This window comes from Delftia sp. WSY_12, assembly GCF_043104645.1.
In the GTDB taxonomy this organism is placed as follows: domain Bacteria; phylum Pseudomonadota; class Gammaproteobacteria; order Burkholderiales; family Burkholderiaceae_C; genus Comamonas; species Comamonas tsuruhatensis.
In genome coordinates, this window is the sequence record NZ_JBICKW010000057.1 from 1 (window position 1) to 112375 (window position 112375).

General features: G+C 65.7%; 100 protein-coding genes and 5 tRNA genes (1 of these 105 cut by a window edge). 52 read left to right on the forward strand and 53 right to left on the reverse strand.

What is annotated here, in order from left to right; translation table 11 throughout:
- Window positions 1-675 precede the first annotated feature (675 nt).
- Window positions 676-2823: a LamG-like jellyroll fold domain-containing protein gene (locus tag ACF8LI_RS24720; RefSeq protein ID WP_392429784.1), complete on the reverse strand. Its 2148-nt coding sequence runs from the start codon at window positions 2821-2823 to the stop codon at window positions 676-678.
- Window positions 2824-3570: 747 nt separating this feature from the next.
- Between ACF8LI_RS24720 and ACF8LI_RS24725 the strand changes: the two genes are divergently transcribed.
- The 3 genes from ACF8LI_RS24725 (at window position 3571) to pdxA (ending at window position 6894) form a co-directional block, all read left to right on the forward strand.
- Window positions 3571-4896, forward strand: a complete 1326-nt coding sequence (locus ACF8LI_RS24725; protein WP_016445594.1) for an MFS transporter — start codon at window positions 3571-3573, stop codon at window positions 4894-4896.
- Between the two features lie 73 nt (window positions 4897-4969).
- Entirely contained in the window at window positions 4970-5731 is a 762-nt protein-coding gene (locus ACF8LI_RS24730) for a Nif3-like dinuclear metal center hexameric protein (protein ID WP_392413506.1), read from the forward strand.
- 101 nt (window positions 5732-5832) lie between these two features.
- The gene (pdxA, locus tag ACF8LI_RS24735) at window positions 5833-6894 is read left to right on the forward strand and encodes a 4-hydroxythreonine-4-phosphate dehydrogenase PdxA (protein ID WP_312840279.1); all 1062 of its coding nucleotides are present in this window, start codon (window positions 5833-5835) and stop codon (window positions 6892-6894) included.
- Window positions 6895-6986: 92 nt separating this feature from the next.
- Here the strand turns inward: pdxA and mscL are convergent, their stop codons facing one another.
- Window positions 6987-7415, reverse strand: coding sequence for a large conductance mechanosensitive channel protein MscL (mscL, locus tag ACF8LI_RS24740; RefSeq protein ID WP_012207302.1), 429 nt, complete (start codon window positions 7413-7415; stop codon window positions 6987-6989).
- 149 nt (window positions 7416-7564) lie between these two features.
- Between mscL and petA the strand changes: the two genes are divergently transcribed.
- The 6 genes from petA (at window position 7565) to ACF8LI_RS24770 (ending at window position 11896) form a co-directional block, all read left to right on the forward strand.
- Complete coding sequence (gene petA / locus ACF8LI_RS24745; RefSeq protein ID WP_016445597.1) at window positions 7565-8161, forward strand: ubiquinol-cytochrome c reductase iron-sulfur subunit; 597 nt, start codon at window positions 7565-7567, stop codon at window positions 8159-8161.
- A 14-nt stretch (window positions 8162-8175) separates the two neighbouring features.
- On the forward strand, window positions 8176-9591 hold the full coding sequence (locus tag ACF8LI_RS24750; RefSeq protein ID WP_016451018.1) for a cytochrome bc complex cytochrome b subunit: 1416 nt from the start codon (window positions 8176-8178) through the stop codon (window positions 9589-9591).
- Between the two features lie 17 nt (window positions 9592-9608).
- The gene (locus ACF8LI_RS24755) at window positions 9609-10364 is read left to right on the forward strand and encodes a cytochrome c1 (RefSeq protein WP_016445599.1); all 756 of its coding nucleotides are present in this window, start codon (window positions 9609-9611) and stop codon (window positions 10362-10364) included.
- Between the two features lie 104 nt (window positions 10365-10468).
- Entirely contained in the window at window positions 10469-11080 is a 612-nt protein-coding gene (locus tag ACF8LI_RS24760) for a glutathione S-transferase N-terminal domain-containing protein (protein WP_012207298.1), read from the forward strand.
- A 110-nt stretch (window positions 11081-11190) separates the two neighbouring features.
- The gene (locus ACF8LI_RS24765; RefSeq protein ID WP_017405520.1) at window positions 11191-11721 is read left to right on the forward strand and encodes a ClpXP protease specificity-enhancing factor; all 531 of its coding nucleotides are present in this window, start codon (window positions 11191-11193) and stop codon (window positions 11719-11721) included.
- 99 nt (window positions 11722-11820) lie between these two features.
- Window positions 11821-11896, forward strand: a tRNA-Thr gene (locus tag ACF8LI_RS24770).
- Between the two features lie 69 nt (window positions 11897-11965).
- On the opposite strand, the gene ACF8LI_RS24775 is transcribed toward ACF8LI_RS24770, so the two are convergent.
- Complete coding sequence (locus ACF8LI_RS24775) at window positions 11966-12271, reverse strand: hypothetical protein (protein ID WP_016445601.1); 306 nt, start codon at window positions 12269-12271, stop codon at window positions 11966-11968.
- A 310-nt stretch (window positions 12272-12581) separates the two neighbouring features.
- Here ACF8LI_RS24775 and secA point away from each other — a divergent pair, with 310 nt between their 5' ends.
- From secA to ACF8LI_RS24795, 4 genes are all read left to right on the forward strand, one after another.
- Window positions 12582-15329, forward strand: a complete 2748-nt coding sequence (secA, locus tag ACF8LI_RS24780; RefSeq protein ID WP_392413503.1) for a preprotein translocase subunit SecA — start codon at window positions 12582-12584, stop codon at window positions 15327-15329.
- A 150-nt stretch (window positions 15330-15479) separates the two neighbouring features.
- Window positions 15480-16712 carry a bifunctional glutamate N-acetyltransferase/amino-acid acetyltransferase ArgJ gene (gene argJ, locus ACF8LI_RS24785; RefSeq protein WP_392413501.1) on the forward strand — a complete coding sequence of 411 codons (1233 nt, stop codon included), beginning with the start codon at window positions 15480-15482 and terminating at the stop codon, window positions 16710-16712.
- Between the two features lie 165 nt (window positions 16713-16877).
- Window positions 16878-17834, forward strand: coding sequence for an ATP-binding protein (locus ACF8LI_RS24790; protein ID WP_312840606.1), 957 nt, complete (start codon window positions 16878-16880; stop codon window positions 17832-17834).
- A gap of 50 nt (window positions 17835-17884) precedes the next feature.
- Complete coding sequence (locus tag ACF8LI_RS24795) at window positions 17885-18391, forward strand: (deoxy)nucleoside triphosphate pyrophosphohydrolase (RefSeq protein ID WP_016445605.1); 507 nt, start codon at window positions 17885-17887, stop codon at window positions 18389-18391.
- A gap of 10 nt (window positions 18392-18401) precedes the next feature.
- Here ACF8LI_RS24795 and ACF8LI_RS24800 read toward each other — a convergent pair whose 3' ends face one another.
- From ACF8LI_RS24800 to ACF8LI_RS24835, 8 genes are all read right to left on the reverse strand, one after another.
- Window positions 18402-18656 (reverse strand): DNA gyrase inhibitor YacG, encoded by a 255-nt coding sequence (locus ACF8LI_RS24800; protein ID WP_016451023.1) that lies wholly within the window; start codon window positions 18654-18656, stop codon window positions 18402-18404.
- Window positions 18656-19411: a cell division protein ZapD gene (gene zapD, locus ACF8LI_RS24805; protein ID WP_026062416.1), complete on the reverse strand. Its 756-nt coding sequence runs from the start codon at window positions 19409-19411 to the stop codon at window positions 18656-18658. The genes ACF8LI_RS24800 and zapD overlap by 1 nt, the downstream gene beginning before the upstream one ends.
- Before the next feature lie 89 nt (window positions 19412-19500).
- Window positions 19501-20139: a dephospho-CoA kinase gene (coaE, locus tag ACF8LI_RS24810; protein ID WP_016445608.1), complete on the reverse strand. Its 639-nt coding sequence runs from the start codon at window positions 20137-20139 to the stop codon at window positions 19501-19503.
- Between the two features lie 14 nt (window positions 20140-20153).
- Window positions 20154-21047 (reverse strand): A24 family peptidase, encoded by an 894-nt coding sequence (locus ACF8LI_RS24815; protein WP_016445609.1) that lies wholly within the window; start codon window positions 21045-21047, stop codon window positions 20154-20156.
- Window positions 21047-22264: a type II secretion system F family protein gene (locus tag ACF8LI_RS24820; RefSeq protein ID WP_016445610.1), complete on the reverse strand. Its 1218-nt coding sequence runs from the start codon at window positions 22262-22264 to the stop codon at window positions 21047-21049. Before ACF8LI_RS24820 ends, ACF8LI_RS24815 begins: the two co-directional genes overlap by 1 nt.
- A 38-nt stretch (window positions 22265-22302) precedes the next feature.
- Window positions 22303-24045 (reverse strand): type IV-A pilus assembly ATPase PilB, encoded by a 1743-nt coding sequence (gene pilB / locus ACF8LI_RS24825; RefSeq protein WP_392413498.1) that lies wholly within the window; start codon window positions 24043-24045, stop codon window positions 22303-22305.
- Between the two features lie 128 nt (window positions 24046-24173).
- Window positions 24174-24250, reverse strand: a tRNA-Pro gene (locus ACF8LI_RS24830).
- A gap of 31 nt (window positions 24251-24281) precedes the next feature.
- Complete coding sequence (locus ACF8LI_RS24835; RefSeq protein WP_043789750.1) at window positions 24282-25211, reverse strand: polyprenyl synthetase family protein; 930 nt, start codon at window positions 25209-25211, stop codon at window positions 24282-24284.
- A 230-nt stretch (window positions 25212-25441) separates the two neighbouring features.
- On the opposite strand from ACF8LI_RS24835, the gene rplU reads away from it, so the two are divergent.
- From rplU to proB, 4 genes are all read left to right on the forward strand, one after another.
- Window positions 25442-25753, forward strand: coding sequence for a 50S ribosomal protein L21 (gene rplU, locus ACF8LI_RS24840; protein ID WP_012207284.1), 312 nt, complete (start codon window positions 25442-25444; stop codon window positions 25751-25753).
- 15 nt (window positions 25754-25768) lie between these two features.
- A complete protein-coding gene (gene rpmA, locus ACF8LI_RS24845) occupies window positions 25769-26026 on the forward strand; it encodes a 50S ribosomal protein L27 (RefSeq protein WP_012207283.1) in 258 nt (85 codons plus the stop codon).
- Window positions 26027-26175: 149 nt separating this feature from the next.
- A complete protein-coding gene (cgtA, locus tag ACF8LI_RS24850; protein WP_016451026.1) occupies window positions 26176-27291 on the forward strand; it encodes an Obg family GTPase CgtA in 1116 nt (371 codons plus the stop codon).
- Between the two features lie 83 nt (window positions 27292-27374).
- On the forward strand, window positions 27375-28523 hold the full coding sequence (proB, locus tag ACF8LI_RS24855) for a glutamate 5-kinase (RefSeq protein ID WP_016445651.1): 1149 nt from the start codon (window positions 27375-27377) through the stop codon (window positions 28521-28523).
- 71 nt (window positions 28524-28594) lie between these two features.
- On the opposite strand, the gene ACF8LI_RS24860 is transcribed toward proB, so the two are convergent.
- Window positions 28595-29281, reverse strand: coding sequence for an RNA pyrophosphohydrolase (locus ACF8LI_RS24860; protein ID WP_016445652.1), 687 nt, complete (start codon window positions 29279-29281; stop codon window positions 28595-28597).
- Between the two features lie 93 nt (window positions 29282-29374).
- Between ACF8LI_RS24860 and ACF8LI_RS24865 the strand changes: the two genes are divergently transcribed.
- Both ACF8LI_RS24865 and ACF8LI_RS24870 read left to right on the forward strand, forming a co-directional pair.
- Window positions 29375-31120 carry a proline--tRNA ligase gene (locus tag ACF8LI_RS24865; protein ID WP_392413496.1) on the forward strand — a complete coding sequence of 582 codons (1746 nt, stop codon included), beginning with the start codon at window positions 29375-29377 and terminating at the stop codon, window positions 31118-31120.
- On the forward strand, window positions 31117-31770 hold the full coding sequence (locus tag ACF8LI_RS24870; RefSeq protein ID WP_016445654.1) for a lytic transglycosylase domain-containing protein: 654 nt from the start codon (window positions 31117-31119) through the stop codon (window positions 31768-31770). Before ACF8LI_RS24865 ends, ACF8LI_RS24870 begins: the two co-directional genes overlap by 4 nt.
- Before the next feature lie 48 nt (window positions 31771-31818).
- On the opposite strand, the gene ACF8LI_RS24875 is transcribed toward ACF8LI_RS24870, so the two are convergent.
- The 5 genes from ACF8LI_RS24875 to hemA form a co-directional block, all read right to left on the reverse strand.
- Window positions 31819-33192, reverse strand: coding sequence for a hemolysin family protein (locus tag ACF8LI_RS24875; RefSeq protein ID WP_016445655.1), 1374 nt, complete (start codon window positions 33190-33192; stop codon window positions 31819-31821).
- Window positions 33193-33403: 211 nt separating this feature from the next.
- Entirely contained in the window at window positions 33404-33727 is a 324-nt protein-coding gene (grxD, locus tag ACF8LI_RS24880; RefSeq protein WP_012207276.1) for a Grx4 family monothiol glutaredoxin, read from the reverse strand.
- A 116-nt stretch (window positions 33728-33843) separates the two neighbouring features.
- Window positions 33844-34701, reverse strand: a complete 858-nt coding sequence (prmC, locus tag ACF8LI_RS24885) for a peptide chain release factor N(5)-glutamine methyltransferase (protein ID WP_392413495.1) — start codon at window positions 34699-34701, stop codon at window positions 33844-33846.
- Window positions 34702-34711: 10 nt separating this feature from the next.
- Window positions 34712-35794: a peptide chain release factor 1 gene (gene prfA / locus ACF8LI_RS24890; protein ID WP_392413493.1), complete on the reverse strand. Its 1083-nt coding sequence runs from the start codon at window positions 35792-35794 to the stop codon at window positions 34712-34714.
- Between the two features lie 126 nt (window positions 35795-35920).
- Window positions 35921-37246 carry a glutamyl-tRNA reductase gene (gene hemA / locus ACF8LI_RS24895; RefSeq protein ID WP_017405531.1) on the reverse strand — a complete coding sequence of 442 codons (1326 nt, stop codon included), beginning with the start codon at window positions 37244-37246 and terminating at the stop codon, window positions 35921-35923.
- Between the two features lie 72 nt (window positions 37247-37318).
- Here hemA and ACF8LI_RS24900 point away from each other — a divergent pair, with 72 nt between their 5' ends.
- Complete coding sequence (locus ACF8LI_RS24900; protein ID WP_016445659.1) at window positions 37319-37594, forward strand: hypothetical protein; 276 nt, start codon at window positions 37319-37321, stop codon at window positions 37592-37594.
- 55 nt (window positions 37595-37649) lie between these two features.
- Here the strand turns inward: ACF8LI_RS24900 and ACF8LI_RS24905 are convergent, their stop codons facing one another.
- Window positions 37650-38573, reverse strand: coding sequence for a LysR substrate-binding domain-containing protein (locus tag ACF8LI_RS24905; RefSeq protein ID WP_133072239.1), 924 nt, complete (start codon window positions 38571-38573; stop codon window positions 37650-37652).
- Between the two features lie 140 nt (window positions 38574-38713).
- Between ACF8LI_RS24905 and ACF8LI_RS24910 the strand changes: the two genes are divergently transcribed.
- Window positions 38714-39706, forward strand: a complete 993-nt coding sequence (locus ACF8LI_RS24910; protein ID WP_392413492.1) for a tripartite tricarboxylate transporter substrate binding protein BugE — start codon at window positions 38714-38716, stop codon at window positions 39704-39706.
- On the forward strand, window positions 39706-40611 hold the full coding sequence (locus ACF8LI_RS24915; RefSeq protein ID WP_133072238.1) for an N-formylglutamate amidohydrolase: 906 nt from the start codon (window positions 39706-39708) through the stop codon (window positions 40609-40611). Before ACF8LI_RS24910 ends, ACF8LI_RS24915 begins: the two co-directional genes overlap by 1 nt.
- Here the strand turns inward: ACF8LI_RS24915 and ACF8LI_RS24920 are convergent.
- From ACF8LI_RS24920 to ugpB, 6 genes are all read right to left on the reverse strand, one after another.
- The gene (locus ACF8LI_RS24920; protein ID WP_392413490.1) at window positions 40608-43034 is read right to left on the reverse strand and encodes a DUF3772 domain-containing protein; all 2427 of its coding nucleotides are present in this window, start codon (window positions 43032-43034) and stop codon (window positions 40608-40610) included. The two genes, ACF8LI_RS24915 and ACF8LI_RS24920, sit on opposite strands and share 4 nt — an antisense overlap.
- Before the next feature lie 150 nt (window positions 43035-43184).
- The gene (ugpQ, locus tag ACF8LI_RS24925) at window positions 43185-43949 is read right to left on the reverse strand and encodes a glycerophosphodiester phosphodiesterase (protein ID WP_016445664.1); all 765 of its coding nucleotides are present in this window, start codon (window positions 43947-43949) and stop codon (window positions 43185-43187) included.
- Between the two features lie 90 nt (window positions 43950-44039).
- Window positions 44040-45050: a sn-glycerol-3-phosphate ABC transporter ATP-binding protein UgpC gene (ugpC, locus tag ACF8LI_RS24930; RefSeq protein WP_034364052.1), complete on the reverse strand. Its 1011-nt coding sequence runs from the start codon at window positions 45048-45050 to the stop codon at window positions 44040-44042.
- Between the two features lie 86 nt (window positions 45051-45136).
- On the reverse strand, window positions 45137-45985 hold the full coding sequence (gene ugpE / locus ACF8LI_RS24935) for a sn-glycerol-3-phosphate ABC transporter permease UgpE (RefSeq protein ID WP_016445666.1): 849 nt from the start codon (window positions 45983-45985) through the stop codon (window positions 45137-45139).
- A gap of 2 nt (window positions 45986-45987) precedes the next feature.
- Complete coding sequence (ugpA, locus tag ACF8LI_RS24940; protein ID WP_016445667.1) at window positions 45988-46869, reverse strand: sn-glycerol-3-phosphate ABC transporter permease UgpA; 882 nt, start codon at window positions 46867-46869, stop codon at window positions 45988-45990.
- Between the two features lie 123 nt (window positions 46870-46992).
- The gene (gene ugpB / locus ACF8LI_RS24945; RefSeq protein WP_012207263.1) at window positions 46993-48297 is read right to left on the reverse strand and encodes a sn-glycerol-3-phosphate ABC transporter substrate-binding protein UgpB; all 1305 of its coding nucleotides are present in this window, start codon (window positions 48295-48297) and stop codon (window positions 46993-46995) included.
- 421 nt (window positions 48298-48718) lie between these two features.
- On the opposite strand from ugpB, the gene ACF8LI_RS24950 reads away from it, so the two are divergent.
- The 21 genes from ACF8LI_RS24950 (at window position 48719) to ACF8LI_RS25050 (ending at window position 72373) form a co-directional block, all read left to right on the forward strand.
- Window positions 48719-52633, forward strand: a complete 3915-nt coding sequence (locus ACF8LI_RS24950) for a DUF3683 domain-containing protein (protein WP_016445668.1) — start codon at window positions 48719-48721, stop codon at window positions 52631-52633.
- Entirely contained in the window at window positions 52633-53088 is a 456-nt protein-coding gene (locus tag ACF8LI_RS24955) for an HIT family protein (RefSeq protein WP_392413487.1), read from the forward strand. Before ACF8LI_RS24950 ends, ACF8LI_RS24955 begins: the two co-directional genes overlap by 1 nt.
- Before the next feature lie 10 nt (window positions 53089-53098).
- Window positions 53099-53521: a gamma-butyrobetaine hydroxylase-like domain-containing protein gene (locus ACF8LI_RS24960; protein ID WP_016445670.1), complete on the forward strand. Its 423-nt coding sequence runs from the start codon at window positions 53099-53101 to the stop codon at window positions 53519-53521.
- 239 nt (window positions 53522-53760) lie between these two features.
- Window positions 53761-54492: a bifunctional demethylmenaquinone methyltransferase/2-methoxy-6-polyprenyl-1,4-benzoquinol methylase UbiE gene (gene ubiE, locus ACF8LI_RS24965; protein WP_012207259.1), complete on the forward strand. Its 732-nt coding sequence runs from the start codon at window positions 53761-53763 to the stop codon at window positions 54490-54492.
- Window positions 54493-54545: 53 nt separating this feature from the next.
- Window positions 54546-55568 (forward strand): Tim44 domain-containing protein, encoded by a 1023-nt coding sequence (locus tag ACF8LI_RS24970; RefSeq protein ID WP_016445672.1) that lies wholly within the window; start codon window positions 54546-54548, stop codon window positions 55566-55568.
- Between the two features lie 30 nt (window positions 55569-55598).
- On the forward strand, window positions 55599-56237 hold the full coding sequence (locus tag ACF8LI_RS24975) for an SCP2 domain-containing protein (RefSeq protein ID WP_026062830.1): 639 nt from the start codon (window positions 55599-55601) through the stop codon (window positions 56235-56237).
- Complete coding sequence (gene ubiB / locus ACF8LI_RS24980; protein ID WP_016445674.1) at window positions 56234-57799, forward strand: ubiquinone biosynthesis regulatory protein kinase UbiB; 1566 nt, start codon at window positions 56234-56236, stop codon at window positions 57797-57799. The genes ACF8LI_RS24975 and ubiB overlap by 4 nt, the downstream gene beginning before the upstream one ends.
- Before the next feature lie 58 nt (window positions 57800-57857).
- On the forward strand, window positions 57858-59306 hold the full coding sequence (locus ACF8LI_RS24985; RefSeq protein WP_312840596.1) for a sodium:solute symporter family protein: 1449 nt from the start codon (window positions 57858-57860) through the stop codon (window positions 59304-59306).
- 176 nt (window positions 59307-59482) lie between these two features.
- A complete protein-coding gene (locus tag ACF8LI_RS24990; protein WP_392413485.1) occupies window positions 59483-61501 on the forward strand; it encodes a hypothetical protein in 2019 nt (672 codons plus the stop codon).
- A 219-nt stretch (window positions 61502-61720) separates the two neighbouring features.
- Entirely contained in the window at window positions 61721-62038 is a 318-nt protein-coding gene (locus ACF8LI_RS24995) for an FmdB family zinc ribbon protein (protein ID WP_016445677.1), read from the forward strand.
- Window positions 62039-62054: 16 nt separating this feature from the next.
- Complete coding sequence (locus ACF8LI_RS25000; RefSeq protein ID WP_016445678.1) at window positions 62055-62678, forward strand: DUF502 domain-containing protein; 624 nt, start codon at window positions 62055-62057, stop codon at window positions 62676-62678.
- Window positions 62679-62719: 41 nt separating this feature from the next.
- Window positions 62720-64522, forward strand: a complete 1803-nt coding sequence (gene aspS / locus ACF8LI_RS25005; RefSeq protein WP_016445679.1) for an aspartate--tRNA ligase — start codon at window positions 62720-62722, stop codon at window positions 64520-64522.
- 78 nt (window positions 64523-64600) lie between these two features.
- Entirely contained in the window at window positions 64601-65416 is an 816-nt protein-coding gene (locus ACF8LI_RS25010; protein WP_392413483.1) for a curli production assembly/transport component CsgG, read from the forward strand.
- A gap of 8 nt (window positions 65417-65424) precedes the next feature.
- Entirely contained in the window at window positions 65425-65901 is a 477-nt protein-coding gene (nudB, locus tag ACF8LI_RS25015; protein ID WP_392413513.1) for a dihydroneopterin triphosphate diphosphatase, read from the forward strand.
- Between the two features lie 27 nt (window positions 65902-65928).
- Complete coding sequence (locus tag ACF8LI_RS25020) at window positions 65929-66699, forward strand: endonuclease/exonuclease/phosphatase family protein (RefSeq protein WP_016445682.1); 771 nt, start codon at window positions 65929-65931, stop codon at window positions 66697-66699.
- 129 nt (window positions 66700-66828) lie between these two features.
- Window positions 66829-67551, forward strand: a complete 723-nt coding sequence (gene folE / locus ACF8LI_RS25025) for a GTP cyclohydrolase I (protein ID WP_016445683.1) — start codon at window positions 66829-66831, stop codon at window positions 67549-67551.
- 105 nt (window positions 67552-67656) lie between these two features.
- On the forward strand, window positions 67657-68538 hold the full coding sequence (locus tag ACF8LI_RS25030) for an EamA family transporter (protein WP_016451038.1): 882 nt from the start codon (window positions 67657-67659) through the stop codon (window positions 68536-68538).
- Window positions 68539-68552: 14 nt separating this feature from the next.
- Window positions 68553-69407 carry a DUF429 domain-containing protein gene (locus ACF8LI_RS25035; RefSeq protein WP_203400989.1) on the forward strand — a complete coding sequence of 285 codons (855 nt, stop codon included), beginning with the start codon at window positions 68553-68555 and terminating at the stop codon, window positions 69405-69407.
- A 42-nt stretch (window positions 69408-69449) separates the two neighbouring features.
- The gene (locus ACF8LI_RS25040; protein ID WP_016445686.1) at window positions 69450-70094 is read left to right on the forward strand and encodes a LysE family translocator; all 645 of its coding nucleotides are present in this window, start codon (window positions 69450-69452) and stop codon (window positions 70092-70094) included.
- A gap of 97 nt (window positions 70095-70191) precedes the next feature.
- Entirely contained in the window at window positions 70192-71217 is a 1026-nt protein-coding gene (locus ACF8LI_RS25045; RefSeq protein WP_244387864.1) for an AraC family transcriptional regulator, read from the forward strand.
- Between the two features lie 142 nt (window positions 71218-71359).
- A complete protein-coding gene (locus ACF8LI_RS25050; protein WP_016445688.1) occupies window positions 71360-72373 on the forward strand; it encodes a tripartite tricarboxylate transporter substrate binding protein in 1014 nt (337 codons plus the stop codon).
- Here ACF8LI_RS25050 and ACF8LI_RS25055 read toward each other — a convergent pair.
- The 6 genes from ACF8LI_RS25055 to ACF8LI_RS25080 all read right to left on the reverse strand — a co-directional run bounded on the left by ACF8LI_RS25055 (window position 72360) and on the right by ACF8LI_RS25080 (window position 79328).
- Entirely contained in the window at window positions 72360-73811 is a 1452-nt protein-coding gene (locus tag ACF8LI_RS25055) for an amidase (protein WP_392413481.1), read from the reverse strand. The genes ACF8LI_RS25050 and ACF8LI_RS25055 overlap by 14 nt on opposite strands.
- A 100-nt stretch (window positions 73812-73911) precedes the next feature.
- Entirely contained in the window at window positions 73912-75405 is a 1494-nt protein-coding gene (locus ACF8LI_RS25060; protein ID WP_016451042.1) for an ABC transporter substrate-binding protein, read from the reverse strand.
- Window positions 75406-75541: 136 nt separating this feature from the next.
- The gene (locus ACF8LI_RS25065) at window positions 75542-76384 is read right to left on the reverse strand and encodes an ATP-binding cassette domain-containing protein (protein WP_016445691.1); all 843 of its coding nucleotides are present in this window, start codon (window positions 76382-76384) and stop codon (window positions 75542-75544) included.
- On the reverse strand, window positions 76381-77436 hold the full coding sequence (locus ACF8LI_RS25070) for an ABC transporter ATP-binding protein (protein WP_074921104.1): 1056 nt from the start codon (window positions 77434-77436) through the stop codon (window positions 76381-76383). The genes ACF8LI_RS25065 and ACF8LI_RS25070 overlap by 4 nt, the downstream gene beginning before the upstream one ends.
- 15 nt (window positions 77437-77451) lie before the next feature.
- Window positions 77452-78369, reverse strand: a complete 918-nt coding sequence (locus ACF8LI_RS25075; RefSeq protein ID WP_016445693.1) for an ABC transporter permease — start codon at window positions 78367-78369, stop codon at window positions 77452-77454.
- Complete coding sequence (locus ACF8LI_RS25080; RefSeq protein WP_016445694.1) at window positions 78366-79328, reverse strand: ABC transporter permease; 963 nt, start codon at window positions 79326-79328, stop codon at window positions 78366-78368. Before ACF8LI_RS25080 ends, ACF8LI_RS25075 begins: the two co-directional genes overlap by 4 nt.
- Before the next feature lie 290 nt (window positions 79329-79618).
- Here ACF8LI_RS25080 and ACF8LI_RS25085 point away from each other — a divergent pair, with 290 nt between their 5' ends.
- Window positions 79619-79882 (forward strand): YfhL family 4Fe-4S dicluster ferredoxin, encoded by a 264-nt coding sequence (locus ACF8LI_RS25085; protein WP_016445695.1) that lies wholly within the window; start codon window positions 79619-79621, stop codon window positions 79880-79882.
- 4 nt (window positions 79883-79886) lie between these two features.
- On the opposite strand, the gene pth is transcribed toward ACF8LI_RS25085, so the two are convergent.
- The 7 genes from pth to ACF8LI_RS25120 all read right to left on the reverse strand — a co-directional run bounded on the left by pth (window position 79887) and on the right by ACF8LI_RS25120 (window position 85839).
- The gene (gene pth / locus ACF8LI_RS25090) at window positions 79887-80510 is read right to left on the reverse strand and encodes an aminoacyl-tRNA hydrolase (RefSeq protein ID WP_016445696.1); all 624 of its coding nucleotides are present in this window, start codon (window positions 80508-80510) and stop codon (window positions 79887-79889) included.
- 124 nt (window positions 80511-80634) lie between these two features.
- Entirely contained in the window at window positions 80635-81264 is a 630-nt protein-coding gene (locus tag ACF8LI_RS25095) for a 50S ribosomal protein L25/general stress protein Ctc (RefSeq protein WP_016445697.1), read from the reverse strand.
- A gap of 172 nt (window positions 81265-81436) precedes the next feature.
- Window positions 81437-82396: a ribose-phosphate pyrophosphokinase gene (locus tag ACF8LI_RS25100; RefSeq protein WP_026063011.1), complete on the reverse strand. Its 960-nt coding sequence runs from the start codon at window positions 82394-82396 to the stop codon at window positions 81437-81439.
- A 44-nt stretch (window positions 82397-82440) separates the two neighbouring features.
- A tRNA-Gln gene (locus ACF8LI_RS25105) sits at window positions 82441-82517 on the reverse strand.
- Window positions 82518-82546: 29 nt separating this feature from the next.
- Window positions 82547-83410 (reverse strand): 4-(cytidine 5'-diphospho)-2-C-methyl-D-erythritol kinase, encoded by an 864-nt coding sequence (ispE, locus tag ACF8LI_RS25110; protein WP_017405119.1) that lies wholly within the window; start codon window positions 83408-83410, stop codon window positions 82547-82549.
- A gap of 72 nt (window positions 83411-83482) precedes the next feature.
- The gene (locus tag ACF8LI_RS25115) at window positions 83483-83995 is read right to left on the reverse strand and encodes an outer membrane lipoprotein LolB (protein WP_046240494.1); all 513 of its coding nucleotides are present in this window, start codon (window positions 83993-83995) and stop codon (window positions 83483-83485) included.
- Between the two features lie 56 nt (window positions 83996-84051).
- Window positions 84052-85839, reverse strand: coding sequence for a tetratricopeptide repeat protein (locus ACF8LI_RS25120; RefSeq protein ID WP_392413480.1), 1788 nt, complete (start codon window positions 85837-85839; stop codon window positions 84052-84054).
- Between the two features lie 62 nt (window positions 85840-85901).
- On the opposite strand from ACF8LI_RS25120, the gene mutM reads away from it, so the two are divergent.
- From mutM to mutY, 3 genes are all read left to right on the forward strand, one after another.
- Window positions 85902-86729, forward strand: coding sequence for a bifunctional DNA-formamidopyrimidine glycosylase/DNA-(apurinic or apyrimidinic site) lyase (gene mutM, locus ACF8LI_RS25125; protein ID WP_016445702.1), 828 nt, complete (start codon window positions 85902-85904; stop codon window positions 86727-86729).
- A gap of 338 nt (window positions 86730-87067) precedes the next feature.
- The gene (locus tag ACF8LI_RS25130; protein ID WP_017405122.1) at window positions 87068-89065 is read left to right on the forward strand and encodes a dynamin family protein; all 1998 of its coding nucleotides are present in this window, start codon (window positions 87068-87070) and stop codon (window positions 89063-89065) included.
- 4 nt (window positions 89066-89069) lie between these two features.
- Complete coding sequence (gene mutY / locus ACF8LI_RS25135; RefSeq protein ID WP_017405123.1) at window positions 89070-90140, forward strand: A/G-specific adenine glycosylase; 1071 nt, start codon at window positions 89070-89072, stop codon at window positions 90138-90140.
- A 22-nt stretch (window positions 90141-90162) separates the two neighbouring features.
- Here mutY and ACF8LI_RS25140 read toward each other — a convergent pair whose 3' ends face one another.
- From ACF8LI_RS25140 to ACF8LI_RS25170, 7 genes are all read right to left on the reverse strand, one after another.
- Window positions 90163-90423 carry a hypothetical protein gene (locus ACF8LI_RS25140; RefSeq protein ID WP_016445705.1) on the reverse strand — a complete coding sequence of 87 codons (261 nt, stop codon included), beginning with the start codon at window positions 90421-90423 and terminating at the stop codon, window positions 90163-90165.
- On the reverse strand, window positions 90420-91853 hold the full coding sequence (gene creD, locus ACF8LI_RS25145) for a cell envelope integrity protein CreD (RefSeq protein WP_016445706.1): 1434 nt from the start codon (window positions 91851-91853) through the stop codon (window positions 90420-90422). Before creD ends, ACF8LI_RS25140 begins: the two co-directional genes overlap by 4 nt.
- A gap of 124 nt (window positions 91854-91977) precedes the next feature.
- Complete coding sequence (gene creC, locus ACF8LI_RS25150) at window positions 91978-93438, reverse strand: two-component system sensor histidine kinase CreC (RefSeq protein WP_046240496.1); 1461 nt, start codon at window positions 93436-93438, stop codon at window positions 91978-91980.
- Window positions 93439-93454: 16 nt separating this feature from the next.
- Window positions 93455-94177 carry a two-component system response regulator CreB gene (gene creB / locus ACF8LI_RS25155; protein ID WP_016445708.1) on the reverse strand — a complete coding sequence of 241 codons (723 nt, stop codon included), beginning with the start codon at window positions 94175-94177 and terminating at the stop codon, window positions 93455-93457.
- Window positions 94178-94207: 30 nt separating this feature from the next.
- Entirely contained in the window at window positions 94208-95110 is a 903-nt protein-coding gene (rapZ, locus tag ACF8LI_RS25160; protein WP_016445709.1) for an RNase adapter RapZ, read from the reverse strand.
- A gap of 4 nt (window positions 95111-95114) precedes the next feature.
- The gene (recN, locus tag ACF8LI_RS25165; RefSeq protein ID WP_392413477.1) at window positions 95115-96890 is read right to left on the reverse strand and encodes a DNA repair protein RecN; all 1776 of its coding nucleotides are present in this window, start codon (window positions 96888-96890) and stop codon (window positions 95115-95117) included.
- A gap of 2 nt (window positions 96891-96892) precedes the next feature.
- On the reverse strand, window positions 96893-97789 hold the full coding sequence (locus ACF8LI_RS25170; RefSeq protein ID WP_016451050.1) for an NAD kinase: 897 nt from the start codon (window positions 97787-97789) through the stop codon (window positions 96893-96895).
- A 30-nt stretch (window positions 97790-97819) separates the two neighbouring features.
- Between ACF8LI_RS25170 and hrcA the strand changes: the two genes are divergently transcribed.
- The 3 genes from hrcA (at window position 97820) to ACF8LI_RS25185 (ending at window position 99225) form a co-directional block, all read left to right on the forward strand.
- Window positions 97820-98824: a heat-inducible transcriptional repressor HrcA gene (gene hrcA / locus ACF8LI_RS25175; protein ID WP_016445711.1), complete on the forward strand. Its 1005-nt coding sequence runs from the start codon at window positions 97820-97822 to the stop codon at window positions 98822-98824.
- A gap of 67 nt (window positions 98825-98891) precedes the next feature.
- A tRNA-Ile gene (locus ACF8LI_RS25180) sits at window positions 98892-98970 on the forward strand.
- A gap of 178 nt (window positions 98971-99148) precedes the next feature.
- Window positions 99149-99225, forward strand: a tRNA-Arg gene (locus tag ACF8LI_RS25185).
- A gap of 89 nt (window positions 99226-99314) precedes the next feature.
- Here the strand turns inward: ACF8LI_RS25185 and ACF8LI_RS25190 are convergent.
- The 5 genes from ACF8LI_RS25190 to ACF8LI_RS25210 form a co-directional block, all read right to left on the reverse strand.
- Complete coding sequence (locus tag ACF8LI_RS25190) at window positions 99315-101693, reverse strand: CHASE2 domain-containing protein (protein ID WP_392413475.1); 2379 nt, start codon at window positions 101691-101693, stop codon at window positions 99315-99317.
- Window positions 101694-101720: 27 nt separating this feature from the next.
- Entirely contained in the window at window positions 101721-103511 is a 1791-nt protein-coding gene (locus tag ACF8LI_RS25195; protein WP_392413473.1) for a FecR domain-containing protein, read from the reverse strand.
- Window positions 103508-104221 carry a response regulator transcription factor gene (locus tag ACF8LI_RS25200; protein ID WP_016445714.1) on the reverse strand — a complete coding sequence of 238 codons (714 nt, stop codon included), beginning with the start codon at window positions 104219-104221 and terminating at the stop codon, window positions 103508-103510. The genes ACF8LI_RS25195 and ACF8LI_RS25200 overlap by 4 nt, the downstream gene beginning before the upstream one ends.
- A 95-nt stretch (window positions 104222-104316) precedes the next feature.
- Window positions 104317-105609, reverse strand: coding sequence for a tryptophan--tRNA ligase (locus ACF8LI_RS25205; RefSeq protein ID WP_017404606.1), 1293 nt, complete (start codon window positions 105607-105609; stop codon window positions 104317-104319).
- Between the two features lie 75 nt (window positions 105610-105684).
- Window positions 105685-106362 (reverse strand): site-2 protease family protein, encoded by a 678-nt coding sequence (locus ACF8LI_RS25210; RefSeq protein WP_016445716.1) that lies wholly within the window; start codon window positions 106360-106362, stop codon window positions 105685-105687.
- 176 nt (window positions 106363-106538) lie between these two features.
- Between ACF8LI_RS25210 and ACF8LI_RS25215 the strand changes: the two genes are divergently transcribed.
- Window positions 106539-107864, forward strand: coding sequence for a methyl-accepting chemotaxis protein (locus tag ACF8LI_RS25215; RefSeq protein WP_047217067.1), 1326 nt, complete (start codon window positions 106539-106541; stop codon window positions 107862-107864).
- A 77-nt stretch (window positions 107865-107941) separates the two neighbouring features.
- Here the strand turns inward: ACF8LI_RS25215 and ACF8LI_RS25220 are convergent, their stop codons facing one another.
- Together ACF8LI_RS25220 and ACF8LI_RS25225 are read right to left on the reverse strand one after the other, a co-directional pair.
- Entirely contained in the window at window positions 107942-108586 is a 645-nt protein-coding gene (locus ACF8LI_RS25220; protein ID WP_016445718.1) for an L-threonylcarbamoyladenylate synthase, read from the reverse strand.
- Between the two features lie 25 nt (window positions 108587-108611).
- The gene (locus ACF8LI_RS25225) at window positions 108612-109475 is read right to left on the reverse strand and encodes a 3',5'-nucleoside bisphosphate phosphatase (protein ID WP_016445719.1); all 864 of its coding nucleotides are present in this window, start codon (window positions 109473-109475) and stop codon (window positions 108612-108614) included.
- Window positions 109476-109686: 211 nt separating this feature from the next.
- Between ACF8LI_RS25225 and ACF8LI_RS25230 the strand changes: the two genes are divergently transcribed.
- Window positions 109687-111459: a methyl-accepting chemotaxis protein gene (locus ACF8LI_RS25230; RefSeq protein WP_046984442.1), complete on the forward strand. Its 1773-nt coding sequence runs from the start codon at window positions 109687-109689 to the stop codon at window positions 111457-111459.
- 57 nt (window positions 111460-111516) lie between these two features.
- Here ACF8LI_RS25230 and ACF8LI_RS25235 read toward each other — a convergent pair whose 3' ends face one another.
- Window positions 111517-112179, reverse strand: coding sequence for a DUF799 domain-containing protein (locus ACF8LI_RS25235; protein WP_017407772.1), 663 nt, complete (start codon window positions 112177-112179; stop codon window positions 111517-111519).
- 1 nt (window position 112180) lies between these two features.
- On the reverse strand, window positions 112181-112375 hold the 3' portion of the coding sequence (locus ACF8LI_RS25240; protein WP_016445722.1) for a DUF4810 domain-containing protein. It continues 180 nt past the right edge of the window; the window shows 195 of its 375 coding nt (coding positions 181-375); its start codon lies beyond the right edge, outside the window; it ends in the stop codon at window positions 112181-112183.

Genomic DNA, 112375 nt, shown 5'->3' on the forward strand with positions numbered 1-112375 from the left:
TGCTGTGCCGCCGGGTGACGATGACATGCTGCGCGCCCGCTTTGCCCGTCCCCAAAGCCGCGCTCCCCACACAGCTACAGTACAAACCCTAGAATCCCCCGACGACTGCGCCACGCCGCGTTCGCTGTTGCGCCGGCTCACAAGCCGGCCCCAAGAGAGAGCCAAGTCCTCCGATCCCGAAGTCTTGCAGAACGATCTGCCGCCGCACGCCCATCCGTTGCCGTGGCATCCACCGCGCCGTCCTGCTGTTCGATCCCTGGAAAAAACCATGACTACACCAGCCCCAGCGCCTTCACCCGCCCGGGCGATCCCGGCTACCTGCACAACGACCACCTGAGCACGCCCTAGGTTGCCAGCGATGCAACGGGTCGTTCATCCTGGTAGGCCTTGAACGAGAGCTTTGGGCACACGCTTGAGCGCAGCGGCAACCGCACTCGGATGAACCTGTGGTTTACGGACAGTATTTCAATTAAGAGACGGGGACTCATTACGATGCAGGATGCGCAGGATAAATTGAAGGCTTGCAGCATGACTATAACCATCATCGCCCGCACGGTTTGCTTGGCCACCTGACCCTAAGCGAATTCGTCAAAAAGAGGTTGGATCAAAAAATGGAAAGTCGCTCAACTCCAGTTTTGAAGTGACCTAATATGTGGAAAATGCCAGCGATAAATCTCATCGCGGAAAATCCGACGCCCGAGTGGGAGGGGTGAATCCACCGATGTAGCGAGCCACTCCCTTAGTGATGCGCAATTCATCCACATTGGCGTTGAGGTACGAATCACCATACCCAAGACTTTGGCCAAACTGTGTAGTGAGGGCTGAGTTGTTCAAATTACGTGAAAGTGTCACTCGGTTCATCTCTACTCCATTGCGGTAGCCGTAGAGCTGATTGCCTAGGCGTGACACTGCAAAGTGAGCCCATTGATTCTGTGCCACATCATGCAGCCCCATGCTAAACCAGGCGTTGCCTGCCGTTGGGCTGGCATATTGAAAACCAATTTCTGCATCGTTGTTGATGATGCTGTAGTCATGATCGACTCCGCTGGTTCTTTTGGAAAGCACCGTCCCGTACAGCGACGTTCCACTCCAGGTTCGCAAATACAGCCAAAACTCAATGGTGAAGTCTGAACTGGAGAGATTCATGTCTTCCGAATATGGAATATGCAACATCGATCCGCTGCCATTAAAGCGCACGCTCGCATTGCCTACTTTTTTCACATCCCCCATCGTGAGCACCGTACCGCTTCTGGATACATTTTTCCCCGTCTCTTCGAAAAAGGTGGTTCCAGAATTCTCGCCGTCAAAATGCATCAGCAGTACGACTGCACCAACCCCCATTTCGACGTCAAATGACTCCAATACATTGCTGTCGGGATCAAAAGCCTGAACCGCGAACTTGTAGTACCCATTGGCAGCGGTACTCACACCGCTGATGAGGCCTTGCGCATTCAGCGTCAGCCCTTCCGGCAGTGTTCCTGCAGCAAGCATCCAGACAACAGATGAGGATGAAGACGAAACGACTTGGCCGGAAAGCTGGCTGAAATAGCTCTCTCCCCGTGCCGCAGAAACCAGAAGGCGCTTATCCGTTGACACGGATACTGTCGTCTCGCCACGCACGACGAGGTTTGCGAGTACAGAGGAAAAGTCCTCGGCCTGAGCAGTCAAGCGGGTCGCACCTGCAGCCAGACCGGTCACATCAAAACTCGCACATTGCTGTCCAGCCTGCACGACAACCGATGCAGAGACATTCAGTATTGAAGGATTTACCACTGTCAGCTGAACGGGCACATCGCGAGCTTCCGGATCCGGCAGACACACAGTCATGGAAGTGCGAATGCCTTGATTCAGCACAGCACTCGAAGGCGTCAAACTTAGCAAAGGCATATCTCGCACTTCAATCTGAGCCTCCGCAATGCCCAGACTGGCATGACTGACGGTGATCTTTGCGATGCCAAGATTGTTGGCTTGAACTTTGAAATCAGCGCTACGTTGCCCCTCTGGAATGAAGATGCTTGTGCTTATTGAGGCAACTGAAGGATTGCTGCTACCTGCGTCCAGAGTCATGCCGCCAGAAGGCGCCGCTGCATCGATTGATATCTGAAGAGAGCTTTCAGTACCAGGATTGAGTTTGAGACTGGTGGGCTTAATGGTAAGAGCCTCTTGACCAACATGAATCAAGCCCTGTTGTACGAGATAGGGAATGCCCAGCAAACCCCAAGTTATTGAATTTCGGATATGGCCAGATGGCACAACGATCGCATTCAGAAGATTTCCGTAAGCCGAGTTGCCGTTTCCCACGGGAGAAGACTCCAGATCCATTATCACTGCAGGCGCGTTGTGATGATGAATGATCGTATTGGATATTTGTGGAGACGAAGCCTCGATGGCGATACCCTTACCATATTCAAAATGTACATAGGCCAACCGTGTCAGCGAATTGTTGGTGCCAGCAGTAAAGCGCCATGTCCCCCAATCCCCAGCAGCCGGAGTGCTTTCGGCAGAGGTGATCACGATCGGCTGGGTTGAAGTGCCAACAGCGTTGAAGGCACCTTTTTGAAGAGTAAAGCTGGCATTCCGTGCCATGCGAATCGTCACGCCGGGCTCGACGCTCATGGTTGCGTCATTGCCCAGCACGACGGCACCTTGGAATGTATAAGGCGACTGTGCGGCGCGCAGTGTGATATTGCTTTCAATGCGGCCAGTGATTTCTGTGAGGCTTTGGGCTATAGATTGACTGCTGCTCGCCAGCATTGCGAGCATCAAAAGAAATCTAGCGCCAGCTTGACGGGCTATGCGCTTCACTTTGAACAATTCACTCACCGCACGACCTCTGTGTGTTGAACCAACCGGAACGCGAGTATGGATGAAGTACAGTCCGCATACCCATTCTTGGTATTTGTTGGTTGTCGTTTTTTTGCAATATGCGGGCCATGGCTTTTGCGTTCCGCCGGAATCGGCTGGGCTGGACTTCTTGAAGAGTGAAATTGACGGCCGTGACCCTTCATCGGGAATACCTGCGTCGGCGAGCGGCGGTGATCAGCGAACCAGATGCTCACGCAGCAGCCTGTTCATGTCCGCAAAAATAGGATTGGTCTGACCGTCATGCCTTTTCGCGGGCAGAGTCTGGAGGGCGTGTGAAGGAAGCCGATCCAGGGCCGATTCAAAGGCTCCTTGCCTGCGACTCGCAACAGACGCCGCAAGGGCTATGAACGATCAATTCCATCTGGCTGGCGCGATGCAAGCGCTGCACTGTTGAAGGGCGTTTTCTCGCCTGCCAGCACGCCTGCCCTTCCATGATCCGTATGCCAGAGCGGGTAGACGGTCCGCCGTGATGTTGCGCTCAACGGCGCCAAAGCCGCGCTCCCCACGCAGCTACAGTACAAACCCTAGAATCCCCCGACGACTGCGCCATGCCGCGTTCGCTGTTGCGCCGGCCCACAAGCCGGCCCCAAGAGAGAGCCAAGTCCTCCGATCCCGAAGTCTTGCAGAACGATCTGCCGCTGCACGCTCATCCGTTGCCGTGGCATCCACCGCGCCGTCCTGCTGTTCGATCCCTGGAAAAAAACCATGACTACGCTTGACCAAGCGCAGCCGGGCATGGCCCCCGCTGTTGCGACCGCTCGTCCTCTCAACCGACAGGACTACAAGACCCTGGGCCTGTCGGCCCTGGGCGGCACCCTGGAGTTCTACGACTTCGTCGTTTTCGTTTTCTTCGCCAATGTCATCGGCAAGCTGTTCTTCCCGGCCGAGATGCCGGACTGGCTGCGCCAGCTGCAGACGCTGGGCATTTTTGCGGCGGGCTACCTGGCCCGGCCCATCGGCGGCATTCTGATTGCGCACTTTGGCGACATCCTGGGCCGCAAGAAGATGTTCACGCTGTCCATCTTCCTGATGGCCGTGCCCACGCTGGTGATCGGCCTGCTGCCCACCTATGCCTCCATCGGCATTGCCGCGCCGATTTTGCTGCTGGCCATGCGCGTGCTGCAGGGCGCGGCCATTGGTGGCGAGATGCCGGGCGCCTGGGTCTTCGTGGCCGAGCATGCGCCGGCGCGCCACTACGGCTTTGCCATCGGCTCGCTGACTTCGGGCATCACGGGCGGCATTTTCCTGGGCTCCATCATCGGTGTCTGGCTCAACAGCACCTACAGCGCCGAGGAGATCCACGACTGGGCCTGGCGCATGCCCTTCATCCTGGGCGGCGTGTTCGGCCTGGTGTCGGTCTACCTGCGCAAGTTCCTGCACGAGACACCCATCTTCCAGGAGCTGATGGCGCGCAAGCAGGCCGACCGCGAACTGCCGCTCAAGACCATCGTGCGCGACCACCGCCAGGCCTGCGTGCTGGTGGCGCTGATGACCTGGGTGCTGTCCACGGCCATCGTGGTGGTGGTGCTGTTCACTCCGGCCTATCTGCAAAAGGTCTTCCACATCGACGCGGCCCTGGCCATGAAGGCCAATGCCGTGGCCACGGTGACGCTGACGCTGGGCTGCGTGTTCTGGGGCTGGCTGTCCGACCGGATGGGCACGCGTGTGGCCATGGTCACGGGCTGGCTGGGCATGACGGTGACGGCCTATGCGTTCTATCTGAACCTGCCGGGCACGGCGTCCTCGCTGGTGTGGAGCTATGCGCTGGTGGGCTTTTTCGTGGGCAGCATTGCGCTGCTGCCGGTGGTGGGCGTGCGCGCTTTCCCGGCCGAGGTGCGTTTCACGGGCCTGTCCTTTGCATACAACATGGCCTATGCGGTGTTCGGCGGCATGACGCCCATGCTGGTGTCCGTGTGGCAGCAGGTTGATGTGATGGCGCCTGCGCACTATGTGGCGGCCATGGGCATCCTGGGCGCGGCCATCGGCTTCTGGCCCCTGGCCTGCCGTGGTTGGCAACCCAGGCGCGGCTGAGCTTGGCAGTGGAATGAGGGCAGCATGGCTGCCCTTTTTCCTGGGCGCCGCATGGATCGCTGACAATCCTTTCATGAGCACCACGCGACAAGAACTCCTGGCCCACTTCGACGGTTTGCTGCAGCCCGAGCGCTTCAAGGACTATGGTCCCAACGGCCTGCAGGTGCAGGGGCGCGGCGAGATCCGCCGCATCGTCAGCGGGGTGACGGCCAGCCGCGCGCTGATCGAGGCGGCCATCGAGGCGCAGGCCGATGCCATCTTCGTGCACCACGGCCTGTTCTGGCGCGGCATGGATGGCCGCATCACGGGCTGGCTCAAGGAGCGCATCCGCCTGCTGCTGGCCCACGACATCAATCTCTTTGCCTACCATCTGCCGCTGGATGCCCATCCGCAATGGGGCAACAACGCGCAGTTGGGCGTGCAGCTAGGGCTTGAGGGCCAGGCCACGTTTGGCGAGCAGAACCTGGGCTGGATGGCGGCAGCGGATTTTGCCGATGCGGCTGCGTTGGGCAGGCATGTGGGGCAGGCGCTGGGGCGCACGCCTGTCTGCGTGGGGGGAGAGCGCCTGCGCCCCAATCACCCCATTCGCCGCATTGCCTGGTGCACGGGCGGCGCGCAAGGTTTCTTCGAGGCCGCGATTGCCGCTGGGGCCGATGCCTTCATCACGGGCGAGATTTCCGAGCCGCAGGCGCATCTGGCCCGGGAAACGGGCGTGGCCTTCCTGGCGGCAGGCCACCATGCCACGGAGCGCTACGGCGCGCCGGCCCTGGTGGGCCAGGTGGCATTGGAGCTGGGGCTGGAGCACCGTTTCATCGAGATCGACAATCCGGCCTGATGCTGGCCTGTTAGTGGCCCACTATTGGCCCGCCCAGGGGGCGAGGCCTTTTGCTGCAAGCGCGGCGCGAATGCCCGGCTTGCCTGATCCGGATACTGAAAATGCCTGATTCCACACAGTCCACGGCCTTGATGGCCATCACCCAGGGCGACTCTGCCGGGGTGGGGCCCGAGACCATTGCCAAGGCGTTCATGGACGCGCCCGAGCAGATGCGCGGCTGCTTCGTCGTCGGCGAGTTGCAGACGCTGCGCCGGGCAGCCGCCGTGGCGGCGCGTGCGCGCGATGGCGACAACGCCATTCCCATGCCCGTGGCCGTCATCGAGTCGGCTGGGCAACTGTGGCAGGTGCCGCCCCATTGCATCCCTTTGCTGGAGCTGCCCGGGCTGCCCGGTCCTGCGCCCTGGGGGCAGGTGAGCGCCAGCGCGGGTGACGTGGCCGCGCGCTGCGTGGTCTGGGCTGCGCGGGCTGCCTTGCGCGGCGAGATTGCGGCTCTGGTGACGGCGCCGCTGCACAAGGAGGCGCTGCATGCCGCAGGCGTGGACTTCCCCGGCCACACGGAATTGCTGCAATTCGAGGCGGCCCGGCACGCGGGCGTGGAGCTGTCGCACATGCCGGTGCGCATGATGCTGGCCAACGATGAGCTGTGCACGGTGCTGGTCAGCATCCATACCTCGCTGCGCAAGGCGATCGATGCGGTAACGAAGGACAACCTGCTGCAGACCTTGCGCATCACGCATGAGGCCCTGTCGCGCAGCCTGGGCCGCCCGCCGCGGATCGGCGTGGCAGGGCTGAACCCGCATGCGGGCGAGGGCGGCCTGTTCGGCAGCGAGGAGGTGGAGATCATTGCCCCGGCCATCGCCCAGGCGCGCGCCGAGGGCCTGGACGCCCATGGACCTTTTGCGCCCGATACGGTGTTCATGCGCGCCCGCAATGCTCCTGGCCATCCCGGCGAGTTCGACGCGGTGCTGGCCATGTACCACGACCAGGGACTGATTCCCGTGAAGTACCTGGGCGTGGAAAAAGGCGTGAATGTCACATTGGGGCTGCCGCTGGTACGCACCAGTCCGGACCACGGCACGGCTTTCGATATTGCGGGGCAGGGTGTTGCAGAGGCCGGAAGCCTGATTGAGGCCGTGCGAATGGCGCGCAAATTGGCGGCTTGAATGGCTAGCCCAAGCATCGGGAATTCGCAGTAATGGAAAACGCCCGTGGCAACCATGCCACGGGCGTTTTGATTTGCGTCAAAACACGGATTTCAGCGCTTGAGGCTGTCGCGAATCTCGCGCAGCAGCACGATGTCTTCGGGGGTGACGGGCGCGGGAGCGGGGGCTGCCGGTGCCTCGCGGCGCAGGCGGTTGATCTGCTTGACCATCATGAAAATGATGAAGGCCAGGATGATGAAGTTCACTGCCACCGTGATGAAGTTTCCATAGGCAAATACGGGGACGCCGGCCTTCTTGAGCGCATCGAGCGTCATCGCCGTTCCGGGGGGTACGCTGCCCAGCACGACGAACAGATTGGAGAAGTCCAGCTTGCCGAAAACCAGGCCCACGACCGGCATGATCAGGTCGTTTACCACGGAATCAACGATTTTGCCAAACGCTCCACCAATGATGACGCCCACGGCGAGATCTACCACGTTTCCCTTAACTGCGAACTCACGAAATTCCTGCATCATGCCCATGGCTGGCTCCATCTGGAAAGAGTTTGAGATAGCGCAGTATTGCGCGGCTTTGGAGCCTGTCAACGGCACAAGCAGCATGGAATAACCATACTCGCCCCGCTACAATTTATTGTTGACCCCAACTCAAGCGACGTAGTTCGAGGAACCCCATGAGTGACACTCCAATCGACTCCAGCAAGCGGACGTGGATCATCACGTCGGCGTGCGCTGGTGCGGTGGGCGGCGTGGCGACAGCCGTCCCGTTCGTGAGCACCTTCCAGCCATCCGAGAAGGCCAAAGCCGCCGGGGCTGCAGTGGAGGTCGATATCTCCGCCCTCAAGGACGGCGAGAAGCTCACGGTCGAGTGGCGCGGCAAGCCCGTCTGGATCATCAAGCGCACGCCTGACCAGATCAAGGAGCTGCCCGAACTGGACAGCCAGTTGGCCGATCCCCAATCCAAGCGCCACCCTGAAGAGTTCACGCCGCCCTATGCGATGAACGAGGCCCGCTCGATCAAGCCCGAAGTGCTGGTCGTCGTCGGCATCTGCACGCATCTGGGCTGCTCGCCTTCCGACAAGTTCCAGCCGGGCGCCCAGCCCTCGCTGCCCAGCGACTGGAAGGGCGGCTTCCTGTGCCCCTGCCATGGCTCGACCTTTGACATGGCTGGCCGTGTCTTCAAGAACAAGCCGGCCCCCGACAACCTGCAGGTGCCACCGCACATGTACCTGTCGGAGACCAAGCTCCTCATCGGTGAAGACAAGGCTTGAGGGAGACAAGAACAATGGCCCACGAATTCAAGGACATCGATCCGAATGCGCCCGCCGGCGCCAAGCTCACGAACTGGTTCGAGAACCGTTTTCCCACGGCTTTCGACGCCTATCGCGTGCACATGTCGGAGTACTACGCTCCGAAGAATTTCAACTTCTGGTACATCTTCGGCTCGCTGGCGCTGCTGGTGCTGGTGATCCAGATCGTCACCGGCATCTTCCTGGTGATGCACTACAAGCCGGACGCCGAAAAGGCGTTCGCCTCGGTGGAGTACATCATGCGCGATGTGCCCTGGGGCTGGCTGATCCGCTACATGCACTCCACGGGTGCGTCGGCCTTCTTCGTCGTCGTCTATCTGCACATGTTCCGCGGTCTTCTGTACGGTTCGTACCGCAAGCCGCGCGAACTGGTCTGGATCTTCGGCTGCGCCATCTTCCTGGTGCTGATGGCCGAGGCCTTCATGGGCTACCTGCTGCCCTGGGGTCAGATGTCGTACTGGGGCGCCCAGGTGATCGTGAACCTGTTCTCGGCGATTCCCTTCATCGGCCCTGACCTGGCGCTGCTGATCCGTGGCGACTACGTGGTGGGCGATGCCACGCTCAACCGCTTCTTCAGCTTCCATGTGATCGCCGTGCCCCTGGTGCTGCTGGGCCTGGTCGTGGCCCACTTGCTGGCGCTGCACGATGTGGGCTCCAACAACCCGGATGGCATCGAGATCAAGGGCCCCAACGCGCCCAAGGACGCCAAGGGCCATCCGCTGGACGGCATTCCCTTCCATCCCTACTACACGGTGCACGACATCTTCGGCGTGACGGTGTTCCTGTTCCTGTTCTCGGCCGTGGTGTTCTTCGCGCCCGAGTTCGGCGGCTACTTCCTGGAGTACAACAACTTCATCCCGGCCGATCCGCTGAAGACGCCTTCGCACATTGCGCCGGTCTGGTACTTCACGCCGTTCTACTCGATGCTGCGTGCCATCACCAGCGAGATGATGTACGTGCTCATCGCCTGCGTGGTGCTGGGTGCGGGCTTTGGCGTGCTCAAGTCGCGCCTGCCGGCCGCCGTCAAGGGCGTGGTCGCCATCGTGGCCCTGGGCGTCATCGCCATGATGCTGTCCATCGATGCCAAGTTCTGGGGTGTGGTGGTGATGGGCGGTGCCGTGATCATCCTGTTCGCGCTGCCCTGGCTCGATTGCAGCCCGGTCAAGTCCATCCGCTACCGCCCGAGCTGGCACAAGTATCTCTACGGCATCTTCGTGATCAACTTCGTGATCCTGGCCTATCTCGGCGTGCAGCCGCCTTCGCCCATCGGCGAGCGCGTGTCCCAGGTCGGAACGCTGTTCTACTTCGGCTTCTTCCTGCTGATGCCCTGGTGGAGCCGTCTGGGCAAGACAAAACCCGTTCCCGATCGTGTGACGTTCAAGCCGCACTGAAGCTGGAGAGAACAACAATGAAGAAACTGATTCTCACGTTGATCGCGGCCCTGGGCATCGTGACCGGTGCACAGGCTGCCGAAGGCGGTATCGCCTGGGACAAGGCCCCGGGCAAGACGAATGACACGGCATCGCTGCAAAACGGCGCCAAGCTGTTCGTCAACTACTGCCTGAGCTGCCACTCGGCCGCATTCATGCGCTTCAACCGGCTGCAGGACATCGGGCTGACCGAGCAGGAAATCAAGGACAACCTGCTTTTCACCACCGACAAGGTCGGCGAGACCATGAAGGCGGCCATCAACCCCAAGGAAGCCAAGGAGTGGTTCGGCGCCAATCCTCCGGACCTGACGGTGATCGCACGTTCGCGTGCCGGCCACAACGGCACGGGCGCCGACTACCTCTACACCTTCCTGCGCACCTTCTACCGCGACGACACCAAGGCCACGGGCTGGAACAATCTGGCCTTCCCCAGCGTGGGCATGCCCCATGCGCTGTGGCAACTGCAGGGCGAGCGCCGCGCCATCTTCGAAGAAGCCGAGGAGCACGGTGTGAAGACCCAGGTTTTCAAGGGGTGGGAGCAGGTCTCTCCTGGCAGCATGAGCGCAGTGCAGTACGATCAGGCAGTTGGCGATCTGGTGAACTACCTGCAATGGATGGGTGAGCCGGCACAGAACAGCCGCACCCGCATTGGCGTGGGTGTGCTGCTTTTCCTGGCGGTCTTCATCTTCATCGCATGGCGCCTCAACGCCGCGTTCTGGAAAGACGTCAAATAAAACCGTGACTGCAGAAGGCCGTGCAAGCAATTGCTGCGGCTGAACTGTGTGCAGAGTGGGCGCCGCGAGCGACCCACTCTTTTTGATTTTTAGGAGCCTCCACCATGATGGTGCTTTATTCGGGAACGACCTGCCCCTTTTCACACCGTTGCCGCTTCGTCCTGTTCGAAAAAGGCATGGACTTCGAGATCCGCGATGTGGACCTGTTCAGCAAGCCTGAAGACATCAGCGTGATGAATCCGTACGGCCAGGTGCCCATCCTGGTCGAGCGCGACCTGATCCTGTACGAATCGAACATCATCAACGAGTACATCGACGAGCGCTTCCCGCACCCCCAGCTGATGCCCGGCGACCCGGTGGACCGCGCCCGCGTGCGCCTGTTCCTGCTGAATTTCGAAAAGGAACTGTTCGTCCACGTGAGCACGCTCGAGGAGCGCAACGTCAAGGGTAACGAAAAGGCCATCGAGAAGGCCCGCGCCCACATCCGCGACCGCCTGACGCAGCTGGCTCCCGTGTTCCTCAAGAACAAGTACATGCTGGGCGAGAACTTCTCCATGCTGGACGTGGCCATCGCCCCGCTGCTGTGGCGCCTGGACTACTACGGCATCGAGGTGTCCAAGAACGCCGCCCCGCTGCTCAAGTACGCCGAGCGCATCTTCTCGCGCCCTGCCTACATCGAAGCGCTGACGCCTTCCGAGAAGGTGATGCGCAAGTAATTCGCATCGGTTGACGACTGATTGCGCGGGCAGGGAAGGCGGTCAACCGGTCGCCATCCTGCCCGTTTTCGTGTTCCGACCACTCAGACCACTCATTTCCTGGGATCGTCATGACTGCCCCCGAAGCAACTTCCACCCGCCCCTACCTGATCCGGGCACTGTACGAGTGGTGCACCGACAACGGCTTCACGCCCCACATCGCCGTGCGTGTGGACCGTAATGTGCAGGTGCCGCGCGAGTTCGTGCGCGACGGCGAGATCGTGCTCAACGTCAGCTACGACGCCACCAGCGGCCTGCAGATGGGCAATGATTTCATCAGCTTCACGGCCCGCTTTGGCGGCAAGCCCCGCGAAATCATGGTGCCCGTGGAGCAGGTGATGGCCATCTACGCACGCGAGACCGGGCAAGGCATGGCTTTCCCGGCGCCGGAGCCTGAGGCCGAAGCCGACAACGATGTTTCGCCCGGGCAGGCGTCCGATGAGCCTGTGCCACAGGACGCCGCCGCTGAGGTGCCGGCCGAGCCTGCATCCGACGAGCGCGTGGTGCAGCTGGTGAGCATCCACAGCGAAGGTGATGACGAGGAGCCCCCGCGCACGCCGCCGCCTTCGGGCACGCGGCCTTCGCTGAAGCTGGTCAAGTAGGTTTTTCGCATCGGCGCGCATGCCGTTGCTCCCGCAAGCGTGCTTGGCCCCATCGGGAAAGTCCGAGGCAGCATTTTTCTGCGCTAGAATGCGTGCTTCGCCGGTTTAGCTCAGTTGGTAGAGCACCCGCCTTGTAAGCGGTAGGTCGTCAGTTCGAATCCGACAACCGGCACCAGAAGGTCTCCTCAGGAGGCCTTTTTTCATTTCCGTGCCCCGATTTCAGCAGCCGCTCTTCAGTGGCCGGTCAGGCCTGGACCTTGAGGCGGATCTCGGCCACATCCCAGCCCTTGGTGCGCAAGTGGGCGGCCATGGCCGGCAGCAGCTGGCGTATCTTGGCCGCTGCCGCGTTGTTGCGCACCAGCAGGCACCAGGTGCTGCCCTCGATGGGGCCTGCCTGCAGGCTGTCGCGCAGCAGCGGTGGCACCAGGGGCAGGATGGCCGTCAGGCGATTGCTGGAGTCGCGTGTGAGCTGGGCGAGCCGGGCCAGTGTCGGCGAGTTCTCGACAGCGTGCAGGGCGGTGACGGCGTGATTGCGGCGTGTGAAGGTCATGGGCTTGAAGGCTGGTCAGGCAGCGTAGGCATGCGCCAGCCGGGACCCTCGTTATAGCAGCATCTGCAGGGCGGCGCGGGTCCGGGAATTCGGGTTCAGGGCTCTGCGGCCGCATGCGTCGGCCTGCCTGGAAGAGGGTTGGACAGAGACAGTTAGAATCAATTGTTCGGTTCTCGCTTCAGCCCGGCCGCATGTGTTCTCCAGCAGGGTACTTGCAGGCAGGTGGAGCGGCCCCATCTGAAATCCAACAATCTAGGGATTCCAGGCACACCGCAGTCCGCTTCAGCGGGTGGCGGTGTGTCTTTTTCGCATGGCCACCAACTTCCTCACCAAACTATTCGGCAGCCGAAACGATCGGCTTCTCAAGCAATACCGCAAGACGGTCGTTCGCATCAATGCGATGGAGCCCGACTACGAGAAGCTCAGCGACGAGGATCTGCGCGCAAAGACGCAGGAATTCAAGGAGCGTGTGGCCAAGGGAGAGTCGCTGGACGACCTGCTGCCCGAAGCCTTCGCCGTGGTGCGCGAAGGGTCCAAGCGTGTCATGAAGATGCGCCACTTCGACGTCCAGTTGCTGGGCGGCATGGCACTGCACTACGGCAAGATCGCGGAAATGCGCACCGGCGAAGGCAAGACGCTGACCGCCACGCTGCCGGTCTACCTGAACGCACTGTCGGGCAATGGCGTTCACGTGGTGACGGTGAACGACTATCTGGCCAACCGCGATGCCACCTGGATGGCCAAGCTGTACAACTTCCTCGGCCTGTCGGTGGGCATCAACCTGCCCAACATGCCGCGCGAGGAAAAGCAGGCCGCCTACAACAGCGACATCACCTACGGCACGAACAACGAATACGGCTTCGACTACCTGCGCGACAACATGGTCTACGAGTCGGGCGACCGCGTGCAGCGCGTGCTCAACTACGCCATCGTCGACGAGGTGGACTCCATCCTGATCGATGAGGCCCGCACGCCGCTGATCATCAGCGGTCAGGCCGAGGACCACACGGCCATGTACGTGGCCATGAACAAGATCGTGCCCAACCTGGTGCGCCAGGAAGGCGAGGCCGATCCCCGCACGGGCGAAGGCGTGACCAAGCCCGGCGACTTCACGGTGGACGAAAAGAGCCACCAGGTATTCCTGACCGACCAGGGCTACGAAGCCGCCGAGCGCCTGCTGGGTCATGCCGGCATGATTGCCGAGGGCGCCTCGCTCTACGACCCGGCCAACATTACCCTGGTCCACCATCTGTATGCGGCGCTGCGCGCCAACAATCTCTACCACCGTGACCAGCACTACGTGGTGCAGAACGGCGAGATCGTCATCGTCGACGAGTTCACGGGCCGCCTGATGGCGGGCCGGCGCTGGAGCGATGGCCTGCACCAGGCTGTCGAGGCCAAGGAAGGCGTGACCATCCAGGCCGAGAACCAGACCATGGCCTCGATCACCTTCCAGAACTACTTCCGTCTCTACGGCAAGCTGGCGGGCATGACGGGTACGGCCGATACCGAAGCCTACGAATTCCAGGAAATCTACGGCCTCGAAACCGTGGTGATTCCGCCCAACCGTCCCAGCAAGCGCGACGACCAGCTCGACCGCGTCTACAAGACCACGCGCGAGAAGTACGAGGCGGCGATCCGCGACATCCGCGAATGCCATGAGCGCGGCCAGCCCGTGCTGGTGGGTACGACCTCGATCGAGAACTCGGAAATCATCGACGCGCTGCTCAACAAGGAAAACCTGCCCCACCAGGTGCTCAACGCCAAGCAGCACGAGCGCGAGGCTGACATCGTGGCCCAGGCTGGCCGTCCCGGCATGATCACCATCGCCACCAACATGGCCGGTCGTGGTACCGACATCGTGCTGGGCGGCAACATCGAAAAGCAGGTTGCGGCTGTCGAGGCCGATGAATCCCTGTCCGAAGCCGAACGCCAGCAGCGCATCGAACAGATGCGCGCCGACTGGAAGATCGAGCATGACAAGGTTTCGGCCCTGGGTGGCCTGCGCATCATCGCCACGGAGCGCCACGAATCTCGCCGTATCGACAACCAGCTGCGTGGCCGTTCGGGCCGCCAGGGCGACCCCGGCTCCTCGCGCTTTTACCTGAGCCTGGACGATGCGCTGATGCGCATCTTCGCGGGCGACCGTGTGCGCGCCATCATGGACCGCCTGAAGATGCCCGATGGCGAAGCCATCGAAGCCGGCATCGTGACCCGCTCCATCGAAGGCGCTCAGCGCAAGGTCGAGGCCCGCAACTTCGACATCCGCAAGCAGCTGCTCGAATACGACGACGTGTCCAACGACCAGCGCAAGGTGATCTACCAGCAGCGCAACGAGATCCTCGACGCCTCGGACCTGCACGAGATGATCACGGTGATGCGCGATGACGTGGTGTCCGACCTGGTGCGCCAGTACGTGCCCGCCGAGTCCATGGAAGAGCAATGGGACCTGGCCGGCCTGGAAAAGGCGCTGGAAAGCGAATGGCGCATCCAGCTGCCGCTGCAATCGCAAGTGCAGTCCGCGCATGCCATCACCGACGAGGAGATCCTCGAGAAGGTGCTGCAGGCTGCCCGTGAAGTGTTCGAGGCCAAGGTCGAGCTGATCGGACGCGAGAACTTCACTCAATTCCAGCGCGCCGTGCTGCTGCAAAGCTTTGATACCAACTGGCGTGACCACCTGTCCGCGCTGGACTATCTGCGCCAGGGCATCCACCTGCGTGGCTATGCCCAGAAGCAGCCCAAGCAGGAATACAAGCGCGAGGCTTTCGAGCTGTTCCGCCAGCTCATTGATCAGGTCAAGACCGAAGTCACGCGCGTGCTGATGACCGTGCAGGTGCAGTCGCGCGAACAGGTGGAGCAGGCCACCGAGGCCATGGAGCAGCGCAGCGCCCACAGCCTGGAGCACATGACCTATGGCGCTCCCTCGGATGGCGACATCGGTGGCTCCGTCGAAGACGAGCCGCTGGAGTTGCCCGAAGGCGCTCGCGTGGGCCGCAATGATCCCTGCCCCTGCGGCAGCGGCAAGAAGTACAAGCAGTGCCACGGCAAGCTGTCGTGATGCGGCCGGCGTCGTAAGACGCCGCAAGACACGGAAAACGGCACGGATGCACTCCGTGCCGTTTTCTTTTTTAAGGTCGATGAAATACGTGCCGCCCCGGTTTGTTCCGATAATGGAGCGCGTTTTTCTTTCACTGTAGGAAGCCCCTCAATGCCTGTGAATCTCTCCGCTCCCGTGCACGCCGACCTGTTGGCGATCAACGGCGTTCGCATCGGCGTCACCGAAGCCGGTGTGCGCAAGGCCAACCGCAAGGACCTGTCCGTGTTCCTGCTCGACGAGGGCGCTTCGGTGGCGGGTGTGTTCACGCAGAACCGTTTCTGCGCAGCGCCCGTGCAGGTCAGCCGCGAGCACTTGGCCCAGACGTCCGGCGCCATCCGTGCCATGGTCATCAACACAGGCAATGCCAATGCCGGCACCGGCGCTGACGGACTGGCGCGCGCGCGCCGCACCTGTGCGGATCTGGCTGCGCTGCTGCAGCTCAAGCCCGAGCAGATCCTGCCGTTCTCCACTGGCGTGATCATGGAAGAGCTGCCCGTGGATCGCATCGCCGCCGGCCTGCCAGCTGCCATCGCAGCAGCCAAGGCCGACAACTGGGGCACGGCCGCCGAAGGCATCATGACCACCGACACCCTGCCCAAGGCCTTCAGCCGCGCCGTGGATATTGGCGGCAAGCGTGTGAGCATCACCGGCATCAGCAAGGGTGCAGGCATGATTCGCCCCAACATGGCGACCATGCTGGGCTTTCTGGCCACCGACGCCGCCATCGCACCCGAACTGCTGCAGCCTCTGGTCAAGGAACTGGCCGACGGATCTTTCAACCGCGTGACCATCGACGGCGACACGTCGACCAACGACTCCTTCGTGCTGGTCGCCACGCACAAGGCCGGCAATGCGCAGATCACTTCGCTGACCAGCGCCGAAGGCCAGACCCTGAAGGCCGCATTGCTGGATGTGTCGCGTTTGCTGGCCCAGGCCATCGTACGCGATGGCGAAGGTGCCACCAAGTTCATCACCGTCAAGGTGGAGGGTGGCAAGACCGAGGCCGAGTGCCGCCTCGTGGCCTATTCCATCGCGCATTCACCCCTGGTCAAGACGGCCTTCTTTGCCAGCGATCCGAACCTGGGCCGCATCCTTGCGGCGGTGGGCTATGCTAGCATCGACGATCTGGACCAGACCAAGATCGACCTGTACCTGAACGATGTGCATGTCGCAGTCAATGGCGGCCGCAACCCTGCCTATCAGGAGGAAGACGGCCAGCGCGTGATGAAGCAGCAGGAGATCATCGTGCGCGTGCTACTGGGCCGAGGGCAGGCCGAGCAGACCGTGTGGACCTGCGATCTGAGCCACGACTACGTGAGCATCAACGCCGACTACCGCTCCTGACTCTCCACCCACCGTGCCGCCGGCAGCCGCAGGCCTTGTGCCTGGCTGCTGCCAGCTTTCAATGGCGGCCGGCGCGCAAAAGCTCTGGCGTTGGCATGAGATCCATCTCGATTCCCGGGCATATCCAGCGTCGGTGGCCGTGAGATCCGTATTCGAGAGACATCCATGACATTGCCCACAGAAGCCGTCGCCGCCCCCTTGCTGCAACTCGTGCAGCGCGCCGAGCAGCTGATGCAGCGCATCGAGGCCATCCTGCCCCAGCCGCTGCAATCCCCCGCCGACTGGAGTGCCTCCATCGCCTGGCGCTACCGCAAGCGCGCCAACGGCTGCGGTTTGCTGGAGCCCGTGCGCCATGTCGGCGCCATGCAGCTGTCCGACCTGCAGAACATCGATGTGCAAAAGGACAAGATCGCGCGCAACACCGAGCAGTTCGTGACCGGCCGCACGGCCAACAACGTGCTGCTCACCGGCGCGCGCGGCACGGGAAAATCCTCGCTGATCCGTGCCTGCCTGCATGCCTTTGCGTCGCAGGGCTTGCGCCTGATCGAGGTGGACAAGGCCGATCTGACCGACCTGCCCGACATCGTCGATGTGGTGGCCGGCCGGCCCGAGAAGTTCATCATCTATTGCGACGATCTGAGCTTTGAGGAAGGCGAGCCTGGCTACAAGGCCATGAAGTCCATTCTGGATGGATCGGTCAGCGCCGCCAGCCCGAACGTGCTGGTCTATGCGACCAGCAATCGCCGCCATCTGCTGCCGGAGTACCAGTCCGAGAATCTGACCCACCAGCGCGGCGAGGATGGGGAGCTGCATCCCGGAGAGGTGATCGAGGAAAAAATCTCGCTGTCCGAGCGTTTCGGCCTGTGGGTGAGCTTCTACCCGTTCAGCCAGGATGAGTACCTGCGCGTGGTGGCACAGTGGCTGGAGGCCCTGGGCCTGGACCAGGCCACGATCGAGGCGGCACGCCCGGAGGCCCTGGTCTGGGCGCTGGAGCGCGGTTCACGCAGCGGTCGCGTGGCCCACCAGTTTGCGCGCGACTATGCGGGCCGTGCCGAGCGCCCGAGTCAGCGCCAGACCGGCATCGCCGATGTCCAGGGGTTGGCTGAAGAGGCTGAACTCTGAGCACCTGCTGCCTGGCCCTGGGCTGGGCAGACTTTTTTGCGAAAGATCAAGTGACTGAAAAAGAAATCTCCCCCAAGGCCCGCGCTGAGGCGGCCGAGTCGCAGGCGCCAGTGCGGCGCAAGCACACCGAAGTCGCCGTTGGCGTGCTGCTTCGCGAGTCCGATGGCGCGTTGCTGATCACCAGCCGTCCGCCGGGCAAGCCGTATGCAGGCTACTGGGAGTTTCCGGGCGGCAAGATCGAAGCCGGCGAGACCGTGGAGCAGGCCTTGCGCCGCGAGATGCAAGAGGAACTGGGCGTAGAGATCGCGGCCGCTGAAGTCTGGAAGGTGACCGAGCATGACTATCCACATGCCCTGGTGCGCCTGCACTGGTGCAAGGTCACGCGCTGGAGCGGGGAGTTCGAGATGCGTGAAGGCCAGCAGATGGCCTGGCAGCAACTTCCGCTGCAGGTGCATCCGGTGCTGCCAGGTGCCTATCCGGTGCTGCAGTGGCTGAGCGAGGAACGCGGGCTGCCTTTCGATGCCGGGTTCTACGAGGCAGGCCAGCCGAAAGCCTGATCGGGCCTGATCAAGGCTCGGTGCGAGGATCGCCGAAGGGCGCATCCTCGGGCGGCATCGGTGCAGGCACGCGGAATTCCTCATTGGCCCATGCGCCCAGGTCGATCTGGCGGCAGCGTTCGCTGCAGAAGGGGCGGAAACGGTTGGCTGGTGCGAACAGGCTGGGGCCTGCACAGGTCGGGCAGCGCACCGTGGGGCCGGCAGAAGAGAGGCTGGCGGGCTGGGGGGCGGGGGCGCTCGAGGGCATGTCGGCCGTCTTGTCCATCAGCTGCAAAGCGTGACCTCGAACGAGGCATCTTCGCCGCAGGGTTGAGGCTTGGCGCCGTTCTCGGGGCGGAGCAGGCGCACCGAAACCAGCAGGCGGTTGCCGCTGATCTCCGGAACCAGATTCAACGACGGGTCTATGCGCAGGCGCAGCAGCTGAAAGCTGCGGCCGGGCGGCATGGCCTGCTGGAACACGCCTTTTTCGGCAGCCACCCATTGCGGCACGCCGGTTTCGCGCAGCAGCTTGAGCAGCAATTGCAGCGACTGACCCAGCGGGGTCAGGGTGCTGGCCCAGTCCTCCAGATCGCGCAGGCGTATCTGGGGATCATGGAACTGCCAGGCGTGATAGGCCGGAAGGTCGAAGCCGCAGGTGCCGCCGGGGATGCCGATGCGGCTGCGCACGGCCATCAGCCACTCGTTTTCAGTCAGGGTCTGGCCGGCCTTGCCGTTCTGGGCATTGAGCTGGGCAAAGCACTGCTCCACATGGCGTGAGACCTGGTCAAGCATGTGCTCGGCAATGTCGGGATTGCCGCGCAGGCTGTCGAGCAGGCTTTTGTGGCGCTCAAGGTCCTTGAGCACGTCCGTCTTCAGGTCGGTACGTGCCGCCACGTCCATGATCTCGAAGATGGTGACCAGCGCAAAATGGTGATCGATGGAATGAGCGCGCGACAGCAACTCGCTCAGGCGGCGATATAGCTGTTCCAACCGGAGGTAGGTCCTCAGGCGCTCATTGAAAGGATATTCGTACAGGATCACGCTTGCTGGGCTCCTCGGGGTGCACAGGAATCAGCTGTCTACGTCGTGCACATGCTGAATTACACGCACAGGCCAAGCCATGGCGTGCATCATAGCCCGAACCATGCAGAGATTCGATCGGTGCATGCGCGCAAAGCCTCTATCGTCATGGCCTCGTCGTTGTAGAGCACCCAGTCGGCGGCTGCCAGCCGTGCCGCACGTGTGGCCTGGGCCGAGATGATGGCCTGCACCGCCTCGCGTGGCAATCCGTTGCGCGCGATCACGCGAGCGATCTGCGTTTCGGTGCGGCAGTCAACGACCAGCACCGCATCAAGCATGGCAGGCCAGCGGCCGGACTCCACGAGCAAGGGAATGTCATGCACGATGAGTCGGCACCCAGCCACTGTGGCCTGTTCCACTTGCCGGGACGTCTGCTGCGCCACGAGGGGATGGACGATGGCCTCCAGCTGCTGTCGTGCCGAGGGCTGCTGAAAGACCAGTTCGCGCATGCGCGTGCGGTCCAGGGCGCCGCTGGCGTCAATCAGTTCGGGCCCGAAGACGCGCGCTATCTCGGGCAGAGCAGCACCTTCGGGGGCTGTGAGGCTGCGAGAGATCTGGTCGGCATCGATCACGGCCGCTCCGCGCAAGCCCAGTTGCGCTGCGACGGTGCTCTTGCCGCTGCCAATGCCGCCCGTCAGGCCCAGCCGAAACGGGCGTGCAAGCAAGGGCGGGGCGATGCTGGGGGCCATGCCGCAGTGTTGAATCAAAGGCCCAAGGCCGCCAATAGGGATTGCAGCATCTGCTGCGGTCCGAACACCATGGCTGCAAAGCCGGCGCCCGCCAGAAAGGGGCCGAAGGGAACATAGCCGCCTTCACGCAGGCGGCTGTTGATCTTCAACGCGATGCCCACGATGGCGCCAATCACCGACGAGATCAGGATGATGGGCACGAGTGCCTGCCAGCCGAACCAGGCGCCCAGCGCGGCAAACAGCTTGAAGTCGCCGTAGCCCATGCCTTCCTTGCCGGTGGCCAGCTTGAAGGCCCAGTAAACCAGCCACAGCGAGAGATAGCCCGCTGCAGCGCCCCATACCGCGTCGGCCAGAGGCACGGCGGTCCAGTGCAGCGCCGACGACAGCAGTCCGGCCCACAGCAAGGGCAGGGTGATGTCGTCGGGAAGCAGTGTGGTGTCCCAGTCGATCAATGCCAGGCTCAGCAAGGCCGCACTGAAAAGGCACCAGGCAGCGCCTGTGGGCGTGATGCCCCATTGCGCCGCACAGTAGGCAAACAGCGCGGCGCAGGCCAATTCCACCAGCGGATAGCGGATGCTGATCGACGCCTTGCATTCGGAGCACCGGCCCCGCAGCGCCAGATAACTGAGCACGGGAATATTCTCGTACCAGTGGATGGCATGACCGCAATGCGGGCAGCGCGAGCGGGGGCGGCTCAGGCTCAGGGGCGCCTCGGCAGGCGGCGGCGCTGTGGCGGGCGATGGCGTGGCGGAGGATGAAGATTGCTCTTGCGCCCATTGGGCGCATTCCGCATTCCATTGCTGCTCCATCATGCGGGGCAGCCTATGCACCACCACGTTGAGAAAGCTGCCAACCAACAGGCCCAGCAGGCCGCCCAATGCAGCCTGCATCCAGAGTTCCAAAACCATCAGACCACCTGGCCCAGCTTGAAGATGGGCAGATACATCGAAACCACGATGCCGCCGATGAGGGTGCCCAGGAAAACAATGATGATGGGCTCCATCAGGCTGGACAGGCCAGCCACCATGTCATCGACCTCTTCCTCATAGAAATCGGCCGCCTTGCCCAGCATGTGGTCGATGGAGCCGGATTCCTCGCCGATGGCGCACATCTGCAGCACCATGGAGGGAAAGACATTGGCATTGGTCATGGCCACGGTGAGACTGGTGCCGGTGGAGACTTCCTGCTGGATCTTTTCCGTGGCATTGGCATACACGGCATTGCCGGATGCGCCGCCGACAGAATCCAGTGCCTCGACCAATGGGACACCCGCGGCAAACATGGTCGACAGCGTGCGCGTCCAGCGTGCGACGCAGGATTTCTCGATCAGCACGCCAAAGACCGGCACCTTCAGCAGCGTACGGTCCATGAATTGCTGCATGCGCTCGTTGCGCTTCCAGGCCTGCATGAAGAAGTAGAGACCGCCGCCAATCACGCCGAAGATCAACCACCACCATTGGACAAAGACATCGCTGATGCCCATCACGAACAGCGTCGGTGCCGGCAGGTCGGCGCCGAACGAGGTGAACACTTCCTTGAAGGCCGGGATCACGAAGATCATGATGATGGTCACGACGATGAAGGCCACGACGATGACCGAGATCGGGTACATCAGCGCCGATTTGATCTTGGACTTGATGGCCTCGGTCTTCTCCATGTACGTGGCCAGGCGGTCCAGCAGGGCTTCCAGGATACCGGCCGCTTCGCCCGCCTCCACCAGATTGCAGTAGAGGCTATCGAAGTACATGGGGTGCTTGCGATAGGCCGCGTTCAGCGAGGTGCCGGTCTCCACGTCGGCGCGAATATCGGCCAGAAGGCGCGTCACGCTGGGGTTGGTGTTGCCCCGTCCGACGATGTCGAAGGCCTGAAGCAGCGGGACGCCCGCCTTCATCATCGTTGCCATCTGGCGGGTGAACAGCGCAATGTCCTTGGGCTTGATCCTCTTGCCGCCGCGTGTGCGGCGCTTCTTGATCTTGCTGGGCAGCACGCCCTGGCGGCGCAGCATGGCCTGGACCTGGTTGATGCCCCCGGCCCGGGTCTCGCCTCGGATGATCTTGCCGTTGCGATCCTTGCCTTCCCATTCGAAGACAAATTCCTTGATTCCCTTGGACGCGGCTGTGGCCATCGTGCTCCCTCGTTTGTTGTCTGCGCTGTCCGCGCTATTTACTCATTGGTGACTGCCAGCACTTCTTCGAGCGAGGTCAGTCCCTGTCTGGCCTTGTGCAAACCCGATCCACGCAGCGACCGCACGCCTTCGCGCTTGGCCTGTGCGGCGATCTCCAGCGCACTGCCGTCCTGCAGGATGATGCGCTGGATTTCCTCGCTGATAGGCATCACCTGATAGATGCCTACGCGGCCCTTGTAGCCGTTGTTGCATGCCGGACAGCCGACGGGCCTGTAGGTGACCCAGCTGCCGTCAATGTCCGCATCGTCGTAGCCTGCATCGATCAGGGCCTCCCGCGGAATGTCAGCCGGCTCCTTGCATTGAGGGCACAGGCGCCTGGCCAGGCGCTGGGCGGTGATCAGGATCACGCTTGATGCGATGTTGAAGGGCGCAATGCCCATGTTGCGCATGCGCGTCAACGTGGTCGGTGCGTCATTGGTGTGCAGGGTGGACAGCACCAAGTGGCCGGTTTGCGCTGCCTTGATCGAGATGTCGGCCGTTTCCAGATCGCGGATTTCACCGACCATGATGATGTCGGGATCCTGGCGCAGAAAAGCCTTGAGCGCAGTGGCAAAGGTGAGGCCGGCCTTTTCGTTCACATTGACCTGGTTGACGCCGGGCAGGTTGATTTCCGAAGGATCTTCCGCCGTGGCGATGTTCACGCCGGCCTTGTTCAGCAGGTTCAGGCAGGTGTACAGCGACACTGTCTTGCCCGAGCCGGTGGGGCCTGTGACCAGAATCATTCCGTAGGGGCGGCTGATGGCTTCAAGCAGGCGTGCCTTCTCCTCGGGTTCATAGCCCAGGGCGTCGATGCCCATCCTGGCCGAGCTCGGGTCCAGGATACGGATCACGATCTTCTCGCCGAAAAGCGTGGGCAGCGTGCTGACGCGAAAGTCGATGACGCGGTCCGGGCCGACCTTGAGCTTCATGCGCCCGTCCTGCGGGACACGCTTTTCCGAGATGTCCATGCGCGAGATCACCTTGATGCGCGAGGCCAGCTTCTCCTTGATGGCAATGGGCGGCGATGCAATTTCACGCAGCTCGCCGTCAATGCGAAAGCGCACGCGGTACTGGTGCTCGTAGGGTTCGAAATGCAAGTCCGACGCGCGCATGTTGAAGGCGTCGAGCAGCATTTTGTGCAGGAACTTGACAATGGGCGCATCTTCGACGTCTGCTGCGGCCGAGTTGTCCTTTTCCTCTGCCACCTCATCAGGCTTGAGGTCGCCGAACTCGAAGTCGCCGCTGCCGCCATAGCTGTCCATGGCCTCGCTGGCGCTTTTGTTCTGCTGCGCGATCAGTCGCTCCAGCTTGTCGGCCTCGACGATGATCCAGTCCACGCCCAACTGGGTGGTGAACTTGATCTGCTCGGCGGCTTCCTGCTGCGTCGGGTCGGCGGTGGCCACCGTGAGGCGGTTGCCGCGCTTGCTCAGAGGCAGGACGCGATAGGTGCTGATGATCTTGGCGTCCAGCAGATCCTGCGGCAGGCGCATGGCGTCGACCGCATCAAGATCGAGCAGCGGCGCGCTGAACATGGTGGAAACCGTCTCCGCCACTTCCAGGGCAGAGAGGGTGCTGGCGACGCTCAGTTCTGCAATGAACGAGGTGCGATTGGTGGCGGCCTTGCCGGCAGCCGCTTCCGCTGCCTGTTGCGATACCTTGCCTGCTGAAATCAAGGCCCGCCCGATGCCGGGAAGCGATGCGACAGCGGATGCATTCTTGAGCGAGGAGTCAGCAACAGCCATGTAGCAAGACGTGTGAGAGGAAAGGACATTTATCCTATCATCACTGAGCACTTGGAATGCCAGACACACTGTTACACGCCTGGGTCTTGAACCTGGCGCAATGGTGTGATGGAGATGGAGTGACCAGATGGTCGGGGTGAGAGGATTCGAACCTCCGGCCTCTACGTCCCGAACGTAGCGCTCTACCAGGCTAAGCTACACCCCGTTGCTTTTGTAGAAAAAGCAAGCAGCCTGAATCAGGTGCGTCGCTCCAAAAGCTGAGACGCCAATTGTAGCAAACTTGCCGTATGCAAATTGCTTGGGAGCACATTTATTGCGTCGATGGCGCGGCGTGCCTCGGCATGTGCGGCCTCGCGTGCCACGTCCAGCGCACCTGTGCTGCGCACGATATCCACTACGGCGGTCAGTTGCTCGGTGGAGCCCTGTTCGATGGCGGCGCGCACGATGGCGGCCTGCTCAGGTGTGCCGCGTTGCATGGCGGCAATCAGGGGGAGGGTGCATTTGCCTTCGCGCAGGTCATCGCCCAGGTTCTTGCCCATTTCCTGGGCATCGCCTGCATAGTCGAGTACGTCGTCAATGATCTGGAAGGCCGTGCCCAGCGCCTGGCCATAGCTGGCGCAGGCCTGCTCGATTTCGCGGGGCGCGTCGGCCAGCACGGCGCCCAGCTGGGCGCTGGCTTCGAACAACTGGGCGGTCTTGGAGCGGATGACGTGCAGATAGCCTGCTTCGTCCAGCGAGGCATCGTGAGTGTTGATCAGCTGCTGGACCTCGCCCTCGGCGATCACGTTGGTGGCATCCGAGAGAATCTTGAGCACGCGCATGCTGCCGACTTCCACCATCATCTGGAAGGAGCGCGAGTGCAGGAAGTCGCCGACCAGCACGCTGGCCGGATTGCCGAAGGTCTCGTTGGCCGTCGGGCGGCCGCGACGCAGCGTGGATTCATCCACGACGTCGTCGTGCAGCAGGGTGGCTGTATGAATCAGTTCGACCACGGCAGCCAGGACATGCCTGTCCTTGCCTTCGTATCCCAATGCATTGCAGACCATGAGCAGCAGGGCGGGCCGCAGGCGCTTGCCGCCTGCAGCGATGATGTACTGGGAGATCTGGGCAATCAGCGGGACGGTGGTCGTCAGGCGCTGGGCAATCACATGATCCACCTCGCGCATGTCGTCAGTGATCAGGGCAAGCGGATTGGGGGTGGAGAGAGCTGTGGTCAAGGTACTGCGGGCGCCAAGTGGATCGTCAATTATAGGAAGAGCGACCCTGCCTGCGACCCGCTCTGGCGGTTGTTTGGGCGAAGGAGGGGAGCGCTTCATGCAAGGAATGTGAGTGCGTGCTAGAATCTCCGGCTTCCGTGGAAATTCGTTCGCGGAACTCTCAAATTCAAGAGGTTTAAATGTACGCAGTCATAAAAACCGGCGGCAAGCAGTATCGCGTTGCAGCTGGCGAAAAGATCAAGGTAGAACAGATTGCTGCGGACGTAGGCCAAGAAGTTGTGATCGATCAGGTTCTGGCAGTCGGCAACGGCGCTGAAATCAAGGTCGGCACACCTCTTGTGTCCGGTGCGTCTGTCAAGGCAACCGTGGTTGCTCACGGCAAGCACGACAAAGTGCACATCTTCAAGATGCGCCGTCGTAAGCATTATCAGAAGCGCCAAGGCCATCGCCAGCAGTTCACCGAGCTGCAGATCGTGGCGATCGCTGCTTAATCCAGGAGCTGAGTCATGGCACAGAAAAAAGGCGGCGGCTCTACGCGAAACGGGCGCGATTCCAAGCCCAAAATGCTCGGCGTGAAGGCTTTTGGTGGTGAGTTGATCACCGCCGGCTCGATCATCGTGCGCCAACGTGGCACCAAGTTCCACCCCGGCGACAACGTCGGCGTGGGCAAGGACCACACCCTGTACGCTCTGGTGGACGGCCACGTGTCGTTTGCTGTCAAGGGTGCACTGTCCAAGCACACGGTCAACGTGACGGCTGCCTAAGCTCTGTCACTTCGACGCTCGAAGCCCCGACCTGTCGGGGCTTTGTCGTTTCAGGAGGGCGGTGCATCGTGCGCTCGTCCCCTTTTCCGTCTCTGAGGTGTGGCCTGGGGCTGTCTGGTGCACACTGCTTTTTGTAAACTGGATGCCTCATGAAGTTCGTCGACGAAGCTTATATCGACATTGCTGCCGGTGATGGCGGCAATGGCTGCGTGTCATTCCGGCACGAAAAATACAAGGAATTCGGTGGTCCCGATGGAGGAGATGGCGGCCGTGGAGGCCATGTCTACGCGGTGGCCGACGTCAATCTCAACACCCTGGTGGACTACCGCTTCTCGCGTCGCCACGATGCCACGCGCGGCGAGCACGGCAAGGGCTCGGACATGTTCGGTGCCGCAGGCAACGACATCACGCTGCGCATGCCGGTTGGCACCATCATCAGCGATGCCGAAACCGGGGAGGTGCTCTACGAGCTGTTGACGCCCGGCGAGGTGGTGACCATTGCCAAGGGCGGGGATGGCGGCTACGGCAACCTGCGCTTCAAGAGCGCCATCAACCGCGCGCCACGGCAAAAGACGCCTGGCTGGCCCGGTGAGCGCAAGAACCTCAAGCTGGAGCTCAAGGTTCTGGCCGACGTGGGTCTGCTGGGCATGCCCAATGCGGGCAAATCCACTTTCATCGCCGCAGTCTCCAATGCGCGTCCCAAGATTGCCGACTATCCGTTCACCACGCTGCATCCCAATCTGGGCGTGGTTCGTGTTGCCGCCGAGCAAAGCTTTGTGGTGGCCGATATCCCCGGGCTGATCGAAGGCGCGTCGGAAGGTGCCGGCCTGGGCCACCAGTTCCTGCGTCACCTGCAGCGCACCCGATTGCTGCTGCATGTGGTGGACCTGGCGCCGTTCGATGACAGCGTGGATCCCGTGGCCCAGGCCAAGGCCATCGTGGGCGAGTTGCAGAAGTACGATGCCGAGCTGTACAACAAGCCGCGCTGGCTGGTGCTCAACAAGCTGGACATGGTGCCGGCCGAGGAGCGCGCCGCACGCGTCAAGGACTTCGTCAAGCGCTTCAAGTGGAAGGGTCCGGTGTTCGAGATTTCCGCCCTGACGCGCGAAGGCTGCGAAGTGCTGATCCGCACCATCTACAAGCATGTGCATGAACAGCAGCAGATCGAGGCCGGTCCCAAGGAAATCGATCCACGCTTCGTCGAAGTCGAGGGTGATGGCGTGGATCTTACCGACCCGCGTTTTGCTCCCCGCGATTCCGAGTAAGAGCGGCCTGTCCCACCCATTGCCTTGATCACAACAGCGGCGGGGTCTGCCTCGGCCTGCGCTGCAAGAATCACTATCCATCCATGTCTTCCAACTTGTTGCGTGATGCCCATCGCATCGTGGTCAAGGTCGGCTCCAGCCTGGTGACCAATGAAGGTCGCGGTCTTGATGAGGCCGCGATCCAGGAATGGAGCCGCCAGCTGGCGGCCCTGGTGCGCGGGGATGAAAGCCATGGAGGCCGGCGGCGCGAGGTAATCATGGTCTCCAGCGGCGCGGTGGCCGAAGGCATGAAGCGTCTGGGCTGGATTGCACGGCCCAAGGAGATTCATGAACTGCAGGCCGCTGCGGCCGTGGGGCAGATGGGCCTGATACAGATGTACGAGTCCAAGTTGCGCGAACAGGGCATGGGCAGTGCGCAGGTGCTGCTCACGCATGCCGACCTCGCGGACCGCGAGCGCTATCTCAACGCGCGCAACACTTTGCTGACGCTGCTGGAGCTGGGCATCGTGCCGGTGATCAACGAGAACGACACCGTGGTCAACGACGAGATCAAGTTCGGTGACAACGATACCTTGGGCGCTTTGGTTGCCAATCTGATCGAGGCCGATGCCCTGGTCATCCTGACCGATCAGCGAGGCCTTTACAGCGCCGACCCGCGCAGCAATCCCGATGCGCGTTTCATCGATGTGGCCAATGCCGGCGACCCGGCGCTGGAGGAGATGGCCGGAGGCGCGGGCTCGTCCATTGGCAAGGGCGGGATGATCACCAAGATCCTCGCGGCCAAGCGCGCGGCGGGCTCGGGTGCTTCAACCGTCATCGCCTGGGGGCGTGAGCAGGACGTGCTGGTGCGTCTGGCGGCAGGCGAGTCCATCGGCACGCTGCTCCTGGCGCAGACGCACAAGAACCAGGCGCGCAAACAGTGGATTGCAGACCATCTGCAACTGCGCGGCTCCGTGTCCGTGGATGCCGGCGCCGTGGCCAAGCTGCGCGACGAAGGCAAGAGCCTGCTGCCCATCGGCATGGTGAATGTGGATGGCGAGTTCGCCCGTGGCGATGTGATCGCGGTGCGCGATGCCCTGGGTATTGAGGTGGCGCGTGGGCTGGCCAACTATGCAAGTGCCGAGGCGCGGCTGCTGTGTCGCAAAAGCTCGGTGGAGATCGAGCGCCTGCTGGGCTATTCCGCAGGCCCGGAGATGGTGCACCGCGACAACATGGTGATTGCGGGGCACTGAGGCGCCAGACCCTCAAGGCCAAGAAAAAGCGCACCCTCGGGTGCGCTTTTGCGTATGGCTCTGGCCCGGTTTCAGGCCTTGCCTGGATCGGGTTGCAGGGCTTGCTGCCCCGACTGTGGATCAGGATCGAAACAGGCGCCAGGCGGCAACTCCATGCCGGGATTGACGCGAAAGCTGCCTGAGCGTGCTGGATGCAAACCCGGCGCAGTGTATGTCTCAGGACCCTGTTCATGGGCTTCCCTGGGGCGCATGCCGCTGCGCAGATAACGGTTGCGTTGCTGTTCGCCGCGCGGCAGGAACCGGGCCAGCTCGGTCAGGGCCATCTCATAGACGCCGCGCTTGAACTCCACCACCACGTCCAATGGCACCCAGTAGTCATTCCAGCGCCAGGCGTCGAATTCGGGGTGGTCGGTGGCACGCAGGTTCAAATCCCAGTCGTGACCCATGAGCTGCAGCAAATACCAGATCTGCTTCTGGCCTTTGTAGTGTCCGCGCGCATCGCGGCGGATGTACCGGTCTGGCACCTCGTAGCGCAACCAGTCCCGGGTGCGGGCGACCACGCGAACGTGGTTGGGCATCAACCCCACTTCCTCATGCAGTTCCCGGAACATGGCCTGTTCGGGTGTCTCCCCCCGGTCAATGCCGCCCTGTGGAAACTGCCAGCTGTGGGTGCGGATGCGTTTGCCCCAGAACACCTGGTTCTTTTGGTTGAGCAGGATGATGCCGACGTTCGGGCGAAATCCGTCCCGGTCAAGCATAATCGAACCCCAATTTTCTGAATTGTGTCCATTATGCACGGTGCCTTGCCAGCGGCAAGCACGCTGCCCCGATTCCCGCGAAGCCCCTGATCCATGAAAGCCTCCCAATTTTTCATCTCCACCCTCAAGGAAGCTCCGGCCGACGCCGAAGTGGTCAGCCACAAGCTCATGATGCGGGCCGGCCTGATCAAGAAGCTGGGTGCAGGCATCTACAACTACATGCCCATGGGGCTGCGCGTGATCCGCAAGGTCGAGGCCATCGTGCGCGAGGAAATGAACCGTGCCGGTGCCGTGGAAGTGACCATGCCCGTGGTCCAGCCTGCCGAGATGTGGGAGGAGACCGGCCGCTTCGAGAAGATGGGCCCCGAGCTGCTGCGCATCAAGGACCGCCATGGCCGCGACTTCGTGATCCAGCCCACCAGCGAAGAGGTGGTGACGGACATCGCGCGCCAGGAGCTCAAGAGCTACAAGCAGCTGCCCAAGAATTTCTACCAGATCCAGACCAAGTTCCGCGATGAGCGCCGCCCGCGCTTTGGCCTGATGCGTGGCCGCGAGTTCATCATGAAGGACGCCTATTCCTTCGACAAGGACCGTGATGCGGCCCAGGTCAGCTACCAGACCATGCGCGCGGCCTACAAGCGCATCTTCGACCGCTTCGGCCTGCAGTACCGTGCCGTGCGTGCAGACAGCGGTGCCATCGGCGGCGATCTGAGCGAGGAATTCCAGGTCATCGCTTCCACGGGCGAGGACGCCATCGTCTACTGCCCAAGCAGCGACTATGCCGCCAATATCGAAAAGGCCGAGGCCCTGGCGCCTGCGGGCCCCCGTCCCGCTGCGGCCCAGGCGATGACCAAGGTGGCGACGCCCGGCAACAGCACCTGTGAATCTGTCGCAGCCCAGCTGGGCCTGCCGCTGTCGCAGACGGTGAAGTCCCTGGTGCTGGCCACCGACAAGCTCGACGACAAGGGCGAGGTGGCAGGCAGCCAGATCTGGCTGCTGCTGCTGCGCGGTGATCATGAAATGAACGAGATCAAGGTGGCCAAGGTGCCGGGCCTGGACGTGGGCTTCCGCTTTGCCACTGTGGCCGAAATCGAGGAGCACTTCGGCTGCCAGCCCGGCTATCTGGGGCCCATCGGCCTGAAGAAGCCCGTGAAGCTGGTCGTTGACCGCGAGGTGGCCGTGATGGCCGACTGGGTCTGCGGCGCGAACGAGGCCGACTTCCACATCACCGGCGTGAACTTCGGCCGCGACCTGCCCGAGCCTGATGTGGTGGCCGACCTGCGCAACGTGGTGGCTGGCGACAAGTCTCCTGATGGCGCAGGCGAGCTGGCCATTGAGCGCGGAATTGAAGTCGGCCATGTGTTCTACCTGGGTACCAAGTACTCCCAGGCCATGAACGCCACCTTCCTGGCCGAGAACGGCAAGCCCTCGCTGTTTGAAATGGGCTGCTACGGCATTGGCGTGACGCGCCTGCCCGCTGCAGCCATCGAGCAGAACCATGACGAGCGCGGCATCATCTGGCCCGACGCGATTGCGCCCTTCACCGTGGTGGTCTGCCCCATCGGCATGGAACGCAGCGAACCCGTGAAGGAAGCTGCCGAGAAGCTGCATGCCGAGCTGCTGGCACTGGGTGTGGACGTGATCCTGGACGATCGCGGCGAACGTCCGGGCGCCATGTTTGCCGACTGGGAGCTGATTGGCGTGCCGCACCGCGTGGTGCTGTCCGACCGGGGCCTCAAGGAAGGACAGCTCGAGTACCAGCATCGCCGCGACACGGAAGCGACCAAACTGGCCGCCGCCGATGTGCTGGGCCATCTCAAGCAAAGGCTGGGCCTGTGAGCCAGGCGCCCGTGGTGACGCGACGCGATTGCCTGCGCCTGGCGGCTTCGCTGGGCTCGGCACCGCTGCTCGGCGGGCTGGCCGCGCCCGCCTGGGCCGGTGGCCAGCTGGAGGAGCCGCTGGCCGATTCGGTGCGCACTGCGCTGAGTTCCGCCGTCACGGGATCGGCGCCGCCCGAGCTGCGCTTTGCCTCCACCGAGGCCCGGCTGGACTACCTTCGCTGGCTCACGGCCAGCAGCGAGCGCCTGCGTTCGCGCAAGCCGGAGCTGGCGACGAGGCTGGAGTTCCTGCAAACCGTCTGGTACGAGTCCAAGCGTGCCGGCCTGGAAGTCTCTCTGGTGATGGGGCTGGTGCAGGTGGAGAGCGCGTTCCGCAAGTTCGCCATCTCCAGCGTGGGTGCACGCGGCTACATGCAGATCATGCCGTTCTGGATGCGGCTGATCGGCGATGGAGACATCGGCAAGCTGTTTCACATGCAGACCAATCTGCGCTTTGGCTGCGTGATCCTGCGCCACTATCTGGACCGCGAAAAAGGCGATGCCTACATGGCGCTGGGCCGCTACAACGGCAGCCGGGGACAGCCCCAGTACCCGAATGCGGTGTTCGCTGCGCAGCGGCGCTGGGAGATAGAGCCCTCGCGCTCGGCTTGAGGGCCGCGCAGCGCCGCCGAGCGGCTTCGCGGTGTTCTGCGTCGCCCGTCAGGACGACGTCTCCGACGACATGCTGGACACCTTGGCCACGGCCGCTGCCGTGTCGCCGGCGTTGGGCGGCGCGGCCGGGCTGCTGGCGGACATGCGCGTGACCAGCACCTGGTCGATGCGGTAGCTGTCCACGTCCATGACCTCGAAACGGTAGCCGCCCCATTGCACGGTGTCGGTGCGCCTGGGAATGCGGCGCAGCATCACCATGAGGAAGCCGCCCAGGGTCTCGTAGTCCTCGGCGTGGGGCAGCTCGTCGAGTTCCAGGGCCTGCATCACATCCTCGACCGGCGTGACGCCGTCGATCAGCCAGGAGTTCTCGTCGCGGCGCAGGATCTGCTCCTCGTCGCCCGGGCTGACCAGGCCGCCCATCACCGTGCTCATCACGTCATTGAGCGTGACCACGCCGACCACCAGGCTGTATTCGTTGACGATGACGGCAAAGTCCTCATGCACCTGGCGAAACTGCTCCAGCACCTCGGCCAGCGTCAGGCGGTCCGGCACGACCAGCACCTTGTGGACCAGGGAGTCGTCCATGAGCGACAGGGGCTGGTTGTTCAGCGCGCGCTGGAACAGGTCCTTGGCATCGACATAGCCGACGATGTGGTCGATGTCGCCATCGCAGACGGGGTAGGTGGAAAAAGGTTCTTCGGCAATGCGGACCCGGATCAGTTCGTCGGGGTCGTCACGGTGGAAGTAGGCGATGCGGTCGCGCTGCGTCATGGCCGAGCCGATGGTGCGCGAGTCCAGCTCGAACAGGTTGGCGATCACCTGCTGCTCCTTCGCGGCCAGCACGCCGGCGCGCGCGCCAGCTTCGGTCATGGCCAGGATGTCTTCGTGCGTGATGCGGTCGTCGCGCACCGTGGGCAGGCCTAAGAGCTTGGCAACGGCGTCCGCCAGGTGGTTGAAGCACCAGACCAGGGGCTTGAGCACGGCCATGCACCAGAGCATGGGGCGCAGCACGCGGATGGCCAGGGCTTCGGGCTCGGCCATGCTCAGGCGCTTGGGCAGCAGGTCGGCAAAGAGGATGAACAGCGAGGTGACGGTGGCGAACGAGAGCAGAAAGCCCACGGTCTGTGCCCGGCTCTCGGGCAGCCAGAGCATGAGCAATTCGGCCAGATAGGGCGTCAATGCCCCTTCGCCCACCACGCCGCCCAGGATGGCGACGGCATTCAGCCCAATCTGCGTGACCGTGAAGTACTCGCCCGGCTGGGCCTGCATCTTCATGACCTGTTCGGCGCGTGGCTCCCCGTCCTCCGCCATCTGCCGAAGCCGCAGGCGCCGCGAGGCGGCCAGCGAGATCTCGGCCACGGAGAAGAAGGCACTGGTCAGTATCAGTGCGACGATCAACAGCAGACTTTGGGACAGACTCATAGGCAAGGCGGAGAAGCGGGCGCAGGCGCGGTTTTCCGGATGTGAAAGATGTGTCCATTCGACCACACATCACATGCCCCTGGCCTTGTGGCAAGCCCGGGCAGGGCGCTGGCAGTCCGCCACGGGCGAAAAAAAGCCACCCGAAGGTGGCTTGATTTTGCGCAGCAGCGGGCGCAGGCGGGTGCTGCGCGCGAGTCGCAAGCCTGCGAACTCAGGCCTTGGGTGCCAGCAGCTGCTGCAACTCGCCGGATTCGTACATCTCCATCATGATGTCCGAGCCGCCGATGAACTCGCCCTGCACGTAGAGCTGGGGGATCGTGGGCCAGTTGCTGTAGTCCTTGATGCCCTGGCGGATTTCCTGGTCCTCCAGCACGTTGACGGTGGAGATGTCCTTGGTCTCCACGCCGCAGGCCTTGAGAATCTGGATGGCGCGGCCCGAGAAACCGCACATGGGAAAGCTGGCGCTGCCCTTCATGAACAGCAGGATGTTGTTGCTTTTGACCAGTTGGTCGATGCGTTGCTGGGTGTCGCTCATCTGTGTGGTGCTCCGGGGTCGTGGTGGGCGCCGCAGGCGCGGCGGCATGGATGGGATTATTTCACTCTCGGCGCGGACTTTGAAAGCATGCGGGAATGCTGCGCCCGGACCCGAGCTCAGGCTTGCGCTGTCCATTGCCCGCCCGTGCAGCGGGCGATGCCGCCCAGGTCGTGGCGGTGTTGCACGCTCTCAAAGCCGGCGCTGCGCAGCAGGGTGGCCACGGCATCGGCCTGGTCCCAGCCATGCTCGAGCAGCAGCCAGCCGCCGCTGGCCAGCAGCGCAGGCGCCTGCGCGACGATGGCGCGGATGTCGGACAGGCCATCGGCACCGCTGGCCAGTGCCGACAGCGGCTCATGCGCCAAGGCCAACAGGTGCGGATCGTCATCACTGATGTAGGGCGGGTTGCTGACGATGAGGTCGAACGGTGCTTGCCCTGCCAGCGGCTGGAGCCAGCTGCCATGCGCGAACTGCACGCCCAGTTGCAGGCGCGTGGCATTGGCGCTGGCCACGGCCAGTGCGTCGGCGCTGGCATCCACGGCCCAGACCGTGGCGCCGGGGCGCTGGCTTTGCAGGGCCAGGGCTATGGCGCCGCTGCCGGTGCCCAGGTCCACCACGCGGCAAGCGGGGGCTGCCTGGGTCTGGATGGGCATGAGCTCCAGCGCCCAGTCCACCAGGGTCTCGGTATCGGGGCGCGGGTCGAGCACACGCGCGTCCACGGCCAGATCGAGCCCGTAGAACTCCTTGTGGCCGAGCAGGTAGGCAACGGGTTCCGCGCCAAGGCGGCGTGCGCACAGCGCGGCATAGGCCTCGGCCTGGGGGGCGGTCAGCATGTCCTCGTCATGGGTCAGCAGCCAGGCGCGGCCGCCAGACTGGCGCCCGAGCACGTGCAGCAGCAGCATTTGCGCATCGATGCGCGCAAGCCCCAGGGCCTGGGCCTGCTGCAGCGCTTCTTTGACGATGGGTGGATTGGCCATGGCCCGGGCCTCAGTTGTTGACCTGCAGCTCGGCCAGCAGTTCGGCCTCGCGTGCGGCCTGCAGCGCGTCGAGCACATCGCCCAGGTCGCCTTCCATCACGGCCAGCAGTTTGTAGATGGTGAGGTTGATGCGGTGGTCGGTGAGCCGGCCCTGCGGGAAGTTGTAAGTGCGGATGCGGTCGCTGCGGTCGCCGCTGCCGATCAGGCCCTTGCGCAGTGCGGCCTCCTTGGCTTCGCGCTCGCTGCGTTCCTTTTCCTGCAGGCGCGCCTGCAGCACCTGCAGGGCCTTGGCCTTGTTGCTGTGCTGGCTGCGGCCGTCCTGGCACTCGGCGACGATGCCCGTGGGCAGGTGGACCACACGCACGGCCGAGTCGGTCTTGTTGATGTGCTGGCCGCCGGCGCCGCTGGCGCGGAAGGTGTCGATGCGCAGGTCGGCCGGGTTGAGCGTGATGGCCTGGGTTTCGTCCGGCTCTGGCATGACGGCCACGGTGCAGGCGCTGGTGTGGATGCGGCCCTGGGTCTCGGTGGCAGGCACGCGCTGCACGCGGTGGCCGCCGGATTCGAAGCGCAGGCGGCCATAGACGTCGGTGCCTTCCACGCGCAGCACCACTTCCTTGTAGCCGCCCAGCTCGCTTTCGTTGGCGCTCATGATCTCGACCTTCCAGCCCACGGCGTCGCAGTGGCGCGTGTACATGCGGGCCAGGTCGCCTGCGAACAGGGCAGATTCATCGCCACCCGTGCCCGCGCGGATTTCCAGGTAGGCGTTGCGCGCGTCGTCGGGGTCCTTGGGCAGGAGCAGGCGCTGCAGTTCATCTTCCAGCTGCACCAGCTCGATCTCTGCGCCGGAGATTTCCTCGCGCGCCATTTCCTCCATGTCGGGATCGTCCAGCATGTCCCTGGCAGAGGCCAGATCGGCCTCGCGCTGGCGGTAGCGTGCATAGCGGCCGGCAATGGCCGTCACATCGGCATGCTCGCGCGAGATGGCGCGGTACTGCTTCATGTCGCCCATGATGTCTTCGCGCGAGAGCAGGAAGTCGAGTTCTTCAAGGCGCTGGGCGTAGCGCTCCAGTTGTTGGCGCAGAAAGTCTTGCATGGTGTGAGGCGATGGTGCGAAGGGCTGCGCGGGGCAGCGCTGCGGCGGGGGAACGAGGTGGCCGGAAGTGGGCCGAGGCGCCAGAGACCCGCGGGTGCGCGGCTCTCTGAAGGGAGGCGAGCGCCGCTAGAGCGCCTTGTCGGGAGTCGTGCCGCGCGGACCGCCTGGCGCGGAGCGCAGGAACAGGCGCGAGACCGTGTCCATGGTCTGGGTGCGCTGGTCGGCGTCACCCTTGTGCAGCTCGGCCAGGGTGCCGTGCAGCATTTTCTGCGTGAGGCCGCGCGACAGGGCCTCCAGCACGGTGTCTATGTCCTCGCCCTTGGCCAGCAGCTTCTTGGCCCGTGCAATCTCCAGCGCACGCCATTCGTCGGTCTGGGTGTTGAGCTGCCGGATCAGCGGCACCACGCCGGCCTGCGGGCGGCGCTGGTCCAGCCAGTGCATGAAGCTTTGCACGCCGTGGTCGATGATGACTTCGGCCTGCTCGACCGCCGCCTGGCGCTGGGCCTGGCCCGTGCGCACCACCGTGGCCAGATCGTCCACGGTGTAGAGGTAGACGTCGCGCAGGTCCTTGACCTCGGATTCGATATCGCGCGGCACGGCCAGATCGACCATGAACATGGGGCGGTGCTTGCGCTTCTTGAGCGCGCTTTCCACGGCGCCCAGGCCGATGATGGGCAGGCTGGAGGCCGTGCAACTGATCACGGCATCGTATTCATGCAGATGCTCGGGCAAGTCGGCCAGCCGCATGGTGCCGGCGCCAAACTGGGCGGCCAGCTTTTCGCCGCGCTCCAGCGTGCGGTTGGCGATCATGATCTGCTTGGGGTGGCGGGCCGCGAAATGGGTGGAGACCAGCTCGATCATCTCGCCCGCGCCCACGAACAGCACGCGGATCTGGGAGAGGTCTTCGAACAGCTGGCCGGCCAGCCGCACGGCGGCAGCGGCCATGCTGATGCTGTGGGCACCGATTTCGGTGGAGCTGCGCACTTCCTTGGCCACCGCGAAGCTGCGCTGGAACAGCTGGTTCAGCGTGCTGCCCAGGGCGCCTGCGTTCTCTGCGGCGCGCACGGCATTCTTCATCTGGCCCAGGATCTGGGCCTCGCCCAGCACCATGGAATCGAGCCCGCTGGCCACGCGGAAGGCATGGCGCGCCACATGGCCGTCTTCCAGCAGATAGGAGTGCGAGCGCAGCAGTTCGGACGAGATGCCGCCGCTGTTGGCCAGCCAGTGCAGCGTGTGGTCCATGGCCGGCATTTCGGCCGCGCAGTAGATCTCGGTACGGTTGCAGGTGGAGAGAATGGCGGTCTCGACGGCGCTGTGCTGGCGGCCGGGGCCGGTCAGCGATTCGCGCAGGCCCTGCAGCGTGGGCACGATCTGGTCGAGCGCGAACGCGAAACGTCCCCGCATATCGAGCGGAGCCGTGTGGTGGTTGATGCCGAGTGCCCAGACTGCCATAACCCGGGATTATAAAATTTCGCGCAGTTTCAGGCATCCCTGATCACAACACCCTGGAATCGGAGCCCGCAGATGGGATGGATTGCGAGTACGAATCATTGGCTGAACTTCCTGGCGCCTGCACTTTTCCTGTCGCCGGCCCTGATGTTGTGCGCGCTTTTGATCTATGGAAAATCGCAGCAATCCATGGCCTGGTGGTCACAGGTTGCTATCAATTTCATTGTTGGTGCACTGGTGCTGCTGGCGGGGCTGTGGTGGTTCGGGCGCGATGCAAAGATGGCCACCTATGCTGCGCTGGTCGTGGTGATGGCGCTTTGCCAGTGGGTGTTTTCACGCGGCTGGCGCTGATGGCTGACAGCAAAGATTGATGCAGATCAACGGAAGAGGGCGTTTCTCCTGGCGATCAAGGGACTGAGACTGCGGCTGGAGGCACGGCGCCCGGCGCGGCCTGCTCCAGCAGCCATTCGCGGAACTGCGCAAAGGCTTCGGAAGGTGCCCGCGTGGCGGGACGGCACAGAAAGTAGCCGCGTTCGATGTGGACGGGCGCAGGCAAGGCAAGGGCCACGCGGCCGGCGGCCAGGTCTTCCTCGACCAGGCAGCGCTGCACCAGGGCCACGCCCATGCCGGCGGCCACGGCCTGTACCAGCAGGGCCACCAGCTCGAAATCGGCTGCCGGTGCGGGGCAGGGTCCGGGCAGGTTCAGATGGGACATCCAGCGGGCCCAGTTGCCCGGATAGTTGGTGTGGAACAGCAGCGGGCGTGCTAGCACGTCCCGGGGGCTGCGGATGGGCCGCGGGCCCTGCAGTTCTCTCGGATGGCAGATGGGCACCAGATCGCGGCCCACCACATAGTCGGCCACCACATGGGCGGGCCAGGGCTCGCTGCCCACGCGCAGCCAGCCGTCTATCTCGGCGGCCGACAGCGGATCGTCGCGCCGATAGGGCGCGAACGACAGGGCGATGCCCGGATGCAGGGCGTTGAAGTGCGGCAGGCGCGGAATCAGCCAATGGCTGAACAGCGTGGGCACCACCGACAGCCGCAGTTGCGGGCCGAAGTGGCGCCTGCGTGCGGCCGCGGATGCCGATTCGATGGCGTGTACGGCGGGCTCCACGGCCTGCAGATATTCGCGGCCGGCTTCGGTCAGCACGCTGCGCCGGCCCTGGCGCTCGAACAGCGCAAAGCCCAAGTGCTCTTCCAGCCGGGCGATGGCGCGGCTGATGCCGCCCTGGGTGACATACAGCTCCCGGGCCGCCAGCGAATAGCTGCCCAGGCGCGCCGCCGCCGCGAAGGCGTGCAGCTCGGAAAGCGAGGGGGAGTGCATGCGCATGACGGGCGCAATTATGACGGTTGGTCATGGTTGCTTGCCGTCTTGTCTCTTTTCGCGGATGCGGCGGCTGTCCAGAATCAGCGCCTGTCCCGCAGAGCCCGTGCTTTGCCGCCACCCCCAACCAAGATAGGAAACATCCCATGGCAATGCGCCGCACCCTGTTGTCCAGCCTGGCCGCCTGCGCCGCCACCGCTCTTCTGGCTCCCGCCGCTTGGGCCCAGGGCCCGGCGGCCGACTATCCCAGCCGTCCGATCCGCCTGGTCGTGCCGTTCGGAGCCGGTGGCTCCACCGACATGGTGGCGCGCCTGCTGGCCGAGAAGATGAGCGTGATCCTCGGCAAGTCCGTGGTGGTGGACAACCGCGGCGGGGCCGGCGGCTCCATCGGCGCTTCCGAAATCGCGCGTGCCGCGCCGGACGGCTACACCATCGGCATGGCCACGGTGAGCACGCACGGCTCCAACCCGGCGATCTTCCGCAAGCTGCCCTATGACCCGATCAAGGACTTCGCGCCCATCACCAATGTGATGTCGGTGCCCAGCGTATTCGTGGTCAACGCCAGCGTGCCCGCCAAGACCATGAAGGAGTTCATCGCCCTGGCCAAGGCCAATCCGGGCAAGTACAGCTTTGCCTCGCCGGGCACGGGTTCGCTGGGCCACGCCAATATCGAGAACTTCATGAACCTGGCGGGCATCGACCTGCTGCACATCCCCTACAAGGGCGCGGGCCAGGCCATCACCGATGCGCTGGGCGGCCAGGTCAATGCCATGACGGACAACCTGCCCTCCACGCTGCCCCACATCAAGGACGGCAAGCTGCGACCTCTGGCGGTGCTGGCCTTCAAGCGCACCGATGTGCTGCCCGACGTGCCCACGTACACCGAGCTGGGCTTTGCGCAGATGGGCGATGGCGGCTGGTTCGGCCTGGTTGCGCCGGCCGGCACGCCGCGCCCCATCATCGACAAGCTCAATGCCGCCGCGCACAAGGCCATGGCCATGCCTGACTACCTGGAAAAGCAAAAATCCATCTCGGGCGAATCCATGGGCAACACGCCCGAGGAATTCGCCAAGCAGATCAAGGCCGCCATCGAGCGCTACACGGCCGTGGCCAAGCGCGCCAACATCAAGCTCGACTGATGGACCGCATGGCACAGTCGGATTTCCTGCGCCCCCGGCCGGACACCCCGGTCGTGGTGCATCCCGCAATGGGCGAGGCGCTGCCCATCGTCTGCGACTCGCCGCACAGCGGCACCTCCTATCCCGAGGATTTCGGCCATGCCGTGCCCATGTCCCTGCTGCGCCGTGGCGAGGACACGCATGTGGCCGCGCTCTGGGACCGGTGGCCCGCGCATGGCGCGACGCTGATCGAGGCCACCTTTCCGCGCACCTACATCGACCCCAACCGCAGCGAGGCCGACCTGGACCCGGCCCAGATCGACGGCCAGTGGCCCGTGCCCCTGGCGCCCAGCGTCAAGACGCGCCAGGGCCTGGGCCTGATCTGGCAGCGCATCAGCCGCGACGGCGTGGCAACGCCGCTGTATGACCGTCCGCGCACGGTGGCCGAGGTGGAGCACCGCATCGCGCGCTACTGGCGCCCCTACCATGCGGCGCTGGCGCAGGCCATCGATGGCAGCGTGCAGCGCTTTGGCGGCGTCTGGCACCTGAACCTGCACTCCATGCCCAACGATGTCTACAAGCGCCTGGGCCGTACCGACGCGCCGCCGCTGGCCGACTTCGTGCTGGGCGACCGCGACGGCACGACCTGCGCGCCCGAGTTCATCCAGTTGGTGGGCGAGACGTTGGCGGGCTTTGGCTATAGCGTGGCCTACAACGAGCCCTACAAGGGCGTGGAGCTGATCGGGCGCATAGGCCAGCCGCACCTGGGCCGGCACAGCCTGCAGATCGAGATCCGCCGCCCGGTCTACATGGACGAGGACACGCGCGAGCCCAATGCGGGATTCGAGCCTCTGCGCGGCCATCTGCGTGAGCTGATGGCCGTGGTCGCAGCGCATGTGCGATCGGAAATGGCAAGGCGCGGCTAGGCCGGGCTGGCCGGATCACCGGGCATGGTCGGCGTGCCCGGCGTGCCCGGCGGACCTGTCACCACGGGTGCCGCCACCGAGGTGGTGGCCGGTGGCGACAGGTACAGGCCTGCGCCCTTGAGCGAGGCCAGGATGCTGAACAGCACATCGCTGCGCACGCCACCCGCATTGCGCGGATTGCCCACGTAGCCGATGGCCAGGAAGGTCAGCGTGCCGTTGGCAATGCCTTCTAGCTGCACCAAAGGCTCGGGCGTGTCCAGGATGCCTTCATGCGCGCGAAAGGCTTCCAGGATCAGGGTGCGCATGCGCTCGGCATCGGTGTCCAGCGGTGCGGGAAGGCGCAGCAGCACCCGCCCGGGCGCGCCGGCCAGCGTCATGTTGCGCACGGTCTTGGTGATGAATTCCGAGTTGGGCACGATGACGGTGGAGCGGTCGCCCAGCTGGATCTCGGTCGCGCGCACGTTGACGCGGCGCACGTCGCCCTCGGTATCGCCCAGCACCACCCAGTCGCCCACCTTGACGGGCCGCTCGGCCAGCAGGATCAGGCCCGAGATGAAGTTCTGCACGATGGCCTGCAGGCCGAAACCAATGCCCACCGACAGCGCGCTGGCCACCCAGGCGATGCGCTCCACGCTGATGCCCAGCCCCGCCAGCGCCACGGCCACCACGAAGATGCCGCCCACATAGCCCAGCAGCGTGGTGATGGAGCTGCGCATGCCAGGCTCCAGCGAGGTGTTGGGGAAGTAGCGGTCCGTCAGCCAGCGCTTGATCACGCGGATCACGATCAGGCCCGTGACGATCACGGCGAATGCGGTGAACAGGGCCTGCGGCGCCATGGTGAAGTCGCCCACCTTGAGGCTGTGATTGACCGTGCTGCCACGGCGGAACACCTCGTCGGGCCCCGTGCCCAGCGGGGCCAGCAGGGCGATCACCATGTAGAACAGCAGGGCCACGCGCAACAGTCCCGAGACCAGGACCGAGGCCTGGTCCAGCAGCCGGCCCTCGATGCCCAGGCCCTGGTTCAGCCGGGTGCCGAAGCTGCCCTTGGACGACAGAAGGGCCTCGCACAGATCGTCGCCCAGCTGGAACAGCAGGTAGGTGGTGGCAAAGACCACGCCGGTCCACACCATCTGGCGTGCCAGCGTGCCGGCCAGCGCCACATAGCCGGTCACGGCCAGCGCAATGGTGGCGATGCTGGCCACCGCCGCGCAGGCCACGAGCAGTCCCACCCACAAGGGCCGGGGCGGCGCGGGCTCCGCCTGGGCGCCGTCTTCCTGCGCCACTGGCGCCGGCGCGCGCAGATGCCGCAGGGCCAGCATGACCACGGCCGAAATCAGCAGGGCCGACAGGGCGTGCACCGTGACCTCGGCGGCCAGGCTGGCGCCGATGATGGCGTTGACCTCGGTCACCAGGCCGTTGATCGCGGCACCTGCCGCAATCCACCAGGGATAGGGGCTGAGCCGCTCGGCCAGCTCGTCCGACACGCCGGGCAGGCGCCATGAGCTGCGCTTGCGCGACAGCAGGGTCTGGCCCAGCGACACCACGAAGGCGCCGAACAGCGTGACCTGCACGCTGGCCTTGGCCAGCGCGTCCAGCGATTCGCTGAAGCCATCGCCGGCCTTGAGCACGCTCCAGGCCAGCTGCGCCGCCAGGCCGATCAGCAGCGTGTTGATCACCACCGTGGCTGCCGCGCGCAGCGAGCGGCGCAGGCGGCCGCTGGGCAGGCGTGCGGGCGCGGCGCGCACCAGCAGGCGCTCGGCCAGCCAGGGGCCGAGCAGGGCGATCAGCAAGGCAGCGGCCAGGCTGGCGATAAAGCCGCCCCGGCGATCGGAGGCCAAGGTGGAGCTCACCGATTGGCGCAGCTCGCGCCCCAGCCCCTGCAGGCGCGCGGCGTCCAGGGGCGCGGCGGTGCTCAGATTGCGCCAGAAGGGGCGGCCCAGCGGTGAATCGGTGCGGGCCGTCAGCGCGGCCTGGAATTGTTCGCGGCGCTGGCGTATCAGCTCGTTGCCGCGCTGGTCGGCATCGACCGACACCAGCCGCGCGAGTTTGAGTTCGGAATCCACGGCACTGCGTTGCTTGGCCAGGCTGGCGCGCTGCTCGGCCACATCGGGCGCATCGGCGGGGGCGCCTTTTTCGGGCGCCGGTCCCAGGCCGGCCAGGCGCGAATCGATATCGGCCAGTTCCTCGGTGCGGCGGGCCGCCACCTGGTCGGCTGCCGTGCCAATGGCTGCAGCCTCGTCCAGCAGCTTGCGGCCGTCATCGTCCTCGGCCAGCTTGCGGGGAATGGCGTCCAGCTGCTTGCGCAGATCGTCTACGCTGGGAAGGGCGGGCCGGCCGTCTTCTGCGGTCGCGCCCGCGGCTGTGGCGCCGTCCTGGGCCTGGGCCGGGCCGGGTGCAGACAGGAGCAGCATCGCCAGAGCCATCAGCCAGATGGCCAGGCATGGGCGAAGGGCCTGTGCCCACGTGGGGCGCTGCGGAAGAGGGCTGCAGGGCGGTGTCATGGACGCACATTGTGCGGCGGGCCGCTGCAGCGGTTGTTTCCAAAGGTCCGGCCCCGCCAGCCGGCAGCCGTCTCAGCGCGATGCGGGACTGAACATATCGACACGGTCGGTGATGACGCCGTCCGTGCCCAGGTCGATCAGGCGCTGTGCGGCCCATTCGTCGTTGACCGTGTAGCTGCTGCAGCGCAGGCCCGCGCCATGCACCTTGGCGACCAGGGCTGCATCCCACAGCGCGTGGTTGAGCACCATGGCTGCGCAGCCCAATTCCAGCGCGGTGCGTAGGTCGGCGTCGCCCGTGGCGTCTGCCAGCCTGTCCACCAGCAGGCCGCGCGGAATGTGGGGCGCCGTGTCGCGTGCGCCCTTGAGGGCATCGGTCTTGAACGAGGTGAACAGCGGCGGGACCCGGTCCTGGGGCCAGATGCGGTTCATCAGCTCGCCCGTGGCGCGGCCCGTGGCCTCTTCCTGGCCCGGCGTGGGCTTGATCTCCACGTTCAGGAAAAAGTGGTTGGCCAGGCACCAGCGCGCCAGGGCTTCCAGCGTGGGCAGGGCCTCGCCCGCATATGCGCGCGAGTGCCAGCTGCCGGCGTCGAGCTGGGCGATCTCGCCCATGGACAGGTCGCCACCCGTGCCGTGGCCGTTGGTGGTGCGCTCCAGCGTGGCGTCGTGCATCAGGAACAGCACGCCGTCGGCAGACAGCTTGGCATCGCACTCGAACATGCGATAGCCGTGCGCGGCGCCCAGGCGGAAAGCGGCCATGGTGTTTTCGGGCGCCAGCTTGCCGGCGCCACGGTGGGCCACCCACAGGGGGTAGGGCCAGGATTTCAGGTTCTCGGTCATGGCGAGTCCGTCAAAAGAAGGGAGCTTGGATGGAAAAAGAGAGCCTCTGGGGCTCTCTTGGAAAAGGTCGGAGAGCCGGCCTTCAGGGGATCAGATCCGCTTGCCGCTTTCTGCGTCGAACCAGTGCAGGCGACGCTCTTCGGAAGGACGCACGCGCATGGTCTCGCCGGACTTGGGGAAGGGCGCGCCTTCGTCGATGCGTACCGTCATCGTCTCGCCATTGAGCGAACCATAGACCAGGCGCTCGGCGCCCAGCATTTCCACGGTGTCCACCTTGATTTCCCAGCCGCCTTCGTTGACGACGACCAGGTGCTCGGGGCGGATGCCCAGGATGCGGCCGGTCGTGCCGCCGGGCGCGTTCTTGAGCAGGTTCATCGGGGGCGAGCCGATGAAGCTGGCCACGAAGGTGGAGGCGGGCGTGTGGTAGACCTCTTCGGGCGTGCCGAACTGCTCCATCACGCCGCCGTTCATGACGATCATGCGCTGGGCCAGGGTCATGGCCTCGACCTGGTCGTGGGTCACGAACAGGCTGGTGATGCCCAGCTCGGCGTGCAGCTTCTGGATCTCGATGCGGGTCTGGCCGCGCAGCTTGGCGTCCAGGTTGGACAGCGGCTCGTCGAACAGGAAGACCTTGGGCTGGCGCACGATGGCACGGCCCATGGCCACGCGCTGGCGCTGGCCGCCCGACAGCTGGCGCGGCTTGCGGTCCAGCAGGTGCGACAGCTCCAGGATCTTGGCGGCCTTGTCCACGCGGCGCTTGATCTCCTCGGGCGGCACCTTGGCGATCTTCAGGCCGTAGGCCATGTTCTCGTAGTTCGACATATGCGGGTACAGCGCATAGTTCTGGAACACCATGGCGATGTCGCGCTTGGCCGGTTCCACGTCGTTGACGACCTTGTCGCCGATCAGCAGCTGGCCGTCGGAGATCTCTTCCAGGCCCGCCACCATGCGCAGCAGGGTGGACTTGCCGCAGCCCGAAGGGCCGACGATGACGACGAACTCGCCGTCCTGGATTTCGGCGTTGACGCCGTGCAGTACCTGGTTGGCCGACGGGCCGTGGCCGTAGCGCTTGATCAGGTTGCGAAAGGAAATGGATGCCATACGAAGATTCTGGTTGAGTCGCAGAGCGAAGGGCGCTGGCGCTTGCTCTGCGGGGTTCTATACGGTGGGTGGGGGCGGTGGACGGCTTACTTTTCGGTGTCCACCAGGCCCTTGACGAACCAGCGCTGCATCAGGATCACCACGGCAGCGGGCGGCAGCATGGCCAGCAGGGCCGTCGCCATCACCACGTTCCAGTCGTTGCCGGTATCGCCGCTGGCCACCATGCGCTTGATGCCGATGACCACGGGGTACATGTCTTCCGAGGTGGTCACGAGCAGCGGCCACAGGTACTGGTTCCAGCCGTAGATGAACTGGATCACGAACAGCGCCGCGATCGAGGTCTTGGACAGCGGCACCAGCACATCCTTGAAGAAGCGCATGGGGCCGGCGCCATCGATGCGGGCGGCCTCCACCAGCTCGTCCGGCACCGTCAGGAAGAACTGGCGGAACAGGAAGGTGGCCGTGGCCGAGGCGATCAGCGGAATCGTCAGGCCGGCGTAGCTGTTGAGCATGCCCAGCGTGGAGACGACTTCGTAGGTGGGGCCGATGCGCACTTCCACGGGCAGCATCAGGGTCACGAAGATCAGCCAGAAGCAGATCTTCTTGAACGGGAAGCGGAAGTACACCAGTGCGAAGGCCGACAGCAGCGAGATCGCGATCTTGCCCACGGTGATCACCATGGCCGAGACGAAGCTGATCCACATCATGCGTGCCACGGGCGCGCTGGAGCCAGGGCCCGAGCCGCCGAACAGCGCGGCCTTGTAGGTTTCCCAGAAGTTGCTGCCGGGCACCAGGGGCATGGGCACCTGGATGATGTCCTGCGGCGTGTGCGTGGAGGCCACGAAGGCCAGGTACAGCGGAAAGCCGACAATCAACACGCCCAGCACCATGATCAGGTGCGAGAAAAAGGTCAGAAGAGGACTGCGTTCAACCATGATCAGTACTGCACTTTCTTCTCAACATAGCGGAACTGGATCACGGTGAGTGCAACCACGATCACCATCAGCACGACGGATTGGGCGGCCGAGCCGCTCATGTCCATGGCCTTGAAGCCATCGTGATAGACCTTGTAGACCAGGATGGAGGTGTCCTGGCCCGGACCGCCCTGGGTCGTGGCGTCCACGATGCCGAAGGTGTCGAAGAAGGCATAGACCACGTTCATCACCAGCAGGAAGAACGTGGTGGGCGACAGCAGCGGGAACTGGATGTCCCAGAAGCGGCGCATGGGGCCCGCGCCGTCGATGGCGGCGGCCTCGATCAGCGACTTGGGGATGGACTGCAGGCCCGCAAGGAAGAACAGGAAGTTGTAGGAGATCTGCTTCCAGATCGCGGCGATGACGATGAGCGTCATGGCGTTGCCGGAGTTCAGCAGGTGGTTCCAGTCATAGCCGATCATGCGCAGCGCATAGGCCACGACGCCGATGGACGGCGAGAACATGAACACCCACAGCACGCCTGCCACGGCGGGCGCCACCGCATAGGGCAGCAGCAAGGCGGTCTTGTAGGCGAGCGCACCCTTGATCACGCGGTCCGCAAAAATGGCCAGCATCAGCGACAGCGCGATGCCGAACACCGCCACCAGCAGGGAAAAGATGGCCGTGGTCTTGAACGAGGCCAGGTAGGCAGGGTCATCCAGCAGATGCTGGAAGTTGGCGAAGCCCACCCATTCGGTGGAAAAGCCAAACGTATCCTGCGCCTGGAAAGACTGCACGATGGCCTGGCCTGCGGGCCAGAAAAAGAAGACCAGCACGATGACCATCTGTGGTGCTATCAGCAGCCACGGCAGCCAGGCGGATCGAAAAAGAACGCGTTTTTCCATGACGGAACTCGGTAGAACAAAACAGCCCGCAAACCGGATGGCCGTGGGGCCGCCGGTTGCGGGCCTGTGATGCACGGTGCGGGCTGCCTGCGCAGCGGCCACGCCGCAGATCACATGGGAGGATTACTTGTTGGCCCGGGCGAAGCGGCCCAGTTGCTCGTTGCCACGGGTGACAGCGGTGTCCAGTGCCTGCTGGGGAGTCTTCTTGCCGGTCCAGATCTGTTCGGTTTCCTCATCGATGATGGTGCGGATCTGAACGAAGTTGCCCAGGCGGATGCCGCGCGACTTGTCGGTGGTCTTGCGGATCATCTGCGTCACGGCGGTGTCGGTGCCGGGATGCTTTTCGTAGAAGCCCGAAGCCTCGGTCAGCTTGTACGCAGCGGTGGTCACGGGCAGGTAGCCGGTGCGCTGGTGGCTGGCGGCCTGGATCTTGGTGTTGTTCAGGAAGTTGAAGAAGTCAGCCACGCCCTTGTAGCGTTCGGCGCTCTTGCCAGCCATCACCCACAGGGAAGCACCGCCGATGGCCGTGTTCTGGGGGGCGCCCTTCACATCGGCGTAGTAGGGCAGCTGCGACTGGCCGAAGGCGAACTTGCCTTCCTTGACCACGCGGGCGTACAGGCCGGAGGAGCCCGTGATCATCGCGCACTCGCCGGAAGCGAAGGCGGCGTCGGGCACGTTGCCGCGGCCCTTGTAGACGAAGCTGCCGTCCTTGGCGGCCTTGGCCAGGTTCTCGAAGTGCTTGACGTGCAGCGGCGAGTTGAACACCAGCTTGGCATCGGTGCCGTCAAAGCCGTTGTTCTTGGTCGCGTACAGGGTGTTGTGCCACAGCGAGAAGCTCTCCAGCTGGGTCCAGCTCATCCAGCTCGTGGTCAGTGCGCAGCGGTGGCCCGAGGCCTTGAGCTTTTCAGCGGCGGCGAACACTTCGGGCCAGGTCTTGGGCGGCTTGTTCTCGTCCAGGCCCGCCTTCTTGAAGGCGTCCTTGTTGTAGTAGAAGATGGTGGTCGAGCTGTTGAGCGGGTAGCTCATCATCTGGCCGTTGGGGGCGGTGTAGTAGCCGGCCACGGCGGAGATGTACTCGCCCTGGTCGAACTTGAAGCCGCCGTCGTTCATGACCTTGGTGACCGGAACCACGGCACCCTTGGAGGCCATCATGGTGGCCGTGCCCACTTCGAAGACCTGCAGGATGTCAGGTGCATTGCCGGCGCGGAACGCGGCGATGGCAGCTGTCATGGACTCGTCATACTGGCCCTTGTAGGTCGGCACGATCTTGTACTGGGTCTGGCTGGCGTTGTACTCCTTGGCCAGGTCGTTCACCCAGTCGCCCAGGGCCGCGCTCATCGAGTGCCACCACTGGATTTCGGTTTGGGCTTGTGCCGAGATGGTGGTGGCCGCGATCGCGGCCGCCATGGCCAGTTGCTTCAGTTGCATGAGGACTCCTCTAGTTCGGTGACGGTTTCAGACCGCTGCCACGGTAAGGCAGGGGCATGACATGTCTGTGTCATTGTTTTCGGATGCTTCTTACCGCACTACAGGCCAAACCCGGTGAGCCGCTGGTCCCGTATGTCAGTCGTGTGACAAAAAATGACACGCGAAGCGGCGCTATTTTAGGTCAATACCATTTCGTTTCAAAAGCACGGGTTGTTCGTATTGGCTCGTTTGTGCTCTTTCTGTATAAGGCCGGTTCGCCGGGGCGTGTCTGCCCCGTGGTGTTGGCGAGGGCTGGCGTCTCAGGGCAAGACGGCGAGCCGCCCAGAGCCCCGTAGGAAGCGGGCCTTCGAGGGGCTCGCTTAAAATTGCGCTCCCACTTGGCTTAGCGGCGCCCCTAGAGCGCCAGACACGGTCTACCCCCATGAATGTACCGATTGCGTTGGCGGCCCTGCAGGCACAGGCAGCCGAACCTGCACGTCTGCGAGAGATTCCCTACAACTACACCTCGTTTTCCGATCGCGAGATCGTGATCCGCCTGCTGGGTACTTCCATGTGGGATGTGCTCAACCAGCTGCGCCAGGAGCGGCGCACGGGCCGCTCCGCCCGCATGCTCTACGAGGTGCTGGGGGACATCTGGGTCGTCCAGCGCAATCCCTACCTGCAGGACGACCTACTGCACAGCCCCGATCGCCGCAAGGCGCTGGTGGAAGCCCTGGAGCACCGCCTGGGCGAGATCGACAAGCGCCGTGCTCCGCAGCAGGACCCCGTGCGCGATGCGCTGGTGGGCCAGCTGGTGGATGCGGCGCGCCGCGCCGTGCATGAGTTCAACGCCACCTTCGTCGAGGCCGAGCAACTGCGCCGCCGGGTGCAAAAGAGCCTGGGCCGCCACACGGCCAAGGACAACATCAAGTTCGACGGCCTGTCGCGCGTGGCCCATGTGACGGACGCCACCGACTGGCGCGTCGAGTATCCCTTCGTCGTGCTCACCCCCGATACCGAAGCCGAGATGGCCGCCCTGGTGCGTGCCTGCATCGAGCTGCGCCTGACCATCATTCCGCGCGGCGGCGGCACGGGCTACACGGGCGGCGCGATCCCGCTGACCTGGCGCAGCGTGGTGATCAACACCGAAAAGCTCGAGGCCATGACGGAGGTGGAGATGCGCCGCATCCCCGGCGTGGACCACGAGGTGCCCACCATCTTCACCGAGGCCGGCGTGGTCACGCAGCGCGTGGCCGATGCGGCCGAGCGCGCGGGCTTCGTCTTCGCCGTGGACCCCACATCGGCCGAGGCCTCGTGCATCGGCGGCAACGTCGCCATGAATGCGGGCGGCAAGAAGGCCGTGCTCTGGGGCACGGCGCTGGACAACCTGGTGTCCTGGCGCATGGTCACGCCCGATGCGCAGTGGCTGGAAGTCACGCGCGTGGGCCACAACCTCGGCAAGATCCATGACGCCGAGATGGCCAGCTTCGAACTGCAGTACTTCGAGGCCGATGGCAAGACCCCCATCCGCAGCGAGCGGCTGGACATTCCCGGCCAGAAATTCCGCAAGGAAGGCCTGGGCAAGGACGTGACCGACAAGTTCCTGTCGGGCCTGCCCGGCATCCAGAAGGAAGGCTGCGACGGCCTGATCACCAGCGCGCGCTGGGTGGTGCACCGCATGCCCGAGCACACGCGCACGGTCTGCATGGAGTTCTTCGGCAACGCCAAGGACGCCGTGCCCAGCATCGTCGAGATCAAGGACTTCATGTTCGCCGAGCAAAAGCGCTCGGGCGTGCTGCTGGCCGGCCTGGAGCACCTGGACGACCGCTACCTGAAGGCCGTGGGCTACGCCACCAAGAGCAAGAAGGGCAACGGCCATCTGCCCAAGATGGTGCTGCTGGGCGACATTGCCGGCGACAACGCCGACGATGTGGCCCGCGTGGCCGCCGAGGTGGTGCGCATCGCCAACTCGCGCAACGGTGAAGGCTTCACCGCCGTCAGCGCCGAGGCGCGCAAGAAATTCTGGCTGGACCGCAAGCGCACGGCCGCCATCTCGCGCCACACCAACGCCTTCAAGATCAACGAAGACGTGGTGATCCCGCTGCCCCGCATGTGGGAGTACACGGACGGCATCGAGCGCATCAACATCGAACTGTCGCTGCGCAACAAGCTCAAGCTGTGCGACGCGTTGACGGACTTCTTCCAGCACGGCGACCTGCCCCTGGGCAAGCAGGACGATGCGGGCGACATCCCTTCGGCCGAACTGCTGGAGGACCGCGTGCAGCAGGCCCTGGCCCTGGTGGCCGACGTGCGCACGCTGTGGCAGGGCTGGCTGGACAACGTGGAAAACCTCTTCCAGCAACTGCAGGATCACACGCTGCGCGCGAGCTGGAAGACCCAGCTGAAGGCGCCCATGGCCCAGATCTTCGCGGGCGCGGCCTTCCAGCCGCTGCTGGCCGAAGTCAATGCCATTCACCAGCGCGTGCTCAAGGGCCGTGTCTGGGTGGCGCTGCACATGCACGCCGGCGACGGCAACGTGCACACCAACATTCCGGTCAACAGCGACGACTACGAGATGCTGCAGACCGCCCATGAGGCCGTGGCGCGCATCATGGTGCTGGCCCGCCATCTGGACGGGGTGATCTCGGGCGAGCACGGCATCGGCATCACCAAGCTGGAATTCCTCAGCGACGACGAACTGGCGCCCTTTGCCGCCTACAAGCAGCGCGTGGACCCCGAAGGCCGCTTCAACAAGGGCAAGCTGATCCGCAACGAGAAGCTGCAGGCCGTGGTGGGCCAGAGCCATGACGGCCGCTCGCCGCGCGAATCGCTGATGTTCGCCGACCTGACCAACGCCTACACGCCCAGCTTCGGCCTGATGGGGCACGAGTCGCTGATCATGCAGCAAAGCGACATCGGTGCCATTGCCGACTCGGTCAAGGACTGCCTGCGCTGCGGCAAGTGCAAGCCCGTGTGCGCCACCCACGTGCCGCGCGCCAACCTGCTGTACAGCCCGCGCAACAAGATCCTGGCGACCTCGCTGCTGGTCGAAGCCTTTCTGTACGAGGAGCAGACGCGCCGCGGCGTGTCGCTGCGCCACTGGCAGGAGTTCGAGGACGTGTCGGACCACTGCACGGTCTGCCACAAGTGCTTCAACCCCTGCCCGGTGAAGATCGACTTCGGCGACGTGACCATGAACATGCGCAATCTGCTGCGCAAGATGGACAAGAAGAGCTTCCGGCCCGGCAACAAGCTGGCCATGGCCATGCTCAACGCCACCAATCCGGACACCATCAAGTTCATGCGCTCGGCCATGGTTGGCGTGGGCTTCAAGGCCCAGCGCCTGGCCTCCGACGTGCTCCACAGCCTGGCCAGGAAGCAGACCCAGCATCCGCCGGCCTCGGTGGGGCGTGCGCCGCTCAAGGAGCAGGTGATCCACTTCGTCAACAAGAAGCTGCCGGGCGGCCTGCCCAACAAGACGGCGCGTGCCCTGCTGGACATCGAGGACAAGGACTACGTGCCCATCATCCGCAGCCCGCAGACCACGAACGCGGACACCGAGGCGGTGTTCTACTTCCCCGGCTGCGGCTCCGAGCGCCTGTTCAGCCAGGTGGGCCTGGCCACCCAGGCCATGCTCTGGCATGCCGGCGTGCAGACCGTGCTGCCACCGGGCTACCTGTGCTGCGGCTATCCCCAGCGCGGCAGCGGCCAGTTCGACAAGGCCGAGAAGATGATCACGGACAACCGCGTGCTCTTCCACCGCGTCGCCACCACGCTCAACTACCTGGACATCAAGACCGTGGTGGTCAGCTGCGGCACCTGCTACGACCAATTGCAGGGCTACGAGTTCGGCAAGATTTTCCCGGGCAGCCGCATCATCGACATCCACGAGTACCTGCTGGAAAAGGGCGTGACGCTGCAGGGCAAGGAGGGCTACCTCTACCACGACCCCTGCCACTCGCCCATGAAGCTGCAGGACCCCATGAAGACCGTCAAGGCCCTGGTCGGCGACGGCGTGATCAAGAGCGAGCGCTGCTGCGGCGAATCGGGCACGCTGGGCGTCACGCGCCCCGACATCTCCACGCAGATCCGCTTCCGCAAGGAAGAGGAACTCAAAAAGGGCGAGGCCGCGCTGCGCGCCAGCGGCGCCCTGGCCGAGAAGGACAACGTGAAGATCCTCACCAGCTGCCCCAGCTGCCTGCAGGGCCTGTCGCGCTACGGCGGCGACATGAACAACGGCCTGCTGGAGGCCGACTACATCGTGGTCGAGATGGCGCGCCAGATCCTGGGCGAGAACTGGATGGCCGAATATGTTCAGCGCGCCAACGCCGGCGGCATCGAACGGGTTTTGGTCTGATGGCTGCTTCCGCTTCCTGCCCCCTGTGCGCCACAGAAGGCGGCCTGCCCGTCTGGCGCGGCCGGCGCCTGCGAGTGATTCGCGCCCAGGAAGAGGGCTTCCCGGCCTTCTACCGCGTGGTCTGGAATGCGCATGTGGCCGAGTTCTCCGACCTGGATGCCGCCGACCGCCAGCACTGCATGGATGCCGTGGTCCTGGTCGAGCGCGTCTTGCGTGAGCGCCTTGCGCCGGCCAAGATCAACCTGGCGGCGCTGGGCAACATGGTGCCGCACCTGCACTGGCATGTGGTTGCGCGCTTCGAATGGGACAGCCATTTCCCGGGCTCGGTCTGGGCTGCTGCCCAGCGCCCGCGCAATGGCGAGCGCGAGGCCGAGGTGGCAGCGCGCTTGCCAGCCATAGAAACGGCGCTGTCGCAGGCATTGGATGCCTGGCAGCAGCACCCCGCCACTGAATGAGGAGCACCGCATGGCCGGCCTGACCCCTGACACCCCAACTCCCGAAGCCCTGACCGTGCACGGCGCATCGCGCGTGCTGGAAGTGGCCTATTCCGATGGCGCAAGCTTTCGCATTCCCTTCGAGCTGCTGCGCGTGTACTCCCCCTCGGCCGAGGTGCAAGGCCATGGCCCGGGCCAGGAAGTGCTGCAGACCGGCAAGCGCGACGTGGCCATCACGGCCATCGAGCCCGTGGGCAACTACGCCATCAAGCCCTTCTTCAGCGACGGGCATGAAAGCGGCCTGTACACCTGGGAATACCTCTACGAACTGGGCCGCCGCCAGGACGAGTTCTGGACCCAGTACCTGGACCGCCTGCAGGAATCCGGCATGGACCGCGACACCCCCATGCCCGGCAAGGCCGGCGGCGGCGGGCACGGCTGCGGCAGCCACTGACGCAGTACGCACGCAGGGGCCGGGGCGCGGCGTCTGCCGCGCCGTTCCCGCAGCGCCACATTCAGGACCTTTGCACAGCACAGGGTTATTGGGGGTGGTGCTATATTAAAAATAGCTTGAAAGTCTTTGTTTAAAGGCGTTTCAGGCTGTTTGTTCTTGATAACCCTTGCCCGGCAAAGCCCGTGGCCACACGGGGTTGTCGCTGTACGCATTACTACTGCTTGCTTAGCATCGTTGTTATGAGCACCACACATTTCGGATTCCAGTCGGTGGACGAGCGCGAGAAGGCCAGCCGCGTGCGCGGCGTGTTCGACTCGGTCGCTTCGCGCTACGACGTCATGAACGACCTGATGTCGGGTGGTCTGCACCGTGCCTGGAAGGCCTATACGGTGATGGTGGCCAACCTCAAGGAAGGCGACAAGGCGCTGGACATCGCGGGCGGCACGGGCGATCTGGCCCTGGCCTTCGCCAAGAAGGTCGGCTCCACCGGCCAGGTGGTGCACACCGACATCAACGAAGCCATGCTGCGTGTGGGCCGGGACCGGCTGATCAACAAGGGCGTGATCCTGCCCACCATGGTCTGCGATGCCGAGGCCCTGCCGTTTCCGGACAACCATTTCGATCTGGTCAGCGTGGCCTTCGGCCTGCGCAACATGACGCACAAGGATGCGGCGCTCAAGGAAATGAACCGCGTCCTGCGCCCCGGCGGCAAGCTGCTGGTGCTGGAATTCTCCAAGGTGGCCAAGCCCCTGGAGAAAGCCTACGACTGGTACTCCTTCAAGATTCTTCCGGCCATGGGCAAGCTCGTGGCGGGCGATGACGCCAGCTACCGCTATCTGGCCGAGTCCATCCGCATGCACCCCGGCCAGGAAGATCTCAAGCGCCTGATGCAGGAATGCGGCTTCGGCCATGTGGACTATCACAACATGACGGGCGGCATTGCCGCGCTGCATGTGGGAATCAAGTGCTGAGCGCGTGAGGTGCTCGGTGAGGTGACGGCAACACGATTATTCGAGGAGATGACATGAAAAAGCTATGGTCTATGGTCTTGGTCGCAATGCTGGTGGTGGTCCACGGCACGGCCGACGCCAAGCGCATGGGCGGTGGCGGATCGGTGGGCAAGCAGTCGAGCAACGTGACGCAGCGTGAAGCCGCGCGCGCGCCGACACAGAACACGCCGCCGCAGAACGCCGCCACACAGAACGCTGCAGGCAAGCCGGCCACTGCACCGGCAGCCGCTCCCGCCAAGAAGCCCTGGGGCGCCATGCTTGGCGGCCTGGCCGCTGGCCTGGGCCTGGCCTGGCTGGCGAGCTCGCTGGGCCTGGGCGCCGCCTTCGGCCAGTTCCTGCTGATCGGCCTGCTGGCCCTGGTCATCATGGTGGTGGTGGGCATGGTCATGCGTTCGCGCCGTGCAGCGGCTGGCGCGCAGCAGGCATCGTCCAGCCCCTTTGCCTTCCAGAACGCAGCGCCTGCCGGTGCCGGCAACATCGGTGGCAACGTGGACAGCGCACCGCTGGCACGCCAGTACAACCCCGAGAAGGTCGGCAACGACGCATCGGCCCGTCCCTGGGAGCAGAACCATCAGCCGGCCGCCCTGGCTGCAGGCTCGGGCTCCGGCGTGCAGATCGGCTCGGCCCTGGCAGGCTCGCAGAACTGGGGTGTGCCTGAAGGCTTCGATACCGAGGGCTTCCTCACCGCTGCCAAGCGCAACTTCGTCACGCTGCAATCGGCCTGGGACCGCTCCGACATCGCGTCGCTGCGCGCCATGATGACCGACGAGATGCTGACCGAGATCCGTGGCCAGCTCAGCGAACGCGAGGCCCAGCGTCCCGGCCAGCCCAACCAGACCGACGTGGTCATGATCGACGCCCAGCTGCTGGGCATCGAGGACCTGGGCAATGACTACATGGCCAGCGTGGAATTCTCGGGCATGATCCGCGAGGACGCCTCGGCAGGTCCCACACCCTTCCGCGAAGTCTGGAACATGACCAAGCCCAAGAGCGGCAGCAGCGGATGGCTGGTCGCCGGAGTCCAGGCATTGCAGTAATTCCTCTCACTTCGGGAATAATCGGGGACTATGGCAACACAGTCCCCTTTTTCTTTCCTGAACGGCCTCATGGAACGCGTGATGGCCGGCCCGCAACCGCCGCAATGGCTGGTCAGCGAGGTGCATCAGCGCATCGTGCTGTTCCTCAACCATGTGCTGATGCAGGAAAAGGAGGCCACCGAGCGCCTGGTGCGGCAAAAGGGCCGCGTGGCGCGCGTGCAGTGGCGCGGCTACTCCATGGCCCTGCAGATCACGCCGGCCGGCCTGTTCAACGTGGCGCCTGAAGACGCGCAGCCCGATCTGCTGCTCGAAGTGACCGAGACCTCCGCACTGGCCCTGGCCCAGGTGGCCCTGCGCGGCGACAAGCCCTCCATCCGCATCGAAGGCGACGTGCAACTGGCCGCCGACATCAACTGGCTGGTGGACCACGTCGAATGGGATGTGGAGGAAGACCTCGCCCGCATCATCGGCGATGCGCCCGCGCACACCGTGGCCAAGGTGGCCCGCAGCGCTGCCCAGGCACTGCGCCAGTTCGTGGGCGCCCGCATGGCCGGCAAGCCCGATGCCGATGCCCCCGCCCCTGAAGCCGCACGTTCGGCAGCGCCCGCCAGCGCGCCCGTTGGTTCCCCCGTGGTGTCCCTGCCCGGTTTCGAGAACGACAAGCCATGAGCCGGTTTCTTCGCGGGCTGACCATCCTCTGGGTGGTGTTCCGCTACGGACTCGACGAGCTGGTGCTGTCGAGCTTCGAGCATCCCTGGATGCGCCGCGCACGCGCGGTGCTCACCCTGGGCCGCCGGCTGGACAAGCCGCGCGGCCAGCGCCTGCGCGAGGCGCTGGAGGAGCTGGGCCCCATCTTCGTGAAGTTCGGTCAGGTGCTGTCCACGCGCAGCGACCTGATGCCGCCCGACGTGGCCGAGGAGCTGGCCCGGTTGCAGGACCGCGTGCCGCCCTTCGATTCGCAGATTGCGGTGGACACCATAGAGCGTGCCTTCCGCAAGAAGCTGGACCAGATCTTCGTGAGCTTCGAGCGCGAGCCGGTGGCCAGTGCCTCCATCGCGCAGGTGCACTTTGCCGTGATCAGCGACCGCAACGGCGTGCAGCGCGATGTGGCCGTCAAGGTGCTGCGCCCGGGCATGAAGGCCGTGATCGACAAGGACCTGGCGCTCATGCACATGATGGCGCGCTGGGTCGAGCGCCTGTCGGCCGACGGCAAGCGCCTCAAGCCCCGCCAGGTCGTGGCCGAATTCGACAACTACCTGCACGACGAGCTGGACCTGATCCGCGAAGCCTCCAACGCCGCGCAGCTGCGCCGCAACATGGAAGGCCTGGACCTGGTGCTGATCCCCGAGGTGTACTGGGATTTCTGCCGCAACGACGTGATGGTCATGCAGCGCATGAAGGGCGTGCCCATCAGCCAAGTCGAGCGCCTGCGCGAGGCCGGGGTCGACATCCCCAAGCTCGCACGCGACGGCGTGACCATCTTCTTCACCCAGGTGTTCCGCGACGGTTTCTTTCACGCCGACATGCACCCGGGCAACATCATGGTCAGCCTGGAGCCCGAGACCTTCGGGCGCTATATCTCGCTGGACTTCGGCATCGTCGGCACGCTGACCGAGTACGACAAGGAATACCTGGCGCAGAACTTCACGGCGTTCTTCCGTCGGGACTACAAGCGCGTTGCCGAGCTGCACATCGAAAGCGGCTGGGTGCCGCCGAGCACGCGCGTGGACGAGCTGGAAGCCGCCATCCGCGCGGTGTGCGAGCCGTATTTCGACCGTCCGTTGGCAGAGATCTCGCTGGGCATGGTGCTGATGCGCCTGTTCCAGACCTCGCGCCGCTTCCATGTCGAGATCCAGCCGCAGCTGGTGCTGCTGCAAAAGACGCTGCTCAACATCGAAGGCCTGGGCCGCCAGCTGGACCCCAATCTGGACCTGTGGAGCACCGCCAAGCCCTTCCTCGAAAAATGGATGCTGGACCAGATGGGCCCGCAGCGGCTGTGGCGCGAGCTGCAGGCCGAGGCGCCGCGCTACGCCAAGCTCATTCCCGAGCTGCCGCGCCTGATCCATCGCCGGCTCACGCGCAACTCCGGCGAGCACGACGAACTGCTCAAGGAACTGCTGCAGCAGCAAAAGCTCACCAACCGCCTGCTTCAGGCCATCGTCAGCGCGGGCATAGGCTTTGTGATCGCGCTGATCCTGCTGCAACTGGTGGTGCGCCTGCGCTGGTACTGAGAACACCGACGGGTTTCAAGCCCTCTGACTTTTCCCACTTTGAATCAGGAGTGCCAGCGTGCTGCTCTCAATGGTGATCGCCTACCTGTTCGTGACCATAGCCATTGGCCTGTGGGCGGCCAGGCGGGTCAAGAACACGGCCGACTTTGCAATTGCCGGGCGCCATCTGCCCATGTACATGATCATCACCACCACGTTTGCCACGTGGTTCGGCTCGGAGATCGTGCTGGGCGTGCCCGCCAAGTTCATCGAGGGCGGCCTGCGCGGCGTGGTCGAGGACCCGTTCGGCGCGGGCATGTGCCTGATCCTGGTGGGCCTGTTCTTCGCGGGCAAGCTGTACCGCATGACGCTGCTGACCATCAGCGACTACTACCGCCACCGCTATGGGCGCTCCATCGAGATCGTCTGCTCGCTGATCATCATGCTCAGCTACCTGGGCTGGGTCTCGGCCCAGGTCACGGCGCTGGGCCTGGTTTTCAACCTGCTGTCGGGCGGTACGGTCAGCATTCCCGTGGGCATGGCCATCGGCGTGGTGTCCATCCTGGCCTACACGCTGTTCGGCGGCATGTGGTCGGTGGCCGTGACCGATTTCCTGCAGATGATCATCCTCGTGGTCGGACTCGTGGTACTGGCCTGGTTTGCGGGCGACATGGCCGGTGGTGCCGACAAGGTCATCGACCTGGCCGTGAGCCGCGACTTGTTCCAGTTCTGGCCCGAACCCAGCTGGCATGACATCCTCTTCTTCTTTGGCGCGGCCATCACCATGATGCTGGGCTCCATCCCCCAGCAGGACGTGTTCCAGCGCGTGATGTCGGCCAACAGCGAAAAGGCCGCCACGCGCGGTACCGTCATCGGCGGCACGGCCTATATCTTCTTTGCCTTCGTGCCCATGTTCCTGGTGACCAGCGCGCTGATCATCATGCCGCAGGAGGCGGCGGAACTGCTCGGGCAGGACCCGCAGAAGGTGTTGCCCACCCTGGTCATGGACAAGATGCCCTTCGTCATGCAGGTGCTGTTCTTCGGCGCGCTGCTGTCGGCCATCAAGTCCTGTGCCTCGGCCACGTTGCTGGCACCCAGCGTGACTTTCACCGAGAACATCTGGCGCCAGTTCCGCACCCAGGCCAGCGACCGGGAAATGCTGCTGGCCATGCGCATCAGCGTGCTCGTCTTCAGCATCTGCGTGCTGGCCTACTCGATCAAGATGGAAGGAACGCCCATCTATGAGTTGGTCTCCAGCGCCTACCAGGTGCCGCTGGTCGGTGCCTTCGTACCGCTGGTTTTCGGGCTGTACTGGAAGCGCGCCACCACGCAGGGCGCCATTTGCGCCGTGGCACTGGGCATTGGCGTGTGGGTGGTCGTCATGGCCACGCCGGCTTTGCACGAGGCATTTCCGCAGCAATTGGCCGGACTGCTGGCGGCTGTGACGGGGATGTTGGCCGGGTCACTGGCACCCCAGTGGCTGGCCAATCGCAGCGCAGACATTCTTGAGTTCAGGCCCGAAAGGTAAACGCATGCCTGAATGTGACCTGAAAAACAATTGATCACAATTATCGATAGTTATTTTCTATAAAGTTGGCGCTTGGGATCATGGAGGTCCCAAGATGCTGACATGTGCGGTATGAAGCACAGATCCTGACAGTACGGCGGACCTCCGAAATCAAACGCTTGGGAGGAAGCACTGTCATGAGAACACTGGAACTGATTGCGAAGACTTGCCGGCTGAGGCTGCGGACTGCTGCCGGCGTCCGATTGCGATGGGGAGGGCTTGGAGGCGCCTTGCTTGTGCCAGCCCTGTGCGGCCAGGTGGCAATGGCTGCACCTAGGATCCCGGTCGCGCCGGTCATCGTCTGGAGCGAGGATTTCGAAAACCCGCAGACACCCCCCATCGCCACGGAGGGGCGGGATCTGCTGGCCTACCAGGGCGCGGACCCTGCGGGGCAGACGTACACCGCCGACCCCCTGTACCGGATGAGCGCCAACCAGTGCAATGGCATAGTCACGTCCTTCAGCCAGGATCCGAATTCGGCGGCCATGATTGCGGCGTGCGCTGTCCAGGGCAATTGGAACAGCCTGCAGCAGATGGCCGAGGTCGTCGGGCGCTATCAGGGCCAGAGTGCGGCGGCTGCACGCAACAATCACGTCATGGCAATGCTTACAGCGAATGGGACCTTTCCTGCTGGCGCAATTGCCTTTCGCACCGCCACCAATATTGCACAAAGTGCCAGCAGCAGATTTCTCACGGCCCGTACCGATGTGGTGGCGACCTTCTGCTCGTCGGGATTTACAGCCCCGCTGCTGCGCTTTTCTCTGATCAATGACGCTGGTACGGAACTGCCCATCTCCACGACCGCGATCAATCCATGCGTGGGTGGACAGTCATTCAATACAACACCTATCGGTGTTTCCGGCCCCCAGACCGCTGTGGCCCAGACAGTGACCTCTCCCGGAGCCCTGCTCTTCAGCGGAGCTTCTGTCGGGTTTGTTCTGCACAACGACCAGACCAGTTTCATGGGCAACGATTCGTCGATCGACAACGCGCAGATCATCGACGTGACGCCGCAGCTGGACAAGGCCTTCTCGCCTGCCAGCATCCAACTCGGGCAGGTCTCCCGGTTGACCATGACCATCACCAATACGACCGATCTGCTGCGCAAGCAAGGCTGGTCGTTTACCGACAACCTGCCTGCAGGACTGGTTGTCGAGGGCAATGCCAGCACCACCTGCCCCGGCACGAACGTGCAGGCAGCAGCAGGTGGTAGTACCGTGACTGTGTCCAACGGAGACCTGCCCCAGGGCGCCGCCTTTTGCGAGGTGAGCCTCGACGTGCGTCCGACCGCGACAGGCAGCTTCACCAACGGTCCTTCCAACCTCTCCCTGATCGGCCTGAACCAGCCGGCCACACTGGTTGTGCTGGTGGTTGAGCCAACGGCAGACATGCAGGCCACCTCCATCACGCTTCCCACGGCCATGACGGTGGGCGCACCAGTATCCGGCAGCTTCAGCTGCACCAATGCCGGTCCCAGTGATGCCACGGCGGCCTCGTGCGTGATCTCCGGCCTGCCCGCCGGGGCGACCACGTCCTGCACACCCAGCGTTCCCACGGCCTCGCCATTGGCATCGGGCGGCAGCATTGCCTGCACGGTGCAGTTCACGCCCACCACAACGGGCACCATCGCGGCCTTGGTGACGGCGAGCAGCAGCACCGTGGATCCGGTGCCGGCCAACAACACCAAGGCACACCCCTTCAATCCCGTGGAGCGGGCCGACATGCAGGCCACCAGCGTCACGCTGCCGGCCACCGCCAACGTGGGTGTTCCCGTGAAGGGCTCTTTCGTCTGCACGAATGCCGGCCCCAATGCGGCGGCCTTTGCCAATTGTTCCATCGCAGGGCTGCCGGCAGATGCCAGCACCTCATGCACGCCTGCGGTGCCGACAGGCACGCCGCTGGCCTCGGGTGCCAGCATTTCCTGCACGGTGAGCTTCACGCCCACCACGCAGGGCAGCCTCACAGCCACCGTGACGGCGGTCAGTGGAACCACGGACCCGGAGCCGGCCAACAATTCGCGTGACCAGGAGTTGGTGGTTGCTGCCGCGTTGGCGCCGGAGCCGGTCCCCGCCACCGGGGTGCCTGCCCTGGTGCTGATGGGCCTGGCCGTCATGCTGGCGGGCCTGGGAACGCAGCGAGGCCGGGTACGGCGCTGAGCACGGATGCGGCAAGCCCCCGGCAGCGGGGGTGGTCGGGCCTGATGGAATGCCAGTCTCCGCGACTGGCATTTCTCATTGAAGGCCACCAGTTGCCGGCCCTGTACGCGCGCCTTGTGGCCTGCCCCGCCTGGGCCATTGGGCTTGAGACAGCCGCAGTATCGGACGGATGCCTATAATCGAAAGTTTTGCATCTTCCCTCGTATTAGCATTAGCGCCATGCCTATTTATGCATACAAGTGTGGCTCCTGCGGTCATGCCAAGGACGTGCTGCGGAAAATCTCGGATGCCCCGCTGACGACCTGTCCGGCCTGCGGGGCCGAGACCTTCTCCAAGCAGCTGACAGCTGCCGGCTTCCAGCTCAAGGGCTCGGGCTGGTATGCGACCGACTTCAAGAACAGCGGTGGCAAGAGCGCCGCCGCACCGGCTCCCGCAGCCGATGCTCCTGCCTCGGATACTTCTGCCGCACCAGCGGCAACTGCGTCCGCGCCCGCTGCGGCCCCTGCATCTGCCTCCGCGCCCGCAACGGCCCATTGATCAAGGCTTGCATTTCATGTCCGCTCTGCGCAAATGGCTGTTCGCCGGCCTGCTGGTGATCGTTCCGCTGGTGATCACGCTGGGCGTGCTCAACTGGATCATCGGCACGCTCGACCAGACGCTGACCATCCTGCCCGAGGCCTGGCATCCGGATCGGTTGCTGGGCTTTCATATCCCCGGCTTCGGTGTCGTGCTGACGCTGCTGATCCTGCTCGTGGTCGGTGCGGCGGCCAGCAACTTCATCGGCCGCAAGCTCGTGTCCTGGGGCGATGCGGTGGTCAGCCGCATTCCTGTGGTGCGCTCCATCTATTCCAGCGTCAAGCAGGTGTCCGATACCGTGTTCTCGGACAGCGGCAATGCGTTTCGCACCGCCGTGCTGGTGCAGTGGCCGCGTGAAGGCGTCTGGACCGTGGCCTTCGTCACCGGCTCGCCCAGCGGGGAGGTTGCCGCCTACCTGCGCGACGAATACCTGAGCGTCTTCGTGCCGACCACGCCCAACCCGACGGGCGGCTATTTCGTCATCGTTCGCAAGAGCGATTGCATCGAACTGGAAATGAGCGTGGATGCCGCGCTCAAGTACATTGTTTCCATGGGCGTGGTGACTCCACCGGATCTCGCAGTGCCCGCGGAACCCAAATAACAAACTGTCGCGCCCTTGCCGGGCGCAGGAAGCTTTTCATCATGGCCATGCGCTCCCACTACTGCGGTCTCGTGACCGAAGCCCTGATGGGCGAAACCGTTACCCTGTGCGGCTGGGTGAACCGTCGCCGCGACCATGGCGGTGTGATCTTCATCGACCTGCGCGACCGCGAAGGCTATGTGCAGGTGGTCTGCGATCCCGATCGCGCCGAGATGTTCAAGACCGCCGAAGGCCTGCGCAACGAGTTCTGCGTGCAGGTCAAGGGCCTGGTGCGCGCACGTCCCGAAGGCACGACCAACGACAAGCTCAAGAGCGGCCAGATCGAAGTGCTGTGCCATGAGCTGAACGTGCTCAACGCCTCGGTCACCCCGCCGTTCCAGCTGGACGACGAGAACCTGTCCGAGACCGTGCGCCTGACCAACCGCGTGCTGGACCTGCGCCGCCCCTACATGCAGCGCAACATGATGCTGCGCTACCGCACGGCCATCCAGGTGCGCAACTTCCTGGACAAGGAAGGCTTCATCGATATCGAAACGCCCATGCTGGGCAAGAGCACGCCCGAAGGCGCGCGCGACTACCTGGTGCCCAGCCGCGTGCACGACGGCGAGTTCTTCGCTCTTCCGCAGTCGCCCCAGCTGTACAAGCAGATGCTGATGGTGGCCGGATACGACCGCTACTACCAGATCACCAAGTGCTTCCGCGACGAAGACCTGCGCGCCGACCGCCAGCCCGAGTTCACGCAGATCGACTGCGAGACCTCGTTCCTGGGCGAAGAGGAAATCCGCGCCATCTTCCAGCGCATGATCACCGAGGTCTTCAAGACCCAGCTGAACGTGGATCTGGGCGAGTTCCCGATGATGACGTACCAGGAAGCGGCCTTCCGCTTCGGCTCGGACAAGCCCGACCTGCGCGTCAAGCTCGAGTTCACCGAACTGACCGAGGTCATGAAGGACGTGGACTTCAAGGTGTTCTCCACACCCGCCACGACCAAGGGCGGCCGCGTGGTGGCACTGCGCGTGCCCGGCGGCTCGCAGATCTCGCGCGGCGAGATCGACCAGTACACCGAATTCGTCAAGATCTACGGCGCCAAGGGCCTTGCCTGGATCAAGGTCAACGAAGTGGCCAAGGGCCGCGATGGCCTGCAGTCACCCATCGTCAAGAACCTGCATGACGCGGCCCTTGCCGAAATCCTCAAGCGCACGGGTGCACAGGACGGCGACCTCATCTTCTTCGGCGCCGACAAGGAAAAGATCGTCAACGACTCCATCGGCGCGCTGCGCCTGAAGGTGGGCCACAGCGATTTCGGCAAGGCCAACGGCCTGTTCGAGGACCGCTGGGCGCCGCTGTGGGTGGTGGACTTCCCCATGTTCGAGCACGACGAGGAAAACGACCGCTGGGCGGCCGTGCACCACCCGTTCACCTCGCCCAAGGACGGCCACGAGGAACTCATGGTCACCGATCCGGGCAACTGCCTGGCCAAGGCCTACGACATGGTCCTGAACGGCTGGGAGCTGGGCGGCGGCTCGGTGCGTATCCACCGCGCCGACGTGCAGAGCAAGGTGTTTGACGCGCTCAAGATCTCGCCCGAAGACGCACGCGCCAAGTTCGGCTACCTGCTGGACGCGCTGCAGTACGGCGCCCCCCCGCACGGCGGCTTGGCCTTCGGCCTGGACCGCCTGATCACGCTGATGACGGGCGCCGACTCCATCCGCGACGTGATCGCCTTCCCCAAGACCCAGCGCGCCCAGGACCTGCTGACGCAGGCACCTTCGCCCGTGGACGAAAAGCAGCTGCGCGAGCTGCACATCCGCCTGCGCAATCCGCTGGCGGCCACGCAGGGCTGAGGAGCAGGCTTCACGGCTTGACAGGAACGGCAGGAGCTGGCGCAGCTTCTGCCGTTTTTCTTTTTGCGGAGAGCTTTCATGCGTTTTCAAGGCATTGCATCGGTGGCGCTGGCGGTGTCGGCAGGGCTGGGTCTGTCCGGTTGCGGCGAGAAGAAGACCGAGCTGGGGCAGGGCGGTTCGGAGATCACGGGCTCCGCCGGGCCGCTGGGGGCGAACAACGGGTCGCGCGAACTCGTGCGCTGCGATGCGCCCGTGGCCACGCTGGCCCTGGCCGAGAATCCCAACGGCTACGTCATGGGCTCGGGCTATCAGCTGCCGGCCTCGCCCGTTCCGCTGGTCAAGCTGCTGGCCCAGCAAAGCGGCTGCTTTCGCGTGGTGGACCGGGGAGCGGGCCTGCGCGGCACGGTGCAGGAGCAGGACCTGAAGAATTCCGGCGTGCTGCGCGAGAACTCCACGGTGCGCAAGGGCCGGGGCTACGAGGCCCAGTACACGCTGACGCCCAGCCTGACCTTCAGCGAGCAGGACGCGGGCCGCGGGCTGGCCGGCGTGGTCGCCATGATCCCGGTGCTGCGAGACATTGCAGGGCTGGCCGGCCTGGTCGAGCAGGTCAAGTTCAAGGAGGCGCAGACCGCGCTGCTGCTGTCGGACAACGAAACCACCGAGCAGGTGGCCGCTGCCACGGGTGCAGCCCGCACCACCGATCTGGGCGTGGGCGGCATGGTGCTGGGCCGCCTGGGCGCTGCGGGCGCGGGCTGGAGCAATACCAACGAGGGCAAGGTCATCGCCGCTGCCTTTCTGGATGCGCACAACCAGCTGGTCTTCCAGGTGCGCGCGCTGCGGGCCAAGGAGCTGCCACCGCCCGTGGCGACCAAGGCGGTCCAGGGCAAGGGCTGATGCCTGCCATGCCAGGCTACAAGATCCCTGAATCGGTGCTGGTCGTCATCCACCGTGATGACGGCCAGGTGCTGCTGATGCGCCGCACGGCACCGGCGCCTGAGGGCGGGGAGTTCTGGCAGTCGGTGACGGGCAGCAAGGACCATGAGGGCGAGTCCTGGCGCGAGACCGCGGTGCGCGAGGTGCGGGAAGAAACCGGCATCGATGCCGAGGCGCCCGGCTGCCTGCTGCAGGACTGGGCGCTGGAGAACATCTACACCATCTACCCTGCCTGGCAGCACCGCTATGCGCCCGGTGTATGGCACAACCGCGAGAGGGTTTTCGGGCTGCGGATTCCGTCCTACACCCCTGTGTTCTTGAATCCGAGGGAACATACCGCATCTGCTTGGCATCATTGGCGTGAGGCTGCCCAGCGCTGCTATTCACCGTCCAATGCGGAGGCCATCTTGCTGCTTCCACGTTTTTCCCCAACGAAGCCGGACTGAACCCCTCACCTGCGTTCCCGAACCGCCATGACTGAAAACGCGAATTCCCATCAGGTGGACCCCGGCCCGTCGATACTGCGCGTCGCGACCTACAACATCCACAAGGGCGTGCAGGGCATGGGTCCCGCGCGCCGCCTTGAAATTCACAACCTGGGCCACGCCGTGGAGCAGCTCGATGCCGACATCGTCTGCCTGCAGGAAGTGCGCAAGATGAACCACAAGGAGGCCGCGTACTTCGAGCGCTGGCCCCAGGTCTCGCAGGCGGAGTATCTGGCTCCCCTGGGCTATGAGGCCGTCTACCGCACCAACGCCTACACCCGCCACGGCGAGCACGGCAACGCGCTGCTGACCCGCTGGCCCGTGGTGGGCCACCAGCACGAGGACATCTCCGACCACCGCTTCGAGCAGCGTGGCCTGCTGCATGTGGAGGTGGAAGTGCAGAACCGGCGCGTGCACACCATCGTGGTGCACCTGGGGCTGATCCCCGGCAGCCGCGTGCGCCAGGTCTCCCAGCTCAAGCGCTTCATCGAGCGAGAGGTGCCGCCGGGCGCGCCCGTGGTGGTGGCTGGCGACTTCAACGACTGGGGTGGCCAGATCAAGCGCATGCTGGGCGGTTTCGGCCTGTACGAATACGACGAATTGCCCAGCGTGCCCACCTATCCCTCGCGCCTGCCGCTGGCCCAGCTGGACCACGTCTATGTGCGCGGCCTCACGCCGCTGGGCCTGCATGTGCCCAAGGGGCGCATCTGGTGGCGCATGTCGGACCATCTGCCGCTGATTGCGGAATTCCGCCTCTAGCCCTGGCCGCTCTGACACACGCCACTCTTTTGCTATTGTATTGATAGCTTTCGGGGCGGGCAGAACCTGCGTTTGGGTGGAAAATCCCTTGCGTGCCATGCTGCGGGTTTCGCTGTTACCATGCCAGCCATGTTCAGAGAACTCGTCGACATGAAACAAGACAGCCAGGCCGAGGGCACCCCCGTCTCGGTCAAGATCCGCGAACGACTGAAGCAGGCGCAAAAGCGCTTTCATGCGAACGACAACATCTCCGAATTCATCGAGCCCGGTGAACTCGAGCAGCTGCTCGACGAAGTCCAGGAAAAGATGCAGGGCGTGCTCGACAGCATGGTCATCGACACCACGCACGACCACAACACGCGCGCCACGGCGCGCCGCGTGGCCAAGATGTATGTCAACGAGGTGTTCCGGGGCCGCTATGTGGCGCAGCCCGCCATCACCGAATTCCCCAACGCCGAGCACCTCAACGAGCTGATGATCGTCGGCCCGATCACGGTGCGCAGCGCCTGCAGCCACCATCTGTGCCCGGTGATCGGCAAGATCTGGATCGGCGTGCTGCCCAACAAGAACACCAATGTCATCGGCCTGTCGAAGTACGCGCGGCTGGTGGACTGGATCATGGGCCGTCCCCAGATCCAGGAAGAGGCCATCATCCAGCTGGCCGACCTGATCCTCGACAAGACCCGCCCCGACGGCCTGGCCGTGGTCATGGAGGCTTCGCACTTTTGCATGTCCTGGCGCGGTGTGCGCGAGATGGACAGCAAGATGCTGAACTCCGTCATGCGCGGCGCCTTCCTCACCAACCCGGAACTGCGCCGCGAGTTCCTCTCGCTGGTGTCCAGCCGCAAGTAAATCCCCGGGGTGGCGTCCCCGGACGCCTCACACAACACCCCAGGCTGCGCAGTGCGCGGCCTTTTTTCTTTCCCGCGCCACGCCCCGCTTTCCCCGGACCTGCCCATGTCGCTGCAAGCCTTTGCCCTGATCATCATTGCCGGCCTCATCCATGCCGGCTGGAACATCGTGGCCAAGAAGGCGGGCGGTGATTCGCGCTTTGCCTTCTTCACCTCGGTCATCATGATGGTGATCTGGGCGCCGCTAGGCTGGTGGGTGGGGCGCGATGTGGTGCCCACATGGGGCCGCAACGAATGGCTGGTGGTGCTGGCCAGCGGCCTGCTGCACGTGGCCTACTACGTGACCTTGCTGCGTGGCTACCGCAGCGCGGACCTCACCGTGGTCTATCCGCTGGCGCGCGGCTCGGGGCCGCTGCTGTCGTCCATGGTGGCCATCCTCTTTCTGGGTGAGCGGATTTCCTCGTTGGGCGTGCTGGGCATTGCCGGCGTGGTGGTCGGCGTCTTCCTGATCGCGGGAGGCCCCGGCCTGCTGCGCGCGCGCCATGATCCCGAAGCCCGCGAACGGCTCAGGATGGGCCTGTGGTACGGCCTGCTGACGGGCGCCTTCATCGCCAGCTACACCGTGGTGGACGGCTATGGCGTGAAGCTGCTGCTGATGTCGCCCATCCTCATCGACTACATGGGCAACTTCGTGCGCGTGTTCCTGCTGGCGCCCGTGGTGCTGCGCGACCTGCCCACGGCCCGGCATCTGTGGCGCGCGCAGTGGCGCTTCGCGGCCCTGGTGGCGCTGATCAGCCCCATCGCCTACGTGCTGGTGCTCTACGCCATGCAGGATGCGCCCATGTCGCACGTGGCGCCTGCGCGCGAAGTCTCCATGCTGTTCGCGGCGCTGATCGGCGGGCACATGCTGCGCGAAGGCGATCGCCTGGCACGCATTGCGGGCGCCGTGTGCATTGCCGTCGGTGTGACGGCGCTGGGCCTGGGCTGAGCACCATGGCGGCAATGCGGGTACTGGGCTGCGATTTCAGCAGCCGACCTACGGCGCGCAAGCCCATCACCATGGCCCTGGGCCGCCTGCTGGCTGGGGACACGGTGGTCCTGCAGGATTTGCTGGAGTTCGCCTCGCTGGACGCATGGGCCGCCTGGCTGGCCCGGCCTGCCGATTCGGCGCAGTCGGCCTGGGTGGGCGGTTTCGACCTGCCTTTTGCCCTGCCGCGCGAACTGGTGGAGCAGCTGGGCTGGCCCACGGAATGGGCGGCCTGCATGGACCACTACGCCGGCCTCACGCGCCAGGCCATACGCGAGCAGTTCAAGGCCTTTTGCGCGGCGCGGCCCGCAGGCGGAAAGTTCGCGCACCGGGCCACGGAAGGGCCTGCCGGTGCCAGCCCTTCCATGAAATGGGTGAACCCGCCCGTGGCCTACATGCTGCATGCCGGGCTGCCCTTGCTGCGCGCGGCCGGCGTGCACCTGCCAGGCCTGCAGCCTCCCGGCAAAGGCGATGCGCGCCGCGTGGCGCTGGAAGCCTACCCGGGCATGCTGGCGCGCGCCGTGATCGGCCGCCTCAGCTACAAAAGCGACGAACCCGCACGGCAAACGCCCGAACGCCATCAGGCGCGCGTGCAATTGCTGGCGGCGCTGGAGCGCGGCGACAACCCGCTGGCGTTGCGCCTGCGTATCGACGCCGAAGAAACCCGCAACCAGTTGCTGGCGGACGGCAGCGGAGACCGGCTGGACGCCGCAATCTGCATGCTGCAGGCCGCCTGGGCCGCGGCCCGCCATGCGCAGGGCGATGCGCTCTACGGGTTGCCGCACGACCTGGACCCGCTGGAAGGCTGGATCGTCACGGCCCAGGCCTGATCTGCGCCGCACTGAAATACTCGAATCGGGAAGAGACAAGCGATGCCCACCTTTGAAACCTTGCTGGCCTTTTTCGGCGTGGCCGTGCTGCTGGGCCTGAGCCCGGGGCCTGACAACCTGTTCGTGCTCATGCAATCGGCCCAGCGCGGCTGGCGCGTGGGCCTGTGCGTGGTACTGGGCCTGTGCCTGGGGCTGGTGGTGCATACGGCGGCGGTTGCGCTGGGTTTGGCGGCACTGGTGGCTGCGTCGCCCCTGCTGTTCACCGCCATCAAGCTGTGCGGCGCCGCCTACCTGGCCTGGCTGGCCTGGGGTGCGCTGCGCGCCGTGGCCCGGCCGGGCGAGATGCCGCAGGCCGGCGCAGCCGACCCGCTGACCCCCGCACGGGCGCTGCGCTGGGTGGGGCGTGGCGTGGTGATGAACCTCACCAACCCCAAGGTGCTGATCTTCTTCCTGGCCTTTCTGCCGCAGTTCGCGGACCCCGCGCGCGGCGGCGTGGCCACGCAGGTGATGGTGCTGGGCTGCGTGTTCATGCTGGCGGCGCTGCTGGTGTTCGGTGCCATCGCATGCTGCTCGGGCTGGTTCGGCGTGCTGCTGCAGCGATCCGTGCGTGCGCAGAACTGGCTCAACCGCGTGGCCGGGCTGGTGTTCCTGGGCATGGCGGTGCGGCTGGCGCTGGTGCAGCGCTAGGGCCTGTTCACACTAATGCGGGGCCGTGGCACAGTCCCTCCATGCTTTTTCGCTCACGCCCCTTGGCGCCATGAGCAGCGGCGTCCTCATCCAACCCATGCCACAGACCACGGCCCACACCATTGCCATTGCCCAGGTCCTGCAGATCGTGCAGGGCGTGCAGCGCAATGGCATGGATGTGCCAGCCATCCTGCGCCGCGCCGGCATTGCGCCTGCTCTGCTGGATGCGCCGCTGTCGCGCGTGACCCAGGCGCAGTACGCGGCGCTGATCCGCGTGCTGCGCCGCGTCTGCCGCGACGAGCTGTGGGGCCTGTGCCGCCATCCGCTGCCCGTGGGCAGTTTTGCCCAGGCCTGCCGCACCATGCTGCCCTGCCGCACGCTGGGCGAGGCATTGCAGGCCGGGCTGCGTTTCTACCGCCTGGTGCTGCGCGACTTCGCGCCCCGGCTGCAGGTCGTGGACGGCGTGGCCCGCATCGCCATGGTGTCGCTGCGCGAGCGCGATGCGCCGCTGGCCTATGCCGAGCGGTCCTTCTGCTTTCTGGGCTATGGCGTCATGTCGTGGCTGGTGTCGCGCAGGATAGAGCTGACGGGCGTGTGCGCGCCGGCCGGCGCCAGCATGCCGTATGGCACGGAGGCGCAGCGCCTGTTCCTGGCGCCGCTGCAGCGCGACCGCGACTTCACGGGGCTGGAGTTCGATGCGCGTTGGCTGGAGCTGCCCGTGGTGCAGACCCCTGAGAGCCTGGCCGAATTCCTGGACCAGGCGGCCACGGGCCTGGTCATCCGCTACCGCGACCGCACGCGCCTGGGCGAGCGCATCCGCCGCCTGCTGCGCCGCGATCTGGCGGGCGAGCTGCCTTCGCTGGAGCAGGTCGGCGCCGCGCTGTCCATGACGCCGCAGACGCTGCGCCGCCGCCTGCGCGACGAAGGCCTGGGTTTCCAATCTCTCAAGGACGACCTGCGCCGCGACGCGGCCATCGAGCTGCTGAACCGGCCGGAGCTGACGCTGGCCGATATCGCCGCGCGCGTGGGGTTTGCCGAGGCCAGCACCTTCCACCGCGCCTTCAAGGGCTGGACCGGCCTGCCGCCGGGCGCCTACCGGCAGGCCCAGCATCGCGGCCGCTGATCTTTTTTGCCAATCATTTTGAGACGATCGGCGATTGGTGGCTGAAGGCCTGGTGGCCACACTGTCCATGGACCCTGCCACTGCGGCAGGGCACACCGCCCCGCCAACGAGGGCGGAGCACCGAAGGACAAGGAGACAAGCCATGGAATCGAGCCGACGCGGCTGCCTGCGGGCGGCGCTGGCATGCGCTGCCAGCGCCTCACTGGGTGCCGCCCTGGGAACGGCATCGCCGATCGCCTTTGCACAGCCGGCAGGCGGTGCCTACCCGTCCAAGCCGCTGCGCATGGTGATTCCCTACCCGGCAGGCGGCGGCACCGACATCATCGGGCGCATCATTGCCCAGCAACTGAGCCAGGCCTGGGGCCAGCCCGTGGTGGTGGAGAACCGGCCGGGCTCCAGCGGCATCATCGGCGGCGACGTGGTGGCCAAGTCGCCGCCAGACGGCTACACGCTGCTGCTGGGGATCACGGCCATGATCCAGTCGCCTGCGCTGTACGCCAGGATGCCCTATGACGTGCTCAAGGACTTTGCCCCCGTATCGCAGGTGGCCCTGTCCTCGGACCTGTTCGTGGTGCCGCGCGACGTGCCGGCCACGACGCTGCAGGAGTTCATCGCCCTGGTCAAGGCCCATCCGGGCAAGTACAGCAACGGCAACTACGGCAACGGCACCTCCTCGCACATGCATGGCGAGCTGCTGCGCGCCAGGGCCGGGCTGGACCTGGCGCTGATTCCCTACAAGGGCGCGGCGCCGCTGGTCAACGACGTGCTGGGCGGGCAGCTGTCGTCGGGCTTCATCGATGTGTCCTCGGCCAATGCGCACCTGAAGTCGGACAAGATCCGCATCCTGGCCATCACCGGCATGCAGCGCCACCCGGCGCTGCCCGAGGTGCCCACGTTTGCCGAGCTGGGCCTGGCCGGCTTCGAGGCCAATGGCTGGTTCGCCACCTTCGTGGCGGCGGGAACGCCCCGGCCCATCGTGGACCGGCTCTCGGCGGAGGTGCGGCGCATCGTGGCCACGCCCGAACTCAGCGGCCGCCTGGCCTCCATGGGCCTGCGCCCGGTGGGCGGCACGCCCGAGGAATTGGCCTCCGTCATGGCGCGCGACATGCCGCGCTGGGCGCGCATCGTGAAGGAGGCGGGAATCAGGCTGGAGTAGCCGATGCAGTCTGCGCCCGGTCCTGGCCCGACTGAACGGGCTGTGGCCAGGCGGGCTGGGGTGGGCGCAACTGCTCCAGCACCCGGCTGAGCCGGAGCACGCCCAGGTCGTCGAACCGGCGGCCTGCGATCTGCACGCCTATGGGCAGCTGCCCGTCATGCCCGCAGGGCACGGATGCGGCGGGCTGTTCGGACATGTTGTAGGGCACGGTAAAGGCAATGTGCTCCAGCGGCCGCAGCGGGTCGTTGGTGGGGCTGGGCAGGTGGGCCGGGAAAGCCGTGATCGGCGCCACGGGCGACAGCACGTAGTCGTAGGCCGCCGTGGCACGCACCGTGGCCGTGCGCAGAAGGTGCGACTGCTGGCTGGCCACGAACAGCTGCGTGGATGTCAGTGGCGCGGCACTGTCGGCCCATTCGCGGATGAAGGGCAGGATCACGCGGCGCTGCGCGTCCGTCAGCGACTGGATTTCCACATGCGATCGCATGCGCCAGAAATGGTCGAGGCCGTCGAGCATGTCGCGGGTGAGCCAGGGCTCGATGCGCTCGATGTGCGCGCCGGCCGATTCCAGCCAGGCCGCAGCCTGCTCCACCACGGCGCGCACGCGGGGCTGCAGGGGCAGGCCGCAGCCGGCATCCAGCAGCAGGCCTATGCGAAGGCCGCGCACCTGGGCAGGGTCCATGTCGAAGCTGTCCCATGCAATCTCCTGGTGCGGCAGGCCCATGCTGTCGCGTGCATCGGGCAGGGACAGCACCTGCATCATCAGCGCGGCGTCGGCCACGCTGCGGGTCATGGGACCTGCGCAGCGGCCGGTGTAGGGCGGGTCGATGGGCACGCGGCCCAGGCTGGGCTTGAGGCCGAAGATGCCGCACCAGCCCGCCGGCAGGCGGATGGAGCCGCCGATGTCCGTGCCCACGTGCAGCGGCCCGTAGCCGGCCGCCGCAGCGGCGCCCGCACCGGCGCTGGAGCCGCCCGGCGTCTTGTCCGGATCCCAGGGGTTGAAGGTGTTGCCGTGCAGCGAGGACAGGCCGGACGACAGCATGCCGTAGTCGGGCATGGTGGTCTTGGCGAAAAGGATGGCGCCTGCCTCGCGCAGGCGTGCAGCGGGTGGGGCATCCAGCGGGGCCGCGACCTGCGGCATGGCGGCCGTGCCCACGGGCGTGGGATCGCCGCGCGTGGCGATGTTGTCCTTGACCGTGGCGGGAACGCCGTCGAGCAGGCCGGCCGGCTCGCCACGCAGCCAGCGGGCCTCGCTCTCGCGGGCCCGGGCCAGGGCGGCCTCGGGGCGCAGCAGGTAGGTGGCGTGCAGGGCCGGCTCCCAGCGCTGCACATGGGCCAGCAGGTCGTGCATGACCTCGACGGGCGAGAGGCTGCGGTCCCGGTAGGCGCGCAGCAGCGCATGGGCGGGCAGGTCGTGCAGGGCCTGTGTCGTTCCAGTCATCGCGGCTTCCTCGAAGATGGCGGTTCTTGCGGCAGATCTGGCGCAGTGTGGCCCGGTGCCACCGGCGCGCCTGTCGCCTGTGGCTCAGCCTGTGCGCGGTTCAGGTGGCCCAGGACAGTGCGGAGAGATCGTTGACGAAGACGGGCATGTCCTTCCACAGTCCGCGCAGGTTCTTGTTGGCCACGGTGACCCATTGGGGCGTGTAGAGGAAGGCGTGCACGCAATCCTGGGCCAGCAGGCGCTGCGCATCGCCCAGCAGGCGCGAGCGGTCGGCGGGGCGCGAGGCGTTCTTGATCTTGTCGTACAGCTCGTTGAACTGGGGCGACTGGTAGCCCCAGTAGTAGTCGGGCTTGGCGAAGTTGCCCAGGTCGAAGGGCTCGACATGGGAGATCAGCGTCAGGTCGTAGTTCTTGAGCGTGTAGGTGCCCGACAGCCACTGTGCCCATTCGACGTTCTGCAGCTTGGCTCGGATGCCGATCTTGGCTAGCTGCGCGGCAATCACCTCGCCGCCCTGGCGCGCGTAGGGCGTGGGCGGTAGGGTCATGGTCAGCTCCAGCGGCGTCTTGACGCCGGCCTCGGCCAGCAGCGCCTTGGCCTTTTCCACGTCGAAGGGGTTGATGCCCGTGGTGTCCACGTAGCCGAAGGCCGTGGGCACGTAGTAGCTGCCAATGGGCAGGCCGTAGCCGTCGCCCGCGCCGTCGATGACGGCCTTGCGGTCGATGGCGGCGGCGATGGCGCGGCGCACCCGCGCATCGTTCAAGGGCTTGCGCGCGTTGTTCATGGCCAGGATGGTCTTGGCCCGCGAGCCGCTGACCACGACCTGGAAGCGCCCGTTGGCCTTGAACTGGGCCACGCTGCGCGGCGTGACGCGCGGGAAGGCGTCGACATCGCCGGCCAGCAGTGCGGCCACCTGGGCTGCAGGGTCGGAGATGAAGCGGAAGGTGGCACGGCGAATGCGCAGGCCGGGGGCCGTGCGGTACCGGGGCCAGGCCGTGAGCGTGACCGAGGCGCCCTTGTTCCAGTTGCCCAGCTGGTAGGGGCCCGTGCCCACGGGGCGCGTGGCGTTGGTGGCAGCGCTCTTGGGCTCCACGATGATGGAGGTCGCCTGCCCCAGCACGAAGAGGAAGTCGGGGTCGATGTCCTTGTTGGTGACGACCACCGTGTGGTCATCCACCACGCGCGTGGACAGGGCGGCGAAGGTGCGCTTGTCCTTGTTGGTGCTCTTGTCGTCGCCCGCGCGGTCGAAGGAGTACTTCACGCTGTGGGCGTTGCAGGGCTCGCCGTTCTGGAAACTCACACCCTTGCGCAGGCGGAAGGTGTAGGTCTTGAGGTCGGGCGAGACCTCCCAGCTTTCGGCCAGCAGCGGGGAGACGCTGCCGTCCGGATTGATCTTGGTCAGCGTCTCGAACAGGTTGTAGAGCACGATCTCGCCAATGGACGATGCGGCACCGGCCGTGGGGTCCAGCCCCGGCGGCTCCAGCGTCATCGCCAGCGTGACACTGTCCTTGCGGCCCTGGGCCAGCGCAGGCCAGGGCATCAGCAGGGGCAGGCCGGCAGCAGCGGAGCTGGCCAGCAGGGAACGGCGATTGAACATGAACAGGTCTCCGGAAATTCTTGCAGATGGGTCATGGGCCGCTGGCTGCGGCCTGCAGCAGTGTTTTTACACCAGGGCGCGCGTGCGCGTGGCCATGAGGGCCCGGTCCGCGCCGGTGGTTGTCAGCTTTCGGCTTTCAGGCGCGGTGCTGCAGGGCAATGCGTGGCACGGCCCGTACCAGGGCCTGGGTGTAGGGATGCTGCGGGGCGTGGAACAGTTGCTGCGGAGCCCCGCGCTCGACGATGCGGCCTTCGCTCAGCACGATGGCGTCGTCGCACAGGTGCTGGACCACGGCCAGGTCGTGGCTGATGAACAGGTAGGACAGGCCCAGCTGCTGCTGCAGATCGCGCAGCAGGTTCAGTACCTGGGCCTGCACCGAGACGTCGAGGGCGCTCACGGGCTCATCGGCCACGATGAGGCGGGGTCGCGTGACCAGGGCGCGTGCAATGGCGATGCGCTGGCGCTGGCCGCCCGAGAATTCATGCGGGTACTTGTCCAGGTCCTGCACGCGCAGCCCGACCTGCTCCAGCGTGGCGCGGGCCAGGTCGCGCCGGGCTGCGCGCTCGGGCGGTGCAGGCTGGGCGGTCAGGGGCTCGCAGACGATGTGTTCCACCGTCATGCGCGGGTCCAGCGAACCGTAGGGGTCCTGGAACACCATCTGGAAATCGCGGCGCGCCATGCGCAGGGCCTGGTTGCCGAGCCGGTGCAGATCCTGGCCCAGCAGCTGCACGCTGCCGGCGCTGGGCGTGTCCAGCGCCATGACCAGGCGTGCCAGCGTGGACTTGCCGGAGCCCGACTCGCCCACCACGCCCAGGCTGCGCCCCGCCGTCAGCGTGAAATCCACGCCGCGCAGCGCATGCACCTGCTCCGGCGCGCGCCACAACGAGCGGCGTGGCAGACGGTAGCTGCGGGCCAGGTCCGTCACCTGCAGCAGGGGCGGATCGGCAGCGGCCGGTGCCTGGCGGTCGTGCTCCGTCATGTGCTGCGGCCCTGCGTATGCATGCCCGGCGCAATGGCCTCGGAGCGCAGGCAGCGCACCACATGCGGCTGTGCCCAGGCCTGCAGGGCAGTGGGCGTGGGCCGCTGCGGGCGCTCCAGGACCAGGGCGCGCGGGCGCTCGCTGTGGCAGGTGGGCTCGGTATAGCTGCAGCGGCCCGCGAAGGCGCAGCCGGCTGGCAGGTCCACCAGCTCGGGCACGGTGCCGGCAATGGTGGGCAACCGCGCCGGCGGCTGGTGGCCTGGTCCCGAAGGCTCCAGCTGCGGCCTGGCGGCGAACAGGCCGCGCGTGTAGGGATGGGCGCGGCGCGCGAAGATGGCCTCGGTCATGCCGCTTTCGACCACGGTGCCGCCGTACATCACCTGCAGCTGCTCCACGTTTTGCGCGATCACTCCCAGATCGTGCGAGATCAGCAGCAAGGCCATGGAGTGCTCGGCCACCAGTTCCTGCAGCAGATCCAGGATTTGCTGCTGCACGGTCACGTCCAGCGCCGTGGTAGGTTCGTCGGCGATCAGCAGGTCGGGCCCGCAAGCCAGGGCCATGGCGATGGTGATGCGCTGGCGCTGGCCGCCCGAGAACTGGTGCGGATAGTCGTCAAAGCGCTGGGCTGCGCGGGCAATGCCCACGCGCTCCAACAGGGCGACTGCGCGCTCGCGCGCGGCCTGGCGGCCCAGGCGCTGGTGGTGGCGCAGCGGCTCGGCCACCTGGCGGCCGATGCCGTGCACGGGGTTGAGGGCCGTCATGGGCTCCTGAAACACCATGGCCATGCGGTTGCCGCGCAGGCGGCACAGCGCGCGCTCGTCCATGTCCAGCAGCTCCTGGCCGTTGAGCCGGATGCTGCCGTCCACCTGCGCATGCTCCGGCAGCAGGCCCATCAGCGCCAGGGCGGTCAGCGACTTGCCGCAGCCCGACTCGCCGATCAGGCCCAGCGTGGCGCCGCGCTCCAGGATGAATTCCAGGTTCTGCACGGCACGCGCGCGGCCGCGCGGGGTCTGCAAGGTGATGGTGAGGCCGGAGACTTCGAGCAGGGGCATGGGCGCGTGCCTTCCTCAGCGCTGGCGCGACAGGCGCGGGTCGAGCAGGTCACGCAGCCCGTCGCCCAGCAGGTTGAGCCCGAGCACGGACAGTGCAATGGCCAGGCCCGGCCACACGGCCAGCAGCGGCGCCTGGAACATGAGGGTCTGGGCCTCGCTGAGCATGCGGCCCCAGGAAGCCTGGGGCGGCTGCGTGCCCAGGCCCAGATAGGACAGGGCGGCTTCCGCCAGAATGGCCAGCGCGAACTGTATGGTGGCCTGGACCACCAGCACGGGCAGGATGTTGGGCAGCACATGGCGCCAGGTGATGCTGGCGCGGCCATGGCCGCAGGCGCGTGCAGCCAGCACGTATTCACGTGCCCAGACCGCCTTGGCCGATGCCCGCGTGATGCGCGCAAAGGTGGGAATGTTGAAGATGCCGATGGCAATGATGGCGTTGACGATGCCCGCGCCGAACACGGCCGTGAGCATGATGGCCGATAGCAGCGCAGGAAAGGCGAAACTGAAATCGGCCAGCCGCATGATGGCCTCTTCCACCCAGCCCCGGCAGGCCGCGGCGACCAGTCCCAGCACCACGCCCATCGACAGCCCGATGCCCACGGCGATCACGCCGACCAGGATGGAACTGCGCGCGCCCAGGAACAGCAGCGAGGCCACATCGCGCCCATAGGCATCGGTGCCCAGCCAGTGCAGGCTGCCGGGTGCGGCCAGCTTGGCATCCAGGTCCATGTCGTAGGCCGAGCCCGGCGTCCACCACAAGGACAGCAGCGCGGTGAGCAGCAGCAGCGCGGTCAGCATGGCACCCAGCATGAAGCTGCGGTGGCCCAGCATGCGCCGGCCCAGGCTGGCCGGCCTGCTGAGGGTGACCGCCCGCGTGGGCCGATGGCCCGGTGGCGCAGCGGTCGGCGAAACAGGGTTGCCTGGCTGGCTCATATGTCGCTGGCCTCGATGCGTGGATCAATGGCTGCGTACAGCACATCCACGATGAAGTTGATGACCACCACCATGGCCGCCAGCAGCAGCACGCAGTTGCGCACGACGATGAGGTCGCGGTTGGCGATGGACTGGAAGATCAGCCGGCCCAGGCCCGGCAGGTAGAACACGTTCTCCACCACGATGGTGCCGGCCAGCAACTGGGCAAACTGCAGCCCCATGACCGTGAGCACGGGAATCATGGCATTGCGCAGCACGTGGCCCCAGAGCACGGCGCGGCGCGGCAGGCCCTTGGCGCGGGCCGTGCGCACGAAGTCCTCGCGCAGCACTTCCAGCACGGCCGAGCGCGTGATGCGCGCCAGGATGGCCGCCTGCACCACGGCCAGCGAGATCGCCGGCAGCAGCAGGGCCTGCAGTGCGGGCAGGACGCCGCCGCCATCGGCCTCGCTCCAGCCTGGAAAGCCGCCTGCGGAAAACCATTGCAGCTTCACCGAGAACACCAGGATCAGCAGGATGGCGAACCAGAAATTGGGGATGGCAATGCCGATCTGCGCCAGGCCCATGACGCCCAGGTCGCCCCATCGGTTGTGGCGCGAGGCGGCATAGATGCCCGCTGCCAGGGCCAGCACGGTGGTGATGAGCATGGCCATCACGGCCAGCGGGGCGGTCACTGCCAGGCGCTCCAGCACCAGATCGCTGACCGGTGTGCTGTAGGCGTAGCTCAGTCCCATGTCGCCATGCAGCAGCCCCTGCAGCCACTGCAGGTAGCGCTGCCAGGCTGGCTGGTCCAGTCCCAGCTGCTCGGCCAGCGCCTGCACGGCCTCGGGGGCGGCATCGGGCCCCATCAGCGTCTGGGCCGCATTGCCGGGCAGCACTTCCAGCACGCCGAACACCACGGCCGAGGCGCCCAGCAGCGTGGCTGCCAGCATCAGCAGGCGCTTGAGCAGGAAGACGCTCATGGGCAGTCGGCCTTGGCACGGTGTTGGGCTGTCACGTCGGCGGAATGTGTGTGGGTGGTTCTTGGCGGGCCCGAATGGTAATGCGCACGGCCCATGCGCGCAGCATAGCGGCCTTTGAAGGTGCATCGCTACGTGCCGATCCGGCGCGTATGCTTGCCCGTGCAGCCTTCATGCGTATGAAGGGGGCAGGATAATGGCGCAATGACTGATGCCACCTTGCTGCAAGGCCCGTTCGGGGTGCAAGGGCCTGCCCGGCCCGGAGCGTGGCGTGCGCTTGCGAGGGACCTGCCATGGCTTTGATGATCACCGACGAATGCATCAACTGCGATGTCTGCGAACCCGAGTGCCCCAACGATGCAATCTCCATGGGCGAGGAGTACTACGAGATCGAGCACAGCAAGTGCACGGAATGCGTGGGGCATTTCGATGAACCCCAGTGCGTGCAGATCTGCCCCGTGGCCTGCATTCCCGTGAATCCCGCCCACGTGGAAGACCGCGAGACGCTGATGCAGAAATACCTGCGTCTGCAATCCCAGGCTCCCGCCGCTTCCTGATCGCTCAGCCCTTGTCGCTCTCGGCTGTGGCCGGGCGCACGGGCTTGGGGCGTGGAGGCTTGGTGGTGTGGATCAGCAAGGTCGCCTTGTCCATGTCGCCCGCCTGCAGCTCGGGCCAGGCCTTGAGCGAATGGGCAATGCTGTCCTCGATCAGCTGGCGCTGGTCGGGCGCGGGCTTCTTGAGCACCCAGTTGGCGACTTCGGCCTTGTGCCCCGGGTGGCCTATGCCGATGCGCAGCCGCCAGTAGTCGGCCGAGCCCAGCTGGGCATGGATATCGCGCAGGCCGTTGTGGCCGCCGTGGCTGCCGCCGCGCTTGAGCTTGACCTGGCCTGGGGCGAAGTCCAGTTCGTCATGGACCACGAGGACCTCCTCGGGCTGGATCTTGAAAAAGCGCGCCAGCGCGCCCACCGATTTGCCGGACAGGTTCATGAAGGTCTGCGGCTCGAGCAGCCAGACACTCTCGCCACGCACGCTGGCGCGGGCCATGAGGCCGAAGTAGCTGCGCTCGGGCACCAGGTGGACCTTGAGTTCGCGCGCCAGCGCATCTATCCACCAAAAACCCGCGTTGTGGCGGGTGTCCTCATACTCCGGCCCGGGATTGCCCAGGCCGACAAACAATTTGATCATCGGGCGATTATCTCCATGGCGGCCGCAGCAGGCAGGCGATGGTGTTCACCATGCAAAAGGCCCACGCGAGGTGGGCCTTTTGCAGGTTGCGGCAGCCGCAGCCGCCGCAAGGGAAAGCCAAGAATTACTTCTTGCCCTTCTTTGCCGGAGCGGCCGGAGCCGCTGCGGGAGCTGCGGATGCATCAGGAGCCACTTCGGGCAGCTTGATGGAGATCAGGGCCGGGTTCTTGTTGGAGCCGCGCACCACAGCCTTCACGCCGTTGGGCAGCTTGACGTTCTGCAGGCCCAGGGTCGACTTGGAGGTCAGGCCGCTCAGGTCCACCTTGATGAACTCGGGCAGTTGAGCGGGCATGCACACCACGTCCAGTTCATGGATCAGGGGAGTGATGGTGCAGTTCTCGACCTTGACGGCCTGGGACTGTTCCATGCCCTCGAAGTGCAGCGGCACCTTCAGGTGAACCTTGGTCTTGTCGTCAACGCGCTGGAAGTCCACGTGCAGGATCAGCTGCTTGTAGGGGTGGAATTGCACGTCGCGCAGCACGACCTTGGAGGTCTGGCCGTTGACTTCCATGTCCAGAACGCTGGAATGGAACACTTCCTTCTTCAGGGCGTGCCACAGGGCGTTGTGATCGATCTCGATCAGTTGGGCTTCGGCAGCACCGCCGTAGACGATGCCAGGGGCCTTGCCCGAATTGCGCAGACGGCGGCTCGCACCCGTACCTTGCTTGGCGCGCTCAAAAGCGACGAATTGCATAACTAACTCCTAGATGGATGGACCGCGACCAGCCTCATCCGTTGATAAAAGAACGCCTGCCCCGTGCGGAACAGGCTGCTCTTGCGGTGTCCCGGGATGGTCCTGAAACCATCCCGGAACGCGCAAACCTCCCGAAGGAGGTTTGCTGGTTCAGACCACAGGGGCCGATATTTTATTCGGAGAACAGGCTCAGCACCGAATCGCCGGTGGAAATCCGCTGGATTGTCTGGGCAATCAGGGGGGCCACGGACAGTTGGCGGATCTTGCCGCAAGCCTGGGCTTCGGCGCTCAGAGGAATGGTGTTGGTCACCACGACCTCGTCCAGTGCACTGCCGTTGCCGATGCGCTCGATGGCCGGACCCGAGAAGATCGGGTGCGTGCAATAGGCGTAGACGCTCTTGGCACCACGCTGCTTGAGCACTTCGGCTGCCTTCACCAGGGTGCCGGCGGTGTCGATCATGTCATCCATGATCACGCAGTTGCGGCCGTCGATGTCGCCGATCACGTGCATGACTTCGGAGACGTTGGCCTTGGGGCGGCGCTTGTCGATGATGGCCAGGTCGCAGCCCAGCTGCTTGGCCAGCGCACGGGCACGGACCACGCCACCCACGTCGGGCGAGACAACGATCAGGTCTTCGTAGTTCTTCTGGCGCAGATCGCCCAGCAGCACCGGCGTGGCATAGATGTTGTCCACGGGGATGTCGAAGAAACCCTGGATCTGGTCTGCGTGCAAGTCCATGGTCAGCACGCGCTCGACACCCACGGCCTGCAGCATGTTGGCCACGACCTTGGCCGTGATCGGCACGCGGGTGGAGCGCGGGCGGCGGTCCTGGCGGGCGTAGCCGAAGTAGGGAATCACCGCGCAGATGCGCTCGGCCGATGCACGCTTGAGGGCGTCCACCATGACCAGCAGTTCCATCAGGTTGTCGTTGGTCGGTGCGCAGGTCGATTGCACGACGAAGACGTCGCGCGTACGCACGTTCTGCTTGATCTCGACGGCGACTTCTCCATCGGAGAAGCGACCCACGTCGGCTGCACCCAGCGTGGTGCCGAGGTGCTGAACGATTTCAGCGGCCATGCCAGGATTGGCATTGCCGGTGAAGACCATGATGTCAGGATGATGTGAATGCATTGAGCGCCCCAGTACGATGGGTTTGCCTTGACGCGAAAGACGTTTGGCAGGGGAGGAAGGACTCGAACCCTCGCATGCCGGAATCAAAATCCGGTGCCTTTACCAACTTGGCGACTCCCCTACACAGGCCCTCTGCCGCAGGCAGACAGCCTATAAACTCTCATCTTTGAGCCAATCCTTGAGGGGATGGGCCTGCAGATTCCTGCAAACTCTGACATTCCAGATGCCTGGGGCATTCTCGAAGTCGATTGTTTGCGTCAGTGGTGCAAATACTGCACTTCCCGAGCCCGTCATTCTAGCACGCAGTTTGAAGGACTTGAGCCAATCAATGGCTTTTTTCACTTCAGGCTGCAGCCTTTCGGCGACGGGCTGCAAGTCGTTCTGGCCAAAGCCATAGTGATCTGCAGCAAAGTCGGCGATTGTAGCATGGGCATGATCGCGCTTGAGGTCGGGGGCGCGGAAGATGGACAGGGTTTCCAGTCCCGCCTCGGGCTTGACCACCACGAACCGCTGGGGCGGCAGGGCATGGCTGTGCTCCAGCGGCGTGATGTGCTCGCCTATGCCCTCCACCCAGGCGGAGCTGCCGCACAGAAAGAAGGGCACATCTGCGCCCAGGCCCAGTCCAATGCGCTGCAGTTCGCGCCGGGTCAGGTTCAGTTGCCACAGGCGGTTCAGCGCCATGAGGGTGGATGCCGCATCCGACGATCCTCCGCCCATCCCGGCCTGTGCCGGCAGGCGCTTTTCCACGCCTATGTGCACGCCCTGGCTGCAGCCGGTGGCCTGTTGCAGCGCGCGTGCGGCCCGCATGATGAGGTCGTCGGCAGGAAGGGCCATGCCCGAGAGGTCCTCGCGGCTGACGTTGCCGTCGCCGCGCTTGTCGAAGTGCAGCGTGTCGTGCCAGTCCAGCAGCATGAAGACCGATTGCAGCAGGTGGTAGCCATCGTCTCGGCGGCCGGTGATATGGAGGAACAGGTTGAGCTTGGCCGGAGCCGGCACGTCGTGGAGCGAGCGCATGGGCTGGAGAGGATGAGAGGGATGGAGGCGGGTGCGGCGGGATGGGGGTGCAGAGGGCGCGCCCGGCGCAAATCAGGGTGTGTCGAGCACGATGCGCAGCGCTGCCGGCGGCTGCGGGTCATGGCGCCGGGCGGACAGGCGGCCCTGCTCCATGCGGGAGAGGTCGACCTGCCAGCCGGCGGCTGCGGTGGCCCGGCCCCGCAGCCAGTCGAACAGGGCAGCGATGGGCAGGTCGCTGCCCGTCAGCTCTTGCACCAGCGTGGGCAGCGAGTCCGAGGTCTTGCGGTCCTCGCCTTGCTGCAGGCTGGCCTGTCCTGGCGCCCAGAGCAGGCGCGCCAGCGTCGATCCCAGGGGGGTGAACAGCAGCAACTCGCCGCGCTGGGGGGTGCCCAGCAGCTCGAAGCCTGCGCTGAAGGATTGGTTCTGCGCATCTTCCACCTGCAGCGCCAGTCGGCCCGACCAGTGCCCGGCGGCGGCCGGTGCTGCTGCATCGGCCTGGAGCTGGCGGGGTGGCAGGGCGCAGCCGGCCAGAGTCAGCAGCGCCGTGGCAGCAGCCGTGGCGCACAGCTGCCGGCGGATGAGCATGGGGCGCAAACGATGGGGCACGGGGTGGGGCACGGGGTGGGGCACGGCGCGGCGGCTCAAAGCGAGACGCCCAGGCGGCGCAGGGTGTCGCGCAGCGTGGTGTTGTCGGGGCTGGAGGCCAGGCCCTGGCGCCAGATCTTCTGCGCGCGTTCGCGATCGCCCTTGACCCAGAGCACCTCGCCCAGGTGCGCCGCGATCTCCACGTCGGGGCGGGAGGCGTAGGCGCTTTCAAACAGCTTGAGCGCTTCGTCCAGGTTGCCTTGGCGGAATTTCACCCAGGCCAGGCTGTCGGTGATGAAGGGGTCGCCTGGCGACATCTCCAGCGCCTTGCCCACGAGCTTTTCTGCTTCGTCCAGATGGATGCCGCGCTCGGCGAAGGAGTAGCCCAGCGCGTTGTAGGCATGCTGGAAGTCGGGCCGGCGCGCGATGATGCCGCGCAGCAGCCGCTCCATTTCGTCATGCTTGCCGATGCGCTCCGCGAGCAGGGCCGTGTCGTAGGCCAGTTCGGCGTCTTCGGGGTCCTGTTTTTGCAGCTCGGCCTGCAGCGCATAGGCCTGGGCATTCTGATTGGCGTCGCGCAACAGCTGCACTTCGGCCAGGCGCTTGAGCCGTTGCTGGCTGGGGCCGCTGGCAGGCACGGCTTCGATCAGGGCGCGCGCTTCCTTGAGCTTGCCCTGGCGTGCAAGCAGGCTCGCTCGGCGCGCCTGCACGCTCAGCAGGTTGGGGGCATCGTCGATGCGGCGCAGCAGGGCATCGGCCTCGTCGAACCTGCCTTGCTTTTCAGCGATCTGTGATTGCAGCAGGTAGTACTGGGACTGGCCGGCGCTGCGCGCCACGCCGGCAGGAATCTGCGGCACGAGCTTGCCGAAGCGCTCGGTGGACGCCTGCGCCGCACCCACATCGTTCGTTTGCAGCTGCAGGGCGGCCAGCGTGGCCCAGGCTTCGGCGTAGTCGGGCGAATCCATGGTGATGGAGACCAGTTGCTGCCGGGCCTCGTCCAGGCGCTGCTGACCCAGCAGCACGCGGGCATAGGCCATGCGCATCTGGGCTGACGGGTTCTTGGCCAGGTAGCGCTTGACGATGGGTTCCGCCTCCGGCATGCCGGCTTCCAGCAGCTCCATGGACAGCAGGGCCACGGGTCCTGTGTCGGGCGTCAGCGCCTGGGCCTTTTGCACGGCCTGCATGGCTGCGGCCTTTTGCCCGGCGCCCAGGCGCATGTGGCCGATGGTGGCCCAGGCCAACGGGCCGCTGGCCGGATTGTCGGTTTCGCCGGCCATAGCCTGCTCGACCACATCGGCAGCAAGGGCCTTGTCGCTGGCGTTGTTGTAGAGCTGGGTGATGCCCAGATAGGTGGCAGGCTTGGACGGAGCGGGCGTGGCCTCGATCTCGCGCTTGAGATAGCTGCCGGTATCGGCGATGCGGTTCAGCGCCACCAGGATCTGGAGCACGAAGCGGTTGGCATCGCGTGACTGGGGAAAGGCGTCCAGCCAGGCGCGGGCATTGGCCAGTGCGCGCTCACCGGAGCGCGACTGCAGCGCCAGTTCCGTGCCACGGCGGTACAACTGCTCGCTGCCGCTGGTGCGCGCAGCCTCCATCATCATGGCCTGGGCATCGCCCAGCGCGCCTTCGCTGGCAGCGATTTCGCCGACCAGGATCTCGTAGAACAGTTCGGCGTTGAGCGCTGCGCGCTCCTCTTCGGCAGACGCGGCGGCGGACGATGGAGGTTCCGGGGATTCCGTCTCGATGGTGGCTGCGGTCTTGCCAGGCAGTGCCCAGGCAGTGGCGGAACCCATGGCCAGGGCTGCTGCCACGGCGAGTCCCTGAAGGCGAAGGCGATGATCCATCGAATCATAATAATCGAAGCCTCGGCCCGCATTTCGCACAACCTCAGTACAACCCGGATCGCATGCCCGAATTGCCAGAAGTAGAAGTCACGCGGCGTGCGTTCGCCTCGCAGATCGCCGGAGCGCGCATTGAATCCGTGGCGCTGGGCAAGCCATTGCGCTGGCCTCTGGGCATTGCCCCCGAGCTTCTGACCGGGCGCGAGGTGCACAGCGTGCGCCGGCGCGGCAAGTACCTGCTGATGCAACTGAGCGAAGGCCTGCTCATGCTGCATCTGGGCATGTCGGGCAGCCTGCGTTTCGTGGCGCCGCACGAGTTGCCGCTGGGTCCGGCGGGCGCACATGACCATTTCGATCTGCACACCAGCAAGGGCCAGCTGCGCCTGCACGATCCGCGCCGGTTCGGTGCGGTGATGTATGTGCCGGCCGAGAACGATCCCTGGGCGCGCAGGCTGCTGGACCATCTGGGAATGGAGCCGCTGGATGACAGCTTCCTGTTCGAGACCTTCAAGGCCGGTCTGAAGGCCAGCCGTACGCCCATCAAGCAATTGCTGCTGAGCGGCAGCGTGGTGGTGGGCGTGGGCAATATCTATGCGTCCGAAGTGCTGTTCATGGCACGCATTGCGCCCACGCAGCCGGCCTGCGAGGTGGGGCCGCGCAAGGTGCGCCGGCTGTTCGAGGAGATTCGCCGCGTGCTGGAACTGGCGGTGGAGCAAGGGGGCACGACGCTGCGTGATTTCTCGGCGCCCGACGGCATGGCAGGCCACTTCCAGCTGCAGGCCAAGGTGTATGGCCGCGAGGGCCAGCCCTGCACGCATTGCGGCTCGCCCATACAGCTGCTGCGCCAGGGCCAGCGCAGCACCTACTTTTGCGCGCGGTGTCAGAAAGCGTGAGATTGCCTCAAAAAGAGGAGCGAATTCTCAACGTCTCGTAACGCTTGTGGAGGCCAGTCTGCGCGAGATTCATATCGGGTCTGTGCGGGAAGCTCACATTTCTGAAAAATCACCCCTCAGCCGCGCTGGATTGATGGTGAAATATTGTTTCATTTGTAAATAAACGATGTTTTGCCCTGAATCCCCCCGTTCCAGGAGCCGGCCTTGGGGCGCAGCTGCGGGCAAAACGGGGCGACGGTGCTATATTTTGATGAGAAAAGGCATCACGCTTGCGGCGCAATGTCGAGGCGATCACTAAGCATCGGCAGGCATTGGCGATGCAATGGCGGGGGAAACACGTGGGACCATCATTCAACGAGCAATTCGACCAGCACGGCGCATGGCGCCGTGGCTTTGCGCAGCAATTGCATGCGCTGCGCGAATGGTTGCAGTCCCAGGAGCTGCTGGATGTCGCTGTGCAGGAGCGGCTGCAGCGGCTGGAAGCCCAGGTGCGCGGCGACAAGGTCATGGTGGCCTTCGTGGCCGAGTTCTCCCGCGGCAAGTCCGAGCTGATCAACGCAGTCTTCTTCGCCCACTACGGCCGCCGCCTCATGCCGGCCAGCGCAGGTCGCACCACCATGTGCCCGGCCGAGCTGGGCTGGGAAGCCGAACTGCAGCCCAGCCTGCGCCTGCTGCCCATCGATACGCGCGAATCGCTGGAAAGCCTGGGCCAGTGGCGCGCCCGGCCCGAGGCCTGGCTGCAGCTGCCGCTGGATGTGAACAATGCCCAGCAGATTGCCGACACGCTGGCCAAGGTGGCCGAGGTGCGCAAGGTGTCGGTGGATCTGGCGCGAACCTGGGGCTTCTGGCATGACGATGACCAGGGCGGCAATCCCTTCGTGGATGAGCAGGGCCTGGTGGAGGTGCCCATGTGGCGCCACGCGCTGATCAACATGCCCCATCCCCTGCTCAAGCAGGGGCTGGTCATTCTGGATACGCCCGGCCTGAATGCCGTGGGTGCCGAGCCCGAGCTGACCGTCAACCTCATCCCCCAGGCCCATGCCGTGGTCTTCGTGCTGGCGGCCGATACCGGCGTGACCAAGTCCGACCTGGCCATCTGGCGCGACCATGTGCTGCCGCCCGATGCGGCGTCGGGCCAGCAGGCACTGGCCGATTCGCGTCTGGTGGTGCTCAACAAGATAGATACGCTGTGGGATAGCCTCAGCTCCGCGACGCAGGTGCAGGCCCAACTGCAGCGCCAGCGCCAGGAATCGGCCCAGATGCTGGGCCTGCCTGTGGAGCGGGTGTTGCCCGTGTCGGCACAAAAGGGCCTGGTGGCCAAGGTCTCCGGCAACGAGGCGCTGCTGCAGGCCAGCGGGCTGCCCATGTTCGAGAACATGCTGGCCGAGGGCATCATGGGCCAGCGCCAGAAGGTGCTGCAGACGGCTGTCAGGGCCAATGTGCAGCAGTTGCAGGTCGAGGTGGAGCGCGTGCTCAATATCCGCCGCCGCGACCTGGACGACCAGATGGCCGAGCTGCGCAGCCTGCGCGGCAAGAACGCCAGCGTGATTGCCTCCATGCGCAACCGCATCGAGAGCGAGCAGCGCGATTTCGATGCCAGCGCCGCCAGGATCCAGGCCGTGCGCCTGGTGCACATGCGCATGCTGCGCGACATCTTCCGCCAGCTCGGTTCCAGCGCGCTCAAGCAGGAACTGGTCGATCTCAAGGAGGCGCTGGAGCAGCGCGGCCTGAAGCTGGGCGCGCGCAAGGTCTACGCGGAAACCTTCGAACGCCTGCGCACCGTGGCGACCCGGGCCCAGGCGCAGGCCGGCGAGATCCAGTCCATGCTGGGCGCGACCTTCAAGGAACTCAATGCCGAGTTCGGCTTCTCGCTGCAGGCTCCTGCGCAGCTGGAGCTGACCGAGTTCGGTGGCGACCTGCAGCGCATCGAGGCCAGCTACACCCAGTACCTGGGCCTGGGCCACGCGCTCAGGCGCAGCAATCCCGCGTTTGCCCAGCGGCTGATCAAGGCCCTTGCCATGCGTCTGCGCACGGTCTTCGAGTCTGCGGCCAACGACGTGGACATGTGGAGCAAGTCCGCCACGGCCCAGCTGGATGCCCAATTGAAAGAGCGCAAGCGCAGCTTTGCCCGCCGCATCGAAGCGGTGGACCGCATCCAGAATGCGGCTTCGGGCCTGGTCGAGCGCATTGCCGAAATCGAGGCCGCCGACGAACAGCTCACGGCCTTGCAACTGCAGCTGGGACAGGCCACCATGGAACTGCTGCAACCCCTGTCGCCCACGCCCGCCTTCCCCGGCCTGGCAAAGGCTGCACAGGAAACTTCACTGACTGCTTGATATCTTGACCTTTCCCTCGATTGCCACGCCCGTCGTGCAGTGGCAGGCGTCGCATGGACGCAATCACCTGCCCTGGCAGCAGACGCGCGATCCCTACCGCGTCTGGCTCTCTGAAATCATGCTGCAGCAGACCCAGGTGAGCACCGTGCTGGGCTACTACCAGCGCTTCCTTGATGCCTTTCCCGATGTCGCCAGCCTCGCGGCCGCACCGCAGGATGCCGTGCTGGCGCTGTGGAGCGGCCTGGGCTACTACAGCCGTGCGCGCAACCTGCACCGCTGCGCCCAGGCCGTGGTCCAGGAGTGGGGGGGGGCCTTTCCACGCAGGGCCGAGGATCTGGCCACGCTGCCCGGCATAGGCCGGTCCACGGCCGGCGCCATCGCGTCCTTTTGCTTTTCCGAGCGTGTGCCCATCCTCGATGCCAATGTGCGGCGCGTGCTCACGCGCGTGCTGGCCTTCGATGCCGATCTGGCCGTGGCCAGGAACGAGCGCGAACTGTGGGACCTGGCCCAGCAGCTGTGCCCCACCGAGGACCTGCAGCAGGCCATGCCCCGCTATACCCAGGGCCTGATGGACCTGGGTGCCACCATCTGCACGCCGCGCAAGCCCAGCTGCCTGGTCTGTCCGCTGCAGCCGCAGTGCCGGGCGGCCCGCTTCGGCAATCCCGAAAACTACCCCGTGCGCACGCGCAAGCTCAAGCGCAGTTCCGAGGCCTGGTGGCTGCTGATCGCCGTGGACGGGCAAGGCCGCGTCTGGCTGGAGCGCCGCCCACAGCAGGGCATCTGGGCGGGCCTTTATGCGCCTCCCGTGTTCAATGAACGCGAGGCGCTGGAGCAGGCCGCCGCACGGCACTGGCCCGCCGCACGATCCGCCGACTGGACCGAGCTGCCGGCTTTCCTGCATGTGCTCACCCACCGTGATTTGCATCTGCATCCGGTGCGCGTGCCTGTCCATGGCAGCGGCCCGGATGCTGCCATGGCAGACGGCCAGGGCTGCTGGGCCGATGCCAGGGCCTGGGCCGACATGGGCCTGCCGGCCCCGGTGCGCAAGCTGCTGGATGCGCAGTTTGCGGGCTGAAGCCCAAGGCCGCCGCGTCTTCCTAGAACGTGCGGCGCGGCAGGAGCAGGGCGCAGCGCAGCAGCATCCACGCCAGCCATTGTTCACGTGCGCCCGGCTTGCGCCGTGCGCGTGCGGCGGCCTCGGCAATGTGCAGACGCAGGCTGAACAGGGCCTGGCGGTCGCCCCTTTGCACCGCCTGGTGCCAGGCCTGCTCGCAGCGCTGGCGTTCCAGCGCCTGATCGAGCGGGCTGCGCACGCCGGGCACATCGGCCGTGCCAGGGGTGTCGGTGAGGACGTTCATGGCTGCAGCGCTCCCACGGTTGGGCGGGTGCCTGCGTCTGCATCGCCGCGGTCGCCATCCTGCCGGCCAAAGGCATACCAGTCCACATGCCGTGTGCAGACCATGATCAGGGCCAGCACGGCGAACAGCGCGATGGAGCCCACGATGAGCGCGCTTTGCTCCAGCTGCAGCAGCACATACAGCAGGCCGTAGAGCGAGGCGATTCCCGCAGCAAACGGCAGGCCGCGCTGCAGGCTGCCCAGGATGTGGCTCGCGTAGTAGGCCAGCAGCAGCACGCAGGCCGAGGCAGCAATGCCGTAGGCGCTGGCAAATCCCATGTGCTCCGACAGGCTGATCAGCAGCAGGAAGAAGCTGCACAGCGCCGATCCCACCAGCAGGTACTGGATGGGGTGCACTCGCAATTGCTTGAGCACCTCGAACAGGCCGACGGCCACAAAGGTCAGCACCACGAAGAGCAGGCCGTACTTGGTGGCCCGGTCGCTCAGCGAGTAGGCGTTGATGGGGTCCACGAAGTCGGTGTCCAGCGACTCCAGGCAGGGGCCGCTGCTGGGCGCGTGCGCCGTGGCGGCGTATTCCTCCATGTCGCGGCGGCCTGGCTGGCACAGCGGCTGCTGGTCGGTGAAGGCCTGGCGCGCCGAAGAGGCCAGTGCCGAGAGATTCCAGCTGGCGTTGAATCCCTTGTCGCTGACTTCACGCCGGTTGGGCAGGAAGCTGCCGCCGAACGAGGGGTGGGGCCAATCGGCCGACAGCTGGACCTGGCTGTGGCTGCCCAGCGGCACGAAGGCCAGCTTTTCGGTGCCCACCAGTTCCAGGGCAATCTTCAGCTCAAGGGGCTCGTCCTTCTTGAGCAGGGCAGGCGCCAGCTCCGCCTGCAGGCCTTGCGAGTAGCGTTCCAGCGAGGTGCCGGGTCCCACGTCCAGGCTCTTGCCGCCGGCCTCGATGGTGGCCGAGCGTATGCCGCGCGGATCGGTCAGCGACAGCGCCACGCGCAGTGCGCCGCAGCGCACGGCCTGGTTGGCTGTCGCTTCGATGGACGGCTTTTCCAGGTACTGTGCGGCATGGGTGAAGCTGGCGCTGATGCTGTCCTGCATGGCGTAGGTGCTGACCTGGTGCAGGCCGCGCGAGCGCTCTTCCATGCGTGCCGTTGCCTCATGGCGCAGTTGGTCGGGCAGCAGCATGCGCTGGAACTGGCGCGTGGTCCATTCCGTCTTGCTGCCCTTTTCTATGCCGGTGGTCTCGGTGCAGTTTTGCACCAGCACCGGTCCCATCAGCGTCTGGCGTCCGGCCAGGCTGGCGACCACGCCCTGCACGGCGTTGTCGCGGTTGCGTATGCGGTCGCGCACCACGTCATGTACCAGGCCCAGGCCCAGCATCAAAAGGCCCAGCATGACCAGCAGGGCCACGCCTTTGGCAAGAAGTCGGTTCTTCATTCCACATCCCGTTCGTTGATCGTGGACGCAGTCTGGGCGGGGGCTGTGTGGCCGGAATGAAGTCTGTGAAGTGAAGGTGAAGTCGGATTCGCGCCTCCAAATCCGAGTGAACAGGCCCTGGAGGTCAGGGTGCCCGCTGTGGCCAGTTCAGCGTGACACGCAGGCCCGGGTGGGCGTTGGCGGCCTGCATGCTGCCGCCGTGCAGCAGCATGATGCGCAGCACGATGGACAGGCCCAGTCCCGTGCCGCTGCGCTCCCCGTTGGGGCGGGGGGTGGTGAAAAAGCGTTCGCCCAGCCGGCCGAGTAGCGCCTCGGGCACACCGGGGCCGTGGTCGCGCACGCTGACGCGGCCGGGCTCCAGGTCCACGTGGATGCTGCTGCCCTCTGGGGCGAAGTCGATGGCGTTGCTCAGCAGGTTGCTGAGGGCCAGCACCACCAGGTCCTGCTCCCAGGGGCCGCTGCTGTCCTGGCCGTGCAGCACCAGCCGGATGCGGCGCTGGTGCGCTGCGCTGTGGACTTGCGCCATGGCCTGTTCGGCACAGGCCTGCAGGCTGCAGGCCGTGTGCGCGTGCAGGGCGCGGCGCTGCTCCAGCTGGCTCAGGCGCAGCAACTGGTCCACGAGGTTTTGCAGGCGCTGGCACTGGTCCACCACCTGGCGCGCGAACAGTTCGCGGTCGGCCGATGGCAGGTCTTCCTGCAGCAACTCGCCTGCGCCACGGATGGCAGCCACGGGGCTCTTGAGTTCGTGCGTGAGGGCGCGCACATAGCCCTCGATGTAGTCGCGCCCCTCCAGGCGGCTGCGCATGTTCTCCATGGCACGGGCCAGTTCGCCCAGCTCGCCGGGCATGCGCGGGGCTTCGGGCATGGGGGGCGCCGTGGTGGGCGAGGCGGCCTCGTTGAGCGTGGGCGCCTGTACCTGCTGGGCATAGCTGCGCAGGCGCCGCACATGGATGACCAGCCACCAGGTCACGGCAAAGCCCACGCCGGCCGACAGCACGAGGAACAGCAGGCCGCCGCGCAGCATCTTGCTTTCCGCGCTGTCCACGATCTTCTGCACCGAGTGCGCGGGCTTGGAGGCCGTGAGCACGCCCGCAATGCGGCCTTCCACCATGATGGGTGCCGACACATACATGACGCTGCTGGCCTCGTCGTTCTGTACCTCGCGCGTGGTGCGTGCGCCGTATTCGCCGCGCAGCGTGCGGTGCACGTCGCGCCAGCGCGAGTAGTCGGCGCCCTGGTCCAGGCCGGCCGAGTCGAACAGCACCAGGCCTTGCTGGTCGGTGATGGTGACGCGCATGTCCAGGCTGGTCTTGCGCGTGTCCCAGATCCAGACCTTGACGGTCTGGTTGGCATAGGCCTGCATGTGGTGCGCGAAGCGGCTGTCCGCGGGGCTTTGCTGCAGCACGCCGCTGGCCATGTCGTCGCTGGCCAGCGCGGCCAGGGCGTAGGCGGTTTCGACCAGCGTGTCCTCGGTCACCTTGCGCACGCTGGGCTTGACCTCGACCATGAAGACGCGCAGCACGAAGAATGCGGCCAGGCCGTTGATGACGAAAAAGGCGAAGAACAGCCGCAGTCCGAGGCGCATGGCGTGCGGCGGCGCGTCAGCCCGGCAGCGTCAGGCTGTAGCCCATGCCGCGGTGGGTGGTGATGAAGTCCTGCTGCGGCACCTGGGCACGCAGCTTGGCGCGCAGGGTCTTGACGTGGGTGTCCACGGTGCGGTCCGTGCTGTCGCTGTCCTGGCCCCAGATGCTGTCGAGCAGGAACTCGCGGCTCAGGATGCGCCCGGGGCGCTCCAGCAGGCAGCGCAGCAGCTGGTACTCGCGCCGCGTCAGCTCCAGGGGCACGCCCTGCATGCGCACGCGCTGGCCTTGCGTATCGATGCTGAACAGGGCATCTGCCGGCGGCGCTGTGCTGGCTGTGGGCGCGGGCTGCAGGCGCTGCGCACGGCGCAGCAGGGCGCGGGTGCGGGCCACCAGCTCGCGCGGGCTGAAGGGCTTGGTCAGGTAGTCGTCGGCGCCCAGCTCCAGGCCCAGCACGCGGTCCATTTCCTCGCCGCGTGCGCTGAGCACCAGCAGCGGCACGGCGGCGCCGGCCTGGCGCAGTTCGCGGCACCAGTCCAGGCCGTTGCCATCGGGCAGGCCCACGTCCAGCAGCAGGGCATCGGGCGGCTGCGCCTGCCATTGCGCGCGTGCATCGGCCAGCTGCAGGCAGTGGCGCACGGCGATGCCGTCACGCTCCAGCGCATAGCAGACGGTGCGCGCGATGGCGGGATCGTCCTCCACCAGCAACACGCGCGGGGCGTTCGTCATCGGCATGCCTTGCATCGCAGTACTCCGGGAGCGGACCCTGGCGCTTCAGATGTCGTGCGCAAGCAGGTCGGCAGGCTTGGGGGTGGGCCGGCTGTCCAGCGAGCGGTGCCGGCACAGCGTGGGCCAGCGCGGGGCGAAGTGCCGCGCCAGTTCCTCGACCAGGAAGACCGAGCGGTGCTGGCCCCCCGTGCAGCCGATGGCCACGGTGACATAGCTGCGGTGGTTGCTGGCCATCATGTCCAGCCAGGATTCCAGGAACTGCTGGATGTCTCGGCGCATCTGGTCCACGCCGGGCTGCTGGCGCAGGAACTCGGCCACGGGCGCATCCATGCCGGTCAGAGGGCGCAGCTGGGGTTCGTAGTGCGGATTGGGCAGCATGCGCACATCGAATACATAGTCGGAATCCGAGGGCAGGCCGTGCTTGAAGCCGAAGGACTGGAAGACCAGGGTCATCTGGCCCACCGGGGCCGCAATCAGCTCCTTGATATAGCTTTGCAGCTGGGACGAGCGCAGGTGGCTGGTGTCGATGACATGCGATTTCTCGCGCAATTCGCCCAGCAGTTCGCGCTCGGTTTCTATGTCCTGCACCAGGGCGCGGCGGCCCTCGGCGACAGGCCCTTGCGACAGAGGGTGGCGCCGCCGCGTTTCGGAGAAGCGCCGCACCAGGGTGCCCGTGGTGGCGTCCAGAAAGACCAGGTGGGGCACGACACCCTGGCGCTGCAGCCGTTCGAGCTGCCCGGGCAGGTGGGGCAATCCCCCGGCGCTGCGCGCATCCATGGCGATGGCCACCTTGTTGCTGTGGCGGCCGTGCTCCAGTTCGACGAAGGCGGACAGCAGCTCGGGAGGCAGGTTGTCCACGCAGTAGTAGCCGGCATCCTCCAGCGCATGCAGGGCGACGGATTTGCCCGATCCGGACATCCCGGTGATCAGCACGATCTCAAGCGACATGGCATCAGCCTCCATTGGTGTTGCGCGCGCCGTTGGCCGCACGGCCCGGCTTGGGCCGGGTACGCTGCGTGTCGGCCTGCGGCCGCTGCCGGCCGGGCCTGCGCGGCGCCGGGCGGGGCGGGGGTGCCTGGCGCGCCATGGCCAGCATTTCGCGGGCATGGGCCATCGTGGTTTCGGACTGGCGCTCGCCGCCCAGCATGCGGGCCAGCTCTGCCTCGCGCGCGGTGCTGTCCAGCGGCTGCACGGTGCTGAGCGTGCCCTGCCTTGCGCGCTGCTTGGCCACCAGATAGTGGTGGTCGGCACAGGCCGCGACCTGCGGCAGATGGGTGACGGACAGCACCTGGCGCGATCGGCCCAGCGCATGCATGAGGCGGCCCACGGTCTCGGCGACGGCGCCGCCCACGCCCGAGTCCACCTCGTCGAAGATCAGCGTGCCGGCCTCGCCCAGCTCGCTGGTGGTCACGGCAATGGCCAGCGAAATGCGCGACAGCTCACCGCCCGACGCCACCTTGGCAATCGGCTTGGGGCTGGCTCCAGGATGGCCGGCGACCAGGAAGGCCACGCTGTCCACGCCAAAGGCACCGGGAGAATCGGCTGTGGACAGGGCGGCCTCGAACAGGCCGCCTTCCATGCCCAGGCCCTGCATGGCCTGGGTGATGGCGCGCGACAGGCGCGGCGCAGCCAGGGCGCGTTGCTGCGACAGTACCCGGGCGCTGGCCTGGTAGTGCTGCTGCGCGGATTGCTCTGCAGCGTGCAGGGCCTCGATGTCCACGGCGGCATCCAGCTGCTGCAGCTCCTGGCGCCAGCCGGCCAGCAGTGCCGGCAGCTCATCGGGCGTGCGGCGGTAGCGGCGCGCCAGCTGCATCCACAGCGACAGGCGTGCATCCAGCTCGGCCAGGCGTTCGGGGTCCAGGTCGGCGCGGCGCAGATAGGCCTGCAGCGAATGGCGCGCATCCTGCACCTGGGCCGTGCACGAGGCCAGCACGTCGGCGATGTTCTGGAACTCGGGCTCCAGGTGTTCCTGGTTCTGTATCAGATGGCTGGCGCGGCCCAGCGGAGTGATCACGCCGGCCTCGTCGTCCTCCAGCATCTGCAGCGTGGTCTGGGCGGTGTCTATCAGGGTCTGGGCATGCGACAGGCGCGTGTGCTGGGCATTGAGCTCGTCCCACTCGTCGGCCTGCGGGGCCAGCTTGTCGAGTTCGGTGATCTGCCACTGCAGCCGTTCGCGTTCGCGCTGCAGGCTGTCCTGGGCGGATTGCGCATGCTGCAGGGCTTGTCGTGCCTGGCTCCAGCGGCTCCAGCAGGCCTGGACCTCGCGGCTGTCTATGCCCGCATAGGCGTCCAGCAGCGCGCGTGCTGCGTCGGGCCGCGTGAGGCTTTGCCAGGCATGCTGGCCGTGGATGTCGATCAGCTGCTCGCCCAGGGCGCGCAGCTGCGTGGCCGTGGCCGGCGTGCCGTTGATCCAGGCGCGGCTGCGGCCCTGGGTGTCCACTGTGCGCCGCAGCAGCAGGCTGTTGTCCTCGCAGGCCAGGCCTGCCGCCTCCAGCCAGGGGCGCAGCCGCGCGCAGCCGTCGAACTCCACGCAGATATCGGCTTGGGGGCAGCCTTCGCGCACCACGTCGGCGTCGGCGCGGGCGCCCAGGGCCAGCTGCAATGCATCGATCAGGATGGATTTGCCGGCGCCGGTCTCGCCGGTCAGCACGGTGAAGCCCGCATGCCAGTCCAGATCCAGGGCCTGCACGATCACGAAGTCGCGCAGCACGATGCGCTTGAGCGCCATGGTCAGGCGCCTCCCTCGTTCCAGCCCAGTTTCTTGCGCAGCGTGGCGAAGTAGTTCCAGCCCTTGGGGTGCAGAAAGCGCACGCTGTGGTGGGCGCGGCTCACGAGGATGCGGTCGCCGTGCTGCAGCGAGGCCAGCGACTGCATGTCAAAATTGGCGCTGACATCGCGCCCGGCCACGACTTCGATCGTGACCTCGTTGGCATCGGACAGCACGATGGGGCGATTGGACAGGTTGTGCGGCGCAATGGGTGCCATCACCCAGGCGGGGATGGACGGATGCATCATCGGCCCGCCGGCGGACAGCGCATAGGCCGTGGAGCCCGTGGGCGTGGCCACGATCAGGCCGTCGGCGCGCTGGTTGGAGACAAAGCGGCCGCCGACCTCGATGCGCAACTCCACCATGCCGGAGGTGCCGCCGCGGTTGACCACCACGTCGTTCATGGCCAGGGCCTCGAAAACGCATTCGCCCTCGCGGATCACGCGGGCGCACATCAGGGGACGCAGGTCCTCTTCGTACTCGCCCTGCAGCATGGGGGTGAGCGTGGCCTCGAAGTCCTCCAGCGCGATGTCGGTGACAAAGCCCAGGCGGCCCTGGTTCACCCCGATCAGGGGCGTTCCGTATTGCGCCAGGTGCCGGCTCACGCCGAGCATGGTGCCGTCGCCGCCGACGACCAGACCCAGGTCGCAATGCCTGCCCAGGCCATCGACATCGAGGGTGGGGTAGTCTGTGAGCCCTGCGTGCAGGGCCGATTGGGTATCAAGCACGACTTCGCAGCCCTGGCGCCTGAGGAAGTCCGCAATGCGCTCGAGCGCGTTGCTGGCATTCTCGGACGGGGCGCTTGCGCTGGGAGCGTGGTACTTCCCGATCAAGGCAACGTGGCGAAACGTGGACGTCATTTCTGGAAATTACATCATTAAAATCATCACATGCTCGACGAACGTGCCAAGTTGTTGCTCAAAGCGCTGATCGAGCGTTACATCGCTGACGGCCAGCCTGTGGGCTCGCGGACCCTGTCGCGTGCGTCGGGGCTTGAATTGTCGCCTGCCACGATACGCAATGTGATGGCTGACCTCGAAGACCTGGGGTTGATCATCAGTCCGCACACCTCGGCCGGCCGCATTCCGACCGCCCGGGGCTACCGGCTGTTCGTGGACACCATGCTCACGGCGGACCGTGCAGATATCGTGACGCCCGAGCTCGTGCCCGAGCAGCCGCAGAAAGTCATCGCCAACGCCGCCAATCTGCTGTCCAGCCTTTCCCAGTTCGTGGGCGTGGTGCTGGTGCCTCGCCGTACCTCGGTGTTCAAGCACATCGAATTCGTGCGACTGTCGGAGCGGCGCTTTCTGGTCATCATCGTCTCGCCCGACGGTGACGTGCAAAACCGCGTCATCTTCACCGACGTGGATTACTCGGCCTCCCAGCTGATCGAGGCATCGAACTTTCTCAACAGCCACTACGCAGGCCTGGCCATGGAAGAGGTGCGCGAGCGCCTCAAGGGCGAGGTCGAGCTTTTGCGCGGCGAGGTGGCCACCCTCATGCAGGCAGCCGTCAACGTGGGCACGGAGGCCATGACCAGTGCCCAGGAGGACGTGGTCATCGCGGGCGAGCGCAACCTGCTGTCGGTCAGCGATTTCTCCAGCGACATGGGCAATCTGCGCCGCGCCTTCGACCTGTTCGAGCAAAAGACCCAGATCCTCAGGCTGCTGGATTTCTCCAGCCAGGCCGAAGGTGTGCGCATCTACATCGGGGGCGAAAGCCAGGTCGTGCCCTTCGAGGAGCTGTCCGTGGTCAGCGCGCCCTACGAGCTCGATGGCAAGGTGGTGGGCACGCTGGGCGTGATCGGGCCCACCCGCATGCACTACGACCGCATGATCCAGATCGTGGACATCACCTCCAAGCTGGTCAGCAACGCGCTGAGCCACAAGCGCTGAGCCGCGCAGGTTAGGATCTACAATAGCCGTTTGCCATGGCGTGCATCCGCGCTGCCTTGGTGAATCAGGGGCCTTAGCTCATGCTTGGTTAGAGCAGCGGACTCATAATCCGTTGGTGCCCAGTTCGACTCTGGGAGGCCCTACCATCCATTGGTATGAAAAAGCCTGCCGCCTTTCCGGGCGGCAGGCTTTTTTGCTGGGCGCACGGCTGCCGCATGGCATGCCATCGCCCGGTTGCCGGGGAGTGCGGCTGCCGGGTTTTTTGCAGAAATATGGCGCTTTTGTCCGGGAGCCCCAAAACCCGCTGCTACAATGCGAAGCGTTGCGGCTGTAGCTCAGCTGGATAGAGTACTTGGCTACGAACCAAGGGGTCGTGGGTTCGATTCCTGCCAGCCGCACCAAAAAACGCAAAGCCCTGAAGTTGAAAGACTTCAGGGCTTTTTCGTTTTCACTGGCCATCCGCTGGGATCCGCTGGGATGACACCCCCGGTCAGGCTTGCTGCGCCTTCGGCAGCACGATGCTGAAGGTGCTTCCCTGGCCTGGCGCGCTTTCTATCTGCAGCTGCCCGCCATGGCGGGCAGCCACGGTGCGTACAAAGGCCAGCCCAAGGCCTGCGCCGTCCAGGTGCTGGTGGTGGTCCAGGCGCTCGAAGGGCTGGCTCAGGCGGGCGACGGCCTGCGCATCCATGCCGGGTCCGTGGTCCCGGATGGCGATGCGGCAATGGCCGGCGTCCTGCAGCAGCAGGCATTGCACCGTGGCGCCGCTTGCCTGTTGCCCGTGCGCTCCGTACTTGATGGCGTTGCCGATCAGGTTGACGGCTGCGCGGTGGAGCATGCCCGGGTCGCCCAGCACGGGGCATTCCTGCTCGGGCAGGCTGAATTCCAGCTGCACATGGGCGGCGCTGGCCTGGGCCCAGCAGCTTTCCACGGCCTGGTCCAGCACCAGGCCCAGGTCCAGCTGCTGCCGGCGCAGCGCCTGCTGCTGGGCACGAGCCAGGTGCACGAAATCGTCGGCCAGCTGCAGGGAGGCCTGGGCATAGCCTTCGATGCGCGGGAGCAGCATGCCCAGGTCGGGCGCTTGTACGGAACCACGCTGCATCTCCAGCAAGGTGATGATGGATGCCACGGGCGCCCGTATGTCGTGCGAGATGAACTGCATGGCCTGGTCGCGCTGGGCCTGGGCGCTGCGCAGATCGCTGATATCGACCAGGGTGATCAGCCAGCCCGTGGTGGGCGGAGCCTCGAAGGCCTGGACCAGCAGCATCAGGCTGCGGCCGCGGCCGTCGCGCCCCTCGCTGCTGAGCGGCAGGCCGCCGGCGGCAAGCGCCCTGGCCGTGAGCAGCGGGCTGCCGGCTTGCGGGCCGGGCGCCGTGTCCAGCGCCTGCAGGCCATCGAGCAGCCTGGGAAGGGAGTCGCCAGCGCGCAGGTCGTGATCCAGGCTGCGCGCATAGGCATGGGCCGCGGCATTGGCCAGCAGCACATGGCCCTGGCGGTCGCAGACAAAGGTGGGCGAGGGCAGCTGGCGCAGGCTTTCGCTGACGAAATGGTGCAGGGCGCGCAGTTGCCGCGAAGCCTGCTCGACGGCGGCAATGCGCTGGTCCAGCAGGTCGCCGCCCAGGCGCAGCGCGGTGGGCAGGCCCTGGCCCTGCAGGTCTCGCAGTTCCAGCGCCAGAAAGCGGGCGGCGGCGCGCAGGCGCAGCCAGCTCCACAGCGGATAGGCCAGGGCCAGGCCCAGCAGGGCTGCGGCAGGGGCCGTCTGCACCTGCCAGATGCGTGGTGCCAGCCCGGCCAGCGACAGGCAGGCCAGGGCCAGCAGCGCGCAGGCCAGCATGCCGCCCGAAGGGCCCAGCCAGGCCAGGGCCAGCAGGGCCAGCAGCACAGCTGCGGTGTTGAGCGCACGGTCCAGCCCCGCCGAAGCGCGGTGTACGTGCGAGCCCTGCAGGCTGCCGTTGAGCACATGGGCCAGCATTTCCACGCTGGAGATGGGGCGCGCGCTGGCACCCAGCGGTGCGGTGAACTGCGCTCCCAGTCCGGCAGCCGTCGTTCCTATGAGCACGTATTTGCCGCGAAATGCCGCAGCAGGAATGCGGCCGCGCAGCACGTCGATGTACGAATAGGTGGTGAAGGGCGAGCGGTCACGCGCGCCCTGCTCGGGCCTGGCCTGTGCGAAGGCAATGATCTCCCGCTGGCGGCGCTGCCATGCGGGTGTGCCGGGGTCCAGCGGCGGCACGGGTTCGGGGCGGGCGCATGGGCGGCCGTGCTGGCCCACGCAGTGCAGGGCCAGCGCCATGTGCCACCAGGGCTGCTGCGCGCTGCCTTCAATGGCATGGAAGCTGCGCACGGCGCCGTCGGAATCCACGGGCAGCTGGGTGTGGCCCAGCGCTGCCGCAGCCTGTGCAAAGGCCGGCAGCGGATCCGTACCCGGCGCCACGGGCAAGGCGGTGCGGCCGCTGCGCTGCAGGACGCGCGCCAGCAGCAGATCATCGCCTGGATAGTCCAGATCTTCTTCGCTGAGCATCACGTCCAGGCCGATGGCGCGCGGCGGGGCCTGGCTGATGCGCTCCAGCAGGCCCGCGTGCAAGGCACGCCTCCAGGGCCAGCGGCCTATGGCGTCGATGCTGGCATCGTCGATGGCCACGATGACGATGTCCTGAGATGCCTTGGGGCGGTGCAGCCAGCTGGCCGTGTCCTGCACCAGTCCGTTGATGCGCTCCAGCTGCCCGTCACCGCTGAGCCAGAACACCAGGGACAGCAGTCCCGCCGCCAGCAGCAGCCAGTCCCGCCGCAGCCCCCGGCCACGCGCGGGCGCCGGCTGCACCTGCTGCGCCGGCGTGGCGGGACTGTCAGGCGAAGGCGGCAGGGTGGACAAGCGCGGTCAAGGATTGAACGGGTGCGGTTACTGGCGCTGCAGGCGCTCTCCGCTGCCCGATTGCATCATCTCGCCGCTGGCATCGACGATCCAGCTGCCGGTGCGGAACTGGCGTGCGGCCGAGAAATCGCTGCGCAGGCCGTTGGCGTCCTCGATCTGCAGCCGCAGGTAGTAGCTGCCTGCGGGCAGGTCCTCGGTGCTCCATTGCGGCTGGTCGGTCCAGAGGTCAACCAGCGGCGCGGTGAACTCCTGGTCGCGCGCCACCATCACGTGGTAGCGCTGGCCGGGCTCGCCACTCCAGCGGATCTGGCGGCTGCCCTCGGCGGGGCCGTCGCCCATCTGCAGCGCGCTGGCCGAGGGCTGGGGCGGCACGGCCGCCAGCTGCATGGCCTGGGCTGCGGCGAACGGGCCCTGGTCGGGCTTGCCGTCGGCCAGCGTGCGGATGCTGGCGGCGCGCCAAAGATAGCGGCCGGCCGGCAGCCGGGCCAGCGCGGCTGCGTGCAATGTGCAGTCGTTCAGGTCGCGCGCGTCGATGGCGGGTTCGGCAAAGCCGGCCTGGGCATCGGCAGAAACGACCTGGATGCGGTAGCGCACGGCGCCCACCACCTTGGTGCACTGCAGGCCGGCGCGGCCCAGGCCCACGGTGGCGCCGGCCTGCGGTGATTCGTACAGCGGCGGCACGGGATGGGCCTTGACGCGCAGGGCGCGCCGGCTGGCCGCACCCGGAATGCCCTGGGCGTCGATGCCGCGCAGGGACAGTACATAGTCGCCATCGTCCACGCCTGCCAGGCGCAGCGGTGAGGCCGTGGCCTGGAAGCTGGCACTGCGCAGCACCTGGGTCATGTCCGCGTCGCGCGACAGCTGCAGCTGGTAACGCACGGCGCCGGGCAAGGCCGGCAGGGGCAGGCTGATCCAGTTGGCGTCTTCCGCCAAGGCGGGCCAGGCGGTGATGTCAGGCGCGCCCAGCATGGGGCGGGGTTGGCCGACGCGGCCGTCTGCCGCCACGGCCACGCCCTGGCCGGGGTGCAGCAGCGCATCGCCGGAAGGTGCGCCAGAGGCGTCCGAGCCCACGGCGACCGTGCCTTCGTCGACGGCGGCCGCTGTCCTGCCTGCCGCATCGGTCTGCACCAGGAAACGCGTGCCGCGCACGCTGGTCGATGCCGCAGGCGTGCGCACTTCGAAGCGGCGCTGGGCATTGCCCTGCTCGGGGGGGACCGAGGCCTCCACGCTGCCTTCTCGCAGGTCGATCACGGACTGCAGGCTGCCGGCCCGGCCCTTGCGGCGCATCTGGCGCAGCAGGACATCGGACTGCGACTGCACGCGCACCAAAGAGCCATCGGCCAGGCGCACGGCCACAAAGGCGTCCGGCGCAAGCTGCAGTCGATCGCCTTCCTGCAGCGTCTGTCCCCTGCGCAGGACCTGGCCTGCGTCTTCGGCCGAGCCGCTTTGCGTGTCGGCCAGATGGTCGAGCGCGCGTGTGCTGCGCGCATCGCCCTGCACGAATTCCACGGAGGCCACGGCGGCGCGCAGCAGGCGCACGGGAATCTCCAGCACGGAGCCGGGCCGCAGACGGTACGGGTTGGCCACGCCGTTGTGCTGCTGCAGCTGGGTCCACTGGCGTGCATCGCCCAGGTAGCGGCTGGCCAGCTGTTCCAGGGTGTCGCCTGTGGCCACGCGGTGGGCGAGCATGTCGCCGCCGCTGGCGGCGGGTTTGATCTGGGCCTGTGTGGCGGCAGCGCCCAGCAGGGCCAGGCTTGCCAGCAGGCAGGCCCGCGCGACGGGCCCGCGCAGGCTGGCGGCGAGCAAGAGTCTGTTCATGGTGTTTGAGGTGCCGCCTGCAATGCCTCGTCAGGCACGTCCAGGCGGTAGCCGTAGCCGTACACGGCGCTGATGGCGTAGGGCTGACCGGCGCGCAGGTTCAGCAGCGCGCGCAGGCGCGAGATATGTGTGTCCAGCGAGCGCGACTGCACTTCGGCGTTGTGGCCCCACACGGCTTCGCGCAGGTGTTCGCGCGACAGCAGGCGGCCCTGGTTCTGGAACAGCGTCAGGGCCAGCGTGTATTCGCGGTGCGTCACCTCGATGGGCTGGCCATTCATTTCCAGGCTGTTGGTGGTGGTGAGGAACCGGAAGGGGCCGAACTCCAGCACGCTTTGCGTGTTCACCGGATAGGCGCGGCGCAGCAGGGCGGCCATGCGCGCGCGCAACTCGCCGTGGCGCACGGGCTTGACCATGAAATCGTCTGCGCCGCAGGACAGGCCTTCGACGATGTCGGCCTCTTCGCTGCGGTGGGTGATGATGAGGATGGGCAGCTCACGGCTCACATGGCCGCGCGTCCACCGCACCAGGTCCGTTCCTTCCATGTCCGGAAGGTGCCAGTCCACGATCAGAAGGTCGAAGCTCTCGCGGCGCAGTTCCAACTGCAGGGCCGAGCCCGTCTGGTAGGTGTGGCAGCTGTGGCCCGTCTCCAGCGCAACCTGACGCAGCATCTCCAGTTGCAGCGGATCATCGTCCAGAGCAGCGATACGCATCCCAATGTCCTTTCACGCAAGCGCCAGAATCCCGGGCGCAGGGCTTGCGGGCAAGACTGCCCGCAAATATGCGGTTTCTCAAGCGAAGCTTACCCTTACTCCGAAGCATCGCGCAGTTGCTGCAGGGCGGCCAGCACCAACTGCGCGTCGGCGGGCTGCAGCCGGGACTGCAGTGCGGACAGGGCCGCCTCGCCTTCCCTTTGCAGTTGGCCGATGGCCTGGCCGGCTTCCTTGGGGGCGTCGAAGCCCAGGCTTTGCAGCAGCAGCTGGCCGTCGGCAGCCACGAGCTTGAAGTAGAACTTGCCGTCGGCTTCGCGGTATTGCTTGAACTGGGGCAGGGCCTGCTTCGCGGCCTTGGCCTTGGCGGCCACGGGGGCCTGGGCCAGGCTGCGCAGGCCGACGGCCGAGCGCAGTTCGCGGATCAGGGGCAGGGTCTCGCGGCGGGCCTTGGTGGCGCCGGCCTGCAGGATGTCCTCCAGTTCGCCCGGATGGGCCACCAGGTGCTCGTAGCGCTCGCGCATGGGGGCCAGCTCGCGGTCGATGCGCTCGAACAGCTGCTGCTTGGCGTCGCCCCAGGCAATGCCTTCGGCGTACTGGCGGCGCAGCGCCTCGGTTTCTTCCTCGCTGGCAAAGCCCTGGTAGATCTGGAACAGGGCCGAGCCCTCGACTTCCTTGGGCTCGCCGGGCGTGCGCGAATCGGTGGTGATGCTGCCGATGAGCTTGCGCAGCTGCTCGCGCGTGGAGAACAGCGGGATGGTGTTGTTGTAGCTCTTGCTCATCTTGCGGCCGTCCAGGCCGGGCAGCGTGGCCACGTTGTCCTCGACCTGTGCCTCGGGCAGCGTGAAGAACTCGCCGCCATAGATGTGGTTGAAGCTGGAGGCCATGTCGCGCGCCATCTCGATGTGCTGGACCTGGTCGCGGCCCACGGGCACCTTGTGGGCGTTGAAGGCCAGGATGTCGGCAGCCATCAGCACGGGGTACATGAACAGGCCGGCAGTCACGCCGTCATCGGTCTCGGCGCCGTCCGCGTGGTTCTTGTCCACGGCCGCCTTGTAGGCGTGGGCGCGGTTGAGCAGGCCCTTGCCGGTCACGCAGGTCAGCAGCCAGCACAGCTCGGGGATCTCGGGGATGTCGGACTGGCGGTAGAAGGTCACATGCTCGGGGTCCAGCCCCGCCGCCAGCCAGCTGGCCGCGATCTCGATGGTGGAGCGCTGCACGCGCGCCGGGTCCTGGCACTTGATCAGTGCGTGGTAGTCGGCCAGGAAGTAGAAGTTCTCCACCTCGCGCGAGCGGCTGGCCGCGATGGCCGGGCGCAGCATGCCGGCATAGTTGCCGAGGTGCGGGGTTCCGCTGGGAGTGATGCCGGTGAGGAAACGGATAGTGCTCATGACGGGAGACTGCGACAGGCAATAGAGAGAAAAGAAGGGAATCTGACGGGCAGGCTGGGCGGGTCTGCCGCGCGTTCAGCGCAGCAGCGCGATCAGCGGCGTCAACGCGAGATCGATCACGGCATAGCCGAGATCCATCAGCGGCCGCAGCCACAGGCTGCCGACCACGCCGGCGATGACCAGTCCCATGACGATGAAGAATCCCCAGGGTTCGATCCGCGCCACCCATTGCGCCTGGCGCCAGGGCAGCAGGCCGACGAGGATGCGCCCGCCGTCCAGCGGCGGCAGCGGGAAGAGGTTGAAGGCCCACATCACCAGATTGACCAGGATGCCGGCGCGGCACATTTCAATGAAGAAGCGCTCGCCCACTCCCGATCCGACCAGAACCACGAGCAGCACGCCCCACATCAGCGCCTGCACGAAATTGGAGGCCGGGCCCGCCAGGGCCACCCAGATCATGTCGCGCTTGGGGTTGCGCAACTGGTCGAAGCGCACGGGCACGGGCTTGGCGTAGCCGAACAGGAAGGCGCCCGAGGTGGCGAAATACAGCAGCAGCGGCATCAGGATGGTGCCGATGGGGTCGATGTGCTTGATGGGGTTGAGCGTGATGCGTCCCATCATGGCGGCCGTGTTGTCGCCGAAGTGGCGTGCGGCATAGCCGTGGGCAGCCTCGTGCACCGTGATCGCGAAGAGCACGGGCAGGGCATAGATGAGTACGGTCTGGATGAGGTTGGAGATGTCCACGGCGGGCATTGTCTCAGACGGCGGCCACCCTTGCCGCTGGGCACCGCCAGAGCCCGTGCGCAGCGCTGCGGCCGACCGGATATGGTGGTTTCCCGCGGATTGGCAACAGCCGCCTCTGTGTTGCAAAATGAAACAGCAATGCGATGGGCGAATCAACAGGTTTTTCACCAAGGCCCTCGGGCCATATGGACAAGAGGTGGCACGTGGGCGTACTGGGCTTGGGCAGGCTGCCGATAGGCTGGCGGCTGGTGATTGCGTTCGGCGGTATCAATCTGCTGGTGTTCACGATGATGGCGGTCACGGTGCTCTCGCTGGGGCAGGCCGAGCAGGCGCTGGCGGCCGGCGGGGCGACCACGGTGGCCGAGCAGGCGCTGGTGCACACGCGCTGGTGGGTGCTGGGCCTGGGGGCGGCCGTCTGCACACTGGCCCTGGTGGCCTGGTTCAGCCTGCGGCGCGGCATCGTGCAGCCGCTGGGCCAGGCCATCCTGATTGCCGAAACGGTGGCCGCCGGCGACCTGAGCCAGGAGTTTTCGACCGAGCTGCAGGGCGACTTCGGCCGCCTGCTGGGCGCGCTGGGCACCATGGAAGACACGCTGACCGAGCTGGTCGGCCGCATCAAGCAGTCCACGGATTCCATCGGCCTGTCGGCCGGTGAGATCGACGCCGGCAACACCGACCTGTCGCGCCGCACCGAGGCCCAGGTCTCGGCGCTGGCCCAGACGGCGGCCAGCATGGAGCAGCTCACGGCCACCGTGCGCCAGAACGCGGAGCGCGCGCATTCGGCCAGCGGCCTGGCCGTCGATGCATCGTCCACGGCCAGGCGCGGGGGGGCCGTGGTGGGCGAGGTGGTGCAGACCATGGAGGCCATCAGCGGCAGCTCGCGCAAGATCGTGGACATCATCCAGGTCATCGAAGGCATTGCCTTCCAGACCAATATCCTTGCGCTGAACGCGGCCGTGGAGGCGGCACGCGCGGGCGAACAGGGCCGGGGCTTCGCCGTGGTGGCCAGCGAGGTGCGCAGCCTGGCCGGCCGTTCGGCCGAGGCTGCCAAGCAGATCAAGGAACTGATCACCACCAGCGTGCGCCAGGTGGAAAGCGGCGCGGGCCTGGTCAACCAGGCGGGGGCCACCATGCAGGAGATTGTCGGCGCCGTGGGCCAGGTCTCGGGCCTGCTCGGCGAAATGTCGCAGGCCCTGCGCGAGCAAAGCGAAGGCATTGCCCAGGTCAACGCCGCCGTGGGCCACATGGACAGCGCCACCCAGGAGAACGCGGCCCTGGTGCATCAGGCCTCGCGTGCGGCCTCAGCGTTGAGCGAGCGCGCCCAGGAGCTGGAGCAGGCCGTGGGCGCCTTCAAGCTCGATGACGAGCCGCAGGATGCTGGCGCTGGCGTGCGGGTGCAGCCGCAGAAGCCGTCGATGGCTCCCGCCGCAGTCTTGTCCGCCGCTGTGACGAGGCCGTTGCAGCGCGCGCCGGCTGCTGCACCCCGGCCCCTGGAGTGGGCGCAGCACTGAACGCCTTTCAGGATCAAGCTGCAAAAACAGACGCCGGGCATGCCCGGCGTTGATGTTTGTGCGGGGGGTGGGGTGATTCAGGTCATTTCCAGGCCCAGGGCCTCCAGGCTGCCCCGGCCTTGCCGCACCACGGTGGGCGGATTGCCCAGGGCCATGGGCACCAGGTCGATCACCGTGGTCGGCTCCGAGGGGCAGGCACCTGCATCGACGATGGCATCGAGCTCGTGGGGAAAGCGCTCCAGGATGGCATCCGCGTCATGCAGGGCCTCGGTCTCTCCGGGCGGGATCAGCGTGGTGGCGATCAGCGGCTCGCCCAGCTGCTCCAGCAGCAGCTGCGTGCCCTTGCGGTCCGGCACGCGCAGGCCGATGGTCTTGCGCGAGGGGTGGCTCAGGCGCTTGGGCACTTCCTTGGAGGCTTCCAGGATGAAGGTGTAGGGGCCCGGCGTGGCCAGCTTCAACAGCCGGTACTGGCGGTTGTCCACGCGCGCATGGCTGGACAGCTCCGACAGGTCGCGGCACAGCAGCGTGAGGTGGTGCTTGTCGTTGATCTGGCGGATGCGGCGAAGCCGCTCCACCGCAGGGCGGTCGTCCAGATGGCAGACCAGTGCATAGCTGGAGTCCGTGGGAATGGCCAGGATGGCGCCCTGGCGCAGCATGTCGGCGGCCTGCTTGATGAGACGGGGCTGGGGATTGTCGGGGTGGGCTTCGAAGCGTAGGACCATGGTGTGCGTTGTTTGCGGGAAGGGCTCAGGCCGGCTGAATGCGCTCGCCCAGCAGTTCCCATACCGGCGTCAGCTGGCCCGGCAGGTAGGGCAGGTCGCCCAGGTCGGTATGCGACTCCTCGGGGCTGTGGAAGTCGCTGCCGCGCGAGGCGGCCAGGCCGAACTCGCGGGCCATGTCGGCATAGACAGCGTACTCGCTGGGGCGGTGGCTGCCGGTGACGACCTCCACGCCCTGGCCCCCATGGGCCTTGAATTCGGAAAACAGCGCGTACTCCTCGTTGGCCGTCAGCGCATAGCGGGCCGGGTGGGCGATCACCGCCACGCCGCCGGCCTGCGTGATCCAGCGCACGGCGTCGGCCAGGCGCGCCCAGGTATGGGGCACGTAGCCGGGATGGCCTTCGGTCAGGTAGTGGCGGAACACCTCGCCGGTGTCGCGGCAGCGGCCGGATTCCACGAGAAAGCGCGCGAAATGCGTGCGCGAGATCAGCGCGGGATTGCCGGCAAAGCGCAGCGCGCCTTCGTAGCTGCCTTCAATGCCGGCCAGCTCCAGCTGGCGGGCCATCTCGCGGGCGCGGGGACCGCGTCCGTCGCGCGTGGCATGCAGGCCTTCGACCAGGGCCGGGTCGTCTGCGTCAAAGCCCAGGCCCACGATGTGCACCGTGGTGCCTGCAAAGCTCACCGAGATCTCTGCGCCCGTCAGGTAGTCCAGGCCGCAGGCGCGCGCTGCGGCGGCTGCGCGGTGCTGGCCGCCGACCTCGTCGTGGTCGGTCAGCGCCCACAGCTGCACGCCGCGGGCCGCGGCACGTTCGGCCAGTTGTTCAGGCGTCAGCGTTCCATCCGAGACCACGGAGTGGCTGTGCAGATCGGCATTCAGATAGGACTTGGGCACCGGCCCATTGTAGGTGTCGGTCCTTTTCCGAGCCTGGCGCTGCGGCTGGGGACTTCCCTGAGTGCGGGTTTACCGCCCTCAATAGTGACAGCGGCATGACGATGATCAGCCAGGCGCCGTCAAGGGTGGACAAGAATGATTGCCCGGAGCGAAGGTCGGCGGGGCGCCATGGCCAGGCTCCGGCATTGTTAGAAAAAAGATCGGTTTTTCCATGAATCTGAATCAAATCACCGTCGCCCAGAAACTCTGGGCCCTGGTGCTGGGACTGCTGGTGAGCATGCTGGCGGTCAACGGCGGCATCCTGTTCTATCTGCACGGAGTCAACGAGAAGATCAACACCGACGTGATGACCGCGCAGCGCGGCGCCACGCTGGCGCGCGAGTGGCGGCATCTGACCCAGATGAGCGTGGAGCGCTCCATCGTCGCGGCCATGTCACCCGACGAGACGCTGGCCGCGCAGCAGCGCGCGCTGATGAGCAAGGGCATAGAACGCATCAACGTGCTGCAAAAGCAGGTGGGCGAGCTGCAGCTCGATGCCAAGGGCAAACAGGCGCTGGAGGCCGTGGCGGCCGAGCGCCGGGAAACGCTCAAGGCCAACTCGGCGGCCCAGGATGCGCGCAAGGCCAGCGACTTCGCCTCCACCTTCGACATCGTGGAAAAGCAGCTGCGCCCGGCGGCCGAGCGCTACAACACGGCGCAGGAAGCCTTTGTGCAGCAGCAGGAGCGCCAAAGCGAGCTGGCGCGCGAGGAGGGCGTCGCCCACCGCACCCGGGCCTACTGGATCGGCGCCCTGGCCAGCGCGCTCATCGTGGCCCTGGGCCTGTTCATGGGCATGGCCATCATGCGTTCCATCACACGGCCGCTGGACCAGGCCGTGGCGCTGGCCGACGGCATTGCCGCAGGCGACCTCACGGGGTCGGTGCAAAGCAACCGGGGCGATGAGCTGGGCCATCTGCTGCAGGCGCTCAACGGCATGGCCCAGCGGCTGCGCGGCGTGGTGGGCGAGGTGCGTTCGGGCGTGGAGTCCGTGTCCACGGCCTCCAACCAGATCGCCAGCGGCAACCAGGACCTGTCCTCGCGTACCGAGCAGACGGCGGCGAATCTGGAGGAGACGGCGGCCAGCATGGAAGAGCTGACGGCCACCGTCACCCAGTCGGCCGATACGGCGCGCCAGGCCAACCAGCTGGCGGCCACGGCCGCGCAGGCGGCCGAGCAGGGCGGCGCCGTGGTGGCCCAGGTGGTCACCAGCATGCAGCAGATCACGGACAGCAGCCGCAAGATCGCCGATATCATCGGCGTGATCGACGGCATTGCCTTCCAGACCAACATCCTCGCGCTCAACGCCGCCGTGGAAGCGGCCCGCGCAGGCGAGCAGGGCCGGGGCTTTGCCGTGGTGGCCGGCGAGGTGCGTTCGCTGGCGCAGCGCAGTGCCGAGGCCGCCAAGGAGATCAAGCTGCTGATCACCACCAGCGTGGACAACGTGCAGTCGGGCTCGCAGCAGGTGGAGCAGGCGGGGCGCTCCATGGAGGAAATCGTCTCCAGCGTGCGCCGCGTCAGCGACCTCATCGGCGAGATCACCGCCTCGTCCACCGAGCAGCGCGACGGCATTGGCCAGGTCAACCAGGCCGTGAGCCAGCTCGACCAGATGACGCAGCAGAATGCGGCCCTGGTCGAGGAATCCAGCGCGGCTGCGCTGGCCATGCAGGACCAGGCGCGGCGCCTGTCCGAGGTGGTGGCGGTGTTCAAGCTGGGGCAGGAAGGCAGTGCGCTGGCACCGGCCCGGGCGCAGGCGCCCGCCAGTTCAGCCGCCGTGGCGCGCCGACCGGCAGCAGCCCCTGCAGCGGCGGCGCGCCCCGCGCCCGCGGCACGCCCGGCTGCCGCCGTGCGCAATGCACCGGCGCCCCAGATCCAGCCGCCTGTGGCCAAGGCGCCCGCCCGGGCACCTGCCAAGGCCGGCGCGGACGACGACTGGGAGACCTTCTAGCGGGAGGAGCGGGGATGCAGGCCGGCGCGTGCATGTGCGCCGGCCTGCAGGCCTTCGTCAGTTGCGCGGTTTGCCGTAGTCGGGCGAGCGCGGGCCCGGCAGCAGTCCGCGCTGCGCCATGGGCGACAGCAGGCGCTGGTTGGCGATGGAGGCGATCTGCACGCTGCGGTCGTTCATGGTGTCCAGGATCTGGTTGAGCAGTGCCGTCACCAGAATGCCGACCAGTCCGCCGCCCGAGCTTTGGCCTTCGGCACTGGAGGCCGTGGCGCTGCCGTCCCACAGCTGTGTGCCGGTACGCAGGTCCACCAGTTTGGCGTCCAGCGTGACCACCGAGGCGCTGCTGATCACCGCATAGCTGGTGCCGTAGTTGCGGATGTTCAGGTACAGGGCCGCATCGGCGCCAAAGATTTCACGGAGCTTGGCCACGGGCAGTTCCTGCGCATCGTCGGCGCTGACGATGCCGTTCTGGCGGAACATTTCCTCGGTGACCGCCACGGGCAGGACGTAGTAGCCAGCCTCGGCCAGCGGCAGCGTGATCTGCGACAGCACGCCGGCCGGCGCATTCACTTCCGGCGACTGGTTCAGCGCGGGCATGACCAGGATGGATGCAGGCTTGGATGCCCGCAGTGCCGAATAGTCATAGGGCGCAGTGGTGGCGCACCCGGTCAGTGCGACGGTCATGGCCAGGGCCAGGGTCTTGATGTGTGTGCTCAGGCGCATCTCAATCCTTGCGGGCCGTGAAGGTTTGCAGCAGCGTGTCCATGAACTTGGCGGATTCGGGGAAATGCTGCTTTTCCTCTGCCAATTGCTGCACCGTCTTTTCGTTGTTGCCGGTCCGGGAATACAGCATGGCCATATGGGCGCGATAGCCGGGGGGCAAAGCCTTTCCCTCGGCCTGCACCTTCAGGCGGGTTTC

Excerpts from the sequence above, each read along its gene's own strand:
- ACF8LI_RS24725 (WP_016445594.1), top strand. The coding sequence starts at position 3,571 with ATGACTACGCTTGACCAAGCGCAGCCGGGCATGGCCCCCGCTGTTGCG.
- ACF8LI_RS24730 (WP_392413506.1), top strand. The coding sequence starts at position 4,970 with ATGAGCACCACGCGACAAGAACTCCTGGCCCACTTCGACGGTTTGCTG.
- pdxA (WP_312840279.1), top strand. The coding sequence starts at position 5,833 with ATGCCTGATTCCACACAGTCCACGGCCTTGATGGCCATCACCCAGGGC.
- mscL (WP_012207302.1), bottom strand. The coding sequence starts at position 7,415 with ATGGGCATGATGCAGGAATTTCGTGAGTTCGCAGTTAAGGGAAACGTG.
- petA (WP_016445597.1), top strand. The coding sequence starts at position 7,565 with ATGAGTGACACTCCAATCGACTCCAGCAAGCGGACGTGGATCATCACG.
- ACF8LI_RS24750 (WP_016451018.1), top strand. The coding sequence starts at position 8,176 with ATGGCCCACGAATTCAAGGACATCGATCCGAATGCGCCCGCCGGCGCC.
- ACF8LI_RS24755 (WP_016445599.1), top strand. The coding sequence starts at position 9,609 with ATGAAGAAACTGATTCTCACGTTGATCGCGGCCCTGGGCATCGTGACC.
- ACF8LI_RS24760 (WP_012207298.1), top strand. The coding sequence starts at position 10,469 with ATGATGGTGCTTTATTCGGGAACGACCTGCCCCTTTTCACACCGTTGC.
- ACF8LI_RS24765 (WP_017405520.1), top strand. The coding sequence starts at position 11,191 with ATGACTGCCCCCGAAGCAACTTCCACCCGCCCCTACCTGATCCGGGCA.
- ACF8LI_RS24775 (WP_016445601.1), bottom strand. The coding sequence starts at position 12,271 with ATGACCTTCACACGCCGCAATCACGCCGTCACCGCCCTGCACGCTGTC.
- secA (WP_392413503.1), top strand. The coding sequence starts at position 12,582 with ATGGCCACCAACTTCCTCACCAAACTATTCGGCAGCCGAAACGATCGG.
- argJ (WP_392413501.1), top strand. The coding sequence starts at position 15,480 with ATGCCTGTGAATCTCTCCGCTCCCGTGCACGCCGACCTGTTGGCGATC.
- ACF8LI_RS24790 (WP_312840606.1), top strand. The coding sequence starts at position 16,878 with ATGACATTGCCCACAGAAGCCGTCGCCGCCCCCTTGCTGCAACTCGTG.
- ACF8LI_RS24800 (WP_016451023.1), bottom strand. The coding sequence starts at position 18,656 with ATGGACAAGACGGCCGACATGCCCTCGAGCGCCCCCGCCCCCCAGCCC.
- coaE (WP_016445608.1), bottom strand. The coding sequence starts at position 20,139 with ATGGCCCCCAGCATCGCCCCGCCCTTGCTTGCACGCCCGTTTCGGCTG.
- ACF8LI_RS24815 (WP_016445609.1), bottom strand. The coding sequence starts at position 21,047 with ATGGTTTTGGAACTCTGGATGCAGGCTGCATTGGGCGGCCTGCTGGGC.
- ACF8LI_RS24820 (WP_016445610.1), bottom strand. The coding sequence starts at position 22,264 with ATGGCCACAGCCGCGTCCAAGGGAATCAAGGAATTTGTCTTCGAATGG.
- pilB (WP_392413498.1), bottom strand. The coding sequence starts at position 24,045 with ATGGCTGTTGCTGACTCCTCGCTCAAGAATGCATCCGCTGTCGCATCG.
- ACF8LI_RS24835 (WP_043789750.1), bottom strand. The coding sequence starts at position 25,211 with ATGCGCGAGGTGGATCATGTGATTGCCCAGCGCCTGACGACCACCGTC.
- rplU (WP_012207284.1), top strand. The coding sequence starts at position 25,442 with ATGTACGCAGTCATAAAAACCGGCGGCAAGCAGTATCGCGTTGCAGCT.
- rpmA (WP_012207283.1), top strand. The coding sequence starts at position 25,769 with ATGGCACAGAAAAAAGGCGGCGGCTCTACGCGAAACGGGCGCGATTCC.
- cgtA (WP_016451026.1), top strand. The coding sequence starts at position 26,176 with ATGAAGTTCGTCGACGAAGCTTATATCGACATTGCTGCCGGTGATGGC.
- proB (WP_016445651.1), top strand. The coding sequence starts at position 27,375 with ATGTCTTCCAACTTGTTGCGTGATGCCCATCGCATCGTGGTCAAGGTC.
- ACF8LI_RS24860 (WP_016445652.1), bottom strand. The coding sequence starts at position 29,281 with ATGCTTGACCGGGACGGATTTCGCCCGAACGTCGGCATCATCCTGCTC.
- ACF8LI_RS24865 (WP_392413496.1), top strand. The coding sequence starts at position 29,375 with ATGAAAGCCTCCCAATTTTTCATCTCCACCCTCAAGGAAGCTCCGGCC.
- ACF8LI_RS24875 (WP_016445655.1), bottom strand. The coding sequence starts at position 33,192 with ATGAGTCTGTCCCAAAGTCTGCTGTTGATCGTCGCACTGATACTGACC.
- grxD (WP_012207276.1), bottom strand. The coding sequence starts at position 33,727 with ATGAGCGACACCCAGCAACGCATCGACCAACTGGTCAAAAGCAACAAC.
- prmC (WP_392413495.1), bottom strand. The coding sequence starts at position 34,701 with ATGGCCAATCCACCCATCGTCAAAGAAGCGCTGCAGCAGGCCCAGGCC.
- prfA (WP_392413493.1), bottom strand. The coding sequence starts at position 35,794 with ATGCAAGACTTTCTGCGCCAACAACTGGAGCGCTACGCCCAGCGCCTT.
- hemA (WP_017405531.1), bottom strand. The coding sequence starts at position 37,246 with ATGGCAGTCTGGGCACTCGGCATCAACCACCACACGGCTCCGCTCGAT.
- ACF8LI_RS24900 (WP_016445659.1), top strand. The coding sequence starts at position 37,319 with ATGGGATGGATTGCGAGTACGAATCATTGGCTGAACTTCCTGGCGCCT.
- ACF8LI_RS24905 (WP_133072239.1), bottom strand. The coding sequence starts at position 38,573 with ATGCGCATGCACTCCCCCTCGCTTTCCGAGCTGCACGCCTTCGCGGCG.
- ACF8LI_RS24910 (WP_392413492.1), top strand. The coding sequence starts at position 38,714 with ATGGCAATGCGCCGCACCCTGTTGTCCAGCCTGGCCGCCTGCGCCGCC.
- ACF8LI_RS24915 (WP_133072238.1), top strand. The coding sequence starts at position 39,706 with ATGGACCGCATGGCACAGTCGGATTTCCTGCGCCCCCGGCCGGACACC.
- ACF8LI_RS24920 (WP_392413490.1), bottom strand. The coding sequence starts at position 43,034 with ATGGCTCTGGCGATGCTGCTCCTGTCTGCACCCGGCCCGGCCCAGGCC.
- ugpQ (WP_016445664.1), bottom strand. The coding sequence starts at position 43,949 with ATGACCGAGAACCTGAAATCCTGGCCCTACCCCCTGTGGGTGGCCCAC.
- ugpC (WP_034364052.1), bottom strand. The coding sequence starts at position 45,050 with ATGGCATCCATTTCCTTTCGCAACCTGATCAAGCGCTACGGCCACGGC.
- ugpE (WP_016445666.1), bottom strand. The coding sequence starts at position 45,985 with ATGGTTGAACGCAGTCCTCTTCTGACCTTTTTCTCGCACCTGATCATG.
- ugpA (WP_016445667.1), bottom strand. The coding sequence starts at position 46,869 with ATGGAAAAACGCGTTCTTTTTCGATCCGCCTGGCTGCCGTGGCTGCTG.
- ugpB (WP_012207263.1), bottom strand. The coding sequence starts at position 48,297 with ATGCAACTGAAGCAACTGGCCATGGCGGCCGCGATCGCGGCCACCACC.
- ACF8LI_RS24950 (WP_016445668.1), top strand. The coding sequence starts at position 48,719 with ATGAATGTACCGATTGCGTTGGCGGCCCTGCAGGCACAGGCAGCCGAA.
- ACF8LI_RS24955 (WP_392413487.1), top strand. The coding sequence starts at position 52,633 with ATGGCTGCTTCCGCTTCCTGCCCCCTGTGCGCCACAGAAGGCGGCCTG.
- ACF8LI_RS24960 (WP_016445670.1), top strand. The coding sequence starts at position 53,099 with ATGGCCGGCCTGACCCCTGACACCCCAACTCCCGAAGCCCTGACCGTG.
- ubiE (WP_012207259.1), top strand. The coding sequence starts at position 53,761 with ATGAGCACCACACATTTCGGATTCCAGTCGGTGGACGAGCGCGAGAAG.
- ACF8LI_RS24970 (WP_016445672.1), top strand. The coding sequence starts at position 54,546 with ATGAAAAAGCTATGGTCTATGGTCTTGGTCGCAATGCTGGTGGTGGTC.
- ACF8LI_RS24975 (WP_026062830.1), top strand. The coding sequence starts at position 55,599 with ATGGCAACACAGTCCCCTTTTTCTTTCCTGAACGGCCTCATGGAACGC.
- ubiB (WP_016445674.1), top strand. The coding sequence starts at position 56,234 with ATGAGCCGGTTTCTTCGCGGGCTGACCATCCTCTGGGTGGTGTTCCGC.
- ACF8LI_RS24990 (WP_392413485.1), top strand. The coding sequence starts at position 59,483 with ATGAGAACACTGGAACTGATTGCGAAGACTTGCCGGCTGAGGCTGCGG.
- ACF8LI_RS24995 (WP_016445677.1), top strand. The coding sequence starts at position 61,721 with ATGCCTATTTATGCATACAAGTGTGGCTCCTGCGGTCATGCCAAGGAC.
- ACF8LI_RS25000 (WP_016445678.1), top strand. The coding sequence starts at position 62,055 with ATGTCCGCTCTGCGCAAATGGCTGTTCGCCGGCCTGCTGGTGATCGTT.
- aspS (WP_016445679.1), top strand. The coding sequence starts at position 62,720 with ATGGCCATGCGCTCCCACTACTGCGGTCTCGTGACCGAAGCCCTGATG.
- ACF8LI_RS25010 (WP_392413483.1), top strand. The coding sequence starts at position 64,601 with ATGCGTTTTCAAGGCATTGCATCGGTGGCGCTGGCGGTGTCGGCAGGG.
- nudB (WP_392413513.1), top strand. The coding sequence starts at position 65,425 with ATGCCAGGCTACAAGATCCCTGAATCGGTGCTGGTCGTCATCCACCGT.
- ACF8LI_RS25020 (WP_016445682.1), top strand. The coding sequence starts at position 65,929 with ATGACTGAAAACGCGAATTCCCATCAGGTGGACCCCGGCCCGTCGATA.
- folE (WP_016445683.1), top strand. The coding sequence starts at position 66,829 with ATGTTCAGAGAACTCGTCGACATGAAACAAGACAGCCAGGCCGAGGGC.
- ACF8LI_RS25030 (WP_016451038.1), top strand. The coding sequence starts at position 67,657 with ATGTCGCTGCAAGCCTTTGCCCTGATCATCATTGCCGGCCTCATCCAT.
- ACF8LI_RS25035 (WP_203400989.1), top strand. The coding sequence starts at position 68,553 with ATGCGGGTACTGGGCTGCGATTTCAGCAGCCGACCTACGGCGCGCAAG.
- ACF8LI_RS25040 (WP_016445686.1), top strand. The coding sequence starts at position 69,450 with ATGCCCACCTTTGAAACCTTGCTGGCCTTTTTCGGCGTGGCCGTGCTG.
- ACF8LI_RS25045 (WP_244387864.1), top strand. The coding sequence starts at position 70,192 with ATGCCACAGACCACGGCCCACACCATTGCCATTGCCCAGGTCCTGCAG.
- ACF8LI_RS25050 (WP_016445688.1), top strand. The coding sequence starts at position 71,360 with ATGGAATCGAGCCGACGCGGCTGCCTGCGGGCGGCGCTGGCATGCGCT.
- ACF8LI_RS25055 (WP_392413481.1), bottom strand. The coding sequence starts at position 73,811 with ATGACTGGAACGACACAGGCCCTGCACGACCTGCCCGCCCATGCGCTG.
- ACF8LI_RS25060 (WP_016451042.1), bottom strand. The coding sequence starts at position 75,405 with ATGTTCAATCGCCGTTCCCTGCTGGCCAGCTCCGCTGCTGCCGGCCTG.
- ACF8LI_RS25065 (WP_016445691.1), bottom strand. The coding sequence starts at position 76,384 with ATGACGGAGCACGACCGCCAGGCACCGGCCGCTGCCGATCCGCCCCTG.
- ACF8LI_RS25070 (WP_074921104.1), bottom strand. The coding sequence starts at position 77,436 with ATGCCCCTGCTCGAAGTCTCCGGCCTCACCATCACCTTGCAGACCCCG.
- ACF8LI_RS25075 (WP_016445693.1), bottom strand. The coding sequence starts at position 78,369 with ATGAGCCAGCCAGGCAACCCTGTTTCGCCGACCGCTGCGCCACCGGGC.
- ACF8LI_RS25080 (WP_016445694.1), bottom strand. The coding sequence starts at position 79,328 with ATGAGCGTCTTCCTGCTCAAGCGCCTGCTGATGCTGGCAGCCACGCTG.
- ACF8LI_RS25085 (WP_016445695.1), top strand. The coding sequence starts at position 79,619 with ATGGCTTTGATGATCACCGACGAATGCATCAACTGCGATGTCTGCGAA.
- pth (WP_016445696.1), bottom strand. The coding sequence starts at position 80,510 with ATGATCAAATTGTTTGTCGGCCTGGGCAATCCCGGGCCGGAGTATGAG.
- ACF8LI_RS25095 (WP_016445697.1), bottom strand. The coding sequence starts at position 81,264 with ATGCAATTCGTCGCTTTTGAGCGCGCCAAGCAAGGTACGGGTGCGAGC.
- ACF8LI_RS25100 (WP_026063011.1), bottom strand. The coding sequence starts at position 82,396 with ATGCATTCACATCATCCTGACATCATGGTCTTCACCGGCAATGCCAAT.
- ispE (WP_017405119.1), bottom strand. The coding sequence starts at position 83,410 with ATGCGCTCGCTCCACGACGTGCCGGCTCCGGCCAAGCTCAACCTGTTC.
- ACF8LI_RS25115 (WP_046240494.1), bottom strand. The coding sequence starts at position 83,995 with ATGCTCATCCGCCGGCAGCTGTGCGCCACGGCTGCTGCCACGGCGCTG.
- ACF8LI_RS25120 (WP_392413480.1), bottom strand. The coding sequence starts at position 85,839 with ATGGATCATCGCCTTCGCCTTCAGGGACTCGCCGTGGCAGCAGCCCTG.
- mutM (WP_016445702.1), top strand. The coding sequence starts at position 85,902 with ATGCCCGAATTGCCAGAAGTAGAAGTCACGCGGCGTGCGTTCGCCTCG.
- ACF8LI_RS25140 (WP_016445705.1), bottom strand. The coding sequence starts at position 90,423 with ATGAACGTCCTCACCGACACCCCTGGCACGGCCGATGTGCCCGGCGTG.
- creD (WP_016445706.1), bottom strand. The coding sequence starts at position 91,853 with ATGAAGAACCGACTTCTTGCCAAAGGCGTGGCCCTGCTGGTCATGCTG.
- creC (WP_046240496.1), bottom strand. The coding sequence starts at position 93,438 with ATGCGCCTCGGACTGCGGCTGTTCTTCGCCTTTTTCGTCATCAACGGC.
- creB (WP_016445708.1), bottom strand. The coding sequence starts at position 94,177 with ATGCAAGGCATGCCGATGACGAACGCCCCGCGCGTGTTGCTGGTGGAG.
- rapZ (WP_016445709.1), bottom strand. The coding sequence starts at position 95,110 with ATGTCGCTTGAGATCGTGCTGATCACCGGGATGTCCGGATCGGGCAAA.
- recN (WP_392413477.1), bottom strand. The coding sequence starts at position 96,890 with ATGGCGCTCAAGCGCATCGTGCTGCGCGACTTCGTGATCGTGCAGGCC.
- ACF8LI_RS25170 (WP_016451050.1), bottom strand. The coding sequence starts at position 97,789 with ATGACGTCCACGTTTCGCCACGTTGCCTTGATCGGGAAGTACCACGCT.
- hrcA (WP_016445711.1), top strand. The coding sequence starts at position 97,820 with ATGCTCGACGAACGTGCCAAGTTGTTGCTCAAAGCGCTGATCGAGCGT.
- ACF8LI_RS25195 (WP_392413473.1), bottom strand. The coding sequence starts at position 103,511 with ATGAACAGACTCTTGCTCGCCGCCAGCCTGCGCGGGCCCGTCGCGCGG.
- ACF8LI_RS25200 (WP_016445714.1), bottom strand. The coding sequence starts at position 104,221 with ATGCGTATCGCTGCTCTGGACGATGATCCGCTGCAACTGGAGATGCTG.
- ACF8LI_RS25205 (WP_017404606.1), bottom strand. The coding sequence starts at position 105,609 with ATGAGCACTATCCGTTTCCTCACCGGCATCACTCCCAGCGGAACCCCG.
- ACF8LI_RS25210 (WP_016445716.1), bottom strand. The coding sequence starts at position 106,362 with ATGCCCGCCGTGGACATCTCCAACCTCATCCAGACCGTACTCATCTAT.
- ACF8LI_RS25215 (WP_047217067.1), top strand. The coding sequence starts at position 106,539 with ATGGACAAGAGGTGGCACGTGGGCGTACTGGGCTTGGGCAGGCTGCCG.
- ACF8LI_RS25220 (WP_016445718.1), bottom strand. The coding sequence starts at position 108,586 with ATGGTCCTACGCTTCGAAGCCCACCCCGACAATCCCCAGCCCCGTCTC.
- ACF8LI_RS25230 (WP_046984442.1), top strand. The coding sequence starts at position 109,687 with ATGAATCTGAATCAAATCACCGTCGCCCAGAAACTCTGGGCCCTGGTG.
- ACF8LI_RS25235 (WP_017407772.1), bottom strand. The coding sequence starts at position 112,179 with ATGCGCCTGAGCACACACATCAAGACCCTGGCCCTGGCCATGACCGTC.